The organism is Shewanella indica, assembly GCF_033842865.1.
GTDB lineage: Bacteria > Pseudomonadota > Gammaproteobacteria > Enterobacterales > Shewanellaceae > Shewanella > Shewanella indica.
In genome coordinates, this window is the sequence record NZ_JAWXXR010000001.1 from 1,854,813 (window position 1) to 1,970,155 (window position 115,343).

At 52.7% G+C, this 115,343-nt stretch carries 77 protein-coding genes, 4 tRNA genes and 2 pseudogenes (2 of these 83 cut by a window edge); 39 read left to right on the forward strand and 44 right to left on the reverse strand.

Annotated features, from left to right (window positions below; all coding sequences use genetic code 11):
* Positions 1 to 856: the 5' portion of a hypothetical protein gene (locus SIL79_RS08620; protein ID WP_143078393.1), read on the reverse strand. The gene continues 251 nt to the left of window position 1, outside the view; only the first 856 of its 1,107 coding nucleotides appear in the window; it begins with the start codon at positions 854 to 856; the stop codon falls past the left edge of the window.
* A 533-nt stretch (positions 857 to 1,389) separates the two neighbouring features.
* Between SIL79_RS08620 and fixA the strand changes: the two genes are divergently transcribed.
* The 5 genes from fixA (at position 1,390) to SIL79_RS08645 (ending at position 6,433) form a co-directional block, all read left to right on the forward strand.
* Positions 1,390 to 2,163, forward strand: coding sequence for a putative electron transfer flavoprotein FixA (gene fixA / locus SIL79_RS08625; protein WP_039035757.1), 774 nt, complete (start codon positions 1,390 to 1,392; stop codon positions 2,161 to 2,163).
* A gap of 10 nt (positions 2,164 to 2,173) precedes the next feature.
* Complete coding sequence (locus tag SIL79_RS08630; RefSeq protein WP_039035758.1) at positions 2,174 to 3,124, forward strand: FAD-binding protein; 951 nt, start codon at positions 2,174 to 2,176, stop codon at positions 3,122 to 3,124.
* A gap of 60 nt (positions 3,125 to 3,184) precedes the next feature.
* Positions 3,185 to 4,477 (forward strand): FAD-dependent oxidoreductase, encoded by a 1,293-nt coding sequence (locus SIL79_RS08635; RefSeq protein WP_039035759.1) that lies wholly within the window; start codon positions 3,185 to 3,187, stop codon positions 4,475 to 4,477.
* Entirely contained in the window at positions 4,474 to 4,761 is a 288-nt protein-coding gene (locus SIL79_RS08640) for a 4Fe-4S dicluster domain-containing protein (RefSeq protein WP_025010089.1), read from the forward strand. The genes SIL79_RS08635 and SIL79_RS08640 overlap by 4 nt, the downstream gene beginning before the upstream one ends.
* A 352-nt stretch (positions 4,762 to 5,113) precedes the next feature.
* The gene (locus tag SIL79_RS08645; RefSeq protein ID WP_039035760.1) at positions 5,114 to 6,433 is read left to right on the forward strand and encodes an MFS transporter; all 1,320 of its coding nucleotides are present in this window, start codon (positions 5,114 to 5,116) and stop codon (positions 6,431 to 6,433) included.
* A gap of 77 nt (positions 6,434 to 6,510) precedes the next feature.
* Here the strand turns inward: SIL79_RS08645 and SIL79_RS08650 are convergent, their stop codons facing one another.
* The gene (locus SIL79_RS08650) at positions 6,511 to 7,158 is read right to left on the reverse strand and encodes an MBL fold metallo-hydrolase (RefSeq protein WP_071476399.1); all 648 of its coding nucleotides are present in this window, start codon (positions 7,156 to 7,158) and stop codon (positions 6,511 to 6,513) included.
* A 348-nt stretch (positions 7,159 to 7,506) separates the two neighbouring features.
* Between SIL79_RS08650 and caiA the strand changes: the two genes are divergently transcribed.
* On the forward strand, positions 7,507 to 8,643 hold the full coding sequence (gene caiA / locus SIL79_RS08655; RefSeq protein WP_039035762.1) for a crotonobetainyl-CoA dehydrogenase: 1,137 nt from the start codon (positions 7,507 to 7,509) through the stop codon (positions 8,641 to 8,643).
* Between the two features lie 68 nt (positions 8,644 to 8,711).
* Here the strand turns inward: caiA and SIL79_RS08660 are convergent, their stop codons facing one another.
* Genes SIL79_RS08660 through SIL79_RS08670 form a run of 3 tightly spaced genes read right to left on the reverse strand, consistent with a single transcriptional unit; the run spans position 8,712 to position 11,660 of the window.
* Positions 8,712 to 9,743 (reverse strand): porin, encoded by a 1,032-nt coding sequence (locus tag SIL79_RS08660; protein WP_039035763.1) that lies wholly within the window; start codon positions 9,741 to 9,743, stop codon positions 8,712 to 8,714.
* A 14-nt stretch (positions 9,744 to 9,757) separates the two neighbouring features.
* The gene (locus SIL79_RS08665; RefSeq protein WP_162206610.1) at positions 9,758 to 10,129 is read right to left on the reverse strand and encodes a cytochrome c3 family protein; all 372 of its coding nucleotides are present in this window, start codon (positions 10,127 to 10,129) and stop codon (positions 9,758 to 9,760) included.
* 10 nt (positions 10,130 to 10,139) lie between these two features.
* Positions 10,140 to 11,660 carry an FAD-dependent oxidoreductase gene (locus SIL79_RS08670; protein ID WP_162206611.1) on the reverse strand — a complete coding sequence of 507 codons (1,521 nt, stop codon included), beginning with the start codon at positions 11,658 to 11,660 and terminating at the stop codon, positions 10,140 to 10,142.
* 179 nt (positions 11,661 to 11,839) lie between these two features.
* Between SIL79_RS08670 and SIL79_RS08675 the strand changes: the two genes are divergently transcribed.
* Together SIL79_RS08675 and SIL79_RS08680 are read left to right on the forward strand one after the other, a co-directional pair.
* On the forward strand, positions 11,840 to 13,594 hold the full coding sequence (locus SIL79_RS08675) for a sensor histidine kinase (RefSeq protein ID WP_162206612.1): 1,755 nt from the start codon (positions 11,840 to 11,842) through the stop codon (positions 13,592 to 13,594).
* On the forward strand, positions 13,569 to 14,180 hold the full coding sequence (locus SIL79_RS08680) for a response regulator transcription factor (protein ID WP_319619150.1): 612 nt from the start codon (positions 13,569 to 13,571) through the stop codon (positions 14,178 to 14,180). The genes SIL79_RS08675 and SIL79_RS08680 overlap by 26 nt, the downstream gene beginning before the upstream one ends.
* Before the next feature lie 4 nt (positions 14,181 to 14,184).
* Here the strand turns inward: SIL79_RS08680 and SIL79_RS08685 are convergent, their stop codons facing one another.
* From SIL79_RS08685 to SIL79_RS08700, 4 genes are all read right to left on the reverse strand, one after another.
* Complete coding sequence (locus SIL79_RS08685; RefSeq protein WP_083399806.1) at positions 14,185 to 14,553, reverse strand: YbbD family protein; 369 nt, start codon at positions 14,551 to 14,553, stop codon at positions 14,185 to 14,187.
* A 168-nt stretch (positions 14,554 to 14,721) separates the two neighbouring features.
* Positions 14,722 to 16,242 (reverse strand): YifB family Mg chelatase-like AAA ATPase, encoded by a 1,521-nt coding sequence (locus SIL79_RS08690; RefSeq protein ID WP_319619151.1) that lies wholly within the window; start codon positions 16,240 to 16,242, stop codon positions 14,722 to 14,724.
* A 146-nt stretch (positions 16,243 to 16,388) separates the two neighbouring features.
* Positions 16,389 to 16,889: a hypothetical protein gene (locus tag SIL79_RS08695; RefSeq protein WP_039035767.1), complete on the reverse strand. Its 501-nt coding sequence runs from the start codon at positions 16,887 to 16,889 to the stop codon at positions 16,389 to 16,391.
* Complete coding sequence (locus SIL79_RS08700; RefSeq protein WP_071476401.1) at positions 16,877 to 17,698, reverse strand: winged helix-turn-helix domain-containing protein; 822 nt, start codon at positions 17,696 to 17,698, stop codon at positions 16,877 to 16,879. The genes SIL79_RS08695 and SIL79_RS08700 overlap by 13 nt, the downstream gene beginning before the upstream one ends.
* 310 nt (positions 17,699 to 18,008) lie before the next feature.
* On the opposite strand from SIL79_RS08700, the gene SIL79_RS08705 reads away from it, so the two are divergent.
* The 4 genes from SIL79_RS08705 (at position 18,009) to SIL79_RS08720 (ending at position 22,221) form a co-directional block, all read left to right on the forward strand.
* Positions 18,009 to 18,827: an EAL domain-containing protein gene (locus SIL79_RS08705; RefSeq protein WP_319619152.1), complete on the forward strand. Its 819-nt coding sequence runs from the start codon at positions 18,009 to 18,011 to the stop codon at positions 18,825 to 18,827.
* Between the two features lie 202 nt (positions 18,828 to 19,029).
* On the forward strand, positions 19,030 to 19,278 hold the full coding sequence (locus SIL79_RS08710) for a hypothetical protein (RefSeq protein ID WP_039035769.1): 249 nt from the start codon (positions 19,030 to 19,032) through the stop codon (positions 19,276 to 19,278).
* A gap of 67 nt (positions 19,279 to 19,345) precedes the next feature.
* The gene (locus SIL79_RS08715; RefSeq protein WP_319619153.1) at positions 19,346 to 20,434 is read left to right on the forward strand and encodes an ABC transporter substrate-binding protein; all 1,089 of its coding nucleotides are present in this window, start codon (positions 19,346 to 19,348) and stop codon (positions 20,432 to 20,434) included.
* Positions 20,431 to 22,221 carry a sensor domain-containing diguanylate cyclase gene (locus SIL79_RS08720; protein WP_319619154.1) on the forward strand — a complete coding sequence of 597 codons (1,791 nt, stop codon included), beginning with the start codon at positions 20,431 to 20,433 and terminating at the stop codon, positions 22,219 to 22,221. Before SIL79_RS08715 ends, SIL79_RS08720 begins: the two co-directional genes overlap by 4 nt.
* Before the next feature lie 8 nt (positions 22,222 to 22,229).
* Here the strand turns inward: SIL79_RS08720 and SIL79_RS08725 are convergent, their stop codons facing one another.
* Complete coding sequence (locus tag SIL79_RS08725; protein ID WP_319619155.1) at positions 22,230 to 23,033, reverse strand: substrate-binding periplasmic protein; 804 nt, start codon at positions 23,031 to 23,033, stop codon at positions 22,230 to 22,232.
* 175 nt (positions 23,034 to 23,208) lie between these two features.
* Here SIL79_RS08725 and SIL79_RS08730 point away from each other — a divergent pair, with 175 nt between their 5' ends.
* A complete protein-coding gene (locus tag SIL79_RS08730) occupies positions 23,209 to 24,540 on the forward strand; it encodes a hemolysin family protein (protein WP_039035770.1) in 1,332 nt (443 codons plus the stop codon).
* Between the two features lie 103 nt (positions 24,541 to 24,643).
* On the opposite strand, the gene ilvY is transcribed toward SIL79_RS08730, so the two are convergent.
* Positions 24,644 to 25,516 carry an HTH-type transcriptional activator IlvY gene (ilvY, locus tag SIL79_RS08735; RefSeq protein ID WP_025010072.1) on the reverse strand — a complete coding sequence of 291 codons (873 nt, stop codon included), beginning with the start codon at positions 25,514 to 25,516 and terminating at the stop codon, positions 24,644 to 24,646.
* Positions 25,517 to 25,664: 148 nt separating this feature from the next.
* Here ilvY and ilvC point away from each other — a divergent pair, with 148 nt between their 5' ends.
* From ilvC to SIL79_RS08765, 6 genes are all read left to right on the forward strand, one after another.
* Complete coding sequence (gene ilvC, locus SIL79_RS08740; RefSeq protein WP_071476404.1) at positions 25,665 to 27,146, forward strand: ketol-acid reductoisomerase; 1,482 nt, start codon at positions 25,665 to 25,667, stop codon at positions 27,144 to 27,146.
* Between the two features lie 412 nt (positions 27,147 to 27,558).
* Positions 27,559 to 29,235, forward strand: a complete 1,677-nt coding sequence (ilvG, locus tag SIL79_RS08745) for an acetolactate synthase 2 catalytic subunit (RefSeq protein WP_162206616.1) — start codon at positions 27,559 to 27,561, stop codon at positions 29,233 to 29,235.
* Positions 29,232 to 29,489, forward strand: a complete 258-nt coding sequence (gene ilvM, locus SIL79_RS08750) for an acetolactate synthase 2 small subunit (RefSeq protein ID WP_025010070.1) — start codon at positions 29,232 to 29,234, stop codon at positions 29,487 to 29,489. The genes ilvG and ilvM overlap by 4 nt, the downstream gene beginning before the upstream one ends.
* A gap of 36 nt (positions 29,490 to 29,525) precedes the next feature.
* Complete coding sequence (gene ilvD, locus SIL79_RS08755) at positions 29,526 to 31,382, forward strand: dihydroxy-acid dehydratase (protein WP_319619156.1); 1,857 nt, start codon at positions 29,526 to 29,528, stop codon at positions 31,380 to 31,382.
* Position 31,383: 1 nt separating this feature from the next.
* On the forward strand, positions 31,384 to 32,937 hold the full coding sequence (gene ilvA / locus SIL79_RS08760) for a threonine ammonia-lyase, biosynthetic (RefSeq protein ID WP_144361409.1): 1,554 nt from the start codon (positions 31,384 to 31,386) through the stop codon (positions 32,935 to 32,937).
* 127 nt (positions 32,938 to 33,064) lie between these two features.
* On the forward strand, positions 33,065 to 34,195 hold the full coding sequence (locus SIL79_RS08765; protein ID WP_144361408.1) for a pyridoxal-phosphate-dependent aminotransferase family protein: 1,131 nt from the start codon (positions 33,065 to 33,067) through the stop codon (positions 34,193 to 34,195).
* 42 nt (positions 34,196 to 34,237) lie between these two features.
* On the opposite strand, the gene SIL79_RS08770 is transcribed toward SIL79_RS08765, so the two are convergent.
* From SIL79_RS08770 to radC, 4 genes are all read right to left on the reverse strand, one after another.
* Entirely contained in the window at positions 34,238 to 35,005 is a 768-nt protein-coding gene (locus SIL79_RS08770) for a phosphatase PAP2 family protein (RefSeq protein ID WP_162206619.1), read from the reverse strand.
* Positions 35,006 to 35,306: 301 nt separating this feature from the next.
* Positions 35,307 to 35,480, reverse strand: a complete 174-nt coding sequence (gene rpmG / locus SIL79_RS08775) for a 50S ribosomal protein L33 (RefSeq protein ID WP_025010872.1) — start codon at positions 35,478 to 35,480, stop codon at positions 35,307 to 35,309.
* 6 nt (positions 35,481 to 35,486) lie between these two features.
* Complete coding sequence (gene rpmB / locus SIL79_RS08780) at positions 35,487 to 35,723, reverse strand: 50S ribosomal protein L28 (RefSeq protein WP_028769274.1); 237 nt, start codon at positions 35,721 to 35,723, stop codon at positions 35,487 to 35,489.
* Between the two features lie 122 nt (positions 35,724 to 35,845).
* Positions 35,846 to 36,523, reverse strand: a complete 678-nt coding sequence (radC, locus tag SIL79_RS08785) for a RadC family protein (protein ID WP_039035359.1) — start codon at positions 36,521 to 36,523, stop codon at positions 35,846 to 35,848.
* A gap of 128 nt (positions 36,524 to 36,651) precedes the next feature.
* Here radC and coaBC point away from each other — a divergent pair, with 128 nt between their 5' ends.
* From coaBC to folE, 5 genes are all read left to right on the forward strand, one after another.
* Positions 36,652 to 37,848, forward strand: a complete 1,197-nt coding sequence (gene coaBC, locus SIL79_RS08790) for a bifunctional phosphopantothenoylcysteine decarboxylase/phosphopantothenate--cysteine ligase CoaBC (RefSeq protein WP_039035387.1) — start codon at positions 36,652 to 36,654, stop codon at positions 37,846 to 37,848.
* The gene (gene dut / locus SIL79_RS08795; protein WP_025888140.1) at positions 37,845 to 38,303 is read left to right on the forward strand and encodes a dUTP diphosphatase; all 459 of its coding nucleotides are present in this window, start codon (positions 37,845 to 37,847) and stop codon (positions 38,301 to 38,303) included. The genes coaBC and dut overlap by 4 nt, the downstream gene beginning before the upstream one ends.
* Before the next feature lie 24 nt (positions 38,304 to 38,327).
* Entirely contained in the window at positions 38,328 to 38,921 is a 594-nt protein-coding gene (gene slmA / locus SIL79_RS08800; RefSeq protein ID WP_025010868.1) for a nucleoid occlusion factor SlmA, read from the forward strand.
* A 131-nt stretch (positions 38,922 to 39,052) separates the two neighbouring features.
* Entirely contained in the window at positions 39,053 to 41,023 is a 1,971-nt protein-coding gene (locus SIL79_RS08805; protein ID WP_039035360.1) for an alpha/beta hydrolase family protein, read from the forward strand.
* Between the two features lie 194 nt (positions 41,024 to 41,217).
* Entirely contained in the window at positions 41,218 to 41,868 is a 651-nt protein-coding gene (gene folE / locus SIL79_RS08810; protein WP_025010867.1) for a GTP cyclohydrolase I FolE, read from the forward strand.
* 103 nt (positions 41,869 to 41,971) lie between these two features.
* Here the strand turns inward: folE and pyrE are convergent, their stop codons facing one another.
* On the reverse strand, positions 41,972 to 42,613 hold the full coding sequence (gene pyrE / locus SIL79_RS08815) for an orotate phosphoribosyltransferase (RefSeq protein WP_025010866.1): 642 nt from the start codon (positions 42,611 to 42,613) through the stop codon (positions 41,972 to 41,974).
* 105 nt (positions 42,614 to 42,718) lie between these two features.
* On the reverse strand, positions 42,719 to 43,432 hold the full coding sequence (gene rph, locus SIL79_RS08820) for a ribonuclease PH (protein ID WP_025010865.1): 714 nt from the start codon (positions 43,430 to 43,432) through the stop codon (positions 42,719 to 42,721).
* Positions 43,433 to 43,612: 180 nt separating this feature from the next.
* Between rph and SIL79_RS08825 the strand changes: the two genes are divergently transcribed.
* Both SIL79_RS08825 and SIL79_RS20680 read left to right on the forward strand, forming a co-directional pair.
* Positions 43,613 to 44,476: a YicC/YloC family endoribonuclease gene (locus SIL79_RS08825; protein ID WP_039035361.1), complete on the forward strand. Its 864-nt coding sequence runs from the start codon at positions 43,613 to 43,615 to the stop codon at positions 44,474 to 44,476.
* Positions 44,477 to 44,720: 244 nt separating this feature from the next.
* Positions 44,721 to 44,906 carry an Arm DNA-binding domain-containing protein gene (locus SIL79_RS20680; protein ID WP_405130433.1) on the forward strand — a complete coding sequence of 62 codons (186 nt, stop codon included), beginning with the start codon at positions 44,721 to 44,723 and terminating at the stop codon, positions 44,904 to 44,906.
* On the opposite strand, the gene SIL79_RS08830 is transcribed toward SIL79_RS20680, so the two are convergent.
* From SIL79_RS08830 to SIL79_RS08845, 4 genes are all read right to left on the reverse strand, one after another.
* Positions 44,868 to 45,872 carry a YecA family protein gene (locus tag SIL79_RS08830; RefSeq protein ID WP_039035362.1) on the reverse strand — a complete coding sequence of 335 codons (1,005 nt, stop codon included), beginning with the start codon at positions 45,870 to 45,872 and terminating at the stop codon, positions 44,868 to 44,870. The two genes, SIL79_RS20680 and SIL79_RS08830, sit on opposite strands and share 39 nt — an antisense overlap.
* Before the next feature lie 17 nt (positions 45,873 to 45,889).
* Positions 45,890 to 47,239, reverse strand: coding sequence for a type II toxin-antitoxin system HipA family toxin (locus SIL79_RS08835; protein ID WP_319619158.1), 1,350 nt, complete (start codon positions 47,237 to 47,239; stop codon positions 45,890 to 45,892).
* Positions 47,229 to 47,519 carry a helix-turn-helix domain-containing protein gene (locus tag SIL79_RS08840; RefSeq protein ID WP_039035364.1) on the reverse strand — a complete coding sequence of 97 codons (291 nt, stop codon included), beginning with the start codon at positions 47,517 to 47,519 and terminating at the stop codon, positions 47,229 to 47,231. Before SIL79_RS08840 ends, SIL79_RS08835 begins: the two co-directional genes overlap by 11 nt.
* Positions 47,520 to 48,038: 519 nt before the next feature.
* The gene (locus SIL79_RS08845) at positions 48,039 to 49,154 is read right to left on the reverse strand and encodes a multidrug effflux MFS transporter (protein ID WP_319619159.1); all 1,116 of its coding nucleotides are present in this window, start codon (positions 49,152 to 49,154) and stop codon (positions 48,039 to 48,041) included.
* Between the two features lie 153 nt (positions 49,155 to 49,307).
* On the opposite strand from SIL79_RS08845, the gene SIL79_RS08850 reads away from it, so the two are divergent.
* Both SIL79_RS08850 and SIL79_RS08855 read left to right on the forward strand, forming a co-directional pair.
* Positions 49,308 to 50,084, forward strand: a complete 777-nt coding sequence (locus tag SIL79_RS08850) for an AraC family transcriptional regulator (RefSeq protein WP_144361383.1) — start codon at positions 49,308 to 49,310, stop codon at positions 50,082 to 50,084.
* 86 nt (positions 50,085 to 50,170) lie between these two features.
* A pseudogene (locus SIL79_RS08855) lies at positions 50,171 to 50,356 on the forward strand (IS5/IS1182 family transposase); the annotation flags it as partial.
* Positions 50,357 to 50,422: 66 nt separating this feature from the next.
* On the opposite strand, the gene SIL79_RS08860 reads toward SIL79_RS08855, so the two are convergent.
* Positions 50,423 to 50,977 carry an outer membrane beta-barrel protein gene (locus tag SIL79_RS08860; protein WP_144361382.1) on the reverse strand — a complete coding sequence of 185 codons (555 nt, stop codon included), beginning with the start codon at positions 50,975 to 50,977 and terminating at the stop codon, positions 50,423 to 50,425.
* A 235-nt stretch (positions 50,978 to 51,212) separates the two neighbouring features.
* On the opposite strand from SIL79_RS08860, the gene SIL79_RS08865 reads away from it, so the two are divergent.
* The gene (locus SIL79_RS08865; protein ID WP_071476417.1) at positions 51,213 to 52,571 is read left to right on the forward strand and encodes an esterase/lipase family protein; all 1,359 of its coding nucleotides are present in this window, start codon (positions 51,213 to 51,215) and stop codon (positions 52,569 to 52,571) included.
* Positions 52,572 to 52,675: 104 nt separating this feature from the next.
* Complete coding sequence (locus tag SIL79_RS08870) at positions 52,676 to 53,767, forward strand: branched-chain amino acid aminotransferase (RefSeq protein WP_071476418.1); 1,092 nt, start codon at positions 52,676 to 52,678, stop codon at positions 53,765 to 53,767.
* Positions 53,768 to 53,828: 61 nt separating this feature from the next.
* Here SIL79_RS08870 and SIL79_RS08875 read toward each other — a convergent pair whose 3' ends face one another.
* From SIL79_RS08875 to SIL79_RS08900, 6 genes are all read right to left on the reverse strand, one after another.
* Positions 53,829 to 58,265 (reverse strand): EAL domain-containing protein, encoded by a 4,437-nt coding sequence (locus SIL79_RS08875; protein WP_052248220.1) that lies wholly within the window; start codon positions 58,263 to 58,265, stop codon positions 53,829 to 53,831.
* A gap of 366 nt (positions 58,266 to 58,631) precedes the next feature.
* On the reverse strand, positions 58,632 to 59,831 hold the full coding sequence (prpF, locus tag SIL79_RS08880) for a 2-methylaconitate cis-trans isomerase PrpF (protein WP_319619161.1): 1,200 nt from the start codon (positions 59,829 to 59,831) through the stop codon (positions 58,632 to 58,634).
* 85 nt (positions 59,832 to 59,916) lie between these two features.
* A complete protein-coding gene (gene acnD, locus SIL79_RS08885; protein ID WP_101095971.1) occupies positions 59,917 to 62,508 on the reverse strand; it encodes a Fe/S-dependent 2-methylisocitrate dehydratase AcnD in 2,592 nt (863 codons plus the stop codon).
* 104 nt (positions 62,509 to 62,612) lie between these two features.
* Positions 62,613 to 63,737 carry a bifunctional 2-methylcitrate synthase/citrate synthase gene (gene prpC, locus SIL79_RS08890; RefSeq protein WP_025889866.1) on the reverse strand — a complete coding sequence of 375 codons (1,125 nt, stop codon included), beginning with the start codon at positions 63,735 to 63,737 and terminating at the stop codon, positions 62,613 to 62,615.
* Positions 63,738 to 63,918: 181 nt separating this feature from the next.
* A complete protein-coding gene (gene prpB / locus SIL79_RS08895) occupies positions 63,919 to 64,794 on the reverse strand; it encodes a methylisocitrate lyase (protein ID WP_025889867.1) in 876 nt (291 codons plus the stop codon).
* A 12-nt stretch (positions 64,795 to 64,806) separates the two neighbouring features.
* Positions 64,807 to 65,517, reverse strand: a complete 711-nt coding sequence (locus SIL79_RS08900; RefSeq protein ID WP_208622114.1) for a GntR family transcriptional regulator — start codon at positions 65,515 to 65,517, stop codon at positions 64,807 to 64,809.
* Positions 65,518 to 65,942: 425 nt separating this feature from the next.
* Here SIL79_RS08900 and SIL79_RS08905 point away from each other — a divergent pair, with 425 nt between their 5' ends.
* Positions 65,943 to 66,440 (forward strand): DUF523 domain-containing protein, encoded by a 498-nt coding sequence (locus SIL79_RS08905; protein ID WP_144361378.1) that lies wholly within the window; start codon positions 65,943 to 65,945, stop codon positions 66,438 to 66,440.
* 73 nt (positions 66,441 to 66,513) lie between these two features.
* Here SIL79_RS08905 and SIL79_RS08910 read toward each other — a convergent pair whose 3' ends face one another.
* Together SIL79_RS08910 and SIL79_RS08915 are read right to left on the reverse strand one after the other, a co-directional pair.
* Entirely contained in the window at positions 66,514 to 67,452 is a 939-nt protein-coding gene (locus SIL79_RS08910) for an acyltransferase (protein WP_144361377.1), read from the reverse strand.
* Positions 67,452 to 68,348: an acyltransferase gene (locus tag SIL79_RS08915; protein ID WP_260852967.1), complete on the reverse strand. Its 897-nt coding sequence runs from the start codon at positions 68,346 to 68,348 to the stop codon at positions 67,452 to 67,454. Before SIL79_RS08915 ends, SIL79_RS08910 begins: the two co-directional genes overlap by 1 nt.
* 544 nt (positions 68,349 to 68,892) lie before the next feature.
* Between SIL79_RS08915 and SIL79_RS08920 the strand changes: the two genes are divergently transcribed.
* On the forward strand, positions 68,893 to 71,211 hold the full coding sequence (locus SIL79_RS08920; protein ID WP_319619162.1) for a zinc/cadmium/mercury/lead-transporting ATPase: 2,319 nt from the start codon (positions 68,893 to 68,895) through the stop codon (positions 71,209 to 71,211).
* Between the two features lie 80 nt (positions 71,212 to 71,291).
* Here SIL79_RS08920 and SIL79_RS08925 read toward each other — a convergent pair whose 3' ends face one another.
* The 4 genes from SIL79_RS08925 to creD form a co-directional block, all read right to left on the reverse strand.
* Positions 71,292 to 72,134 (reverse strand): class I SAM-dependent methyltransferase, encoded by an 843-nt coding sequence (locus tag SIL79_RS08925; protein WP_071476424.1) that lies wholly within the window; start codon positions 72,132 to 72,134, stop codon positions 71,292 to 71,294.
* A gap of 23 nt (positions 72,135 to 72,157) precedes the next feature.
* Positions 72,158 to 72,877 carry an SAM-dependent methyltransferase gene (locus SIL79_RS08930; RefSeq protein WP_234556651.1) on the reverse strand — a complete coding sequence of 240 codons (720 nt, stop codon included), beginning with the start codon at positions 72,875 to 72,877 and terminating at the stop codon, positions 72,158 to 72,160.
* 10 nt (positions 72,878 to 72,887) lie between these two features.
* On the reverse strand, positions 72,888 to 73,145 hold the full coding sequence (locus tag SIL79_RS08935; protein ID WP_039035376.1) for a YjhX family toxin: 258 nt from the start codon (positions 73,143 to 73,145) through the stop codon (positions 72,888 to 72,890).
* A gap of 395 nt (positions 73,146 to 73,540) precedes the next feature.
* Positions 73,541 to 74,962, reverse strand: a complete 1,422-nt coding sequence (gene creD / locus SIL79_RS08940) for a cell envelope integrity protein CreD (RefSeq protein ID WP_071476437.1) — start codon at positions 74,960 to 74,962, stop codon at positions 73,541 to 73,543.
* A gap of 276 nt (positions 74,963 to 75,238) precedes the next feature.
* On the opposite strand from creD, the gene SIL79_RS08945 reads away from it, so the two are divergent.
* Positions 75,239 to 76,204, forward strand: a complete 966-nt coding sequence (locus SIL79_RS08945; protein ID WP_101095981.1) for a DUF3187 family protein — start codon at positions 75,239 to 75,241, stop codon at positions 76,202 to 76,204.
* A gap of 63 nt (positions 76,205 to 76,267) precedes the next feature.
* Here SIL79_RS08945 and ubiK read toward each other — a convergent pair whose 3' ends face one another.
* On the reverse strand, positions 76,268 to 76,522 hold the full coding sequence (ubiK, locus tag SIL79_RS08950) for a ubiquinone biosynthesis accessory factor UbiK (protein WP_025010065.1): 255 nt from the start codon (positions 76,520 to 76,522) through the stop codon (positions 76,268 to 76,270).
* 260 nt (positions 76,523 to 76,782) lie between these two features.
* Here ubiK and rep point away from each other — a divergent pair, with 260 nt between their 5' ends.
* A complete protein-coding gene (gene rep / locus SIL79_RS08955) occupies positions 76,783 to 78,795 on the forward strand; it encodes a DNA helicase Rep (RefSeq protein WP_071476428.1) in 2,013 nt (670 codons plus the stop codon).
* Positions 78,796 to 78,822: 27 nt separating this feature from the next.
* Here rep and SIL79_RS08960 read toward each other — a convergent pair whose 3' ends face one another.
* Positions 78,823 to 81,477, reverse strand: a complete 2,655-nt coding sequence (locus SIL79_RS08960) for a sensor domain-containing phosphodiesterase (protein WP_052248223.1) — start codon at positions 81,475 to 81,477, stop codon at positions 78,823 to 78,825.
* 220 nt (positions 81,478 to 81,697) lie between these two features.
* Between SIL79_RS08960 and SIL79_RS08965 the strand changes: the two genes are divergently transcribed.
* The 5 genes and pseudogenes from SIL79_RS08965 (at position 81,698) to SIL79_RS08985 (ending at position 82,629) form a co-directional block, all read left to right on the forward strand.
* Positions 81,698 to 81,774, forward strand: a tRNA-Arg gene (locus SIL79_RS08965).
* Positions 81,775 to 81,815: 41 nt separating this feature from the next.
* Positions 81,816 to 81,891, forward strand: a tRNA-His gene (locus tag SIL79_RS08970).
* Positions 81,892 to 82,222: 331 nt separating this feature from the next.
* Positions 82,223 to 82,299: transfer RNA gene (locus tag SIL79_RS08975), tRNA-Pro, on the forward strand.
* 62 nt (positions 82,300 to 82,361) lie between these two features.
* Positions 82,362 to 82,438, forward strand: a tRNA-Pro gene (locus SIL79_RS08980).
* A 102-nt stretch (positions 82,439 to 82,540) separates the two neighbouring features.
* Positions 82,541 to 82,629: pseudogene (locus SIL79_RS08985) on the forward strand.
* A 154-nt stretch (positions 82,630 to 82,783) separates the two neighbouring features.
* Here SIL79_RS08985 and SIL79_RS08990 read toward each other — a convergent pair.
* The 8 genes from SIL79_RS08990 to SIL79_RS09025 all read right to left on the reverse strand — a co-directional run.
* A complete protein-coding gene (locus SIL79_RS08990) occupies positions 82,784 to 84,703 on the reverse strand; it encodes a bifunctional diguanylate cyclase/phosphodiesterase (protein ID WP_319619165.1) in 1,920 nt (639 codons plus the stop codon).
* An 8-nt stretch (positions 84,704 to 84,711) separates the two neighbouring features.
* Positions 84,712 to 85,419: a transglutaminase-like cysteine peptidase gene (locus SIL79_RS08995; RefSeq protein WP_039035380.1), complete on the reverse strand. Its 708-nt coding sequence runs from the start codon at positions 85,417 to 85,419 to the stop codon at positions 84,712 to 84,714.
* Positions 85,420 to 85,436: 17 nt separating this feature from the next.
* Positions 85,437 to 86,042: an OmpA family protein gene (locus SIL79_RS09000; RefSeq protein ID WP_039035381.1), complete on the reverse strand. Its 606-nt coding sequence runs from the start codon at positions 86,040 to 86,042 to the stop codon at positions 85,437 to 85,439.
* A complete protein-coding gene (locus tag SIL79_RS09005; RefSeq protein WP_039035382.1) occupies positions 86,042 to 87,445 on the reverse strand; it encodes a TolC family outer membrane protein in 1,404 nt (467 codons plus the stop codon). The genes SIL79_RS09000 and SIL79_RS09005 overlap by 1 nt, the downstream gene beginning before the upstream one ends.
* A gap of 33 nt (positions 87,446 to 87,478) precedes the next feature.
* The gene (locus SIL79_RS09010; RefSeq protein ID WP_039035383.1) at positions 87,479 to 88,861 is read right to left on the reverse strand and encodes an HlyD family type I secretion periplasmic adaptor subunit; all 1,383 of its coding nucleotides are present in this window, start codon (positions 88,859 to 88,861) and stop codon (positions 87,479 to 87,481) included.
* Between the two features lies 1 nt (position 88,862).
* Positions 88,863 to 91,034: a type I secretion system permease/ATPase gene (locus tag SIL79_RS09015; RefSeq protein WP_319619167.1), complete on the reverse strand. Its 2,172-nt coding sequence runs from the start codon at positions 91,032 to 91,034 to the stop codon at positions 88,863 to 88,865.
* A gap of 102 nt (positions 91,035 to 91,136) precedes the next feature.
* Positions 91,137 to 110,297 (reverse strand): immunoglobulin-like domain-containing protein, encoded by a 19,161-nt coding sequence (locus SIL79_RS09020; RefSeq protein ID WP_319619168.1) that lies wholly within the window; start codon positions 110,295 to 110,297, stop codon positions 91,137 to 91,139.
* A gap of 251 nt (positions 110,298 to 110,548) precedes the next feature.
* Positions 110,549 to 115,343, reverse strand: partial view of a retention module-containing protein gene (locus tag SIL79_RS09025; protein WP_319619169.1) — the end only. The gene runs 6,164 nt beyond the window's last position; 4,795 of the gene's 10,959 nt are visible here — the last part of the coding sequence; its start codon lies beyond the right edge, outside the window; the stop codon is at positions 110,549 to 110,551.

The following is a 115,343-nucleotide window of genomic DNA, read 5'->3' on the forward strand; positions in this document are numbered from 1 at the left end:
AAACTTTTGACAGGTTGAAGGTCATGATGTCGCCTTTGGCGGCTACTTCATAGAAACCATTTACTGCACCAACACCAATTTTTGAAGTATCTATTTGACCATCATCATATTGATCAAAGTCATATTTCAAATACTGGAGCTGTACACCCCAGCCACGATATTTTGCATCCAGGTGTACGGCATAGTTCAGGTTATCTCCTGATTCATCGGCAACCGGATTATAAAGTTGGCCGTATTCAACAGAGGCTCCCAAGAGCACTTGCCAGTTATCGTTTTCCCATCTGTAGGTCTCGCGCAGACTGGCGGTATTGTATTCCTTGTTATTGTAGGTAGTGCCATTGACTGTGCCTGAACCTATAGTACCGGCGAAATTACGATAGTCGCTGCCCTTATAAAGAGAACTCTGGATGAAAGAGAAGTCTGTTTCTAAGTTATTGAATTTGTGGTTGATATTGAATCCAACACCATAATCATCTTCGAAACCAAGGTAGTAGTTGAGGCTATACCACCAGTTGTGGGAAGCAAAGTTCTTATTACCAAATGCCTTGTTGACCACCCCTAGCTGTAGAGTTAAATCTTCATTGGCATTCCAATAGGCATAACCATTTTTCAGGTAGTCATAGCCATCGGCAAAGCGGTATTCAGCGACAAATCCATAGTCTTCAAAATCCTGGGAGAGTTTTATTCCCAAGGTGTTGAAATCAAAGTCGCCACCCGTAGCTTTTGAAGCATCACTAAAATCTTTAATACTGTAGTTAGCTCTTATTGAACCACTGATGTCTACTGCCAAACTTGGCATGCTAAGCGTTAGTCCTAATAACATTAAGCTTATGTTTTTTAGCTTAAACTTATTCATTCATCACTCTCCGTTTTTAATTTGAACCGATTATGGTTTCGGTAATAAATAAAAAAACATTCCCGCATCACACTTTTGGTCAATGGATTGTTATCTTGCTCGAAAATGTGTGATGTAAATCAATAAAAACGGTGAAAATGAACCATTGAAGGTCGTTATGTAATCAGGTTTTGTTTAATTTGGTTGAAAAGTTGGATATTGCTCACAAAAAGTGGCTCAACAAACGAATTTGTTTGGTCTTAATTGAAAATAGCTTGTATTAATAAAATGACGCTGATGGATTGTGAGAGGTTTATTTAATTAATCTGATAATCAATTAAGCAACTCTAAATTTGGTTAAGGTGAACTAATCTATTATCCATATTGATATCTAAATGGGTGTGGACTTTTATTCCCTTTCGTTACCCAGGAGGGTGCGACTTTGTGTGATGCAAGCCTGAAATTTTATTGATTATGGGTTTCCGATCACCAATGTTGAGGAATGTAAACCAGTAGAGACGAATGTTTATAGTGATACTTAGACTGGAGATAAGATGAAGATCATTGCATGTTATAAGCTTGTCCCGGAAGAGCAGGATATCAAAGTCATTCCCAACCTTCCTGTAGATACAAGTAATGTAAACAAAAAGATAGGCCAATTCGATCTGTGTGCCGTTGAAGCTGCGGTACAAATCAAGGCAACCCAGAGCGATTGCAGCATTACGGCGTTGAGTATAGGCGCAGATGCACTGGCCGCCCCCAAAGCCTGCAAAGATATCCTCTCAAGAGGCCCGGACGCGCTGACCCTGGTTTGCGATCCCAAGCTGGAGCAGGCGCTGCCCCATCAAACTGCCCGAGTCTTGGCTGCTGCTGCCAAGCAGGAAGGGTTTGAGCTGATCCTCTGCGGTGACGGTTCGGGTGACATCTACGCCCAGCAGGTAGGTTTGCTGCTTGGTGAATTGCTGCAAGTACCTTGCATCAATGGTGTCAGCAAGATTTTGGAAGTCGCCAATGGTGTGGTCCGGGTCGAGCGCGAGCTGGACGATGAAGTTGAAGAACTGGAGTTGTCGCTTCCTGCCGTGTTGGCGGTTTCTGCCGATATCAACGAACCTCAAATCCCTTCAATGAAAGCCATTCTGGCCGCAGGTAAAAAGCCGGTCAACAAGTTGGCTTATGCCGATCTGGCGCTGGAAGAGATCCCACAACTGGTTGAGCTGGTGTCTATTACTGCGCCTGAGCAGAAGGCTCGCAAACAGATCATCATCGAGGGTGATGACGATGGCCAGGTTGCCGAGTTTGTCGGTCATATTGGCAACGTATTGAATTGAGGGGGATGAAATGAGCAAGCTAGCAAATGTTTGGGTTTTCAGCAGTGAGGCCGCTCGTCTGCCCGAAGTAATGGCCGCCGGTCTGCAACTGGGTAACAGTGTTTCTGTATTTGTCTTGGGGGGTGCCGATGAAGTCGCCAGGGCTGCGGCACTGGGCGCAAACAAGGTGTATCACCTGGGTGAGAAGGATTCTAGCCGCATAGTTGAAGATTATGCTCTGACCATGGCCAAGGCGATTGAAGCCCAAGCGCAGCAATCTTTGGTCTTGCTGCCTGCCAGCCGTCGTGGCAAGGCGTTGGCTGCCAAGCTGGGTGTGCGCCTGAGTGCCGGGGTTTTCAATGATGCCGCCGAACTCACAGTCGATGGTGAAGGCCATGTGGGTGCCAAGCACCTGGTCTACGGTGGCCTGGCCATAGGTGAAGAGAAGATCAGCTCTCAAATTGCCGTAGTGACTCTGGCTGCCGGTGCCTTCAAGGAATTGCCTGCCGAAGAAGCGGGTCGCAGCGCCGAAACTATCGCTCTGGAATTTGTTGCCCCCGCCAATGGGATTCGTTGCCTGGCTCGTCGGCCAAAAGAAAAGTCCAATGTGGATTTGGGTAAGGCTAAGCGCGTTATCGGTGTAGGTAACGGTATCGGTTCTCTCGACAACCTGAAGTTGCTTGAACAGCTGGCCGACAATGTGGGAGCCGAACTGGGTTGTAGTCGCCCGATCGCCGAAACCGAAAAATGGATGGAGCGTGAGCGCTACATTGGGGTTTCAGGTGTGATGATCAAGCCAGATGTCTATGTGGCTGTCGGTATTTCAGGTCAGATCCAGCACATGGTCGGTGTTAATGATTCCCAAACCATTATCGCCGTCAACAAAGATAAGAATGCCCCCATTTTCCAGTATGCGGACTACGGCATTGTCGGTGATATCAACAAGATAGTTCCAGCCTTACTGAACAGTTTCAAAGGTTAACTGTCTGGCCCGACTACCGGCTCAAGGGGCCGGTAGTCTCGAATTCAAGAGAGGATCAGCATGTCAGAAGATGCATTTGACGCAATCATAGTGGGAGGCGGACTCGCCGGCTGCGTTGCTGCCTATGTCCTGGCCAGTCAGGGCGCCGATGTTCTGGTGATTGAACGCGGCAACTATGCCGGGGCCAAGAATATGACTGGCGGTAGACTCTATGCTCACAGCCTGGAAAAGATCATGCCTGACTTTGCCAAGCGGGCACCGCTGGAGCGTAAGGTCACCAAAGAAAAAGTATCGTTTCTCACTGATGATACGGCAGTAACTCTGGACTATCACAACGGCCGTGGTCAGGAGCCGGTAGAGGAATCTTATACTCTGCTCAGGGGCACTTTCGACCAGTGGTTGGCCGAGCAAGCCGAGGAAGCCGGGGCTCAGTTTATTACCGGTATTCGGGTCGAAAAAATTCTCAAGGAAGACGGTAAGGTTGTTGGTGTAGAAGCCGATGGCGATTCACTGCTGGCCAAGACAGTGATTCTGGCTGAAGGAGTCAATCCACTTCTGGGTGAGCAGATCGGCATGGTGAAGCCCAAGGTGCAAGCCAGTGCCATGGCGGTCGGTGCCAAGGAGCTGATTGCCCTGTCCGAGCAGCAGATTAAGGATCGTTTTAATGTCAGTGGTGACGAAGGGGTTGCCTGGTTGTTTGCCGGTTCACCTTCCAATGGTCTCTTGGGTGGGGGCTTCCTCTACACCAATAAAGACACAGTCTCTCTGGGCGTAGTGTGTGGTTTGCACCATATCGAAACCTCCACCAAGACAGTGCCGCAGATGCTGGAAGACTTCAAGAATCATCCGGCGATCAAGCCTTTGATTGAAGGCGGCAAGCTACTCGAGTACTCAGGCCACGTGGTTCCCGAAGCCGGACTGAACATGGTGCCCAAGCTGGTGGATGATGGTGTCTTGATTGCCGGTGATGCCGCAGGTTTCTGTATCAACGTGGGCTATACGGTCCGCGGAATGGACTTGGCTATCGCATCTGGTGAGGCTGCAGCCAGAGCCGTGCTCGCAGCCAAGGCCAAGAATGATTTCAGTGCCGCTGGACTCAGTGCCTATCAAACACTGTTGGACAACAGCTTTATCATGAAAGATCTCAAGCTGTACCAGAAATTACCCGCCTTTATGGAGAACCCAAGGATCTTCAATCAGTATCCCAAGCTGGTCGCCGATCTCATGCAGGAGATGTTCACCATAGATGGCAGCGCCTCGCAGCCTCTGCGCAAGACCCTGATGAAGCATGCCAAAGAAGTGGGTTATATGAATCTGATCAAAGATGGTATTAAGGGGATGACAGCGATATGAGCGAGCCAGTTAATGTTGATGTGAAATTGGGGGTGAATAAGTTCTATGTTGATGAAGGGCATCCACATATTGAGCTTGTTGAAAACCCGGATATTAATGAATTTCGTAAATTGGTCAATGCTTGCCCTGCAGGACTTTATAAAATTCAGGACGACGGCAGCTTAAAATTTGACTCTGCCGGTTGCTTGGAATGTGGCACTTGTAAAATGCTTTGCGGCGAGACCATTATCAAGAAGTGGGAATACCCCAGAGGTACATTCGGTATTGAATATCGTTATGGTTAGTGCCGCTCGAAAACCTTAAATCTGAATTTAAGTTAGTTTTCTAACGAGCTCGATTGTGCAAAGTGAGAGCATACACTTTCAAGGTTGTCCACTCTTTTTAGTCAACAGGGTGAAATAACTTTTTGTTTTAAGCGCTATGCTCTTATCCATTATTCAGCCTATTTAAGTTTTACATGCTATTTATGTAGTTTGCTAATTGTAACCGTTTTCTCACTTTTGAGCTTCAGATTTGTTTTAATTCCATTTTTTATTCAGTATTTCTCGGTTGAGAAATCAGACTGAAGATTAATGGCACATTTTTGTGAACGAATAAATCAAATGAATTTATTGGTTTAAAATAAGAGATTAGCATATGAAAGCTAAAAAGTTCGATGAAATGGAGTTTACGCCATTACATAAGAAAATCATGTTTTGGGGCAGTGGTGGTCCCTTCCTCGACGGTTATATTCTGGTCATTATTGGCCTGGCGCTTGAGCAGCTGATCCCTGAAATGCAGTTGGATGCCAACTGGATTGGTTTGGTTGGGGCGTCTACCCTGGTTGGCCTGTTTGTCGGTACTGCACTCTTTGGTTACATCGCCGACCTGTTCGGTCGTAAGTTAATGTTTCTAATAGATATCATAGCGATAGCCGTGCTTTCTGTCGCCACTATGTTTGTCTCCTCCCCAATAGAATTAGTGGTGATGCGCTTCCTTATCGGGGTGGTGATCGGCGCCGATTACCCCATAGCCACCTCCATGGTGGCCGAGTTTTCCCCAACCAAGAAGCGGGCCTTTACCATGGGCTTCATTGCCTTGATGTGGTATGTGGGTGCTACTGCGGCCAATGCGGTCGGTTACCTGCTTTATGATCTCGAGGGTGGCTGGCGTTGGATGCTTGGCAGCGGCCTGATCCCTTGTCTGGTAATCCTGTTTGGGCGTTTCCATCTACCCGAGTCGCCACGTTGGCTGCTGCGCAAGGGCCGTATCGCCGAGTACAAACAAGTTATGCAACAGTATTTTGGCGGCAATATTCATATTGAAGCGGAAGAGAAGATCGATACCCAGTATTGTAAGCTGTTCGAAAAACGCAACTTCACCATGATCATCTTTATCGGCACTATCTGGACCTGCCAAATTATCCCCATGTTTGCCATCTACACCTTTGGGCCGCAGATAGTCGGGGCTTTGGGCTTCTACGATGGCAAAGACTCGGCACTTGGTAACATCATCATTAGCGCCTTCTTTATCATAGGCTGTATCCCGGCCATGTATTGGCTGGATTCCATGGGCCGCCGGCCACTGCTTATCATCAGCTTTGCCATGATGACCTTGTCACTGGCGATGCTGGGGCTGGTGTCCTCGCCCGGTATCTGGGTGGTGATTGCGGCCTTTGGTATGTACGCCTTCTGCTCAGGTGGTCCGGGGATCTTGCAGTGGCTCTATCCCAATGAGTTGTTCCCTACCGATATCCGGGCTTCGGCCGTGGGGGCCGTGATGTCTTTCAGTCGCATAGGCACCATACTCTCGACCTATGCCTTGCCTGTATTTATGAACGCTTATGGGGTTTCCTGGACCATGATGGCCGGCGCCGGTATTTCACTGCTGGGCCTGGTGGTCTCCATTTTGCTGGCACCGGAAACCCGTGGTATGACCTTGGCGGATACCAGTGTCGCTGGATTTGTAAAACACTGATTATCAGATACTAACTATACAAACGCTGCTTATCAAAAATATCGAAAATCGCCGCCTCCAAGGAGGCGGCAACGGCTTCAACGGACGGCGACATAAGGATTGTGGTGCCGCTCTTCAGCAAAAGTTGACATGGGGCCATGGCCGGGAATAAAACTCACATCTTCACCCAACGGCCAGAGTTTGTGCTTGATGGAATCCAGCAGCGCCGCATGATTACCGCCGGGGAAATCGCAGCGGCCTATGGAGTGTTTGAATAACACATCGCCAACCCAGGCCAACTTGAGTGCAGGGGCAAAGAATACCAGGTGGCCTGGTGTATGGCCCGGACAATGAATCACCTGAAGTTGTAACTCGCCGACCCAAATAGTGTCATCCTGCTCAAGAAAGCGGTCTGGATAAAAAACATCACAGTGGGGAAATTGATACAGACGACATTCCTCCGGCAACATATCAAACAGAAAAGTATCGTCCTTATGAGGACCAAGTACTTCGGCCGATGAACTCTCGGCCAATAATCTGGCTGCGCCGATATGATCTATATGACCATGGGTCAGGAGTATCTTATCCAGCTCCAGTTCATTGTCTTTAATAAAACTTGTTATCTTCTCTACTTCACCACCTGGATCTATTATAGCAGCCTTGTTGCAGCCATCTTGCCAAACAATACAGGTATTTTGTTTATAATGAGTTACGGGAATAATTTTGAAGTTTACATTTTTAGTCATTTATATCTCCACGATTATATAATTATAAATTGATTTTACTGGCGGGTGGATTCTATTGGTTGATATTGCTCAATAAATCATAAGTTACTTTCTGTGATTTTATTTTTTAATTAATTAAATGGATTGTTTCAGGATTTAAATTTATACCCTATTGTTCAATAATCTATTTCACTTGGATTATTGTGAAATAGCTCAAAGGGATGGCGGGCTAATTTCTATAGTATTGACCATGTTCCAGCATTTCTATCTGGATTGACTCGAATATGCCTGGAGTTATACTGCCGTAGGTGCCTGTCGCAGAGTTTAGGCAGGCATCCTGCTTACTGATGAAAACTTGCTGAGGTATCGATGAACTATCGACTGACAAACGAACAAGAAGCATTTATTGCAGGAGTAAGAGACCTGATGTCACAGGAGGACTGGGAATGCTATTTCTCCGCCTGCGACGACAACAATGAATATCCTGAGCGTTTTGTCAGAGAGCTGGCCAAGCTGGGGTTGGATAGTTTGCTGCTTCCGGAAGAATACGGCGGCAGCGATGCCGGTCTGGTGACATTGGCCTTGATCTGGGAAGAACTGGGTCGCCTCGGTGCGCCAACCTATGTGCTTTATCAGATGGCGGGATACCCTACTATTTTGCAGGAAGGTACCCAGGAGCAGATCGATAAGATCATGGCCTATATAGGTACCGGCAAACAGGTGTGGAACTCGGCGGTCACCGAACCGGATGCCGGCTCGGATGTGCGCAGCCTGCAGACCACTTATACCCGAAAAAAGGGCAAGGTCTACCTCAATGGCACCAAATGTTATATCACCAGTGCCGCCGAGACCCCTTATCTGGTGGTGATGGCCAAAGATTCCGCCAGCTTCGAACCGATTTTCTCCGAGTTTTTTGTTGACATGAGTAAACCGGGGATCTCTGTCAGTCACTTGCCCAAGTTGGGACTGAAGATGGACAGTTGCTGTGTGGTGGAGTTCGACAACGTAGAGCTGGAGGAAAAGGACTTCTTCGGCACCGAAGGCAACGGGTTTGCCAGGGTGAAGAAGGAGTTTGATCTGGAGCGTTTCCTTATTGCCTGCAGTAACTATGGTTGTGCCTATTGCGCCTTCGAAGATGCCGCCCGTTACGCCAACAAGCGGGTACAGTTTGACTTGCCGATCGCCAAGACGCAGCTGATCCAGGAAAAGTTTGCCTATATGTCGGTGCAGCTCACCAACATGAAGAACATGATTTATCACACCGCCTGGAAGGCCGACAACGGCCAGATGACCCCGGGCGATGCCGCCAAGTGTAAGCTCTACTGCTCCAAGGCGGCCTTTAATGTGGTCGACAATGCCATGCAGGTGTTTGGCGGTCAGGGGATCACTGGCGAGCATCGCATTAGCCGCTTCTGGCGCGATCTGCGGGTCGACAGAGTTTCCGGCGGCTCGGAAGAGATGCAGGTGCTGACGCTGGGCCGGGAAGTGCTCAGGGAGTATGTGTAACAGGCGCTGCTTCGTAGCGTTATTTCATTGAAAAGGCCCGCGAATGCGGGCCTTTGACTGCAATGGTTTTAGAAGTCGTATCTTAAACCTATGCTGGTGATAGTGTCGTCAAAGTCACTGTAACCCTTGGCATCGAACTGGCCGATTTCGGTGTGGACTCTGGTGGACTTGGACAGCTGATACTCGGCGCCTATGCCCCATTGGCTGACCTCAGGCACTGTCTGGGCTGCTTGTCCCAGGGCTTCGTAAATTCGCGTGGCTATGAGTCCGGTTCCCGAATCATCTCGGCCGTACTGGGCCTTGAGCATTAACTTGTCCAGTTGATAGGAGGCACTGACAAAAAATCCTGTGCCCTCCCGCGCCTGCCATTGCGGCTTGGCCGGATTGACCAATTCCGAGTGTTGGATCAGGGTTCCCAGCTTGAGCTGCTGCAGCTTCCAGTGCCCCACCAGGCGCCAGGCCTTGATATCTTCCACTCCGTCTGAGTAGGCGGCGGCCAGATACAGATCGCCTTGCTTGAGACGCTTATCACCCCAGCTCAATGCCAACTGGAAGTTGCCGTTGTCACGACGGGCATCGTCCGTGTCAAAGTGGTTGTCTTCCAGCAGGTAGCTGACCCCCAGTTGCCAGCCGCGCCAGTTTGGCGTGCGATATTCCAGTGAGTCGCCCCAACGTTTATCCCCGGCCATCAAGCGATCGTGTTTCATGCTGTAGTTATCGAACACATCGACAAAGCCTTTGGTCATCTTGAACACAGGCTCCATGCGTCCGGCCGCCAGCGAGCCCCATTCTTGATGCCGTAGTCCGAGAAAGGTCGATCTCGCCGATACGGGTTTATCGCCAGCGTCCTGTGCAGCGGCGTTGACTCCAAGCTCAATCTGGTAGAATACTTGCCAGTCGCTGCCAAGATCGTTCTGCCCCCGGACGCCCAGGCGAGTGAAGTTGTTTTCCAGCACTGTGCCTGACTTGGCTTTATGGGTGGCGCTGCCCGAGTCTGAGTGGGTGACCGAATAATCCAAGCGGCCATAGAGAGTCGGGGCGGCGCTGACGGCTCCGGAAAAGGCAGCGAGGGCTGTGATAGCCAGTGGTAATTTTTTCATCTTGACCTCTGAATTCAGTGGCTGAAATTGGAGAATGTGAACTGGTGGCAGTCGTTACATAACACCTTTGCCGGCTTATGCTCGCTGTGGCACACGGTGCAGGGCACATCGGCTCCCCAGTGGGGGGCATCGTGTGGGTTGGGCTTACTGTCACGGGTTTGCTCGGCAATTTGCTGGTAATCGCCATGGCATTCGAGACAGGCGATTTCTGTTGCCGGGCCTTTGGGGGCGCCTAAGTGGCAGGTCTTACAGTCCTTTTCTTGATACATGAAGGCGTGGTTGCTGCGGCCTTCGCGGGAGCCGGACATCTTGGTCAGTTCGCCGGCCCAGGCTTGGCTCGCCAGCAAGGTGCCCATCAACAGGGCTGAGATCAGTGAAGTTTTCATGGGCGACTCCTTAAGCTTTGGCAACTTGTTCACCGGCAATTACCCCAAAGGCGAAGGCATCCGGGCAGGAACAGGCGGTAAGACGAATACGGCCGAACAAGCCACCCGTGGCTTCGCCGCAGGCATACAGCCCCTTGATGGCTTGCCCTGTGGTTAGCGAGATGACCTGGGCTTGTTCATTGATTAGCACGCCACCTTGGGTGTAATTGAACTTGGGACGGGCCTTGATGGCATAGAAGGGGGCGCGTTTGACACTGACCTGCTTCAGGGCCTTGAAGTCTTTACCGAACTGGCTGTCGGTGCCGATTTGGGCATCGGCGTTGTACTGTTTGAGTGTCGCCTTCAGGCCTGGTAGATCTATGCCTTCGCCCTGGGCCAGGGCTTCGAGCGTGTCGTAGCGCTGCATCATGCCTTCTTCCAATGCCAGCTGCAGGCGCTGCTTGTCGTGGAAGTTGTCTATGCCGTCCTGGTCATAGATGTTCAGCGGGAAGCGACCATTGTTGCGATCCATTATGTTGCAGATGGCTTCAGCCACTACTTGGCGGTTATTTCGCTCGCTGATAAAACGTTTGCCGCTGGCCGGGTCGACCAAGGCGCCCCACTGCAGGTCTTCGGTGGGAATATCGAAGGCAAAACGCATCAGCGACAGGTGCACGGTTTGCGCGCCGGCGGCCACCAGAGCCTTGAGTGCACCGGCCGTGGCGCCTCTGTGGGTGGTGGTGGGAATGTATTCGCGGATATTGGGAAACTCGGCCGAGCGGAATTCCACATCGCGGCTGTAGCCTCCTACGGCCATGACCACACCTTTACGCACTCGATAATGCTTGATAACACCACTGCGGTTGTCGCGATCATCGTTGGCCAGGGCGGGATCGAAGTGGTATTGCTCCCGGACCTGCAACCCCAGCACATCGCCATTTTCGTTCTGGATCAGCCGCTCGAACTTGACCCGGCGGCGGATCTCACCCTGCAGCTCCTGGGTGTAAAAGGCTCGCAGTGGTCTTAGGATCCCCTTGCCGCCGCCATTGACCGGATACAGGGTTCTGGGCACTGAATGGCCACCCAGGCTCTTGAGCTTGTCGTGGAAGCGGCAACCGCGCTCTATTGCCCAAGGCAGCACCCGGGTCGTGGTTTCGGCCATGGTCAGCGTGAGATTTCTATGGTTCTGGAAACCACCGGCGCGACTGATATCTTCGGCAAACAGCTCGGCCGAGTCCTGGATACCGTCTCGCTGTTGCAGATGACTGTTGACCACAGAGAAGTTGAGTCCGGAAATCGCAGATGTTCCGCCGAGTACCGGCATTTTCTCGATGATGATGGTGTTGGCGGCACCTTGCTCTTTGGCGCGAATGGCGGCGCAGGTACCGGCCAACCCGCTGCCGACCACCACGACATCGAAAGTTTCATCCCATTGGACTTGGGGTTTGCTGCTCTTGTCGGCAGCCAGAGCCACAGGTGCCAGTCCCAGGGCGGAAACGGCCAGCCCCCCCTTGAGAAAAGCCCGCCGGCTTTGCGTCATTTTAGCGTTCATATCAGCCTCTATTTTTGTTTGCATGGCACCATGGAATCAAAATCATCGGTGCCGCTATATAGCGGTTTTCCGAAAGCGAATCTCAGATGTGAAGCCGATCAATTCCCGCGCTTAAAGCCGCTTGTCGCGGCATGAAATAACGCATAATGGCGAGGTGTTTAATGGTTAACTAATTTGCCATGTGCCGTTATTTGCCAAGCGTGTTGTTGCTGTTTTGCCTGTGTCTGCCTCAGGCCTGGGCCGATATCCGTATCGGTATCCTCACTTTTGGCGAGCCGACCGATGCGCTCTTGGCCTGGCAGGACACGGCGACAGCAATAAGCGAGCATACCGGCCAGAGGGTGACTCTGTTGCCTCTGACTCCGGCTGAGCTGGATCAACAGGTGAGCCAAGGCGCTCTGGATTTTATTCTCGCCAATCAATACGCCACTGTGGGTTATAAGAAAGACTATGGTGTCAGCCAGTTACTGACGCTTATACCCAGAGATGGCCGGGATCCGGAACTGGCGATGGGGTCGACGCTGGTGGCCCGCCCCGAGGTGCAACTGACCAGTTGGCAGCAGTTGTCACAACTGAGGATCATCTCTACCGATCCCAAGGCTTTCGGCGGTTTTCTGATCTTCAGCGGTGAACTGGCACTGCGGGGGATCAACCCTGCCACCGAGCTCAAGGCGTTGCAGTTTGTCGGCTTTCCGCAGACCGCTTTGTTGGATAGGCTGCTGAGTGGCGAGGCCGAACTGGCGGTATTACCGGCCTGTGTGCTGGAGCAGGCCATTGCCTCCGGGCGTTACCCCAAAGAGGCGTTTAAGGTGTTGCTGGCGGAAAAGCACCCTGGGTTTCAGTGCCAGGTATCGAGCCGGTTATATCCCTATACCGCCCTGTCCAAGCCGGGTCACACAGATAATGCCCTGGCAACCGAAGTGGCCAGAGCACTGCTGGCGCTGACTGAAGATTCAACCGCGGCCAAGGCGGGCGGGTATGCGGGTTGGTCTGTGCCGGTGAACGACAGCAGCGTGTTTGCGCTGCGGCGCACTTTGCAGCAATGGCCGTTTCAAACCAACTGGCACAGGGTGGTTTCAGGTGTGGCTCCCTGGGTGGGGGCCATCTTGCTGTGCCTGCTGTTGGGGTATCTGCATCACTTACGGATAAAACGTCTGGTGGTGCAGCGCACCGGGGCACTGCGCAGCGAAATGGAACAGCACAGCCGAACCCAAAAGGCTTTGCTTGAGCAGCGGAATCAGTTTTATCGGGCGCAAAGGGTACTGCTGACTGGCGAAATGGCCTCAGGTATCTCTCACGAACTCAAGCAGCCTCTGGCCGGGATCCGCTATCTGGCCCAGGGGTGTCTGTATCGTCTGGGAGACGAGCAGCAGGAGATCAAAGACGCCCTCGGCAAGCTTATTAGCCAGGTGGACAGGGCCCAGGATACGATTCGCCGATTACGGGAGTTTTGTCAGCAGCCCTGTGAGCATCGCTGTTTTCGTCTGGACGAGCTCATTCGCGATACTCTGGCGCTGACGGCGCCCGAGCTCAAGCGTCTGGGGGTTGTCCCTGTGTGTGAGTTGCAAGCCGTGACCATAGATGGGGATGCCAACTTGTTGCAACAGGTGTTGGTCAATCTGTTGCTCAATGCCTTGGATGCCATGGAGCAGAGTGAGGAACCTTGGTTAAGACTCAGCCTTGAGTGCAGCGCCAAGCAATGTCGATTTACCTTGTCTGATGCGGGCACAGGCTTGAGTGAGCCCCAGCTGGAGCGGCTGTTTTTTCCGTTTGAAACCAATAAGAGCAACGGCCTGGGGTTGGGGATGATTATTTGCAAACGTATTGTGGAAGAACATGGTGGCAGCATCAGTGCCCACAACAGCGAGCGCGGCTTGGACATGGTGGTGGTACTGCCGAGGAGAATCGATGATGACCCCTGTATATCTGGTTGATGATGATCAGGATGTGCTTGAATCACTGCAGTGGATGCTCAAGGGCCAAGGCATAGATGCAGTTGGTTTTGACTGTGCGGCAAGCTTCCTGGATGGTGCGGCCTGGCAACAGCCCGGGGTACTGGTACTCGATGTGCAGATGCCCGGCATGGATGGGATCAGCCTACATCAACAATTGCTGCAAGCGTCCAGTCCATTGGCGGTCATCATACTGACAGGTCATGGCAATATCGCCATGGCAGTAAAGGCGATGCAGCAAGGGGCGATGGATTTTCTTGAGAAGCCAGTCGATGGTGATCGGCTGCTTGAACTGTTAAGCAAGGGCGCAGCCCTGACGGCGCAGCGTTTTGCTGCCGGCAGTGAACAGGCGGAGATCCGCTCCCGTCTGGCAACCTTGACGCCGCGAGAGCAAGAGGTGATGCAAAGAGTGTTGGCGGGCAAGCTCAACAAGGTGATTGCCGCCGAGCTCTATGTCACCCAGAGAACGGTGGAGCTGCATCGAAAGAAAGTACTGGAGAAGATGGCCGTCCACAATGTGGCCGAGTTGGCCTTTCTGTTGGCCAAGCTGCAACCGTTACCTAGCTGAAGCCTCACTGTAGTTGGTACTGGATAACTCCGTCCTGGGTCAGGCGGAAGATCCACAGGGAGTCGCCTTCGCGGTAATACCAGCTGTTGGCCAGACCTTCTTCGGCTTTTAACTGAGAAGTGAACTCGCTCATTGCCGACGCGGGCAGGCGGAAACTGCCGCTGGAGCTGTTGTTGTCCAGATCATTGTTGACCTTTATCTCCGTGGCCGAGGGCGGCAATATCGGTGGCAGCCAGCCTCGCTCGAATACTCCTTCAGCCCGTGCTTCGGCCTCGGTGGGGTATTGTTCGCTGATGACATCGCTGCAACCCCAGAGTAAGGCGGTTAATGTCAGCATGGAGCTGATGGAAAGGGAACGCATCAGTGGTTTCATCTTGGGCTCCTTGTCAGTGAAATGGCGTTTTACTGTAACAAAGGCGGCCTGTACCTAGTCTGAAGCCAAGGTGCTTTCAGCTGTTTTGCTTTTTCTGGACGCTTGGCCTATGGCCATAGGCCCCTTTGTTGACTCGCCTAACATGCTGGCATCAATCTAGATGGGTCATTAAAGCAGTTGCAGGCTGGCCAGCAAACGATCCATCGCCCGATAACCCAGGGCCTGGGCCAGATGGCGCCGCTCGACCATGGGGCTGAGCTGCAGATCGGCTATGGTGCGCGCCACTCGTTGCAGCCGATGAAAGCTGCGCACCGATAATCCCAGCTGATTGACACTCTGTTCGAGAAACGCCAGATCGCCGGGTTTGAAACCTGCCTGCTTCAATGCCTTACTGCCCAACTGACTATTGAGTACGCCGGCGCGGCTGAGTTGCAGCTCCCTGGCCGCAGCGACTCTGGCGGCTATCTGCTCACTGGTTTCACCCTGCGCCGCCTCTGAGGTCAAGGCGCCTGGCGGGAGTTTGGGCACCTCTATGGTGAGGTCGAATCTGTCAATGAAAGGGCCTGACAGCCGGGCCAGGTAACGGCGGATCTGCTCTGGGCTGGCGCGGCTTCCCGGGCCGGCATCTCCACAAGGGCTGGGATTCATGGCGGCGATGAGTTGAAAACGGGCATCGAAGCGCAGTTTGGCTGCGGCGCGGGAGATGATGACATGGCCGGTTTCCATGGGTTCACGCAAGCAGTCTAGTACCTTGCGGGGAAACTCGGCAATTTCATCGAGAAACAGCACTCCCAGGTGAGCCAGTGAAATCTCGCCGGGTTTGGGAATCGCGCCGCCACCCACCAAAGAGATGGCGGAGCTGGTATGGTGCGGAGCGCGAAACGGGCGGCGATAAAACTCCCCCGGCTCAGTAGCCATACCGGCCACTGAATGAATCGCAGCCACTTCCAGCGCCTCTTCATAACTCATGGGGGGCAGGAGTGAGATTATCCGGCTGGCCAGCATGGTTTTGCCTGTGCCAGGTGGCCCCAGCATCAGCAGGTTATGCCCGCCGGCGGCAGCGATTTCCAGCGCTTGTTTGGCTTGATATTGGCCTATGACTTCCGACAGGCAGTCACTCGAGTGCGGCTTTAATTGTTCCAGCCATTCGGTTCCCGGTACTATCCCCGGCAGGGTTTGCTGCCCGTGCAGATAGGCGGCGATATGTTGCAGGTGCTGGGCCAGGCAACATTGCCGGTAGCCCACCAAATCCGCCTCACTGCGGTTATCCTGTGGCAATACCAGTTTGATGCCTCTTTGACGGGCGGCGATAATCACCGGCAGGATACCAGTGCAGTGCCTGACCTCACCGGACAGCCCAAGCTCACCGACAAATTCATGATCGTCCAGAGATTTCAGTGGCAGTTGCCCGGATGCTGCCAGAATACCAATGGCAATAGGAAGGTCGTAACGTCCACCCTGCTTGGGCAGATCGGCCGGTGCCAGATTGATGGTTATCCTGCGCATGGGGAACTCAAAACCCGCATTGATTATGGCGCTGCGGACTCTTTCTCTGGCTTCCTTGACCGAAGCTTCCGGCAACCCCACCAGATTGAAGGCCGGCAAGCCGTTGGAGAGGTGAGCTTCGACCAGTACCTGAGGCGCCTCCACACCTTTGGCGGCTCGAGTGGCAACTCTGGCTATCGGCATAACAGTTCCTTTGTTGTGCGCTTCCCTATTCTGTAGAGTGTAGCAGTTGCCTGGATTTACAGTGGCTTGAGGGAATAGCGGTTTTGTCCTTATCGAAAGAGGTTGCCAGTACGCGGGAATGGTCTGCATCACTAACAATTTTGAGATTAGATGACTTTCTGCATACATCTGAGGCTGTCATCTGCTTCGTTGGAGAAACAAAATACGCTGTCGACCAAGGTATAGTGCCATACCACTTTATAATCAGTTGCCAGCAACAGCTTTAATAGTGACAGCGCGGGATTGTCAAACAAGGCTTCCAGGGAATAGGTTGAGACAGGGTAGACTTTAACTTGTTCGACTTGCACAGAATTATCATGTAATGCCAGCCTGGAGATTTTGCCGGAAAAGAGTATCTTACCCTCAAATTTATCTTTGTTATCACCAAGTTGTAACCAACCCCAGAAGCTTTCTGACTCCATGTCGATATAAAGGGAAAAGCTAACGCGCCTTATCTGATTATCAGGCCCTTCAACATTTTTTATCACTCGGTACATGCCATCAATATCTTGAACATCGTGATAGTCATAAATTAAGTTGACTATGATAGAAGCCAGCAAAAATGCGAGTGGAATAATAAATGGCACCATTCTTTCTAGCTTTGACATGCTGTTCCATCCTTGATTTTATTGTATATGGAAGCTTCCTTGTGGCTGACATAAGTTCTGACTTTATTGTTTGACTTGTTAATGCAGTCAATTGAAAAAACTCCTGTTCCATAACTGAGAATTATTGTATCTTTATCATCGTTTATTTCCGACTTGAGATCGTGAAAATCAATAGTTCCAAGTAACTTATAATTAAGCTTGTGAATGAGTGATTTTATTTCTTTTTGATCATCCATGTTTTTTATTTCTGTTAGGGTTATTATTTTTGTTTTTCCATCAGTGTAAATGTCTACTTTAGGGAGGTTTTCTGTAACTGATATTTTTATAGTGAATGGTAGGAGGAATAGTGCAATTGATATTGTTATTATTGAAATTATCTTGATTGAAGAAGGTTGGTTTTCTTTTGGGTTTGTTGTCAATTTATTGCTTTTGACTTTTTGTTCTTTCTCAAAGATGGAATTTTCTTGATTGTCTAATATGAAGTCTATTGTTAGATGATCTTGCATTATGTCTAAGCCATATCCAACCCCTTTGACTGTGAAGATTAACTCATTGCCTAGTATTTCTCTGAATACACGCCTTAGATTGGCGATGGCCACTGGAATAGAGTTCGGAGATACGACTCTACCATACCAGCCCACTGATAATAATTTATCTCTGCTTACAGCTTGCCCTTTGTTGTTATACATTTCTTTTAATATATAAAACTCCGGAGTCGAACACTTATATCTTCTGGTGTTTGTGCTTATGGTTGGATTGCCGTTGTTTTGGCGAACAGTGATGTGTTCCCTTCCTTTGGTGGTGTCCATCTTGGATCCTACTGATTTTTGGCTTCAACCTAGCCGCCTACATGTTTTCATTCTAATAATAAGTGATAAAAAATCCAGCGTTTCAGTTTATAATTTGTTAATCAACGAAATGTTAATGTTGCAACCTGTTGTTTTGTTGTGACAATTATTGGTTTCTGTGTCCTTGTCCATTTTGGTTTATTTATTAGATTTTATAACTGTATAAACAATGGCTTTGGTGAGAGCCTCCTGATTACCGGGCTAATGTTATTGATCTTACAGGGTGTCATCTTGTTTGTGGGAGTTGATTCCTGTTGTCTAAGGAGGGTGTATGTTAATGCAGCAGAGAAGCAGCAATATCCATGTGAGTCATAACGGTTTTTCTAAAGAAGAATCTCTCTTTCAAGCGGATTGTAAACCTTTGACACAGGCTCATTTACAAGAAATAGTTGCCAGAGAGGTTAATGGATGTATAAAGAGTGTTGCATATGAAGTTTTATTTAGGCCAGGAATGCAGCACAAGAATGTTGAATTTTTTTATCAAAATTTAAAGTGTAAAGAGCTATTAAGTTTATCATTGGAGCAGTTGCACCAGTTAGCTGTGATTGATTATAGGAATCTTGATGTATTGGCTTTGACAGGGCGTAAAATAAAACGTTTGTTTATTAATGTTGAAGCCAGGGTGATAATGGCATTGGAAGCTGAACTGGTTTGGCTAAATGATACATTGAAGCAACAGGATATTGAATTGGTTATTGAGATAACTGAACGTTTGAATTCGGATTGCGCTCACCCGGCTTTTATTAGTGTGGCAAAGCTGCATGATAGAGGACTAAAAATAGCTTTGGATGATTTTGAGCCTGAAGGAGATCTAAGACAGGGTTGGATAGGTACTGGCTGTGTTGATTATATTAAATTGATCTTGCCTAATGGTTTTGAGTGCTCTGAGAAGATAAGAGCCGATTTTATTGAGCATGTCTATCAGTTGAAGGATAAAGCCTTACTGAAAGTGATTGTTGAAAAGGTCGAGAGCTTGGACCAGTTTTTGGCGATGGAGTTTGTGCCTTATGACGGTTTACAGGGATACTTCTTTTCAGTACCAACTGAGCTCCTTCCAATACGTCTAAAGACACATGCTTTATTGCGATGACTAGAGATAGAAGACTTAGGGAAAAGTGCGAATAAGTCCTTCAGGGGCTTGTTTTCATCTTTCCTGGTTGTCGATTGGATAAAAAAGGTCACTGTCACGGCAAAAATTTCTCGTTATCTGAATGTAAAATCTACTGATAGATTGTGTGAGACTTCTCTGTGCCGTTCCGCGAAACGACACTTTACTCACACAAGGAAACCAGATGAAAAGCTTAACTTTACTGTTGGCCGGTATGTTACTCAGTGGTGCTGTTTTGGCTGTCGATGAAGAAAAAGCATTGCCTCAAGCCAGTGAAACCGACGTTCAACAACTGCTGCAAGCCTGTTTGCAGATGGCTGATGAAGACGCGGTTCCAGTCGAAGAGCGTCAGGAGTATCTGCTGACTTGCGTTAATGATCAACTCAATGAAATGGGTTATCAGCCTTTGGAAAGTTTGCCACAGGTTAATTAATCTCCACAAAAGTAGCTCATTTGTGTTTTAATTCCCCGGTATACGAGATGTGTTGTTTGCCTGGGGGATGGATACCTTGCTGTTGAATCTACTTAATACGTCGTGGGGAGATAGCTTCATACCACGACGTAAACTTCTTTTGTTTATCCTACCTTGGCTAACTGTTTTTCTGGTTTATCCTGCCAAGCCTTTGGCTCAATCTCATCCGATACGGGTGAGCTTTATTAATCCAGGTTCTGCTCAGGAAAGTTTCTGGGGCGATATAGACAGCCTTATGTTGACAGCAGCTACCGAGCTAAATATTGAGTTGGAAATATTGCATGCCAATAGGGATCATTTTCGGATGATAGCTTTGGCACAAGAATTGGCTACCCGTAAACAGTTACCTCAATACATTATTTTGGTTAATGAAAAAAATGTTGCCGTAAAAATGTTGGCTGCCTTTGAAGGTTTGCCTGTTAAGACTCTTTTGTTGCTCAATGATGTGGCTCCCGAGGTGCGTCATTTGTTGCAACAACAGCCTTACTGGCGACAGCATCTGTTGCCGCCTTTGATCCCTGACAATGAACGGATAGGCTTTCTTACTGCGCAGGCCTTGTTGCAGCAGGTGGGGCCAGGGACGCAACAAGTGCTGCTGATTTCCGGCGATAAGGGAACGCCAGCATCTATAGCCCGGACTCAAGGGGCAATAAATGGCTTCAGAGAAAGAGGGGTAGAGCCATTACAAGTCGTCTACGGTCATTGGCAAGAGCAAAGAGCCAAGACGCAAACAGAAATTCTGCTGAAACGTTACCCGGAGCTGAAAGGGATCTGGACCGCCAATGATCACATGGCCTTTGGTGCTATTGCGTCGCTGGAGGAAAAGGGACTCAGGCCAGGAGAGGATATATTCATTGCCAGTATCAATACTTCCTCCAAGGTGCTTGATTGGCGTAGCCAGGGGCGAGTCAGTGTCCTGGGCGGCGGTCATTTGCTGGCAGGAGCCGAGGCGCTCAGGCGCATTCGCGACGACAGTGAGGCTAAGCCTTGGAATGAGGAGGTCTCCTCAATGTTCAGGCTGTTGGTTCCGGGCACAGAACCTTTCAATCTGCTAGAGCAACGAAACTGGCGGGCACTGCTCGCTTGGTACCAACAGACATCGGAAGTAACGCATTGAAGCAAAGTTCTGTCATCAGTCACAAGATGACCTTGGTTATCATAGGTGTCAGTTCATTCTTTGCCTTGATGACCATGGTGGCCCAGTTGTTCTGGAACTATCAGGATGGTGTTGAGGGCGGTAATCGTAGGCTAAATGAATATGTCGAAGCCAATCTGCCCGGTATTGCACAGGCCATTTGGGATGTGGACCATAAGTTGCTGCGGGATATACTGATTGGCATAGGCATGCAGCCTTATGTCTCCGGCGCGTCTTTGTCCAGTGTCGATGGGATTACCCTGCAAGTGGGAAATAATCAGGCCCAGGATAATGAAACCTTTTTGTTTCCAATAATCTACCGTCAGCAACAGATAGGTGAGCTTAAGGTTCAACGCAGCCGCAACCAGCTCTATTATGAGTTGTGGCGGCAGATGATCCTGATAGTCGTGGGTAATGGCTTGAAAACCCTGCTGATGATCTACGTGATTCTGACTCTGGTGCGCAGTCTGGTTACCGGAAGATTGGCGGCGCTGGCCGCATACGTCAATCGTATCGATTTGGGACAACCGCGAAAAGTGCCCTTACCTAATGAGGTAGGGGCGGCAAATCAAGATGAAATTGGCAGCGTGGCCCGCGCCATAGAGCAGATGTACCGACGTATTAGAACCGACTTTGCTCGCAAACGCTGGCAGCAGAGGCATTTGACTCGAGGGCAAAGGCAATTGTCCGAGCAGGTGGAATTTAGCCATAAAGAACTGGCTTGGCAGGCCAGAGCCAATGAGTTATTGGCGGATCTATCATTGCAGTTTCTGAAGGTACAGCCAGGGGATGTCGATCAGGCTTTGGCCGATGTAGGTCGTCAGATTGCCGAGTTGTTTGCCGTCGAGCGGGTTACCTTGCTGGAGATCAAAGAACAACAACTCTGTTATCGTAGCGTCTGGAGTCGTCGGGGGAAGCCTCATTCTTCAAGTTACATAGATATCAGTGAGTTGAATCGCTTTGCTGAGCAACTCAACACCAGACATATGATTATCGTGGAGGATGTGGAAAATCTACAATCTGACGATAGCGCCGAATATAGGTTACTCAAACAGTTGCAGTTACGTTCCCTGGCGCTGTTTGCCATCACAGATGGGCAAGACTTGCTGGGGATTTTGTCGCTAAGCAATAGTCAATCTCCAAAACTTTGGCCTCAATCCCGCCGTGCCATGTTGACTCAGTTTGCCGCTGCGCTCAACGAGCTCCTGGTCAGGGAGCGCAGGGATTTACAGATGTTGGGGCTGCAACGTGAGCTGTTGGGGCTGAATCACAAACTTAAACAGCTTTCGGAAACAGATGAGCTAACTGGATTGGCCAACCGACGTCCCTTTACCGAATCTCTGGCGTGCTTGCTGGCTTCGGAAGAGGGGGGCGCCTTGATAATGCTGGATGTCGATCACTTTAAAGCTTTTAACGATTGTTTTGGCCATCCGGCCGGTGACCGGGTATTGCAGCGTTTGGCGCAGGCCATGCGTAAAGCTCTTCCTGAACGCGCCTTGCTGGCCAGAGTCGGCGGCGAAGAATTTGCCTTGGTGTTGCCGGGAGTCGACCGCAGGCAAGCTGAGGGTGTTGCCGAAACCTTGTTGACTCAGGTTCGGGAATTGCAAATTACTCATGGCTCAGCACCCGCAGGTATAGTCACTATCAGTCTTGGATTGGCACTCCTGACCCCGAATACACGGGATTTGAGTGAGGTTATTCGGCTGGCAGACAAGGCGCTCTATCAGGCTAAACATCAAGGACGTAATAATTGGTGTATTGCGCAATAGCCTGGAATTCAGTGGTCTGTGAAGGCTTGCAGTAACAGTTGCAACTCGCCGCTTTTTTCCAGTAGGGTGACGCCGCTATTGAACTCTTCAAGCAGTGCCATCTTGTGTGGGCTTTGTCTGGATACCAGCATATAGAAGGGTTCTGGCCGGGTGTGGGGAACCGCTTGCGTTGCTAACCCAAAGTCCTGGGGATTGCGCTTCATCAGCTTTAAGGTGCCGCTGAAAACCTCCAGCCGTGCCAGAAAGAAGTCACATCTGCCCCGTTGCAGTAACTCGGGGATCAACGGCAGATCTTTGCTCAAAGACAGTGGCAGAGAGTTGTTCCAACCGAAGTGATGGTAATTGAAGCCGCGAATGCCACAAACTGTGCCTATCCGCGTTAGCTCCGTCAGCGAGTTGAATTTTAGACCCTTTGGGAAGCGCTGTTTGAGAAACACCACCCCAGGGGTGAGGTGGTAATAGGAGCGCGATAGCAGGAACTTACGCCGTCGCTCTGGGTTGGCTGAGGCGCTCATGGCGGCATCTATCTTGCCCAATTCCACTTCCAACATGCACCTTGGCCAGGGAAGGGCGATGATGTGTAACTGCCAACGCGGTGGCGTAAACAGTCGATAAAGCAGCTGAATATCATAGCCGTCACTGTTATGGGACTTACGGCCATCTATTCTGGAAAAGTAATTGAAGGGTGGAAATTCGGACTCTTCGACACATATTTTTAATGGTATGCCGTTAAGCTCATCTTTTGCGTTGGAGACCGGTGAGATAAGCATCACTGTCAAAAATGCGGCAAACGGATATAATGTGAACTTCATTCCGGTAGAAGAAGCCTGCAATGGGTTTCTTGGAGTATAGCAAAGCCACTCAATTCGCCAGTTTAGTACCCGTACCGGTAACCAGTTCGCCTTTAGACCTCCCAGTCACTCCACATTCAGGCCTGGATATAAGGGCACGGCATAGAAGCGCTTTGTAACTAACCTAAGGTGTTGTATGAGTTTATTCGATAATTTGGTGATTATCTTTTGCCTGATCGGAACCAGCTGCTTTTTTTCCATGTCTGAAATTGCCCTGGCCGCTTCCCGTAAAATCCGTTTGCGACAGATGGCCGATGAGGGAGATTTGCGCGCCGAAAAAGTGTTGGCGCTGCAAACCACTCCGGGCAGTTTTTTCACCGTAGTGCAGATTGGTCTCAATGCCGTTGCCATCATGGGTGGTATAGTCGGTGAGTCTGCTTTTACCCCTTATTTTGCGGCAGCTTTGGCCCATGTGGTTCCGCCGCCCTGGGTAGGACAGGTAAGCTTTGTGTTGTCTTTCGTATTGGTGACCAGTCTGTTTATTCTGATCGCCGACCTGATGCCCAAACGGGTTGCCATGGCCTTACCGGAGAAAGTGGCCGTTAACTTGGTAAACCCCATGCTTATCTGTATTGCCTTGCTGCGCCCCTTTGTATGGGTATTCAATGGCATGGCCAACGGTATCTTCAAACTGCTGCAGATACCTACTGCCCGCAATGATGAAATCACCCCTGATGATATCTACGCCATTATGGATGCCGGTGCCGAGGCCGGTGTGCTGGATAAGGGCGAGCAGCAGATGATCGAGAATGTATTTGAGATGCAATCTGTCAGCGTCACCTCGGCGATGACCGCCCGTGAGAGCCTGGTGTATTTCCTGTTGCAGGATGATGAAGACGCTATCAAGAAAAAAATCGCCGAGGATCCGCACAACAAGTTTTTGGTGTGTGATGGTCAGCTGGACAATATCAAAGGTGTGGTGGACGCCAAGGAACTGCTGCTGCGGGTGATCAACGGCCGCAAGATAGATTTGAAAGATACCTCGTTAGTGCGCAACTGCCTGATTATTCCCGACACCCTGAGTCTGTCGGAGGCCATGGAATATTTCCGTCATCACAGGGCCGACTTTGCGGTGGTGATGAATGAATACGCTTTGGTGGTGGGGATTGTGACCACTGACGATCTGCAAAGTGCGGTAATGGGCGCCTGGTCGCTGCATGAAAGTGAAGAACAGATAGTGCCCCGTGACGCCAATTCCTGGCTGGTGGACGGGGTGACGCCGATAACCGACGTGATGCGTGCCTTTGGTATTGAGGAGTTTCCGCAAAACCAAAACTATGAAACCATAGCCGGTTTTATGATGTATACGTTACGCAAGATCCCCAAGCGTACCGACTCGGTTAACTACGCAGGTTATAAGTTTGAGGTGGTGGATATAGATGCCTACAAGGTTGACCAGTTGCTGGTCACCCGCCTCTTGCCTCAGGAAGATCAACTGCCCAAGGATGAAGAGTCACTCGATATTTAAGGTAAGCTCGAAGGGCGTGGCATAAAGACCATCGACTGAGTTAAGCATTTTGCATAGGGCTCAGTTATAAGTGGTAAAGCCCGCCCGACTTTCCAAGCCTTAGCTAAATCACTTCCAGAAACGCACTTACCAAGGGATCCTGGCGCCGCTTGGCCTTGCAGCAGCACCCCAGCTCAAAAGGGGCTATCTCGGCCGGTGAGGCCAGGGTTTTTATCCTCTCGCCCAGTGGACTGTTGGCTACCACTACATCCGGAGTGATGCTGACACCGCAGCCCAGAGCCACCATGGGCACTATCGCCTCGTGGCCCGATACCTGGGCATAGATATTGGCTTTGATCCCCATCGCCTTGAACCAGCGCTCGGCCCGTAAACGCCCGGGGCCGTGGTCGGGCACGATAAAGGGCAGTTGCTCCCAGGGAATAGGATTTTGCGCCAGCAGCGACTGCAACTGACAGTTGATGGTGGGCGCGATAATCGACAGTGGCACCTCTCCTATGGGGGCAAAGTGCAGACTCGGCGGAAAGTCCTGCGGCAGAGCGGCGATGGCGATATCCGCCCTCTGCTGCTGAATTTCCTGTACCGCATCGGCGGCATCACCCGTGGTGAGTTTGATGTCGACCAGGGGCTGCTGGCGGCGAAACTTATCCAATAGGGCCGGCAGGTGGCTATAGGCTGCCGTGACCGAGCAATAGAGTTGCAGCGTGCCCCTCAGCAGCTTTTGCTGCGGATCCAGCTCGCGGCGCAGTTCCTGCCACTGAGTCAATGTCTGGCTGGCGAAGCGGCGAAAGGCTTCGCCAGCGTGGGTCAGGGTGACGCTGCGGTTGTCCCGCTCCAGCAGCTTGCTGCCCACTTCATCTTCCAGCCTTTGCAGGGTGCGGCTTAAGGTTGAAGGGCTGACATGCATCCGGGTGGCGGTGCGGGAAAAATGCAGGGTGTCGCAGAGATCCAGATAGAGTTTTATCGCCCGAATATCCATGCCGTTTTGCCTCTTTTGTTGTTGCGTTTTGTGCAACATGACATGCCGAATATATCATTTCAAGCAATTTAAACCATGGGCTATAGTGATTTGCATCACTGAGCCGTTTCGGCTTGGTCCCAGGAATTTGGTTAAACAGGTGGCTAAGATGGCAAATTACTTCAATACCCTGAATCTGCGGCAGCAATTGGCACAGCTGAGCCAGTGCCGTTTTATGGAGCGCAGCGAGTTTGAAAACGGCTGTGACTATATCAAGGACTGGAATATTGTCATCCTTGGCTGTGGTGCCCAGGGGCTCAATCAGGGGTTGAACATGCGTGACTCAGGGCTGAACATCGCCTATGCCCTGCGCAGTGAAGCCATAGCCGAGAAACGTGCTTCCTGGCAGCGGGCCACCGAAAACGGTTTCAAGGTGGGCACCTTCGAAGAGCTGATCCCCACAGCCGATCTGGTACTGAACCTGACACCGGACAAGCAGCACACTCCTGTGGTCAATGCGGTAATGCCCTTGATGAAACAAGGTGCGACCCTGTCCTATTCCCACGGTTTCAACATAGTGGAAGAGGGGATGCAGGTGCGGCCGGACATCACTGTCATCATGGTGGCGCCCAAGTGCCCAGGTACCGAAGTGCGTGAGGAATACAAGCGTGGCTTTGGGGTACCGACACTGATCGCCGTGCATCCTGAGAACGATCCCAATGGCGACGGTCTGGAGATCGCCAAGGCCTATGCCAGTGCTACCGGCGGCGATCGTGCCGGCGTGCTGCACTCCTCGTTTATCGCCGAGGTGAAGTCTGATCTGATGGGCGAGCAGACCATTCTCTGCGGCATGCTGCAGACAGGGGCGATTTTGGGTTACGACAAGATGGTGGCCGATGGCGTTGAGCCGGGTTATGCCGCCAAGCTTATCCAGCAGGGCTGGGAAACCATCACAGAGGCGCTCAAGCATGGCGGTATCACCAATATGATGGATCGCCTGTCCAACCCGGCCAAGATCAAGGCGTTTGAAATTGCCGAAGAGCTTAAGGTGTTGCTGACCCCGCTGTTTGAAAAACATATGGACGACATCATCAGCGGCGAGTTTTCCGCCACCATGATGGCCGATTGGGCCAATGACGACGCCAATTTGCTGCGCTGGCGTGAAGAGACCAATAACACAGGTTTTGAAAAGGCGCCGACCTGCGCCGAGCAGATAGATGAGCAGACCTATTTCGACAAGGGGATCTTGCTGGTGGCCATGATCAAGGCCGGGGTGGAACTGGCGTTCGATACCATGGTGGATGCCGGGATCATCGAAGAGTCGGCCTATTACGAGTCGCTGCATGAGACGCCGCTGATTGCCAACACCATAGCCCGTAAACGCCTCTATGAGATGAACGTAGTGATCTCGGATACCGCCGAATATGGCTGTTACCTGTTTAACCATGCCGCCGTGCCGCTGCTGCGTGACTATGTCAACGCCCTCTCTCCCGAGGTCCTGGGCGCCGGTCTCAAGGATTCGGGCAATGGGGTCGATAATCTGCGTCTGATCGAGGTCAACGAAGCGATTCGCCATACGGCCGTCGAGTATGTCGGTGCCGAACTTCGCGGTTACATGACTGAAATGAAAAGGATAAACCTGCAAGATTGACGTAAACGTCAGCTTGATTGCCGCCGGCGGCAATCAAGCTGTTTAGGCGAGCCATTGGCGAGGGTGCCATAGCCAGGCCAAGTTGGAAGATTTTCAGGTTGTGAATTTTTTTGTTGTGTTCTGAAAACACTTTATGGTAATGGTTAATAAGTGCGCCGCCAAAGGGCTCGCCAAGCAGATAAATTGAATACAGGAAACTGTCTGAGAAATGTTTAACTTAAGCGCCAAGCTCCTCCTCGTGATTATTACCGTCGTGATTATTCCATCACAGCGGGGGCGGCTCGTGGCGCGACGACAGACCAGATAGGGTCAGAAATTGCAAACAAACCCCCCGCTCCGAAAGGACCGGGGGGTTTGTCGTTTCAGGGCCATTGAAAACTTAAACAGCAGCAAAAATAGGCGAGATAACAAGATGGAACAAGGGCAGAAGATCAGCGGCAGTGAAGCAGTTATCAAGGTATTGGCCGCCCATGGGGTGAACACGGTTTTTGGTTATCCCGGCGGAGCCATCATGCCTATCTACGATGCTCTCTACGACAGCCAGATCGAACATCTGCTCTCCCGTCATGAACAGGGCGCCGCCTTCGCCGCCGTCGGTTATGCCCGCTCAAGCGGCAAGACGGGCGTCTGCCTGGCTACCTCGGGCCCGGGGGCGACCAATCTGATCACCGCCTTGGCCGATGCGCTGCTGGACTCAGTGCCGCTGGTGGCCATCACGGGCCAGGTTTCCACCTCTGTGATAGGCACAGATGCCTTTCAGGAGATGGACGTGCTGGGCATGAGCCTGTCATGTACCAAACACAGTTTTATGGTGACCCGCGCCGAGGAACTGGTTGCTACCCTGTACCGCGCCTTCGAAATCGCCGCCTCCGGCCGTCCCGGTCCTGTGTTGGTGGATATCCCCAAAGACATCCAGCTTGCTCAAGTGGAATACAAGGCGCCGCTGCAGGCGGTGCCCGATGAGCCTGAGCTGGACCAGGCGGCTTTGGCAGAAGCCAACGCCTTGCTGGCGGCTGCGCGCCAACCCATGTTGTACGTCGGTGGCGGCGTCGGTATGGCGGGCGCAGTAGAGCCGCTGCGGGCCTTTATTCAGCGCAGCGGTATTCCTTCGGTGGCAACGCTTAAGGGGCTGGGCGCCATAGCCCACGGCACTCAAGGTTACCTGGGCATGCTGGGGATGCACGGCAACAAGGCCGCCAATCTGGCGGTGCAGCAGTGCGATCTGCTGCTGGTGATCGGTGCCCGTTTCGATGACAGGGTCACGGGTAGGTTGGAGAGCTTTGCCAGCAAGGCCAAGGTGATCCACCTGGATATCGATGCCGCCGAACTTGGCAAACTGCGCCAGCCGGATGTGGCCATGGATGGGGACTTAAGAAGCATATTGACGCAACTGGCGCCGCAAGCGCTGCAGATAGCACCCTGGCAGGCGGAAGTCGAGCACCTGCGGACGCTGCACCAGTGGGATTACGCCCACCCAGGCTCACTCATCTATGCGCCAGCCATGTTGCGCCGTCTGGCCAACAAGCTGCCGAGTGACTCTGTGGTGAGCTGTGATGTCGGCCAGCACCAGATGTGGGTTGCCCAGCATATGCACTTTCGCCGCCCGGAAGATCATCTTTCCAGTGCCGGGCTTGGCACCATGGGCTTTGGCTTGCCGGCGGCCATAGGCGCGCAGATGGCAAGGCCGGATGCCACTGTGGTCACGGTTTCCGGCGATGGTTCTTTCATGATGAATGTGCAGGAGCTGACCACCATCAAGCGTCGTAAACTGCCGGTGAAGATACTTTTGATAGATAACCAGAAGTTGGGCATGGTGAAACAGTGGCAACAGCTGTTTTTTGAAGAGAGATACAGCGAAACCGACCTGTCCGATAACCCCGATTTTGTTACCCTGGCGTCCTCCTTCGATATCCCCGGACGCACCATCTACTCGGCCGATGAGGTTGAGCAGGCACTGGATGAGATGCTCAGTGCCAAAGGCCCCTTCCTGCTGCACGTCGCCATAGACGATGCCTTTAATGTCTGGCCGCTGGTTCCCCCCGGCGCCTCCAACTGTGAAATGATGGAACAAACGGAGAAGCGATCATGATCCATAATCTGGAATTGACCCTGGAACAACGCCCCGAAGTGCTGGAACGTGTATTGCGGGTAACCCGTCACCGCGGCTTTACCGTCCGCGATATGCATATGACACTGGCCGAGGATCAGCGCCTGCAGCTGGCAATGGCGGTCGACAGTGACAGAGCCATAGAGCTGCTGAGTCGTCAGTTGACTAAGCTGGTAGACGTGGCCCGCTGCACTGTGCGGCCCGCAAGCAGCCTCTCCCGTACCGTCAACGGCTAACCAAGAATCATCAGAATAAGCGTAAGGAATTGAGCAATGCCCAAACTCAGATCAGCAACCAGTACCGAAGGCCGCAACATGGCCGGAGCCCGAGCCCTTTGGCGTGCCACAGGGGTCAAGGAAGGCGACTTCGGTAAGCCCATTATCGCCATTGCCAATTCCTTCACTCAGTTTGTTCCCGGTCATGTACACCTGAAAGACATGGGCTCTCTGGTGGCATCGGCCATCGAAGAGGCCGGTGGCATCGCCAAAGAGTTCAACACCATAGCGGTCGATGACGGCATCGCCATGGGTCATGGCGGCATGCTCTATTCCCTGCCTTCCCGTGAACTGATTGCCGACAGCGTCGAGTATATGGTCAATGCTCACTGCGCCGATGCTCTGGTGTGTATCTCCAACTGCGACAAGATCACCCCCGGCATGTTGATGGCGGCGCTGCGGCTCAATATCCCTGTGGTATTTGTCTCCGGCGGGCCTATGGAAGCGGGCAAGACCCAACTGTCCGATAAGCTTATCAAGCTGGATCTGGTGGATGCGATGGTGGCGGCGGCCGATGACAGGGTATCCGATGCCGACAGCGAGAAAATCGAACGCAGCGCCTGCCCAACCTGTGGCAGTTGCTCCGGCATGTTTACCGCTAACTCGATGAACTGCCTGACCGAGGCGTTGGGGCTGTCGCTGCCGGGCAACGGCTCCATGTTGGCGACCCACAGCGACCGGCGCGAACTGTTTTTGGAGGCGGGCAGAAGAGTGATGGCGCTGGCCAAGCGTTACTACTTGGATGATGATGCCTCGGTATTGCCGCGCAATATTGCCAACTTCAAGGCGTTCGAGAATGCCATGACCTTGGATATCGCCATGGGCGGTTCTTCCAACACTGTGCTGCACCTGTTGGCTGCGGCTCAGGAAGCCGAAGTGGATTTCACCATGACAGATATCGACCGCCTCAGCCGCAAGGTGCCGCACCTTTGCAAGGTGGCACCTTCGACCCCTAAATACCATATGGAAGATGTCCACAGAGCCGGTGGCGTAATGGGGATCTTGGGTGAGCTGGAACGCGCCGGTTTATTGCACACGGATGTTAATCATGTGGCGTCCGATGATGGCTCGCTTGAGTCTGTGTTGGCCAATTATGATGTGATGCGCACCGAGTCTGCGAAAGTAAAAGACTTCTTCCGCGCCGGCCCCGCGGGGATCCCTACTACCCAGGCCTTCAGCCAGGATTGCCGCTGGCCATCACTGGATACAGATCGCCGTGAAGGTTGTATCCGCAGCCGCGAGTTTGCTTTCAGTCAGGAAGGGGGCTTGGCGGTACTGTCCGGTAATCTGGCCGAGCATGGCTGCATAGTGAAAACCGCCGGGGTGGATGAATCCAACCTGAGGTTCAAGGGCGTGGCCAGGGTATATGAGAGCCAGGACGAGGCCGTTGCCGGGATCCTCGGCGGTGAAGTGGTCGCCGGGGATGTGGTGGTTATTCGCTACGAAGGCCCCAAAGGTGGCCCTGGCATGCAGGAGATGCTTTATCCCACCAGTTACCTCAAGTCCCGCGGTTTGGGCAAGGCCTGCGCCTTAATCACAGATGGCCGCTTCTCCGGCGGTACCTCTGGGCTGTCCATAGGCCATGTGTCACCGGAAGCCGCCTCAGGGGGCACTATCGCCTTGATTGAAAATGGCGATGCCATTGAAATCGATATCCCGGCCCGCAGCATCACGCTTAAGCTGAGTGATGCAGAGCTTGCCCGGCGCCGTGAGGCGATGCAGGCCAAGGGGCCTTTGGCCTGGAAGCCGTTGGCGCGGGTACGCCCTGTGTCGCTGGCGCTTAAGGCTTATGCCATGTTGGCCACCAGTGCCGACAAGGGCGCCGTGCGCGATCGCACTAAGTTGGAGGGCTAGTATGTTGGCGCTGGCATCCAAGAGTCAGCTGTCGCTGGCCAACTATTATCTGCAGAAGATCCTCTTGTCCCATGTCTATGATGTGGCGCGGGTTACCCCGCTGTCGAGTCTGAACAAGTTGTCGGCCCGTTTGGGCTGCCAGGTGTTTCTCAAACGCGAGGATATGCAACCGGTACACTCGTTCAAGCTGCGCGGCGCCTATAACCGCATCGCCGCCTTGAGCCCCGCTGAGTGCGAAAACGGAGTAGTATGTGCCTCGGCCGGTAATCATGCCCAGGGTGTGGCCATGTCGGCTTCGAGTCGCGGGGTCGACGCCGTGATAGTGATGCCAACCACCACTCCGGACATCAAGATAGATGCGGTGCGCCGCCTCGGCGGCAATGTGGTGCTTCATGGGCAGTCGTTCGATCAGGCCAATCAGTATGCCATGTCGCTGGCCCAGGATGAGGGGCGGGTGTTTATTCCCCCCTTCGATGATGAGGCGGTGATCGCCGGGCAGGGCACGGTTGCCCAGGAGATGCTGCAGCAGCAAAGAGATCTTGAAGTGGTGTTTGTGCCAGTGGGTGGCGGTGGCTTAATCGCCGGCATTGCCGCCTACTACAAAGCAGTGATGCCCGAGGTGAAGATCATCGGCGTCGAGCCGGAAGATGCCGCCTGTCTCAAGGCAGCGCTGGAAGCGGATGAACCTGTGACGCTGGAGCAGGTGGGTTTGTTTGCCGATGGGGTGGCGGTTAAGCGTATAGGTCAGGAGCCTTTTCGATTGGCGCGGGAATATGTCGATGAGGTGGTGACTGTCAGCTCGGATGAAATCTGCGCCGCGGTCAAGGATATCTTTGAGGATACCCGCGCCATTGCCGAACCTGCCGGTGCTTTGTCGCTGGCCGGGCTGAAAAAGTATGTCGGTGACAAGGGCAAGGGCGAGAAACTGGCGGCGATTCTCAGCGGAGCCAATGTCAATTTTCACAGCCTGAGATATGTGTCCGAGCGCTGCGAGCTGGGCGAGCATAAAGAGGCGGTACTGGCAGTGACCATTCCGGAAAGGCCGGGTTCCTTCCTGCATTTTTGTGAACTGCTGGAGCGGCGGGTGATGACAGAGTTCAACTATCGTTTCAGCGGGCGCGATCGCGCCGTGGTCTTTGCCGGGATCCGTCTTAGCGAAGGTGTCAGCGAGCTGCAGGCGATTATCTCATCTCTGGAGAGTGCCGGTTTTGCGGTGCAGGATCTATCTGCCGATGAGGCGGCCAAACTGCATGTGCGTTATATGGTGGGCGGCTTGCCACCCGAGCCTTTGGAAGAAAAACTGCTCAGCTTTGAATTCCCGGAGCATCCCGGAGCCTTGCTGCAGTTTCTCACGACATTAAAGAGTAAGTGGAACATCAGTTTGTTTCACTATCGCAACCATGGCGCCGCCTTTGGGCGGGTGCTGGCCGGCTTTGAAGTGCCCAAGGCCGATGAAGCCGCCTTTGATCAGTTTCTGGATGAGTTGGGGTTTGTCTGTCAGGACGAAACGGATAACCCCGCTTACCGGCTGTTTCTGGCGCGCCCAGGCCAGTGAGATCCTGAAAGGATTAAGGTCGACTGTCTTCGCCAAAAGCAGGGGCAGTCCGGCGGTCAGTTTTATGCTATGGTCTTGAGTTATTATTCTAATCCGTACCCTGAAACCTCTTGTAAGGAGAGCCAAGATGTTTGCTGCACCCTCGGTTAGCGCTTTTAACCCTCCCCGCCGGATCCTGATGGGCCCCGGCCCTTCGGATGTCTATCCTCAGGTATTGGCGGCGCAGTCGCGGCCGACGGTTGGGCATCTGGATCCTCTGTTTGTGGCCATGATGGATGAGCTCAAGAGTCTCATTCAATATGCGTTTCAAACCCGCAACGAGATGACTATAGCGGTTTCTGCCCCGGGCAGCGCCGGTATGGAGACCTGTTTCGTTAACCTGGTGGAGCCGGGCGAAAAGGTGATTGTCTGCCGTAATGGGGTGTTTGGCGACAGAATGCGCCAGAACGTCGAGCGGATTGGCGCCGAGGCGGTGATGCTGGATTTCGAATGGGGCACAGCGGTTGACCCAGAAGTGGTGGAAGCTGCGCTGAAGGCGCATCCCGATGCCGCCTTCCTGGCCTTTGTGCACGCCGAAACCTCCACCGGCGCGCTTTCCGACGCCAAAACGCTGTGCGCCCTGGCGCGTGAGCATGGCTGTCTGTCGATTGTCGATGCCGTAACTTCCCTCGGAGGCGTCGAGCTCAGAGTCGATGATTGGGGCATAGATGCCATCTATTCCGGCAGTCAGAAGTGCCTCTCCTGTGTGCCGGGTTTGTCCCCAGTGTCCTTCTCTCCGGCCGCCGTCGCTAAACTCAAGGCGCGCAAGAGCCCGGTGCAGAGCTGGTTCCTGGATCAGTCTCTGGTGATGGGGTATTGGAGCGGTGATGGCAAGCGCAGTTATCACCACACAGCGCCGGTTAATGCCCTGTACTCGCTGCACGAAGCGCTGCGGTTACTGGCCGAAGAGGGGCTGGAAAATGCCTGGCAGCGCCACCGGGAGATGCACCTTTTGCTGCGTCAGGGGCTTGAGTCCATGGGGCTAGAATTTGTGGTGGCCGAGCAGAGCCGCTTGCCGCAGCTCAACGCAGTTTATATCCCGCAAGGTGTCGACGATGGCGCCGTGAGAAAGCAGCTGTTGGATAATTATAATCTGGAGATAGGTGCCGGCCTCGGCGCCTTGGCCGGAAAGGCTTGGCGTATCGGCCTGATGGGTTACGGTGCCAGACGGGAAAATGTTGCCCTTTGCCTGCGGGCTCTGGCCGAAGTGCTTAACTGATCTTTAGATAAACGCCCCGCCTAATGACGGGGCGTTTTCGTTTTAGCCTTTACTCACAGCCCCGTTAAACCAAGGTTCCAGGCGGCGATAGCTGTGACTGCCGACATAGATAGTCAAGGCCGACAATATTCCTCCCAGCAGGGTCGAGGTTAATACATCGACACTCCAGTGCATTCCCAGCAACATACGGCTCAGCCCCATCAACAGCGCCCAGCAGATAAGCAGCGCCGGAAGCCAGAGATTGTTGTGCCTTAGCAGAAAGAAACTGCTGCACATAGTCAGGGTCACGGCAAATATGGTATGGCCGGAGGGAAAGGAGAACCCTGTTTCTATCTGCCAGTGGCGCTGGATCTGTGTCGAGATCGGCATATCCAGCGGTGATACCCCGGGAAGAACCTGGGCCAACAGCTCCCTGCGGGCATATTTGTCTATGCTGTAGAACTCCTTGATATCCAGATGCTGCTGGTGGGACAGCCATTCGATATAGGGCCGTGATTCGGCAAATACCAGCTTGAGCTGTTCATTGAGCAACAAACACAGCACCAAGCCCAGCGAAGTGCAGAACATCATCTTCAGCCAGCTGCCCCTCGGCAGGATAAAAAAGCTGATGGCAAACACCAACAACACAGTGCTTACGCCCCAGGGGGCCGAACCGGACACGGTTAACCAGTACCAAAACTGAGCGGCGGCACTGTCGAGATTGAGCCAGGGGAAGAGCGGCTCTGACAGGGAAAACAGCGCCAGCGGCAAGCTGAGCAGAAACAGCCAACAAATGGCCAGGGAGGTCAAAGGGACGGCTGCATATTTCATTAATACACCCTTATCGGAACGGACAAACCGCCATTGTGCCAGAGAAAGGAAGTGCAGCAAGTACTATTCAGTGTTTGGTTAAGCTGAGTGTCATGTTGCGCTAAACAGGGGCCGAAGTTGTTTTCTGCTACCGGGGCGCGGTGGCAATGAGGGCCAGGATTGATGACACTGATTAAAAACGGCTACAGAGTACCCAGAGTTTCTGATATGGCATTGTCTTGATATAGCCAATGTGACTGAAAGTTGAATATAAAAAAGCCCCTGCTAGAGGGGCTTTCCAAGAATTCAAATACCAAGTGGATTACTTGATTTTGGCTTCTTTGTAGATAACGTGCTGACGAACTACGGGATCAAATTTTTTGATCTCCATTTTCTCAGGCATGTTACGCTTGTTCTTGTCGGTAGTGTAGAAGTGACCAGTCTTGGCGCTTGAAACCAGCTTGATCTTCTCACGATTTCCTTTAGCTTTAGCCATTTTCTATTACACCTTCTCGCCACGGGCACGAAGTTCAGCAACAACGACTTCGATACCTTTCTTGTCGATAATGCGCATACCCTTGGTAGAAACGCGCAATTGTACGAAACGCTTTTCGTCTTCTAACCAGAAACGGTGGTTCTGCAGGTTAGGTAAAAAACGACGACGAGTTGCGTTTTTTGCGTGCGAACGGTTGTTACCAACCATTGGTCGCTTGCCAGTAACTTGGCATACTCTTGACATGTCAATCTTCTCCAAAAAACAATTTTAACGCTCGAGCATTAATGTGCCTCGTATGGCCGTCGCCCGAGGCACAAAGAGGGCGCATGTTATACAGGATAACTGAGGAAAGATCAAGCGATGGATCAAACTATCCATCCGCGTTCTGCGAAGGAAACTATCTCGCAATCCCCTACAACCATATGATCCAGAAGTGAAACATCTATGGTTGCGAGCGCACATTTCAACCGCTCAGTAATTCGCCTGTCAGCCTGGCTGGGCTCAGCCACGCCGGACGGGTGATTATGGCAAACTATGACCGCCGCGGCCTGTTTTTCCAGCACCAGTCTAACCACCTCTCGCGGATAGACGGATGCAGAGTCCAGGGTGCCATGGAATAATTCCACGAATTGGATTACTCGGTGCTGGCTGTCCAGCAACAGAATCGCAAACACCTCGGTGGCACGGTCTGCTAATTGTCTCATTAAATAGTCGCGAGTCAAATCCGGATTTGTCAAAACCGGCCCTCTTTGCAGCTTTTCCCGGGAAATTCGCCTCGAAAGTTCGGCGGCGGCCTGCAATTGGGTATATTTCACCGGTCCCATTCCCGGAATTCGGGCAACTTGATTCAGCGGTGCCACCAAAAGTTGCCGCAGTGAGCCGAATGCCGCGAGCAAATCTCTGGCCAATTCGACCGCACTCTGTCCCGCCAGGCCGTTACGCAGCAAGACCGCCAGTAACTCGGCATCACTCAGGCTCTTGGCTCCCTGCTGCAGCAACTTTTCCCTTGGGCCCTCTCCTGTAGGCCAGTCTCTGATACCCATCCTTGGCTCCCGTCCCTGTGCCCTATACTTTGTTTCAATTATGGTCGAGATTTTTGAAGCTGCATCCTGCCAAGTCGGGGGAGCTTTGTGATATCTTAGCCGCCAATTACCATCAGTTGATTGTCTCTATGAGCCTGAAGCATAAAAAAATCCTCTTGGGGATTGGCGGTGGCATTGCCGCCTACAAGAGTGCCGATCTGGTGCGGCGCCTGCAGGACAGAGGTGCCGAAGTCAGGGTCGTCATGAGCCAGAGCGCCATGGAATTCATTACTCCGCTGACCTTGCAGGCGTTATCCGGCCATCCTGTGGCCTCAGATCTGCTGGATCCTGCGGCCGAGGCTGCCATGGGGCATATCGAATTGGCCCGCTGGGCCGATCTGGTTATCATTGCCCCCGCTACCGCCAACCTGTTGGCCCGCATTCGTGCCGGTATGGCCGATGAACTGATCACCACCACCTGCCTGGCAACGGCGGCTAAGGTGATGCTCTGCCCGGCGATGAACCAACAGATGTACCAAAACGCAGCGACCCAGGAGAACCTCAAGGTGCTGGCAGAGCGCGGCTATGGTATCTGGGGCCCGGATAGCGGTAGCCAAGCCTGTGGTGAAGTCGGCCCGGGGCGTATGCTGGAACCCAATGATATCGCCCAGCGAGCCGCCGCTTGCTTTGAGCCACAGCTGTTGGCCGGCCAAAAGTTGCTGCTCACCGCCGGACCGACCCGCGAAGCGATAGATCCTGTGCGTTATATTTCCAACCACAGCTCAGGCAAGATGGGGTTTGCACTGGCCTCTGCGGCGGCGCAGATGGGCGCCGAAGTGACTCTGGTCAGCGGCCCGGTTAATTTGGCTACCCCGGCAGGGGTGACTCGAGTCGATGTGCAATCGGCCAAAGAGATGCTCGATGCCGTGATGCAACGGGTGGAACAACAGGATATTTTTATTGGCTGCGCCGCAGTGGCAGACTATCGTGTCGCCGATGTCGCCGAAGCCAAAATAAAAAAATCTTCCGAAACCATGGCATTGGCACTTGTGCGTAACCCGGATATTCTGGCCACGGTCGCCAGCCATTCTATCCGGCCCTTTACCGTGGGTTTTGCGGCAGAAACCCATGAAGTGGAGACCTACGCGCGTGACAAGCTCAAGCGCAAGAAACTCGATATGATTGCCGCCAACGATGTGTCTGTTCCGGGTCAGGGTTTCAATGCCGACCGGAATGCTCTGAAAGTATTTTCTGCAACAGGTTGTGATGAACTGCCGGCCACCGACAAGTTGAGCCTGGCCAAACAGTTGCTGATCCTGATAGCGAAGCATAAAAACCACTCATGAAAACACCCATAGAACTGAAAATTCTCGACTCGCGTATTGGCAGTGAATTTCCGCTGCCAAGCTATGCGACCCCAGGCAGTGCCGGCATGGATCTGCGCGCCATGCTGGACACCAGCATCACCATAGCCCCGGGTGAAACAGTGTTGATCCCGACCGGAATTGCGGTTCACGTGGCCGACCCTTCTCTGGCGGCGGTGATCCTGCCCCGCTCGGGGCTGGGCCATAAAAACGGCATAGTACTCGGCAACCTGGTCGGCCTGATCGACTCTGACTATCAGGGCCCGCTGATGGTTTCCTGCTGGAACCGCAGCCAGACACCTTTCACCCTGGAGATAGGTGACCGCTTGGCCCAATTGGTGTTTGTGCCCGTCGTTCAAGCCCAGTTCAAACTGGTGGATGAGTTTGACACCTCGGACAGAGGCGAGGGTGGCTTCGGTCACTCAGGCACTCAATAATCCCTGCCACTGACAGAGCGAAACATGGCTGTAAAAGAAAAAATCAATCGTCGTGAACACATACTCCAATCCCTTGCCAGAATGCTGGAAACCAATCCGGGGCAAAGGATTACCACTGCCAAGTTGGCCTCGGAAGTTGGCGTGTCGGAAGCGGCGCTCTATCGCCACTTTCCCAGCAAGGCGCGGATGTTTGAAGGCCTGATTGAGTTTATTGAAGACTCTCTGCTGTCACGCATCAACCTCATCATGGATGAGGAGAAAGACACCATGAAACGCTGCCAACAGGCACTGCAGCTGTTATTGGTGTTTGCCGAGCGCAACCCAGGGATCTCCCGGGTTCTGAGCGGTGATGCCCTGCTGGGCGAAAATGAGCGTCTCAGAGAACGGATCAATCTGTTGTTTGCCAAGTTGGAAACCCATCTAAAGCAGATCCTGCGGGAAAAGTCCCTGCGAGAAGGGCAAAAATTCGCCCTGGATGAAGCCATTCTGGCAAATCTGCTGTTGGCGGTGGCCGAAGGTCGCATTGCCCAGTTTGTTCGCAGTGAATTCAAGCTCAAGCCAACGGCTCACTTCGAGGAGCAGTGGCAGTTTATTCAAAGCCAGTTATTGCAGAGCTGAATACCCTATTTTTTCGGGATAAAGGACGGTAAAAACCGTCCTTTTTTTATGGATTTAGCCTTGTCCAAACTCAAGCATTTAATTAACATTGAACAAACATGGGTTACTTATAATAAACACAAGGATGTAAAATGAAATTCCAACCTTTGTTGACCGGTATATTATTGCTGGCCCCCGCACTCGCACTGGCCCAGAGTAATCAAACGCCCACGCCGGCAGAAATTTTCAGCCAGGGGGCGCAATACACCAATGTGAAAATCTCCCCCTCCGGTGACTATCTCAGCGTGATCATGAATCACGAAGGAAAAGATAAGCTACTGATCCTGAATACTGAAGACCTCAGTGCCAAGCATATTGTTTACTTCCCGGGCAATGCCCAAGTGGGCAGTTACACCTGGGTCAACGATGAACGTGTCGTGGTCGCCAAGGAATACCTCAAGGGCTGGGATGATCGCCCGCTCTACTATGGTGAATTGATGGCGGTGAATGCCGATGGCTCCAAGGTTGCTTATCTGTTCGGTTACAATTCGGGCCAGCAACAAACCGGTTCCCACTTGAAGAAAAACACCGCCATCCAGGCCACTGCCTATGTGCTCGATCCCTTGCCGGATGATGACCGTTACATGTTGGTTAATGCCATCCCCTGGAACGGCGGTCGCAGCCTGGATTACGAACAGTTGCAGGATGTCTATCGGGTTGATGTCTACCGCGGCACTCGCAAGAAAATTACCCGTTCTCCCATAGGAATGGCCAGCTTCATGACAGATGATGACGGTGAGGTGCGCTTTGTGGCCGGTCAGGACAGAAGCAACAACACCCGTATTTTCTACCGTAATGAAGGCGAATGGATTGACACCGACAAGCTGAATATCGGCCTGAAGGACTTTACCCCAATCTCCTTCACCGAAGACCCCAACAGCGTCTATGCCGCCGCTTCCCAGGCAGATGAGCCCAAGGCCGTGTATCGGGTCAACCTGAAAACCGGTGAAAAGAAGATGATGGTCAATGACGCCAGAGTCGAGCCGGACAACTTCTGGATCAACGGCCAAAACAAACAGCTCTACGCGGTGGAGTTTGCCAACGGTTACCCAACCTACGCCTTTGTTGATCCGGAAGATCAGCATGCAGTGTATCTGAAGCAGCTGCTGGCCAGCCTGCCGGGGCATCAGGTTCGCATCATCAGCGAGACCCGTAACGCCGACAAGATGATCATTCTGGCCTTCAACGACCGCAACCCGGGTGATTACTATCTGTTTGATACTAAAACGGTCAAACTCAGACATCTGCTGCGTACCATGGAAAGCATAGATCCGGCCAAAATGGCTGAAGTGAAACCCATGGATATCAAGGTGCGTGACGGCATGACGATTCAGGCTTATCTGACCTTGCCTCCCGGCAAAGATCCCAAGCAGTTGCCTCTGGTGGTCAACCCGCACGGCGGCCCACACTATGTCAGGGACAGCTGGGGCTTTAATCCTCAAAACCAGATGCTGGCCAATCAGGGCATAGCCGTACTGCAGGTTAACTTCCGCGGTTCGGGTGGTTATGGCGAAGCCTTCCAGCAAGCGGGCTACCGCAAGTGGGGCAGTGAAATTCAGTACGACATCATAGACGCCACCCGCCATTTGATAGATCAAGGCATAGTGGACAAGCAGCGCATCTGTATCGTCGGCGGCAGTTTTGGCGGCTACAGCGCGTTGCAAAGCTCGGTCATGGAGCCGGATCTGTTCAAGTGCGCCATCGGCTTTGCCGGGGTGTACGATCTGGAAATGATGTTTAAAGAAGGTGACGTGCAGGCACGTGACTCGGGCACTAGCTACCTGCGAACTGTGCTTGGTCAGGATCAAGCCGTGCTGCGCGCTATGTCGCCCACTCGCAACGTCGACAAGCTCAAGGCCAACCTGCTGCTTGTGCACGGCGGCAATGATGAGCGCGCCCCCATAGAGCAGTTTGAAGCCCTGGAAGATGCGCTCAAGAAGCATAACTACCCCTACCAGAAAATCATCATGGATGATGAGGGCCACGGTTTCTACGATGAAAGCCACAGAGCCATCTACTATCAGAAAATGCTCAACTTCCTGAAGCAGAATCTGGGCGTTTAAGTTTAACTGCCGTAAACCAAGCCGCTCTCCAGAGAGCGGCTTTTTTCGTGCTATGGGGCTTTTCTGGTATGAATTTACAGCAAATAGCGGTATCCTCCGCTTCCCGCAGATAAATGTGAAAAGCGTCACACAGCTTGCGCGGACAGTAACAAACGGAAGGCGCTTGCTTGGCGTCTATCCGCCGGAGGAAAACAATGGCATTGAGTGAAGCAGCTTTGATGGTTCAGACCGCGCTCCTGGAGCGAGGACTCGAGACCCCCATGGTACCCTGTGGCTTGTCGGCCGAGGAGCGCAAGGAAAAAATAGAGGCCCATATGAAGGCCATTTTGACCTTGATGTCGCTGGATCTGAGCGACGATAGCCTGATGGATACGCCGAAACGTATCGCCAAGATGTATGTCGACGAAATTTTCTCCGGCCTCGACTATGCCAACTTCCCCAAGATCACTGTTATCGACAACAAGATGGGCTTCGATGAAATGGTGCGGGTGCAGGATATCAGCCTCACCAGCACCTGTGAGCACCATCTGGTGACCATAGACGGCACGGCCACTGTGGCCTATCTGCCGCGAAAGAAGATCATCGGCCTGTCGAAGATCAATCGCATAGTGCGTTTCTTTGCCCAGCGGCCACAGGTGCAGGAGCGCCTGACCCAGCAAGTACTGGTCGCGTTGCAGACCCTGCTGGAAACCAAAGATGTGGCGGTAAAAATGGATGCGGTGCATTACTGCGTTAAATCCCGCGGTGTGATGGACTCCACCAGCTCCACCACCACTACGGCTCTTGGCGGCGTGTTCAAGTCCAACCCGGCCACCCGCGCCGAGTTTCTGCATCAGGCCAAATAGCCTCTCCGTAATAAAAAAACGCTGCCAAGGCAGCGTTTTTTGTTGGACTGTACAGCAAGTTACTCAAGCTTCTTTAAGAGCTGAGATTCTATCCTGGACGGCATTAAATACCGTACTGTTCACGATAGGCGCTAACGGCGGCCAACTCCTGCTCCATCCCCGGTTTCTCGGCCAGGTAGGCAATCAAATCGGCCAGCTTGATGATGGCCACTATCTGGCAACCAAAGTCGCGCTCCACTTCCTGAATGGCAGACAGTTCGCCCTTGCCCTTCTCCTGACGGTCGAGGGCAATCAATACCCCGGCCAGAGTCGCGCCATTGGCCTGAATGATCTCCATGGACTCGCGAATAGCGGTACCTGCGGTGATCACATCATCCACCAACATCACCTTACCCTTGAGCTCGCTGCCAACCAGATTGCCGCCTTCGCCGTGGTCTTTCTTCTCTTTGCGGTTAAAGCAGTAAGGAATATCCAGATCATGGTGTTCGGCCAAGGCTACAGCCGTGGTTGTGGCGATGGGGATCCCCTTGTAGGCCGGGCCAAACAGGAGATCGTAGTCGATACCGGCATCCACCAACGCAGCAGCATAAAAACGGCCCAGGCGGGCCAGATCCCGGCCAGTGTTAAACAGACCGGCATTGAAGAAGTATGGGCTCTTGCGGCCGGACTTCAGGGTAAACTCACCGAATCTCAACACCTGACGCTCAAGGGCAAATTCAATAAACTCGCGCTGATAGGCTTTCACGATCTCTCCTCTTGTGATTATGGGTAAGCCCTTAAGGCTCACGGGTACGAACAAGTACTCTCTGGAGTACGAAAAAAAGGACCCTCATGGGGTCCTTAAAAAAACTTAACTCAATGCAGCCTTCTGCACATCGATAATCTCACGAATGCCATGCTTGGCCAGCTCCAGCAGACTCAGCAACTCTTCATGGCTGAACGGCTCGCCTTCGGCGGTGCCCTGGATCTCGATGATCTTGCCGGTTTCTGTCATCACCACGTTCATATCGGTTTCGGCGGCGCTGTCTTCGATATATTCCAGGTCACAGATAGGCTCACCTTCAAAAATCCCCACGCTCACGGCGGCGATAAGGAACTTGAGCGGATTGGCCTTGAGAATACCCTTGGCACGAGCCCAATTAAGCGCATCCACCAGAGCCACACAGGCACCAGTGATGGCCGCAGTGCGGGTACCGCCGTCGGCCTGAATCACATCACAGTCGATCACTATGGTGTTTTCACCCAGCAGCTTCATATCCACAGCAGCGCGCAAAGCACGGCCGATGAGGCGCTGAATTTCCTGGGTACGACCAGACTGCTTGCCCCGGGCCGCTTCGCGATCCATACGGCTATGGGTAGAACGGGGCAACATGCCATATTCTGCCGTCACCCAACCTTGGCCCTGGCCTTTGAGAAATCTCGGCACCCCTTCGGTAAAACTGGCGGTACAGAGTACTTTGGTATCGCCGAACTCGACCAGCACAGAACCTTCCGCATGGGCGGTAAACTGGCGAGTGATTGAAATGGGGCGGGTTTGAGCCGGAGTTCTGTTGCTGGGACGCATAGTGAATTCCTGTATTTTGTCGTCTGGACTGAATTGGCTGCATATTATAGGGCCTTGCGGCGCTTGACGCCATGACGGATCCGTATCGAACCGACAAAGTGTATACACTTCACTTTAACCCCGGGGGCAAGCTGTCTATAATCCTCTGCTACACCCGTCTTCAAGCAACTGGAATATCTGATGATCCACAGCATGACCGCCTACGCCCGTATCGAGCATAAAGCCGACTGGGGCACAGCCTCCTGGGAAATCCGCTCAGTCAACCAGAGATATCTGGAAACCTATCTGCGCCTGCCGGAACAGTTCCGCAGCCTGGAGCCTGTGCTGCGAGACAGACTGCGCAAGCGTCTCAATCGCGGTAAGGTAGAAGTCAACCTGCGCTACGAGCTGAACGATCAACAAGGTACCCAGCTGAATATGAATCAGGACTTGGCACTGCAACTGTTGCAGGCCGCCAACTGGGTAAAACAGCAAGCCGGCCAGGGTGAGCTCAATCCAGTGGATATTCTGCGCTGGCCTGGGGTCATGTCCTCATCTGAGCAAGACATGGATGCCATTGCCGCCGAACTGCTCAAAGCCTTCGACGGCGCCGTCGATCAGTTTATCGAAGCCCGCGGCCGTGAAGGCAGCGCCATCAAAGAGATGCTGCTGACCCGCCTGGATGCCGTTGAAGCCCAGATCGCCATAGTCCGCGAGCACATGCCCAAGGTGATGGAATGGCAAAGGGAAAAACTCAGTAACCGCCTGGCCGAAATCCAGGGCGAACTGGACCCGGCCAGATTGGAACAGGAAATGGTATTGCTGGCCCAAAAACAGGATGTGGCCGAAGAGATGGACCGCCTTGAAGCCCATGTGGCCGAAGCCCGCCGGATCCTCAACAAGGGTGGCAGCGAAGGCCGCAGACTGGACTTCATGATGCAAGAGTTCAACCGCGAATCCAACACCCTGGCCTCCAAGTCAATCAGCAGCGAAATCACCGCCGCCGCGCTCGAGCTTAAAGTGCTGATTGAACAGATGAGAGAGCAGATCCAGAACGTGGAGTGATGTTTTAACATTCACAAGTACAGCATAAAGCCTCATTTTTTGAGGCTTTTTTGTTTTCAGAAGATTTCAGGTCTTTGCCTCTGTTTTCAACCAACTGGTGAGTTTAGTGGTGAGTAGGATTGATCTAGTATGCCCTTAAATGGTGAGTAACTTTCCATACCTAAGGAGAACTATATGGGCAAGCTCAATGCACGCAAAGTCGCCGCTTTGGCCAAAGATGAACCACGCAAAACCGCAGATGGTAATGGCCTCTACTTCGTTGTACCCGCCTCTGGAGAACCTTTTTTGGATCTTGCGATTTTCAATCAACGGTTGTCGTCCAGAAATGACAATTGGATCTTATCCAGAACTATCCCTTGCAGATGCACGAGATGCGGCCTTCACGATCTTTTTATATGTTAATTGTAAATTGAAACGTTTGTTTGAATAAGGGCTGAATTTGAGCTCTTCTGACGACCGGCTCAGCGTTTAAATAACGCCTTGGATCTATGGTGATAAATCCCCAAAACTGTAAAAATCGCTTAATAAACCTGGATTCAAAGAGCATGCTTAAGTTTCTTTCTGGCGCGAAGTAATCATCTGTAGAGAATGCCTGTAGTAAATCGGGGAAAGCAGTCATCACCTCTTTAACAAGCTGCTCCACATTGTTGTGACACTGAATGCGCCACAGCATAAATAACCAAAATGGTCGCAAGTCGACATCGTATTCGAAACTGTCCAAATAACCCCAGTTATATTTGCTGATGGCGGCCTCTAACATAGGTTTGAAAAAGGCCTGTATGCCTAGCGCTTGATACTGCTTTTGCGCTGATTTTTTTACATGGTAGCGGCCACTGCGCCGATAAATAATACCGCTAATTTCGGCAAGCACTCGGGTGTAGTGCAAGGCATTAAATTTGTCTTCGTTGCTGCCCGAAAACTCGCTGATGCTTATACTACGTTCGAATTGAGCAACGGCAAACTCAGGCAATAACTCACTGGCCTGTTTAACCAACTTAGCCGGTAAGTTGCCTTTACTCGTGGCTTTGAATGACCCATTTTGCGCCATAGCCTCATCAAGAATAAGAGCTAAATAGCGCATCACAGGACTGGCTAAAAGCGCATCTGGTGTGCTGATTGTCACCCACTGTAATTCATCAAAAGGCGCATAAAGCCAATTGGCCATTTGCGTTGGTGTTACACCACAAAAATCGGGATGAGGTTGATTATTACGATCCTGCACTTTGTGCTGTAAAACAGTGTTGAGTTCATCAAGGCTCAAATTGGGGTTCATTGCCAGCATGGTGTCAATATCATCAAATATTTGGGCATGTTGCTTGGAGACACTGCTCATACAACAACGTTTAAACTTTTTACCACTGCCACAATGGCAAGGATCGTTTCGGCCAAGCTTCATGTTGTCCCTTCTTATTACTATAGAAAAAGCGCTTCATTTTCTTGTTTACGCTGGTTCAATGTATGGGTAATAGCAGACACTGTGATTTTACTTACCCCTTGCTGCTTTGCTAGATGAGCAAACTGACTGATGGCTTCTGCGACTTCTTCAATAACTTGCCTCACCTTATTCCAATTGGCAAAGCCTGCGCTGGCAGCCAGCTTTTGCATTAGCTTAAGCGGTGGCGCTTTGCCATAACCTCCAAAGGCAGTGGCATGTTCGTTAAATGGATGTGGGCTGTAGGTAACATCGTAAAAAGGTGCAGGATTCCATTGGCCATCGTCCGTTTGCAAAAAAGCCCAGTTTTTACTGTGATCGTCTTGGTTAGACGACAGCAGGTTAAAAATGGCACGGCGAAATTGCAGTTGCCCAGCGGCTGGAGATTTACACAGCTGTCGGCTGGCTTTGATTAAATCAATATAATCTAAACTTGGCGTTCGGAAGTCTGCATCAAGCAATCCGCAGGCGCTGTGCATATGCAAGCGGCCTGAACTGCGCTGGCTGCCTAAATTGGTCTGTTCAGCGACATAATCAAAACGCTTGAGTGCTAACCACGCAGGCGCACCGCTTGTATGCGGCGCTTCAATAAGTTGCCAAATTGGCGGTTGGCACTTTGCTTGCTCGGCCATTTGCAAATAGACCGCCTCACACAAACCTTCTTCATGCCCGAGCTCTAGATTTTTCGAGGTAAACTTAATCAACCAAGCTTCATCACCGGGCTGTGCAAAGGTTCGACAATGCCGAGTTTCCCCAGCAGGCATATAAATCTGCGCCTTTGGTCTTGCACCACCCGAACTACCTCCGGCGACTAATGCGGCCAACACGTGTTGAGTATGCCCATCTAACTCATCTTGGTTGTCGTCCATATAATCTGACATTGAAGAATCGAACAGTGTTTGTGCTTCTAAACCCAAGGTTGCTAAATCAATGTCAGCGTGCGTCGTGGCTGAAAACTCAGATACCGGAGAAAAAGAGAGCGCTCCCATACCTTTATCACCGACAAAAGCCAGTCTATCCATTGCTGTTAATTGATTAGGCAGAATGCCTTTTTGCCGGAAAATACGATCTTGTAACAGCATGCCCCAACCATCGGGCAAACAATCCCCGAATACACCATGCACACCTTGGTGTGGCTGTTTAGGTGCGGCTTGTACTTGTGTGCTTGCCTGAATAGTAAAAGGCGATAAATTGCCAAACTGCTGCAAATAGCTGTCTGCATACTGAAAAAAAACGCCTTGTCGATTCTGAGCCAAAACCCCTACAGTGACCTGCTCACCTGAGCTTAACGTACGGGATATGGTGAGTTTTTGAATGGGTTTAAAACTCATCTTTTAGCACCTCATCAATGCTAGATGGTGTAGAAACGCGTTCTTTACTTGGTAGCGTGAGCTGATAGAGCCTATCCAATGAGTCGAGGGTCTGCCAAAGCAACAGCAATTGACGAAATGAAATTTGCCCAGTCAGCTCAAACTTCTTAATAGTGGCCGCTGGGACGCAGCTTCGCTCAGCGAGCGCAGCTCGTGACAGCTTCGCTCGTTGACGTAACTCACGTAAATAAGCAGCATAGGCTTGGCTTACATCGATATCATCAAGTAAAGTAAAATTCATTTGCAATGACTTATTGGATACAGTTATATCCATTATATAGGTAAATAACCAAAAATGGCCATTATTGTATCCAATGAATTCAATGGTGTTGAAAGTTTACTCGATCAAGCCTTCCGAAACTGCTATTTTTGAACCCAACTGTAGAGTGAAAACGGCACTGTTTTTCCGTACTCATAACCAAGACGTGCTACCAAGATTTAGTAAAAGCCATAGGTTAGTGGTGGGTTGTTTGGTGGTGGAAGCAGCCATTTTTGAACGGTTTGTTTTTATAACTTATTGATTTTTAAATGGTCTGGTCCGCTACTCGATGAGCAGATCCTGAACCTAGAATAATGTTCCGCGCTGTTAAAAACGTTCAAAATTCCAGCAAATCCCATTTCAAAAAGCCCCTTCAATAAGGGGCTTTGTCATTTCTAGATCCTACCTAATAGCTGGTCGGCGCAAATGAACACTAAGACCGGAGACAAGGCCTAATAGCGCAAACTCTGCACTGAATAGTGGCCAACTGCGGCAAACTCATCAGCGAACCCGGCTTACCAACAGCGCCATGCTGCCGCAGGCTAACAGTACCCATCCCAAGTGCTGCACCACACCTGCCAGAGCCAAGCCGCTGCCGATGAGTAAGTAGTACATCAAGCCAAATAGGGCACCGGCGCTGCCGGCCTGCTGCCGGTACTGAGCCAAGGCCATGCTGAGCACATTGGGGATAGCTATTCCAAATGCCATAACCACAAGTAGCATAGGCGCCAGAAACCCGATGGTGTTCAGCGAGAGTTGTACTCCTATGGCTCCCAGAAGCAGCAATAGAGCAGCGCCTTGCAAGAGTTTGCCTTTAGAGACTCCCTTGGAGATCAAGCGTTTATTGCTGTAGCTGCCGATCAGTGAGCCCAGGCCAAGGATTAAACCGCTGTAACCGAACTGTTCCGGCGTGAACCCAAGCCTGGCAAAGTTGAATCCACCGAGTTGGTAGTAAGAAAACAGGGCAACGTTATAGGCAGTAACCAAGAGCGCAGATTGCCAGATTTGCCTGTCACCGAGCATACGTTTACTCAAGGCGACCAGTTGCAAACTCTGCCTGCTGGTTTGGGTTTCCGGCAGCCTGATAAAACAATAGGCGAATAATCCCAAGGCCATAATAAATAAAGCTAAAAATACCGCATGATGACCACCCACCTTGACCAATTGGCCACCGGAAAACATGCCGATAACCGGGCTGATGGCAATCCCAAGTCCCATCACACTGAACACTTTCGCCAACTCTTCACCGCTGAAGGCGTCACGCAGCATGATTTGGGTGACGATAGAGCCGACAGCAATACCAAAAGCGCTGCAGGCTCTGGCGGCCATCAGCACGGCGAAGCTGGTTGTTGACATGGCCACCCAGGCTGCGACGCCATAGATAAAGAGTCCCAGCAACATGGCCTGGCGACGGCCGCAAGTGTCGGCCACTATGCCCCACACTGCCACGCCCACAGCGAAAGCCAGAAAATAAACCGATAGGGTTTGCGCCGCCTGAGGGTAGGACACGGCAAATGTCTGCGAAATCGCCCCCAGGGCCGGGCTGTAAATGGTTTCCACTATTTGCGGGAACATCAGTAGCGCCAGCATCAACCATAGCGAAGGTTTGGTTTTCATCTCTTATCCTTATCACAATCAAGCAAGCTGCGAACAAGCCCTGCTCCTCTATGCAGGCTTGATCCGCGCTTTCCAAGTCGGCGCGCAGTGTATACTCTTGATGAAACGGCACGTTAACGACATAAAGACAAGAAACATCAAAATAGGGACATCATGGCGATTATTGAGCAGGAAACTGAGTTCGATGCGGATACCTTTCCAGCCAGTGTTATCGGCATTGCGGCCGATGTTGGCCAGCACGATTCGGGCATGCACCAACACCATAAAGGGCAACTGCTTTATGCCCCCCACGGCTGCATGAGCTTTGCATTGGAGAACGCCATCTGCATCTTGCCACCCACCAAAGCCGTGTGGATCCCGCCCGGTATTTCGCACCGCGCGGTAATGACCAATGTGGTGGCCTATCGTTCTTTGTATTTTGATTGCGCCAGGTTCAACACTCCGGCTGAGCTTCGCATGATAGAGGTCAACGCCCTCTTGAAAGCCTTGATAGACAAGATGGCACTGTGGCCGTGGAACACGCCGGAGTCGGATATGGCCAATAGCAGTGCGTTATTTTGGGAAGAGTTTTATGCCGCCAAGAAACATTCATTTCAGCTGCCACTGCCACAGGATCGCAGGTTTCGCCGATTCCGCCAGCGGCTTATCAAGGAAGAGTTTCTCGCGCCGGATATACGCAGGCTTGCCGACAGTGTCGGCGCCAGTACCAAGACAGTCACCCGGTTATTCAAGGCTGAAACCGGTATGACTTATCAGCAATGGCGCCAACAATGGCGCCTTTTGAAGGCCATCGAACTCCTATCCGGCGCCAAATCTGTCAGCGAGGTGGCCCACAAGCTGGCGTTTTCTTCCGACAGCGCCTTCATTGCCTTTTTTAAAAAGCAGACGGGCCAAACGCCTTTGAGCTTTATTCAGAATTCAATCAATTAAGGACGGTGTGAACAAGCCTCATGCGTACTCTGCGCCGGCTCATAAAATTGAATGCAAGGCTTGCTGCAGAAGCACAAATCCTTTGTAAACAGTGGGAATGGATGAATAACTTCCATAGGCGTTCCTTGCCAGAGACCACTGGGTATCGTTATAAATAACTCATTGACGCCAGGTCCCGCTCACGAGGCTACTGCAGGCAAGTTGTTGAAGCGTTGGCTGGCGTCAAGGTGTTAAACAAAGTCATAAGATTCGGCATGCCTGTTCGCCAGACCATCTTATGTTCCGGTGGTCAACTAAATACACTTTTGAATCCATGCACTATAGTGACCTGGATGTCATCAGAAGCGGTAGTCTACGCTCAGGTACAGTTGCTGGGTGTTGTCCAGCGCATATTTACCTGTGTCTATCTTGTTGTCATAGTCTTGCTTCAGATAACGATAACCTATCTCGGTATTGAGGTTGTCATTCAGTTTATACACAAGACCCGTTTGACCACCCCAGACAAAATTATTGTCTGATCCCAGAGCGCCGCTGTCCGGTGAGGTGTGGTTAATCCCCGCGCTGGCACCGACAAACCAGTTCAGCTTGTGGGCCTGATCCAAACCTACCAGATAGTCATAGGAAACCAGTCCCATCTGTTGTTTGGCGAAGTCATCGCTGTTGTAGCTATAAGTGGCGTACAGACGCTGGTTGGGGGTAAGGAAGGTACCGCCGCGCACCATGTAGACAGCGTTGCGATCATCATCGCTGAACTTGCCGCCATCAATGGGCTTGTGAGAGTAGTCGTTTTGCTGCGCGCCGACACCACCGCCGACAAACCAGTCAGCGGCAAAGGAAGGGGCTGAGAAAGCGAGAGCCGCAGCGGAAGCCAGTATTAGAGATTGAATTTTCATAATTTACTCCTTGATCCGGGAAAGACCGGATGGCTGTTTTAAGCCGGGTCAACTTGTGTTCATCGGCAGGTTAGGGCCGTTTTGCTGAACTTTGACTGAATGAGAGCCGGAAGAGACTTTTTATCGTATAAGTTAGGTTTTTGTGTTAAAAAACTTGATGTTAGAAATGGCAATTGTTGATAGCCCGTGATGGGGTTGTGGTTGGAAATGGGACTATTAACCTGAGGGAAAAGGGATGAGACTGGTATTTGTACACGGCTGGAGTGTGACCTCCACAGAGACCTATGGTTATTTGCCCCAGGCATTGGCCAAGCTGGCAGACACTGAGCTTGAGGTGAGTCATCTGCACCTGGGGCGTTATATCAGTTTTCAGGACCAAGTGAAGCTGGAGGACGTTGCGCTGGCTTTCGAGGCTGCCAGACGTGAAGTGCTGGGGGATGAGCCTTTCGCGGTGATCACCCACAGCACTGGCGCGGCCGTGATACGTTGTTGGTTGGAAACCTTCTTCGGCGCTCAAAAGCTGGCGGCTTGTCCCGTGACTCATATGATCATGCTGGCACCGGCCAATCACGGCTCAGCTTTGGCACAGCTTGGCAAGTCGCGCCTTGCCAGGATTAAGGCCTGGTTTGATGGATTGGAGCCAGGGCAGAAGATCCTTGACTGGTTGGAGCTGGGCAGCCTGGGGCAGGCTGCTTTAAGTCAAGCCTGGCTTAACTATGATTTTGAAGTTGCTAGGCTTTGGCCCTTGGTGCTGACTGGCGAAAGCATAGATGCATCCCTCTATGATTATCTCAACTCCTATACCGCCGAGCCTGGCTCGGATGGTGTGGTGCGGGTCGCGGCGGCGAATATGAATTATGCTCGGCTGCAATTGGTGGAGCAGGCTCAGGAATGTGACAGCTTTGATGGTGCCTGCGTGGCCAAGCTGGTGCCGGCAAGTTTCATTCAGGCTCCTGTCAGTGGCTTTGGCATTATTCCCAGGGCCAGTCACAGCAAAGAAAAAATGGGGATCATGCGCTCTGTCAGTCGCAGAAATGCCACTAACAAGCCGGTGGTGCAGGCGATTCTTAATTGGTTAAAAGTCGACTCGGTAGAGGCTTATCGTCATGCCTGTCAGGAGTTTGCGCGGCAAACCCAAAGCCGGGCTACCAAGAAGCGTTACACTATGTTGGTGATTCGGGTGTGGGATGATACCGGCGCCGCCATAGAGGATTTCGATTTCTATCTGCTCAGTGGCGAGCAGTATCTGCCGGGTATTTTGCCTAAGGGCTTTATGCAGGATAAACAGCGCAATCAGCAGAGCCGCAACTGCCTGACTCTGTATCTGGATGCCGCCAAGATGCAGACCCTGCCTCAGGGTAAAATCGGTTTTAAGCTGGTACCGCGCCCCGATGATGGCGGCTGTTATTATCGCGCGGCTGAGTTCCAGTCTGATGCCGGCGCGGTATCCAGGCTGCTGAAGCAAGACGCCACTTTGGAAGTGGATCTCTTGCTTAAGCGGCATCGTGATGGCGGGCTGTTTACCCTTGTCAGCCCTGAAGAGGGCGGCGATTTTTCCCGCTTACCTCCCCAGGGGGAACTTGCCGAGATTTGATGGCTAATTTTTTACAGTACTCCTGCTGGCCACAGACCTTGGTCCTCTTGACATTGTTCCGGGCGCTCCCTAGTCTGCTTGAACAATAGTCAAGGTGGTAAGCAATGGAAATCAAGTATCAGTTAAAGCCCGCCGCAGAGCGTCGCTCAGAGCAGTTTTGTCCTGAAGGTAATGTTGGCTTTGGTCGTCTGCGCACCGACCATATGTTCATGATGGATTATTATGATGGCGAGTGGCGGGATCCCCGCATCGTCCCCTACGGTCCGTTTGAGATGGCTCCCGGCGCGATGGCGCTGCATTATGGTCAGAGTATTTTTGAGGGCGCCAAGGCTTTTATGCATGAAGACGGTGAGATTTATACTTTCCGGCTCAACAAGAATGCCGAACGCATGAACCGCTCTGCCGATATCGTCTGTATTCCCAATATTGATGAAGCCATGCAGCTTAAGGCGATCAACGCCCTTATCGATGTCGACCGTCTCTGGTTCCCCATGCAGGAAGGGGCTTGCCTCTATATCCGGCCCTTTATTTTTGCCACCGAAGACAGACTGTCAGTCAGCCCGGCTAACCGCTACACCTTCTGTGTGGTGATGAGTCCCAGCGGCGCCTACTATGGTGAGAGTCTCAACGCCATTCGCCTGCTGATCAGCAAAGAATTCCATCGTGCGGTATCCGGCGGTACCGGAGCCTCCAAGGCTGCCGGCAACTATGCCGCTTCCCTGCGTGCCGGTAAGGCCGCCGCGGCTCACGGTGCTTCCCAGGTGCTGTACCTGGACTCGACCAATGAATATATCGAAGAAGCCGGAGCGATGAACCACTTCCATATTCTCAAGGATGGTACAGTGATCATCCCTGAGTTTACCGATACCATACTCAAGTCGATTACCTCTCAGTCAATTATTGAGCTGGCGCCACTGCTTGGCTGTGATGTCCGCCAGGAGCAGGTCAAGCTTGATGATTTTATCGCAGGTGTCGAGTCAGGCGAGATCATCGAAGCCGGCGGTTTCGGCACAGCGGCCGTGGTTTCTCCGGTCGGCTCCTACATTTTTGAAGATGGCCGGGTGGTTACTGTCGGTGACGGCAAGGTGGGTGAACATGTCAGCCGCATCTATAAAGTTTTCACTGAAATCCAGAAAGGGCACAGACAAGGCCCACAAGGCTGGGTCTGCAAAGTGCCCAGGCAGGAAAAGGCATAAGCCAATAACCCCCCATTGATAAAAACGCGGTCATTTGAGCCGCGTTTTTTACGAGCTGATTTTATTTTCGGCTGAGTAAGGCTTGTGCTTGCACTTCTGTCATCGGGCGTCCCAACAGGAAGCCCTGGGCCTGATCGCAGCCCTGGGCGGCGAGGAAGTTAAGCTGGGCCTGGGTTTCAACCCCTTCGGCCACCACCTGTAACTCCAGGCTGTGAGCCAGTACTATGATGGCGCTGGTAATGGCGGCATCGTCAGGATCTTTGGTGATATCGCGGACAAACTCACGGTCAATTTTTAAGGTATCCAGCGGGAAACGCTTGAGATAGGCCAGACTGGAGTAGCCGGTACCGAAATCATCGACCGCCAGGCTTAATCCCAGCCCTTTCAGTTGATTGAGTATTTCCACCGATTCCAATGGTTGTTGCATCACCGCTGACTCTGTCAGTTCAATCTCAAGTAGATCAGCGGCCAGACCATGCATGGCAAGAGCCACTTCTATGCTGGAAATAATGTCTGACTGCAGCTGTTTGGCAGAGAGATTGATCGCTATCGGAACTGCTTTCAGCCCTTGATTCTGCCAGCGCTCCAGTTGACTGCAGACACTCAGCAGTACCCACTGACCTATGGCGTTGATCTGGCCGGTTTCCTCGGCCAGCGGAATAAACTCTGCCGGAGAAATAGGCCCAAGCTCCTGGCTTTCCCAACGCAGCAGGGCTTCCATGCCGGTGAGTTTGCCGCTATGGACGCAGAATTTGGGTTGATACAGCAGGTAGAATTCATCGCGTTCCAGCGCCTGTTTCAGCCCGGCTTCCAGCTGCACATGGCGCACCGCATAGGCGTTGAGTTTAGCTGTATAGAACTGGAAGTTATTGCGTCCCAGTGACTTGGCATGGTACATGGCGGTGTCGGCAAACTTCAGCAGCTCCAGCGCATCTTCGGCATCATCCGGATAGAGGCTGATGCCTATGGATGGTGAAACATTGAGACTGAAGTTCTCCAGTGAGAAGGGGCGATCAAACACCGCCAGCAGTTTTTCGGCGATGACGGTCGCCGCCTCGGTTTTTTGCAGCCCTTCGAGAATGATGATGAACTCATCACCACCCAGACGGGCAACAGTATCCCCATCTCTTATCGCTTGGGTCAGTCTGGAGGAAACTGCTTTCAGCAGTTGATCGCCCACATGATGGCCCAAAGAATCGTTAATGTGTTTGAATCTGTCCAGATCCAGGAACAGCAGGGCGACCAAGTTACGGTTACGGTGCGCCTGGCGCAGGGCATGATCCAACCTGTCCTGGAACAGAGTGCGATTGGGCAGGCCTGTGAGCTGATCATAGTTGGCCAACAGGCGCAGATCTTCCTCGGCCTGTTTGCGGTCTGTGATATCGGTAAATACCACCACGAAATGGCTGGCTTCGCCCTGGCTGTTGAGCACCTGATTGACTTCCATCCACACCAGCAGCGGCTGCTTGCAGTGGGTGCGGATCTGCACTTCACCGGACCAGTGTTTTTGGTTCAGCAATTGATGCTCTATCTGTTGATAGAAGCTTCTGTCATAGAGGCCACGGGTCAGGAACAGGAAAGGCTTACAGGCGATCTGCTGTTCGCTGAAGCCTGTTGTGCTGCAAAATGCCGGATTGACCGAGATGATGCGGTAGTTGAGATCGCAAACCACCACAGACTCATTCATGCTTTCCAGTACCTGGGATGATAGTCGCAGCGCCTCTTCCTGACCGCGGCGCATACTGATATCTGTGAAAGTGCCTGCCAGGCGCAATGGCTTGCCGCTACGGTCGCGCTCGACGATCTTGCCGCGATCCAACACCCAGCTCCAGTTGGCGTCGGTGAGTTTGATACGATACTCGGCCTCGAAGAATTCGGTATCTCCCTGCAGGTAGCTCTCCAGTGCCGCTTGAACCTGGGGCCTGTCATCGGGATGCACCAGTGCCATCTGCCTACTGGCGTTGGTTTCCGCCGGTGCTTCCGAGCCTTGTTTGGGGCCGGTAACGAAGAAGCGATCATCTTCCAGCTGCCAGTCCCACATGCGGTCACCCGAGCCCCATAGCGCCAGTTTCAGCCTTTCTTCGGAAAGTTGAATGTTGGACTGGGTTTGCTGTTCGAGGCGGCGTTGAGCAAGGAAATGTCTTAGCCAGAGGCTAAACAGTATCAGTGTCAGTGTCAGGTAAAACAGATACGCCTGAGTGGTGCGGTAAAAGGGGGCCGGTACCGTGAGTTTTAGCAGTAGCTGTTCTTGTCCTTCAGGGTTGTGTTGTAACTGATGGCGGACAAACAGCCGATAGTTGCCAGGCGCCAAGTTGGTATAGCTGATTTCGTGCAGCGACTGGGCCGGGTGCCAGCTTTTGTCCCAGCCTTCAAGAAAAAAGCTGAATCTGTGGCGTTGGGGATAGGCAAAATCCAGTGCTGAGATCTCAAAGCTTACCAACTGCTCGCTGTAAGGAATCGTCAATTCGGGAACGTGACCAAGATCCAGCCGTGGGAAATAGCTGTTGCCCATGCGGTAACCTGCCAGGGCCAGTTTAGGTTGTTTACGAACTTTGGGGACTTGTTGAGGGTAGAAATGGTTCAATCCATTGATGCCACCAAACCAGATACTGCCATCCGTATCCTGCCAACTGACATTGCCGTTGAACTCCAACGCCTGTAATCCTTCATGTTCATTGAAAGTCAGCACCTTTTCCTTGTCTACGGCAAAGCGACTGATCCCTGAATTACTGCTGAACCAGAAGTCGCCACTCTCGTCTTGTTCAATGGCATAGACGGTGTTGCCCGGTAATCCCTGATTACGGTCGAAGTGCTGCAGCTCACCTTGACGCAAGCGGCTGAGACCGCCGTGAGTAGCAAACCAGATGTTGCCGTCTCTGTCTTTGAGTATGTCCCGCACCATGGGATTGACCAGACGATCACCGCGGATGATCTGCTGTTGACCTGTGTCAGGTTGCAGCCAATAAGCTCCGTTGGTAGTACCGACCCAGATGCCGTTATTGGCTGTGGTCAGACTGAGGATCATTTGCTCTTGTGGGCCATCTTCAAGATACTCGTTGACAAAGTGAGCTTGGAATCCCCTGGTTTCCGGGTTGAAATGGTATAGGGTGTTGCCGACACCGAGCCAGATATGCTCATCTGGACTGATGAGCAAATCACGAATAGCGGGTTTGTTACCCGGAGGACGATAGAGCTGCATTTCGCCGCTGTTGTTCAGGCTTATCAAGCCGCCACTGCTGGCCAGCCACAATCTTTGGTGACTGTCTTGGGCAATCGCACTCACGGTGAGATCCAAAAAGGATTCATCCTGGCCGAGCAGCTTGGCAAGCTGATTGTGGTGGGATACAAAGCGGCCATCGGCCGTTATATGAAATAAGCCGGCCCTATCTGTGCCCAAATATAGCAGGCCGTCTTTAGCGCGGAATATAGCGCGGATATTATTGTCCCGCTGACGCTCCAAGGGTTGTTGATTGTTGTAGATATGCTTGAAGTATTGCCGGGCCAGGTTCACCTTGTCTATGCCGGAAAACAGGCTGCCAATCCACAAGATCCCGTTATTGTCCTGCAGCAGGCTGTAGACATCATTATCACTGAGGCTGTTGGGATCCGATGGGTCATAGCGATAGTGTCTGGCTTGCCACTGACCTTCTTTAAGCTGTAGTTGGATAAGTCCTGTCTGTTGCCCACCAAGCCAGATGTCACCTCTGTTGTCGAAGATAAATTCGAGAATGCCCCGATTGGGTTTGGGTAAACGATAGATAAGCTCTGGGTTGTTCAAACCCGGCGGATAACGCCAGAGTGCGTCATCAATTGCCAGCCACAGGGCGCCATCTTCGCTTTGGCGCGCCTGTACCGGATGTCCATGTTCGGCATCGGGTAAGGGCAGGGGCTTGAGTCCTTCATTACGCAAAAGCAGCAAACCATCACTCTGGCTGCCAATCAGCAAGGCATCTTTTCCTATGGGGGTCAGCACTTGGATATCTGTGCTGATATTTTGCCTCAGTGACAGCTCATGCAACTCGTCGCTGTCAGTATCCAGGGCGTAGAGTCCGTTGCCGCTACCGATCCAGAGTGTGTCTCCCACCAGAGCCAGGCGGTTAATTTTTTTGCTGCTGAGCCCCTGGTCGCGGCCAATGGAAGTGAATACGCCTGTTTGTAGATCCAGGCGGTTCAAGCCGCCATTGAAGGTGCCTACCCAAAGTTGTCCCTGGCCATCCTGTAGTATGTCGGTGACATGATTATCCGACAATGTCTGGCTGTGGTAGGGGTCATGCTGAAACAGGGTAAAGTCGATGCCGTTGTAACTGTGTAAGCCATCCTGGGTGCCAATCCACAAGATACCGGCCTTGTCCTGGTAGAGGCTGGTGATGCTGTTCTGGTTAAGGCCATTCATGCTGCTGACATGCTGAAATTTGAGCTGGGGCACAGGTTCAGCCCTGAGCTCAAACAGGCTGACAGATAACAGCAGAGCGGCGAGTAAGCAACAGATCCGCGACAAGAATCCCTCTTCTTTGGTGGCTTGGGTTAGTGATAATGTAACCATTCTCTATGGGGGAGGGCTGACGGGCGTTTCAAGGCATTATTGAAACTGTGCAGGCCAATGTTGACCTATCTTCTGCTTCCTTCCAATGTTTGCCTTGTATAAACATCCATCAGTCTCGCAGAGTCAGTAAACTCCTAATACAGAATGGTATTACTTATAACAGATTTCTTTTCTCTGTTTGGCAAACTTTATATTGCATGGTTGCAAATTGGAATGAAAAAAGGCCCCGCCGGAAGGGAGGAAGCGGAGCCTTTACAAAAGGGAAGCGGCAATCAATTACTTAACAGGGGGGATTGCCTTGAGCTAAAGCTCAACTGAATTTTAGCAGCCGCGGTCCGGGATCCGGACCTGACCTTCCATCAGAATGCGCGCTGAGCGACTCATGATGGCCTTGGTCACCTGCCATTGGCCGTCCTTGAATTCGGCCTCGGCGCCGACTTTCAAAGTGCCAGATGGGTGGCCGAAGCGTACCGAGCTGCGCTCACCGCCGCCGGCCGCCAGGTTAACCAGGGTGCCCGGGATAGCTGCGGCCGTGCCTATGGCCACTGCCGCCGTGCCCATCATGGCGTGGTGCAATTTACCCATCGACAGAGCGCGAACCAGGAGGTCTACATCGGTTTCGGCCAACTGTTTGCCACTGGAAACCTGATGCGCCTGCGGTTTGGCCACAAACGCTACCTTGGGAGTGTGTTGGCGGGTTTCGGCTTCGGATAGCTCCTTAATCAACCCCATTGCCAGCGCGCCGTGTGCCCTAAGCAGCTCAAAGCGAGCCAGCGCCTCGGGATCGCCGTTGATCTCCGGCTGTAGTTCGGTACCTTGATAGCCGAGATCGGCGGCATTGACGAAAATGGTCGGGATCCCGGCATTGATTAGCGTTGCCTGAATTTTGCCACTGGGGTGTACCTCGGTGGGAACCGTCAGCTCATCCACCAGCTTGCCGGTAGGGAACATGGCACCGCCGTCTTCTCCATCATCGGCGGGGTCGATAAATTCCAGCACGATTTCGGCGGCGGGGAAGGTGACACCGTCGAGCTCAAAGTCACCGGTTTCCTGCACTTCACCGGCGCTGACCGGCACCTTGGCGATAATGGTCTTGCCGATATTGGCCTGCCAAATCCGCACTTCGCAGATGCCGTTTTCCGGTACCCGTTCCTGATCAACCAGACCGGCATGCAGGGCAAAGGCGCCGGCCGCAGTGGAAAGGTTGCCGCAGTTGCCGCTCCAGTCGACGAAGGGCTTATCTATGGAGACCTGACCATAGAGGTAGTCCACGTCGTGGCCGGGAACCTGGCTGGCATTCATGATCACGCATTTGCTGGTACTCGAGGTCGCGCCGCCCATACCGTCTGTGTGTTTGCCGTAGGGGTCCGGGCTGCCGATGACTCGCATCAACAAGGCATCGCGGGCCGGGCCGGGCACTCTGGCCGTCTCGGGTAGATCGTCCAGGCGGAAGAACACCCCCTTACTGGTGCCGCCGCGCATATAGGTGGCGGGAATTTTTATCTGTGGTTTAAATGCCATGGCATTGGATCCTTTGAGATAAATATTTTTATCAGTCGGCCATAACCTTGGCTATGGCCGACTTGGTCACGCATCAAGGGCCGGCTTAAACATTGCCCTGCAAGAAGTCCTGCGCGAAACGCTGCAGCACACCACCGGCTTCATAGATGGTCACTTCTTCGGCGGTATCCAGGCGGCAGCGCACAGGTACTTCCACCGTTTCGCCATTGCTGCGATGCAGCAACAGGGTCAGAGTGGCACCGGGAGTGCGCTCGCCGAGAACGTCGAAGGTTTCTGTGCCGTCTATGCCCAGGGTCAGCCTGTCGGTCCCCGGGAAAAACTCCAGCGGCAACACGCCCATGCCTATCAAGTTGGTTCGGTGAATGCGCTCGAAGCCTTCGGCCACAATGGCCTCGACTCCGGCCAGACGCACGCCCTTGGCGGCCCAGTCTCGGCTGGAGCCCTGGCCATAGTCTTTACCGGCTATGATGCACAGGGGTTGCTTGCGCTCCATGTAGGTTTCTATCGCTTCCCACATGCGTACCTGTTGCCCTTCGGGCTCGATACGGGCCAGCGAGCCCTGGATCACCTTGCCGCTATCGTCCTTGACCATTTCGTTGAACAGTTTGGGGTTGGCAAAGGTGGCCCGTTGGGCCGTCAGATGGTCACCCCTGTGGGTGGCGTAGGAGTTGAAGTCTTCCTCCGGCAAGCCCATCTTGGCCAGGTATTCACCGGCGGCGCTGGATGGCAGAATGGCGTTCGATGGCGACAGGTGATCTGTGGTGATGTTGTCACCCAGTACCGCCAGTGGTCGCATCCCCTTGAGTGCACGTTCACCGGCCAGGGCGCCTTCCCAGTAGGGTGGACGACGGATATAGGTGCTCATTGGGCGCCAGTCATACAGAGGGTCGACCCCATCACCGTATTCCACGGCGATATTGAACATGGGCTCATACACCTTGCGGAACTGCTCCGGCTTGACCGACGACTTGACTATGGCATCTATCTCTTCGTCGCTGGGCCAGATGTCCTTGAGGGTTACGGCGTTGCCGTTCTGATCTGTGCCGAGTGGGTCTTTCTCTATGTCGAAACGCACAGTCCCTGCAATGGCGTAGGCCACAACCAAAGGTGGCGAGGCCAGGAATGCCTGCTTGGCATAAGGGTGGATTCGGCCATCGAAGTTACGGTTACCGGACAATACCGCGGTGGCGTACAGATCTCTGTCGATCACTTCCTGCTGGATTTTGGGATCGAGCGCGCCGCTCATGCCGTTACATGTGGTACAGGCGAAGGCGACTATGCCAAAGCCCAGCTGTTCCAGGTAAGGCAATAGCCCAGCCTCGCGCAGATAGAGATCCACCGCCTTGGAGCCGGGGGCCAGAGAGGTCTTGACCCAAGGCTTGCGTACCAGGCCTTTTTCCACTGCGTTGCGGGCGATAAGACCGGCAGCAATCACGTTGCGTGGGTTACTGGTGTTGGTACAGCTGGTGATGGCGGCAATGATCACGGCGCCGTCCGGCATCAGGCCTTCTTGCTGCTCTACCTTGCCGGCAATGCCTTTGGCGGCCAAGTCGCTGGTGGCCAAACGGGCATGCGGGTTGGAAGGACCGGCCATGTTGCGCACCACGGAGGAGAGATCGAACTCCAGTACCCGCTCATATTCGGCGCCTTCGAGGCTGTCGGCCCACAGACCCGTGGTCTTGGCATAGTTTTCCACCAGCGCTACCTGGTCGTCATCACGGCCGGTGAGGCGCAGATAATCTATGGTTTGCTGATCGATATAGAACATGGCGGCAGTGGCGCCATATTCGGGAGTCATGTTGGAGATGGTTGCCCTGTCACCCAGGGTCAGGCTGGCGGCGCCTTCACCGAAGAATTCCAGATAGGCACCCACCACCCGCTCTTTACGCAGGAATTCGGTCAGCGCCAGCACTATATCCGTGGCGGTAATGCCGGGAGCGGCCTTGCCGGTCAGCTTGACGCCGACTATGTCCGGCAGGCGCATCCAGGAGGCGCGGCCGAGCATCACGCTTTCGGCTTCCAGACCGCCCACGCCTATGGCGATCACCCCAAGGGCATCCACGTGTGGCGTGTGGCTGTCGGTGCCGACACAGGTGTCCGGGAAGGCAACGCCGTCGCGACTCTGGACCACGGGGGACATTTTCTCCAGGTTGATCTGGTGCATGATGCCGTTGCCGGGCGGGATCACATCGACGTTTTTAAAGGCTGTCTTGGTCCAGTTGATAAAGTGGAATCTGTCTTCGTTGCGTCTGTCTTCAACGGCGCGGTTTTTCTCGAAGGCATCCGCTTCAAAGCCGGGGTGTTCCACCGCCAGAGAGTGATCCACAATCAGCTGGGTCGGCACCACAGGGTTAACCTTGGCCGGATCGCCACCCTTGTCGGCGATGGCATCACGCAGACCGGCCAAGTCAACCAGTGCTGTTTGGCCGAGAATGTCGTGACACACCACCCGCGCCGGGAACCAGGGGAAGTCCAGATCCCGTTTGCGTTCGATAATCTGTTCGAGGAAGTCGTTGAGCCTGCCGGGCTCGGCGCGGCGTACCAGGTTTTCGGCCAACACCCGTGAGGTGTAGGGCAATTTGGCATAGGCTCCGGGGCTGATGGCCTCGACTGCGGCGCGGGTATCGAAATACTCGAGGCTGGTGCCGGGCAGGGGAATTCGGTAATTGGTATTCATGAGTTCTGTCCACTGAGAAGCAACTGCAAAAAGAGCCGGGCCCCTGCTTAATTGGGTGCCCGCTCTTGCTCATTCATCTGGCGGCCCTTTGGCCACCGCCGGGATCAACGCTCGCTGAGAGGCGTCACCTTGCGTGGCTCAACCCCAACATAATCGGCACTCGGGCGGATAATGCGGTTGTTGGCGCGTTGCTCCATCACGTGCGCGGCCCAGCCGGTGAGGCGGGAGCAAACGAAGATGGGGGTAAACAGCTTGGTGGGGATCCCCATGAAGTGATAGGCACTGGCGTGGAAGAAGTCGGCGTTACAGAAGAGTTTCTTCTCTTCCCACATCAGGGCTTCACAGGCGACAGAAACGCGATAGAGGCGATCATCACCGTATTCTTGCGCCAGCTTTTCCGACCACTCTTTGATGATCACGTTGCGGGGGTCTGACTCGCGGTAGATGGCGTGACCAAAGCCCATGATCTTCTCTTTGCGCTCCAGCTTGCCCTTGAGCACTTCGCGGGCATGGTCTTCATCGCGCATATCCTGAATCAGCTCCATCGCCGCCTCGTTGGCGCCGCCGTGCAGAGGGCCGCGCAGTGAGCCAATGGCGCCCGTGATGCAGGAATGCATGTCAGACAGGGTAGAGGCGCAAACCCGGGCGGTGAAGGTAGAGGCGTTGAATTCGTGCTCGGCGTAGAGGATCAGTGACACATCCATAACCCGGGCGTGCAGGGCCGATGGGGCTTCGCCGTGCAGCAGGTGCAGGAAGTGGGCGCCTATCTGGTCGTCATGGGTTTCTGTGTCTATACGCACGCCGTCATGGCTGTAGCGATACCAGTAACAGATGATGGAAGGAAATGCCGCCAGCAGACGGTCGGCCACTTCACTCTGCTCGGAGAAATCTTTTTCGGTTTCCAGGTTACCCAGCATGGAGCAACCGGTACGCATAACGTCCATAGGATGGGCATCGGCCGGGATCCGCTCCAGCACCTCTTTCAGTGCCTGTGGCAGGCCGCGCATGCCTTTGAGTTTCTGACGATAGGCCGCCAGTTGCGTTTCGGTGGGCAGTTCGCCGTAGAGGATCAGGTAGGCCACTTCCTCGAAGCTGACGTTTTCGGCCAGATCTTTGACGTCATAGCCGCGGTAGGTCAGGCCTGAGCCGGACTTACCGACTGTGCTCAGTGAAGTTTCGCCTGCGCTTTGGCCGCGTAATCCGGCGCCGCTCAGTTTCTTGTCAGTCATAATGCATTCCCTCTTCCGTTACACTCTTGTCAATTTTGTTGGCCAGCCATGGCTGGTCTGGTATGCGGTTGCCTTTTTCAGCGCTCTGGGGCGCTGTGTAGGGTGGCAACCCCGGGTGTTTCTTGGGGCAAACCCTGTAACCGGCGCATCTGCGCCGGTCAATCATCCCTGGATTCAGCCGTTACTTTTGGCTGAACAGCTCATCGAGCTTGGTTTCGTAGTGGTGGTAGCCGAGGAACTTATACAGCTCTTCGCGGGTTTGCATGGCATCGACCACATTGCGTTGATGACCGTCGGCCATCAGTGCCTGCATCACTTTCAGGGCGGCCAGGTTGGCGGCGCGGAAGGTGCTCAGTGGGTAGAGCACCATGTCGGCTCCGGCTTCGGCCAGTTGTTCCTTGTTGAACAGTTCTGTCTTGCCGAATTCGGTCATGTTGGCCAGGATTGGGGCGTTGACGGCCGCCTTGAATCGACGGTACTGATCCAGCTCGGTCAGCGCCTCGGCAAAGATCATATCGGCCCCTGCCTCGATATAGGCCTGGGCGCGTTCGATACCGGCATCCAGTCCTTCCACGGCAACCGCGTCTGTGCGGGCCATGATGACGAAGTTCTCATCTGTGCGGGCATCCACGGCAGCCTTGATACGGTCAACCATCTCTTCGGTGCTGACCACGGCCTTGTTGGGTCTGTGACCACAGCGCTTCTGTGACACCTGATCTTCCATATGCACGGCGGCGACACCGGCCTTTTCAAACTCCTTGATGGTGCGGGCAATGTTGAAGGCGCCACCCCAACCTGTGTCTATGTCGACCAACAGCGGCAGTTCGGTGGCCGATGTGATGCGGCCGGCATCGATCAGTACATCGTTCATTGAGGTCATGCCGAGATCCGGCAGGCCGTAAGAGGCGTTGGCGACACCGGCACCGGAAAGGTACAGGGCCTGAACACCGGATTGCTCGGCCATCAGGGCGAAATAGGCATTGGTGGTTCCCACGATTTGAAGTGGCTTGGCCTTGGCCAGAGCCTGGCGGAATCTGAGTCCTGCGCTGCGAGTCATCTGTTTGCTTCCTTATATTGAGTCCAGGGCGGCATGCTCCGCCTGAAGCTGTTTGAGTCTGAGTTCGGTATTGCGCCGTCCCTGTTCGATATGACGGCGCATCAGCAAGCCGGCCAGTTCGGCATCGCGCTGGGCTATGGCTTCGACTATGCGTCTATGCTCGGCGATGGCTTTGACCGGGCGGTTCTTATTGGTGCATTGATAGCGATACATTCTCAGTAGGTGATACAAGCCGCCGATCAGGGTTTCTTGCAGGTGCTTGTTACCGCTGGCGCGGATGATCTGGTAGTGAAAGTCCACATCACCCTCTTCCTGAAAATAGGTATCGCCTTCTGCCAGCGCCGCTTCCTGACGGGCCAGTAGTTGCCATAACTGGCTGAGCTGCTCATCGGTTATCCGTTTGGCGGCCAGTTCACAGGCCATGGCTTCCAGCGTGCTGCGCAGTTCGTAGAGGTCGTTGAGCTCGGCCACTGTCATGGCGGCGACTCTGGCGCCCACATGGGGGATGCGTACTACCAAGCGCTGACGCTCGAGGATCTGCAAGGCCTCGCGGGTTGGACCGCGGCTGATACCGTACTTGAGTGCCAGCGCCTGTTCGTTGATCTTGCTGCCGGGGGCCAGCTCACCCTTGATGATGCTGGTTTGAATTTGCACCAGAATCTGATCCACCAGGGTACTGCTCTTCTCCGAAGTGGTTTTATCGACGCTGTTTTTGTCCAACACAGGTGCCTGAGTCACTGGTTAAGTTTCGCTCGATTGTTGACTATGGTTCGACATTAGATGTGATCCAGGTCATTGTCAACAATCTGCTTACCTAGACGTAAGTCTAATATTTTGTGGTATTTGCTCTTTAAGTTTTTACTAAACAAAGCCTTAGCTATTATTTTAAAACTTGCTGTTAGCATGGGTTTACACTTGCTATTGCAACTATTGTCGACAATCTTGTTTTAAACAGTTTTCTTAATGGGCGACTGATAGAATGCTTCTTGTCAGCGGCAGGCAAGGAAAAGAGGGGGAGCTTGGTTGTTTTTCTGACTGTGGGCCGTTGAATAGGGAGCATGAGTCATTGCCAACCAGGTAAGGGCGGCTCTCCCGGAGTGAGTCGTCCGAGTGATGAGAGCGGCAAGAATGACAAGAGTGAAAAAAGTATGAGCGCAGAAATCATCAGCACAGCAAAACCGAATCGGATATTGATAAGCGCCTGTTTATTGGGGCAAGAGGTACGCTATGACGGTGGCCATAACTTGCTCAATGATGTCAGAGTGCAGCTATGGCAGGCCCAAGGACGGCTGGTGCCTTTCTGCCCCGAGTGCGCCGGTGGCTTGCCGACACCCAGAGCACCGGCCGAACAGATACAGGGACGAGTGCTGACCTGTGACGGTGAGGACGTGACCGAGGCCTTTGAGCTAGGCGCCGAGTTGGCACTGGCCAAGGCACAGCAACAGCAAGTGGTTGCTGCCATTCTCAAGGCCCGCAGTCCTTCCTGTGGCAAAGGCCGGGTTTACGATGGCAGTTTCTCCCGCCAACTTAAAGAGGGCGACGGCGTGACCGCCGCCTTGCTGATGCGCCATGGCATTCAAGTGTTCAGCGAGTTTGAGTTGGACGCCGTTGAGAAGTATCTGACTGAATGCGATAAAAGTGCTTGAGTCGAAATACTCAGTTTTAAAATAACAATGCCGGGCTTTAGACCCGGCATTGCTTTGTCTTCGACAATCACTGTCAGTGGCTTTTTTGTGCCAGCTTACGGTAGTCGTCGGCAGGTTGGTATTCGGCCAGTAGTTGATCGATTTGGGCATCCTTTTGTTGCCAGATGTCATTGAGCCAACGCTGAAACTCGACCCTGTACTCTGGTTCGCTGAAGTAGCGAACAGAATCCACCTGCGGCACAGGCAGAGCCTCAATTCGCACCACGATTTTGTGCACTTTACCCTGCATCACTGCACCGAGAATATCCTTGGGAGCATCGGGATAAACCACAGTCACGTTCAACAAGGCATCAAATTGCTCGCCCATGGCCGACAGGGTAAAGGCGATGCCACCGGCTTTTGGCCGCAGCAGGTGTTTGTAGGGGGATTTTTGCCTTTGTCGTTTGTCTTCGGTGAAGCGACTGCCTTCCACATAGTTGATGATGGAAGTGGGCAAGTCTTTGAACTTTTCACAGGAGCGCCGGGTTGTTTGCAGATCCTTGCCCCTGAGCTTGGGGTTCTTCTTCAGCTTTTCCGGGCTGGTACGGTTCATAAAGGGCATGTCCAGCGCCCAGCAACCCAGGCCCATGATGGGAACATACAGCAGCTCTTTCTTGAGAAAGAATTTCAGCATGGGAATGTTGTTGCGCAGGATATAAGTCTGCGCGGCAATATCAAAGCCACTGAGGTGGTTACTGATCAGTAGATACCAACCATCCGGCTTGAGGCTTTCAAGCCCCTGAACATCCCATTCGACCTTGGCTATTAGGTGCAGTATACCGCCATTGCAACTGGCCCAGGCCCACATGAAATGGTTCATTAGCCGGGTCATGGCGATACGGCCACTCTTCCAGGGCAGCAACAATTTGAACAGGCCGCCGATACACACCAGCGAGCCCCAAACGGCGGTGTTAATGATCAGCAGGCTCAGGCTGAGAATAAACAGCACTGGCCCGGGCAGGAAGTGTAACATCAGGAGTCCCCTTGAGAATGGTTTGCCTTGGCGGCCAGTCGCTCCAACACCTCATCCTTTTGCTGCCAGAGGGCGTTCAGCCGCTCCTGGAAGGCTTGTTTGAACTGGCGATCATTGGCGTAGTCACCTCGCATCCCCGGGTCTATCTCCTTGACCTCCAAGTGGAGATAAACCTCGGGCAAACGGCCGCTGATATAGTCCCAAAAACTGGGGATCTTGCCGGGGTAGTAGATGGTGACATCCACCAGTTTATGGATCTGTTCGCCCATGGCCGACAACGCAAAGGCCATGCCGCCGGCCTTGGGTCTTAGCAGGTGTTTGAACGGTGAGTTTTGCTTCTGGTGCTTGCTGGGCTGAAAGCGGGTACCTTCGACAAAGTTCATCACGCTCACCGGCTTGTGCTTGAATTTGGCACAGGCCTTACGGGTAATTTCAATGTCTTTGCCCCTGAGTTTGGGGTTCTTTTTCAACTCGGCCGTGCTGTAACGTCGCATAAAGGGGAAATCCAGCGCCCACCAAGCCAGCCCAAGTACCGGGACGTAAATCAGCTCTTTTTTCAGGAAGAACTTGAGAAAAGGGATCCGCCGATTGAGCAGTCGCTGCAGGATCAGAATATCGACCCAGCTCTGGTGGTTGGCTACCACCATATACCACTCCTGCTCTGATAGCTCCGGAAGCTCATCTATATGCATCTTCAGCGGATGAAACAGCTTTTCTATGCCGCCGTTAACACTGATCCAGGCACTGGCGCAGATGTCCAGAAAGTGGCTGCATAGGCGTTGCAACGGCTTAATGGGAAGCAGTTTTAACAGGCTGCCCAGTAGAATTGGCAGGCTCCAAAACAGGGTGTTGATAACATAGCCGCTAAAGGCAAGACAACCTCGGATCAAGGACAACTTGGGCTCCCTCAGGATCATAAAAAAGAAAAATCGACCGACTATGTTAACCGCAGTCGCCACCAGGCTTCAATCTTAAGCTGGCGTTAACAGGGAGTTAGGGCCTGCTTACTTAACCCTGAAATAGTTGACTTAACCAATATCAGAGGCATAAGTTGCGCCATCTGTTCTTTGCTCTGTGTTGAAGATGACTTGCAATGCAGTGTCTTCCAGTATTTTTCTGAGCCTCTTTCAGTATGTTGCTTTGTGGTGAAACAGCGCCTGTATCTTCAAATCCCCGGCGCATTTTTGGTGGAAGACGGTTGACTGTCAAGCGCAACACTGATGGCGGTAAATGGGACAATCGGCGCCGTTATAGGCTAGGACGGCACGGTGATTATGGCTGGTTAATTGATAGTGGCTTGTAGGCCGGGCAAATACTTTGGTCCAGCTGCTTGACTCTGGAGCTTACTCCAAGCTTTACACTCCTTGGCAATAGCAAACGGCCCGGATAGTCACATTTGAGTTCCGCGGCATCATTTGAGCCATAGCGCGAGGCACAGTTATGAGTCATTCCTGTTGTGATCCCAAATCTACTCCCGAGACTGTGAAGGCGGGGGCTAAGGACCCGGCAAATTGCACAGATAGCCAGATAGCCGGTAATGCCGTTGGTCATTCCAACGAGCATTCTGGCTGTTATTCAGCTTGTTGCCATGATCATCATGAGTCCCATCAGGCCGACTCTGCTACTGAAATAAACACTGCCCGGCTTGCTCAAGGCGAGCAGCATCAGTGGCAAATCCTCGGTATGGATTGTGCCAGCTGTGCCCGTAAAGTCGAAACTGCGGTTTCCAGGGTGAGCGGTGTTTGCAGCGCCAGGGTGGTATTTGCCACCGAAAAGCTGCTGGTGGAACTGACGCCCGGCGTTTCACCCCAAGGCATAGTCGATGCTGTGTCTGCGGCCGGCTTTAAGCTTAAGCAGCAGACCCAAGCAGGTAAGGAAGGCCCAAAACCCGGCTCGGCGAGCCGGCTTGGCAAATACTGGCAACCCAAATACTGGCAACCTTTGTCACTGGCACTGTTAATGCTGCTGGCGGCTCTGGCGCCTGCGAGTATCAGCACCAGTCTGTTCACTCTGGCTACAGTTTGGGGGTTGTTGCCTATTGCCCGCAAGGCCTGGGCCCTTATTCGCAGCGGCACCCCTTTTGCCATTGAAACCCTGATGACTGTTGCCGCCATAGGAGCCTTGTTACTGGGCGAAACGGCCGAGGCGGCCATGGTGTTGCTTCTGTTTATGCTCGGTGAGCAGCTCGAATCGTTTGCGGCCGGTCGCGCTCGCGCCGGAGTCAGCGCCTTGATGGCATTGGTGCCGGATAAGGCATTGAGGTTGCAAGATGGCCAGAGGCAAGAGGTGGCCGCATCAGAGTTGCGCCCGGGCGATATTATAGAAGTTGCGCCTGGGGCGCGCCTACCTGCCGATGCCGAACTGCTTGATGCCTTGGCGGCATTTGATGAAAGTGCCCTGACAGGAGAATCTATCCCGGTCGAAAGGATTAAGGGCGAACGGGTCGCCGCCGGCTGCCTGGCAGCCGACAGGCTGGTAAAAATGCAAGTTGTCTCCGAGCCCGGCAGTAACGCCATAGACCGCATCCTGCATTTGATTGAAGAGGCCGAAGGGCAGAGAGCACCGATAGAGAGATTCATCGACAAGTTCAGTCGCTGGTACACTCCAGCCATCATGCTGCTGGCCGTGATGACAGTGCTGTTGCCGCCTCTGCTGTACGCCGAACCTTGGGAGCAATGGATCTACCGTGGCCTGACACTGTTGTTGATAGGTTGCCCCTGCGCCTTGGTGATTTCGACGCCGGCGGCGGTAACCTCAGCGCTGGCGGCCGCAACCCGTCAGGGAGCCTTGATTAAGGGCGGCGCGGCATTGGAAGCACTGGCACATGTCGATACCGTCGCCTTCGATAAGACCGGCACCCTCACAGAAGGTAAACCTGAAGTCACCTTGGTGGAGAGCCTCACAGAGCAGGATGCGACCAAGTGGCTCAGGGTGGCCGCCGCCATTGAATTGGGCTCACACCATCCCCTGGCACTGGCGATAGTCAATCATGCCAAAGAGCAGCGGCTGGAACTGCCAGGCGCAGAAGCTATTCGGGCTTTACCCGGGATGGGCGTTGAAGGACGAGTCGATTCGCAAAACTGGCGACTGTTGGCCCCTTCAAGGCTGCCAAACCTAGCTCCTGAGTTGCTGCAACGCGTCACAGAACTGGAACAGCAGGGGCAAACCCTGGTGGTACTGTGTGATGCCGAGCGGGAGCTACTTCTTCCTGTGGCCATTATTGCCCTCAGGGATCAGCTGCGCGTCGAGGCCGCCGAAGCCATAGCCAAGCTACGCCGTCTCGGTATCGACAGCATAATGCTGACCGGTGACAACCCAAGAACCGCCAAGGCGATTGCCGAGGAGCTGGCCATCGATTGGCGCGCCGGGCTGCTGCCGGAAGATAAAGTTTCTGAGGTGGCGGCATTGGCCAAGCACCGTAATGTGGCCATGACAGGAGATGGAATTAACGATGCCCCGGCAATGAAGCGAGCCAGTATTGGTATTGCTATGGGCGGCGGAACCGATGCCGCGCTGGAAACCGCCGATGCGGCCCTGACCCATAATCAGTTGGGAGGGGTGGCGGCAATGATCCACTTAGCCAGGGAAACCCTGAGCAATATTCGCCAGAACATAGCTTTGGCGCTGGGGCTGAAGGCGATTTTTCTGGTGACCAGCTTACTGGGGATCACCGGCCTCTGGCTGGCGGTGATGGCCGATACCGGCGCAACTGTGTTGGTAACCGCCAACGCCTTGAGACTGCTTAGAAAGCGCTACTGAATGTATTGGCGTTGATAACAATAAAAAAAGAGGAAGGTACCCGTAGACCTGAGCCCCTTCCTCTTTTAAACGGACTCAGGTCATGCCTTGGAGCATGCCATTAGGGTGTAGAGCTTGCCCTCAAAGGTATTGCTGCTGGGCCATACTGCAGTGTCTATCCGCTGAATATTGTTGAAGCCGCACTCGTTTAACAACTGCAGATATTCCTCATCTTGCCAAGCCTGCATCCGGCTGCCGAATCGCGTCACCTTGCCGTTTTCTTCAATCACCCAAAACAGTGTGGAACTGGTTTGGAGTGCCTCGTCCCAAGCATGCTCCGTCAGCAGCAAGTGGGGAGCATCGAGAAATAGGCCTTGTGAATGCCTTTGCCAGCTTGGCTCAGCCTGTCCCTGCCGTTTGACTTCATCAAAGCTGTGAACTTCTACAACAAGCTTGCCATTCGGCATCAGCCAGTTTGCACAATGCTTGAGTAAGTTCTTGGCATCCGCTGCGCTGAAAACATTCAGCTCACCGAAGGTCATCATGATGAAGTCAAACTTCTTGGTCGGCCGGTAGCTTCTGACATCCTGCAGTTGATAGTCGATATTCAGTCCAGCCGCCTGCGCTTGTTGTTGGGCGTAGGTTATAGAGGCTGGTGAGAAGTCGACGCCGGTGCAGCAAAAGCCGCGCTTTGCCAACAATTGAGTGTAAAAGCCGGGGCCACAACCCAGATCCAGCACTTGTGCGCCAGGAGCCAGTTGGCTGTAGAGCCAATTCACCTGGCGCTCAATCACCGCCAGTTTTCTACTGGCCCAATCGTGCTCCTGGCAGAGGTGGTTTTTCAGCATTCGCTGGCTGAAATCGGCATTATTCCAGGGAATTTTGCTTTCGTTCGGCGACAGCCTTATTGGCAAATGCTGGCTGATTAGCTTATTGATATTCATACATTTCCTTGCTTTTCTAAAGCTTACTTGTGTATGCGGCCTGTCATTTTGGTAAAGTTGAACCACTGGCCGTTTTCGGCGGCCATCATCTCGCGATCCCGTACGGCATAAGGGTTGTCGCATGCCAACCACTCCTGCCATGCCTGGGTGCACTGCCCGCTCTCTTCGCACTGCTCCATCTGTAAAAATGCGCTCTGTTGCCAGAGTTGCATCCACCAGTCGACGGTGAAAAAGTTCATCCCAGGCTGCCACCAGGGGGTCAGCTCAGGGGCAACGCTTTGCTGCAGTGGAAAAGGCTTTTTCAGCCCGGGCACCACTATGGCGACCTGGCCGCCCGGCTTGATAAAAGGGGCGAGGTGGGTGTCAAAAAACGCTGAACTGGCACCAAAGTAGTGGTAGGCATCGATAGACAAGACAGCATCGAAACTGTTTTCTGCAAATGGGGCATGTCCCGGCCGCATCTGGGTTACGTCAAAGTTCACTGCCGTGATCTTGTCTTTCACGCCTGCGGCCTTGAATCTTGCCTGATTGTCTTCGGCCGCTATCCAAAGATCCATAGCGGTGACTTCGAGGTTGAAGGCCTTTGCCAGATAGATGGAGGTGATGCCTGTGCCACAGGCCAAGTCCAGCACCCGCATCCCTGGTTGCAGTTGCAGTGACCGGCAGACTTCTTCGGCCAGCAGCAGGGCGTTGGGACCCATCATGTTGCTGTTGATATAGTCACGGGAAAATAGTGTATTCATCTTTCTTTCCTCAACGGTTGTCCAGTTGGGCGCGCACATTGTGCAAGCCGGTCGTGGTTATGCGATAGGGCTGACCTTTGACAGATTTGATCAGTTTTTTGGCTTTGAGCTTTTTGAAAATGGCGAGGGTACAGTCGCAAAGAACAAGCCCTTCGCGGCTATAACATTCAACGGCTGTGACGCGACCTGAAGTGTCGCGGAAATAACAAATGCGTCCGCCTTTGGCGAGGACGTGCAGGGTACGTTGTTCCTGACGGGATATATTCATACTGGAAAAACTCGATAATCATCATGAGCAAAACGTGCGGGCACTTGTCAGTGTCCACCTTTGATTTATGCGCATTGATAATCAGACCGACCTTGGAAGGTCAGTTAACTGATTATCTGATGATTACAATCTCCAGCATCAATGCCTCAATGAGAGTTGAAAGTAGCTTTACCGCTCAATTTTTACCACTAAGGATGTTAGGTGTAAATCAGCCGCTTGGGGAACTGTGATTTTAGGCTGTTTTTTGTGCAGGGTTATAACGGCAATACTAGGTCACTGATGAAGCTCATGTTTTGAATTGAAAGGCGCTCAGGTAAACGTGGGTTTATTCGTTTATCTGAGCGCCTTTGCATATTTGCTGCTTGGTTCAACTCTTAGGTTAAGTCCAGTGGGAACTACTCCTCGATTTGTTGGTGGCGGGTGAGGTACATAAGTATCAGCATTATCAGTACCAGCAATCCGGTTCCCATCAAGAGGGCGTAATCTTCCAGCTGGAGTATGGAGTAGAGTACACCGTAGAGACTTGCCAACATGGCGGCAACTATCGCTCCTTGGCGCCGACTACCACTGGCGCTGGCAACATACAGCGGAATGCTGAGCAGGGGAACCGTAGCTGCCACCAGATAAGCGGTTAAAAACAGCAGGTGTTCCGACAGCGACAGCAGTAATAGATAGAAGAGGCACATGGCACCACCCACCATCAGATACTGTACTGCGCTGAGGCGTGACTTGTTGCCCAGCTCGAAGATCAGCAGCAGTATGTAGGTCAGCAAAATAAAGAGTATGCCGTACTTGAGCGAACGTTCTATCTTGCCGTAGTGAGTCACGGGTTCGAACAGGGTAACACTGGCACTGATCTCGGTGAGATCCCGGCCATCACTGGCGCGGAACACCTGAGGGAAGTTGCGGCTCAGATGACTTATCTGCCAGTTGGCATCAAAACCTTCAGTGCTGAGATTACGGCTGGCGGGCAGGTAACCCTGAAAACTGGGATGTGGCCAATCGGCATGGATATCTATCTGGCTCAGTTCCGCCAGTGGCAGTACCTCCAAGCCCTCAGAACCTCTGAGGCTGAGCTGGAATGTCAGTTGGTATTCTCCTTGGCTCGGATCAAGCGCTATGGTGCGATGAAAGCCGCGGCTAAGGCCGCCTGTGTTATCCAGACCTGTACCTGACATCAAGCTGGGCATGCCTGGCTCACCAGCCAGATTAAAACGGCTGACAGTTTCAATAGCCTGGTTGGCTGAAACGCCGAACACCAAGCGCGCCTGGTTATAATCAAAGCCGAGTAGGCCTGGGATATTTATTTTAGGTAGTTCGAAGTCGGCCCGGCCTTTGATTTGTCCCAGATACACGAGTGACTGATAGATGCCGCGATGGCGGAATTCATGTTTAAGACCGGCATCCAGCGTCATGCCTTTGGGCAGGATCAAGAGTTCATCGCTGTAGACCTGACGACTGCGGTGTTGTTTGCCGTCGATATTGCTGTCGGAGATCACTTCGTAGCGAAATGGCAGTACCAAAACCGGACCGGCCAAGGTTTGGGCATCGCCCCAGGTATGGCCGATCTCACGCACCACTTGGCGATAGAGGCTTTCTCTATCCTGGCTGAGATCCTGGATCATTCCAAGTGGGATCAATGACAACAGACCAACCATGGCCACCGCAAATAGCTTAAGAGTTAACTTGGATTTGAGTTGAGGCAGCGCCGTGTGACCATTTTGTTTCTTCATTAGGCTTTTCAGCAGTAGATAAGCCCCGAAACCTATGGCTCCAAGCAAGGCCAGCGCTATTAGTATGAGGATAATTTGAAATATCATGAGGTATGTTCCTTTAACCTACTCGTGGCAGCATTAAAGCAGATTTGGCTGGAGATATCATGACAAGTCACTGATCAATAGTGGCAAAATTATGCCTATACCAAATTGGAGAAATATTGAATTAGGTTTACTTGAATAACGCCGACAAGTGAATGGTTTTACTGTCACATTTATTGTGACAATGTGGTCATGATTGAATCATCTATAATGAGTGTGAATCGATGCTGCAGTCATTTAAAATAACCGACCATGTGAATTGGTATGATGACTCTTATGAAGTACTTCTCTAAAGCTTGTTGGTTGCCGATTTTTTTCAGTCTGCCCCTGCATGCTGAACTGGCCGATTTTGACGACTATGGGCCGCTCAGGGTTTATGCCCAGTCTCCTCTGCAGTCCAGCAGTTTGACCCCCATGTTGCGTTCGGGCTTTTCCATGGCAAAGGGACAAAAAGAGTGGTATCTGACCGGTAATATGGCCAGCGTCTGGGCCGAGACAGAAGATTATCTGGCTGACTATTATCACAACTCTTTAACCGGTGGTCTCAAGTGGCAAATCGATGACCGTTGGATGTTGGACGCCAACTATACTTGGCGTTTCAGTGGTAACAACCATTTGGATTCACTGACAATGTGGTTTCACGATGCTTTCGGTTTTGATCAGAATGGTCGTGACCATCAGCCACGAAATCAGAATCAGATCTACTCCAAGCAACATAATGTGAATATCAGCGATTTTGGTGGTGAGACCCTAAACAATGCCTTCAACATTTATCTCGGGTATCAGTTGCTGCAGAATGAGCACCATGGCCTGTCTGTTGGGGGGAGCCTGTATTACAACTATGTGGGCTCGGGGCCTTTCGCCAATGAAAACTTTGAGCAGGCGTTGCAGCTGAATTACAGCTATCGCAACGGACGGCATAATTTCCATTCAACACTTGGCTTGAGTTTCCGTGAGGACGAAGAGGTACTGTCGGACATGCCTTATAAGTCCAATGCTTTGATGCTTGGGCTGGGTTATGAATATCGTGTTGGTCGTCATGGCTGGATGCTGGAGTATCACAGGTACGAAGGAATGACAGAAGCGGATGATGACTTCTCTGAAGCTTCAAATGAAGCTGTGCTGGGCTACCGCTATTATCTGGATCGCAGTGCTATAGAATTCACTGTGATTGAAAACTTCCTCAACATGGATAACAGCACGGATATCGCCTTTACTTTGGGCTATCGGCATATGCTTTAATTTAGCTGTGTTGAAACATAAGGCCGCTCATGAGCGGCCTTATCTATTTTGGGGTGAGATGGGTTACTCAGCCTGCTCAGCTTTGGCTTCCAGCGCTTCGACTCTGGCTTGCAGGGCTTCCAATTTTTCCCTGGTTTTCAGTAACACGTGTTGCTGCACTTCAAACTCTTCCCGGGAGACCAGATCCAGCTTCAGCAATTGGTGTTGCAGTACTTGCTTGCTGCGTTCTTCAAACTCACCGGCAAATTGCTTCAGCCCAGAAGGCAGGTTTTCGCTCAGCTGTTTGGCCATTTCTTCGATTTTCTTGGGGTTGATCATCTCTTTAATCCACTGGCAAGGTTTTAACTGATTGTAACTTATAGGCTGCATTGAACCCAAGGCTAACCTAAGGAAGATGCGAACCCGTCCCATGAGTGCTCTGCTTTGGCTTACAGACCTGGAAGCAAGAATTGGAGCTCAGCAAATGGCCCAGGTCCTTTGCCAGAAGTTTCCCTAACGGGATTTGGGGGCTGTCTCCGGCATTGATTCTGGTATGATCCCTGCTTCTAGAGTGTCCTTGTGTGAGATATCGATAACCCATGAAACTTAATCCTGCCCAGAATGAAGCCGTCCATTATGTTTCCGGTCCCTGCCTGGTATTGGCTGGCGCCGGTAGTGGCAAGACCCGGGTTATCATCAACAAAATAGCCCACCTGGTGCAGAAGTGTGGTTATCAGGCCAAGCATATTGCCGCAGTGACCTTTACCAATAAGGCTGCGCGGGAGATGAAAGAGCGGGTGGCTCAATCCATGGGCCGCAAGGAAGCCAGGGGACTGTGGATTTCTACCTTTCATACTCTGGGGCTGGAAATTATCAAGCGTGAACACAAGACATTGGGCCTCAAGGCCGGCTTCTCTTTGTTCGATGATCAGGACACCTTGGCGCTACTCAAGGAGTTAACCCAGGACGAGCTGCAGGAGGATAAAGATCTGCTGCGGGCGCTGGCGACCATGATCTCCAATTGGAAGGGGGGCTTGGTGATCCCGGATCACGCCCGCAAGATAGCCAAGGGTGAACAGGAGCAACTGTTTGCACTCTTGTATCAACGTTATGCCCAGCATATGAAGGCTTACAATGCGTTGGACTTTGACGACCTTATCCTGCTGCCAACTCTATTACTGCGGCATAATGCCGATGTCAGAGCCCGTTGGCAGGCACGGATCCGTTACCTGCTGGTGGATGAATATCAGGATACCAACACCAGCCAGTATGAACTGGTTAAATTGCTGGTGGGTGAACGGGCGCGTTTTACTGTGGTAGGCGATGATGACCAGTCCATCTACTCCTGGCGTGGTGCCAAGCCGCAAAACCTGGTGTTGCTGGGTAAAGATTTTCCCGAGCTCAAGCTTATTAAGCTGGAACAAAATTATCGCTCCAGTCAGCGAATATTACGGGCGGCCAATATTCTGATCGCCAATAATCCCCATGTGTATGATAAGTCGCTGTTCAGTGAGTTGGCCTATGGCGAGCCGCTGCGGGTACTGTTTGCTGCCAATGAAGAGCAGGAAGCCGAACGGGTGGTGGCCGAAATCATTCGCCATAAGTTCATGGGCAAGACCAGCTATGGGGAATACGCCATCCTTTATCGGGGGAATCACCAGTCCCGCTTGCTGGAACGGGCGCTGATGACCAACCGTATCCCCTATAAGCTCAGTGGTGGCACCTCATTCTTTGCCAGAGCCGAAATCAAGGACATCATGGCCTATTTGCGTTTGGTGGTGAATCCGGATGATGATAACGCCTTCCTGCGTATCGTTAACCTGCCCAAGCGTGGGATTGGCCCGGCAACCTTGGAAAAACTCGGGAATTTTGCCAACCAGAAACATATCTCCATGTTTGAGGCGATTTTTGCTCCTGAATTGAATCATCACCTGCCTCCGGCGGCTATGGGCTCACTCTATGAGTTTGGTCGCTTCATTGTCGATACCGGTGAAATCGCTCAGCGGGGTGAGGGAGTTGATGCTATCAAGCAGTTGATCCGCAAGATAAACTACGAAGATTATCTCTACGAGACCAGCACCAGTGCCAAGGCCGCTGAGATGCGGATGAAAAATATCTCCGAGCTGTATCGCTGGGTGACGGAGATGTTGGCCGGTGACGACCTGGATGAGCCCATGAGTCTGCCAGAAGTGGTTAATAGGCTGACGCTCAGGGACATGATGGAAAGAAACAATGAGGATGAAAGTGGTGATCAGGTGCAGTTGATGACGCTGCACGCCTCAAAGGGGCTGGAGTTTCCTTATGTGTTTATGGTGGGGGTGGAAGAACGAATTCTACCGCATCAGACCAGCATAGATGAAGATAATGTCGATGAAGAGCGGCGTCTGGCTTATGTTGGTATCACCAGGGCTCAAAAAGAGCTGTGGTTTATGCTTTGCCGTGAGCGGCGCCAATTTGGCGAAACCATGCGCTGTGAGCCCAGTCGCTTCTTGATGGAGCTGCCTCAGGATGACTTGGTCTGGGAAAATCGCAAGCCGCAGCAGAGTGAGCAGCAAAGGATGGAAACCGGTAAGGCTAACATCGCCAATCTGCGGGATATGTTCAAGAAGTAAGGGTTAGAGCCGGTTTCAAAACACGGCTTAGGCGCAAACTTGGGTTGCCGTATCTATGGGCTTGGTGCTGTTACCCTTGCTGCTGACTGGGTTCAAGCGATTCCCAAGAGCTTGTCCCTGGCCTGAGTTAAAGCCCATTTGTGCCAGTTGCTGTTTCTGCTCTTGGGTATTGATACCATCCAATACCAGCTCAAGTTCCAATGCACCAGCACTTAGGTTTATCGCTTTGAGTAAACGCCTGTGATGTGGGCTTTGCAGATGCGACACCAGGCTGGCATCTAGTCTCAGTACGTTGACCGGCAGGAAGGATAGGCTGATCAAGGGACTGTAACCACTGCCGTAACCTGTGATCCCCAGAGTGACTTGCAAACGTTTAAGCACTTCAAAACCATTGATATGGTTTTCCAAATCCCGTGACAGAGATTGTTCGTGGAAAAACAAACATAGGTCGGTAAGCGGGAACTGACAGTTCCTTAGGCAGTTTTTCAGGCTGCGAAGTGCATGTTTATGCTTGAGGTGCTGGCTACAGATGGCCAGATGTAATTTGGTGCCTGAGTTGAGTTGCAGCTTGGGAAGTTCACTGTTCAGCGCTTCGATTGCATATCTGTCCAGCTCCAGTTGTAAGTTGGCTTGCTCTGCCAAATTGGCGAGCTGTTGTTGTTTGATTTTACCGTGTTGTGGATGGGGCCAATACAGACGCACATCCAGGGCTTGAAGCTGCCCGGTTTTAAGATCCTGCACTGGGAAGTAATCGAGCTGGATTTGCTGGGTGTCCAGGGCGGTTCTCAACTCATTTTCCAGACTTACGTCTTGCATCAATTGCTGATGCGATTTTTCATCGAATACCACATAACAACCCTTGCCGCGGGTCTTGGCCATGTACATAGCAGTGTCGGCATCCCGCAAGATGGACTCACTGGTGTCATCCCTGTGATGGCCGCTGACGGCTATGCCGATGCTGGCGCCTGAGTTGAACTGTTTATCTGCTAGCTCATAAGGGCGTGACAGTTCCTTAAGGATCCGCTCTGCGACTTCTTTGGCATCGTCGGTTGTGCGTAATCCATCCAGCAAAATCACAAATTCATCTCCGCCCAGACGGGCGAGAGTGTCATTGTCGCGGATACAAAACTTGAGCCGACTGGCTGTTTCTACCAGAAACCTATCACCTTCCAGATGTCCTAGCGTGTCATTAATCAGCTTGAATCGGTCGAGATCGACGAACAAGAGTGCGAATTTATCTTGTAGATGACGGCGATTATGTTTAACGGCCTGGTTCAATCGCTCCATAAACATCAGCCTATTGGGCAGGCCTGTCAGGGCGTCGTGTTTGGCGTCGTGCAGCAGTTGTTGCTCAGCCTTACGGCGCTGGGAGATCTCTTTTTGCAACTCTTGGTTGGTGGTGGCCAGTTCACGGGTGCGTTCCAGAATCTTTTCTTCCAGTGCTTCGTTACTGCGTTTCAGTGCCTCTGTGGCCAGCTTACGTTCAATGGCTGTGGCGATATGCTGTGACACAAAGGTTAACAGTTCGAGATCCTTGAACTGGTAGTTCTGATGCATGCTGAAACTATAGATAGTCAGGGCACCGGCAATTTTGTCTTGAATAAATAACGGCACGCCGATCCACTGGTGCATGTTCTGTGTTTGATTCAGGTCAGGTGCCTTGCTGTAAATCTCTTTGGTGCACACCAGAGATTGGATATCGCTTTGATCCAGCAATACAGGACGTTTTAACCTGAGTAGGTATTCCACCAGTCCATCCATCAAGGGGCGACACTTGGGGGCGGTATCATTGAGTTGAGAAACATAGAAGGGAAAGTGCAGCTCAGTTGCGGTTTCATCCAGCAAGGCGATGTAACAGTTGTTGGCTGGTAGCAAATGGCAGAGAACCCGGTGCAGCTCGGTATAAAACTCGCGATCATCCAAGTTGGAGGAAGACAGTTCGGTTATCTCAAACAGGGACTTTTGTAGCCTCTCGGCTCGGCGTCTCTCATAAACTTCCTGTTTTAATCTACCATAGGCCTGGCTCAGCTCCTGGGTTCTTTGGCTGATGGCTTGTTCAAGTTGCTCATGATGCCGCAACCGTTCCATGACCCCTGCGATGTGATGACTAATAAAAGCCATTAATTCAAACTCCATCTCGCCGTAGGAACTGGCTGGGTTGTAGCTTTGCACCACCAAGACACCAATAGCTCTGTCATTTTGTATTATGGGTACTCCAAGCCACTGATGACAGGATGACCCTAGAGCTATGATTTCGCCGGCATCGGCCAGTTGTTTTGCCTTATGTTCGTCACAAAGCAGGGGGGTGGCAGTTCGCAACACATAGCCGGTAAGGCCTTGCGTTAAAAGTTGGGATAACTCTTGTCCTGGATAGAGTTCGGAAGGGTGGGAGTCTTTTTCATCGGAGAAAAATGGTAGCTCAAGATGTTGTTTCTGGGCATCAAGCAGAGAGATATAAAAGTTGTCGGCAGGGATCAGTTGCTTAAGACATAGATGCATGCCCTGATAGAAGCCCTCCATAGAAGTAGCCTTGTTGGCAATATTGGAGATTTCCAGCAGTGCATTTTGGGTGGCTTCGGCTCGTTTATATTTGGCCGCCAGACGTTTGAGTCTGGCAACTCGTTTTTTCAGTCTTGAGATTTCCAGAGCCGAATTCTGATGGAAAGCGTCATCCCTAAACATGTTATCCGCCGAGGAACAAAATGATAATAGCTTTGTATGGTTTTTAATCAAAGGATAGAAATAACATGAAACATAGTATTATCCAAGTCAATTTTTTGGCTGGTGTCGGATATTTGTTGTACTGTTTCAGTCAAAACTTGAGCAAACAACCGAAAAAAAGCAAATCAGGTGTAGACGTGGGGGGGAAATCCACCTACTATATGCGGCGCTGACACGGCGGGCGCCCATAGCTCAGCTGGATAGAGCGCACCCCTCCGGAGGGTGAGGCCGAGGGTTCGAATCCTTCTGGGCGCACCAGTTTGATTCAAGCGTGCCAGTCAGTGAAAGAAATATCAGTGGTGATTGTAGCTCAGTTGGTAGAGCCCCGGATTGTGATTCCGGTTGTCGTGGGTTCAAGTCCCATCAGTCACCCCACTTCTTTCGTGAAGCGAGTCGGCTTCAAATCTTACGGTGATTAGCGCAGCCTGGTAGCGCATCCCGGTTTGGGAACCAGAGTGGAGCAGAGGGTGACCCTCTTCCTATCAAGGTACCCAACAAAGCAATCTTACGGTGATTAGCGCAGCCTGGTAGCGCATCCCGGTTTGGGAACCAGAGTGGAGCAGAGGGTGACCCTCTTCCTATCAAGGTACCCAACAAAGCAATATTTCGGTGATTAGCGCAGCCTGGTAGCGCATCCCGGTTTGGGAACCAGAGTGGAGCAGAGGGTGACCCTCTTCCTATCAAGGTACCCAATAAAGCAATATTTCGGTGATTAGCGCAGCCTGGTAGCGCATCTGCTTTGGGAGCAGAGGGTCAGAGGTTCGAATCCTCTATCACCGACCAAATTTGATTTATCTGACTTTACGTCCGGTAAAAGCTGGAAAGTATTCAGCAACACAGTATTTCGGTGATTAGCGCAGCCTGGTAGCGCATCTGCTTTGGGAGCAGAGGGTCAGAGGTTCGAATCCTCTATCACCGACCAAAACATTTAAGCCCCTGAGAAATCAGGGGCTTTTTGTTTTTATCTTCATAGTTTCGAGCTTGTGATGACCTTAAAGATATTCTCATGGGTACAAGTGGAATTCAGTGATTAGCGCAGCCTGGTAGCGTATCCTGACTTGGAAACCAGAGTGGAGCAGAGGGTCAGAGGTTCGAATCCTCTATCACCGACCAAAACACTTAAGCTATTGAGAAATAAGGGGCTTTTTGTTTTTTAGCATTCAAAGCCTTCCTGTTTTTATCCTCAAGGTGCGCGAGTATCTTGGAGCTTCCCTGTTTCGACGGCTTAGCCTAAAACAAAGGCTCCCCGAAGGGAACCCTATATCTGTTACTCAACATTCACAGGTGGTGAAATAAAGCCTTGGTATGCTTGGGTCTTTAGTGGTGTAAAGCGCTCCAATTGCGCTTTTTCCTGGATGCCTGTCACTATCACATCGATTTCCAATCCTCGGGCTACGTTGACCAATGCCCGGCACAATTCGCTGTTGTGCTGATTTTCATCATATTGAGCAAAGGATTGGTCCAGCTTGACATAAGCCGGCCGCAGGCTTTGCAGATAAGACATGGAGCCGAACTGACGGCCGAAGTGGTCTATCCCTATGCTGGCGCCATTGTCGCGAATTATGATGCACAGCGCCTGGCAGGCGTCAATATCGGTATAGATGGCGGCTTCAGGTAACTCAAAGGCCAACCGGCTTGCGTGGCGGCTGTTACGCAGGAAGTGATTGAGCCATTCGTGGAACTTGGGATCGCTGATGCTGTGATGGGTCAGGTTAACCGCAATGGCTTCGGCATTCTTCTCCAACAACTCATCTTCACTGATCTTTTCAATCAGGCAGCGGTCGAGCAAGCTACCCAGAGACAATAGCTCGACATAAGGCATGAACTGGCCTGCATGCACCAGTTTGTCACCTATTTGCAACTGACAGAAAAGTTCCCGCTGCAGTATATTGTCAGATCCTTGATAGTGCACAGCTTGCCAACGGAAACGGAATTGTTTGCGGTTAATTGCGTCGGTAAGCTTATCGCGCCATTGTTCGCGGCTGAACAACTGCTGTTCGTTGGTCTCCAACCAGTGATAAACCTTGCCTTCCTTGAGGGCGATTTGCAGGGCGTTATCCGAGCGCGCCAGCAGCTCGGAACTGGTCATCTGCCCGATACGTTCGGCAATACCTATGGCGTAATCTTCATTGGGTTTACAACCCGCCTTGACCATTTCCTGGTTGGTTGTACGGATCAGGGTTTGTAGATACTTACTCAATTGTTCACGTTCAACATTGGTGATCAAGAAAGCAAATTCATAGGCGGCGATACGGGCAATGACAGATTCACAGATTTCGCCCAACTCATGCTGCAGTTTTTCTGAAAGCAGCTTGATGGTTTCGTCCCGTACCTGATAGCCATACTTGCTGTGGACTTCTTCGAGCCAGTCGAACTTGACCATCATCAGAGCGCCGCTGCCGGGTTCACCTAGCCAACCGCCAACGCGGCCCATCATATACTGACGATTAGGCAGGTTGGATACCTGATCCACCAGATTCTTTTTCCTGAGTGCAGTGACTTCTTCATCCAGAGAACTGAAAATTTTCTTCAGCTGGGCTGACATGCTGTTAAAGGCGTTGACTACATCCCTGAGTTCCAGGGTTTTAGGCAGCGGCATATCCGGGCCAAATTCCCGTTTGGCAATGCTTTTAGCGTGTTCGGCAATGGAGTGCAGCGGGCTGAGGATCCATGTCAGGCCCAGGCGTGCAAACAATATGGCGACCAAAAATAGAATTGAAAAGGCTATTAAGGTATGGCTCATAATGCGCCACAGTTCGTGGTAACCAAACCCAGGGTGTGCGGTAATTTCCAGTTTGGCCAGTTGCAGCCAACCTGAAGTAATGGTGCTTTCTTTACGCAAAGGGGTAAAGATCCCCAGATTGATAAACCATTGGGGAACATCTTCGATGCGGATATTGTTATTCCAGACCTGCTGTTTGCCATCAACCAGCCAAGTTAGCTTCACCTGTTGGTAATAGCCTCCCTCGAAGATGACATTAACCATGGTTTCTGCGGTGGCGAGATCACCGGCCTCCAGTGATGGAACCAACATCAATCCCAATGAATGGCTGACATTATTGAGGTCCGACTCCATCTGCTCGGTTAGAAAGTTCTGGGTCTCATTGAATTGCACATAGCCCACACTGGCGACAACCAAGAGAAACAGCCCAAACAGTAACGAGTATATCTGTCGAAACAGTGTCATTGCTGTAGCTACTCCAGTTTTAATTTTGGCTGACGCAAGCGATCAGCCCCTAATCTGTGTCTCAGATCATTCCACTTTTCCAAGCGAGCGGATGATCCTGCTAATACACCGCGTCCTTTCTCTTTGTTTAGCCACAATTGTTTACCGTTAAAGCTGTATACCGGGATCAGATCTCCACGTTGTGTTGCCGGTTTGAGCTCGCGGTCCAGATTGTCCAGAATAAGAGGGACAGAGGAGGGCGTCTCATAATAGGCCAGCACCATATGGTACTGATTAACACTGGTTGCTTTAACCATAGTGATGCGCATCTTGTCTTCAGGGATGCCCAACTGCAGCAGTGTGAAGTATTTGGCGATGGAGAAGTCTTCACAGTCACCGCCATTTACTCCGATAAACTCCAAAGGGGTGGCCCAGTAATTAGCCATCCCCCAGAGTTTGCTATCATCTACAAAGCGAAACAGGTTAAAGAAGTTGTTTACCTTGGTGATTTTTCCCATATCGTCCAACCCTTGCGCCTCGTCCAGTATCTTGAACCAGGCTCTGGCCCTGAGGCCTGCCCGCTCGCCATAACGTGATTCCAGCGTTTTGGTAATGCTGTTGGCGTCTAGCTGTTGGGTGGATGCGGCGTACAGGCATGACACGGCCAGAGTCGATGCCAGTACTGTGTAATGGCAGACCCTTCTGAGCAGTGAATACTGGTTGAGCCTGCCTGTCATATGGGGATATCAAGGTCCTATTTCACTTCTTGATCCACAGTGTAGATGTTCCACTTCATATCGGCCATAGTATCCTCGCCTGTTACCTCGGCGATAACCCGGCGGTTACGTTTGTGGGCCAACTGAGTGTCTGTTGGATCTACAGGTTTATCGTAGCTGTAACCTACTGCGGTTAGTCTATCGGCGGTAATGCCGAATTGATCTTTCAGCACTTTGGTTACGGCATTTGCCCGATTTTGCGATAGCTTCAGGTTGTGATCATAGCTACCGGTACGGCTACAGTGCCCTTCGATGGTCACCTTGGTGCTGGGATATTGCTTCATAAAGTCAGCAATGACACCAATTTGATCATAATACTGAGGATCTATGTAGAAGGAATCGTTGGCAAAAAGTATCTTCAACTCGGAGCGTTCATTGATAGGCTTGATCTTACCACAACCATAATTATCAATGTTGGCACCTTCGACAGTGCCTGAGCAGCGTTCACGGGCTTCAATAACACCGTCTCTGTCATGATCATTGAGGTCGTTGACCTGAGCCGTCGGTTGATCCATGGATACAGTGTCACGCATTGAGCAACCCGCCAGTATGGCGACGCTAAGCAGAGTGATAAAGAGTTTCATTATTTAACTCCTCCTTCATATTCACGCTCCCCTTTCCATACATCGGGGCGAGTGACTCTAAGCGAGTCGAGTAGTTGTCCTGTGGCATTGAGTACGCGGTATTTGGCAATCACTTCGTCATACTCGGCGGTCAGATAGTCTTTCCTGGCTTCAAACAGTTCATTCTCGGTATCCAGCAAGTCGAGCAGGGTACGCTGACCCAGGTTGAATTGCTGTGAGTAGGCGACTTGAGTGTCCTTGGCTGCAATGACATGATCGCGAATATATTGCTTCTGTGGTCCCAGGAACTCGTATGCGTTCCAGGCAAGGTTGGCGCCTTCAACCACTTCACGATAGGCGCGCTCACGGATCTCCTTCGCTTCACCTATCTTGTAGCTGGCTTCTTTTTCACGGGCTAAATCACGGCCACCAGCGAACAGGTTGTAACGCACTCTCACCATGGCAAGAATGTCATTGTTGTGGCCACCGACATTTTGGCTGGCGATCCGGCTAAAGCCGTCTTCACCGTCCAGGTTGTTGTTCATGTTACCTTCTACTTCCAGCGTGATCTTGGGGTAGTAGTTGGATTGAGCCGAAGACTTCTCATATTCGGCGGCGCGGATATCACTGGCGGCCGATTTGAGAATGGGATGGTGCTCCTGGGCCATCTTGATACTGGAGTCTACGTCCGCCGGCAACATATCGGCATCCGGAACCGGTACTATCAGGTCTTCCGGTTGCTGATGAGTAATGCGGAAAAACTGACTCTTGGCATCGAGGAAGTTATTGCGTGCAGACACTACGTTGGCATTGGCGCGAGCTAGACGACCTGTGATTTGCGACAGATCCGCGGTAGAGCCCAAGCCCGAATCGGTACGTTGCTTGATCTGCTCGTAGATGTCCTGGTGGCTCTTGAGGTTTTTCTCTGCCAGCGTCAACACCTGCTCGCTACGTATATAGTTGATATAGACCTTGGCAACATCCAGCGCCATATCTTCAGCAGCGGCAAACAGCGCCCATTGATCGGCACTGGCTTCGAAGCTGTATCTGTCGACTTCACTGCTGGTAAAGAAGCCGTCGAACAGCATCTGCTTGATGCTGACACCGAATTCGCCCCGTTTTAGTTCAATTTCATCATCCGTGGTGCCGGCCAAACGGCGGCGGGTAGCCGGACTGTCAGTGTATTCATAGCCATAACCACCGGTAATATCTACCGTTGGCATGTAACCGGCTATCGCCTGGTTTACCTGCTCTTCACGAGCTTTGAAACGGTTAAAGGCAAGTCGTAGTTCCGGGTTGGTATCCAATGTTTGCGCTACGGCTTGTTCCAGGGTCTGACTAAACCCTGCCGTGGGCAACATCAGCCCGGTAATCGCCAGTGCCAAGGCACTGGGTTTCACCAGCCGAGTAACTTTCTTGTTCATGCTAAACCCTCCAGGTTTATTGTGACTATGAGCCTAGCGTTCTCTTAACGCTGTTTCTTTGGCTCTTAGAATGGGATTAAGTATGTACTCAAGGACAGTTCTTTTCCCGGTAATTACGTCAACAGAGGTCAACATGCCGGGAATAATGGGCATCTCAGTGCCATCGTCTTTAATTAAGCTGGACTCTTCGGTCCGCACTTTTACCAAATAAAAGCTGTTGCCCTCTTCATCCTGAGTGGTATCTGCACTTATCTGTTCCACTGTGCCTTTTAACCCGCCGTAACGGGTAAAATCATAGGCAGTAACCTTAACTATGGCGGGCAGCCCCGGATGCAGGAAAGCGATATCCTTTGGCAAAATTCGGGTTTCGATCAGCAGTTGGTCTTCGGAAGGGACTATCTCCATGATATCGATACCAGGTTGGACTACTCCTCCAAGTGTGTTGATATTTATGGTTTTAATGGTTCCGTTGACCGGTGAGGTGATAACGGCTTTGCTGACTTTATCCTTGGTGCCTACCTGGGCTTCATTCATGCGTGCCAGCTTGGCCTGCATCTCATTCAGTTGTGCGCGGGAATCGGCGGCATAAACCAATACCGCTTCCCGACGCTTGAGAATCGCCTCATCCATGTTGGCCTTGAGTTTGGGACGCATCACCCTGAGGGTCGCCAGCTCGCCTTGAATGTCGTTAACTGTACGTTCCAGTTTCAAGAGTTCCACCTCGGGCACTATGCCTTTTTGTGCCAAAGGTTTGGTCAGTTCCAGTTCACGGCTGACCAAGCGGTAACTGGTGCTCAAGGTGCCGATTTTCGAGGTTAACTCTTCGGTTTCCTGTTGCCGCTGTTGAATTTGTCTTGCCTGGATCTCCACTTGGTTGCTGAGGTTATCCAGGCGTCCGGCGTATTCTTCCTGCTGGCGCTTGACCAGTTCGGGTTCTTTTTCTGTCAACTCGGCAGGAAATACCAGCGGGATCTTGGTGATTTTGAGCTGTTCGCGCCAGTCGTTGGTCATATCCGAGATAAAGATGCTATTCAGTTCGGCCTGAAGGCGAATAACATTGGCCTGCAGGCTATAGACCTCTTGCTCCTGCTGGGCGGCATCGGAACGAAAACGGGTATCGTCTATGCGTACCAAGGGCTCACCTTGTTTGACCAGCATGCCTTCCTGAACGTACATCTCTTTCAAAATGCCGCCATCCAGACTTTGGATGACCTGTACCTGGGAAGAGGGGATCACTTTACCCGTGCCTTTGGTAACTCGGTCGAGGGATGCAAAATAGGCCCAGGTGAGGAAGCAGAGTATCATGGCTGCCAGCGACCAGATAATCAATCTGTGGCTGGTGGGTGCATCTGTCATCATGGCGCCGTAGACATCGTCTACCATTTCCAAGTCATCAGAAGTCAGGTGCTTATTCATATTACTTGCCTCCAGCCATCAGCCCTTGGTTGAGCTTTTCGAGCACCTTGTCTTTGGGACCATCGGCAATGATGTGGCCTCTATCCATCACTATGATGCGATCCACCAGATTCAGCAGGTGCATCTTATGGGTGATGATCAGTAAGGTTCTGTCGCGGCTGACATTATGCATCGAGCGCATGAATTGCTTCTCGGCTCTGGCATCCAAGCTGGCTGTGGGTTCATCCATCAACAGCACTGGTGGGTCATTGAGTATGGCTCTGGCCAAGGCCACTGTTTGACGCTGTCCTCTGGACAGCGAATGGCCGCCTTCACCTACCTGTTGATCCAGGCCTTCTGATTCCAAGTCGGTAAACAGGTTGACTCCGGAGAGCTGTACGGCTCGGATCAACTGATGTTCTGTGACCTGACGGGTGCCGAAGAGAATATTGTCCCGAACCGAACCGTGGAACAGGGTGACATCCTGTGGCAGATAGCCGAAGTTACGGCGTAGATCGCTCGGGTGGATCTGGGCGCTATCTATGCCATCGTATCTTAGGCTACCGTTGCTGGGTTTAAACAGTCCAACCAACAGCTTGGCCAGAGTACTCTTGCCGCTGCCGTTACGGCCGATAATGGCTATCCGCTCGCCGGGACGGATCCTCAAGGCGAAGGGGTGCAATACAGGTTTTTCCGAGCCGGGGTAGCTGAAGCTGAGGTCGTCGGCTTCTATCTTGCCCATCAATCGTTGTTTGCTGACAAGGTGGCCTTTGTTTTCAAATTCATCTTCCTGGGTCATTATCTGATCCAGCTGTCTCAGCGCGCTGGCAGTTTGGTTGGCTCGGGTCATTAAATTAGCCAGCTGTGCCATAGGCGCAACGGCCCTACTGGCAAGCATCACAGCAGCAATGATCCCACCCATGGATATATCATTATCGGCAACCCGGTAAACCCCTAGAATAACGACACTGACGACGGTCAGCTGCACCACAAAGTTGGCGACATTGGCCACTGAGTTGGAAAGCTTTTTCGAGCGTAACTGCCAATTGGCTGTGTGACCTATCATCTGCTGCCAGGCTTTCTGTACCAGGCCTTCTGCCCCATAGGATTTAATGGATTCCAGAGAGGCGAGACTTTCGATCAAGTGGCCATGCTTGAGGCTGGCAAATTTATTGCTTTCCTCAATAGCGGTCTTGAGCCTGGGTTGGACAATCAAGGTATAGCCGATGATGATGAGGCTAGCGACAAGGGGGATTAGCGCCAGATCGCCTGCGACCAGATAGATAATCAACACAAACAATAATGCAAAGGGTAGATCAACCAGCGTGGTTATTGTTGCCGAGGTGAGGATCTCCCTGATGCTGTCAAACTCACCCAGCTGACGCGCCATACCACCGACACTGGCCGAGCGGTTTTCGAGGGGAATGCCGATTGCCTTATAGAACAGTCTCGATGAGACTATGATGTCGACTTTCTTACCGGCAACATCGATAAGGTAACTTCTCAGCTGCCTCATGACCAAATCAAACAGATAAGCAATACCGGCTCCGATAGCCAGAACCCACAGTGATTCGAACGCCAGGTTGGGCACCACTTTATCGTAGACGTTCATGATAAACAGCGGTGAAACCAGGGCAAACAAGTTCACCAGGATTGAGGCAATCAGTGCATCACGATAGATGGGGGCCGAGTCTTTAATGGTTTGCAGTAGCCAGTGTTTACTGTGGTCATGATGATAGACATCAAATCCCATATCGCCACGGTACTGTTGTTTCACCAGAAACAGATAGCCTACATAGAGGGTTTCCAACTCTTCTATAGATAGGCGTTGTTCGCCGCCGGTTTCCGGCATTTGGATCACCGCATGTTGTTGTTCCAGATCCAGTTCGCGCAGGATGCAAGCTTTCTTGTCTTTCAAAAGCAAAATACAAGGAAGCTGAATGGCAGTAACCTGATTCAAGCCTTTACGGGAAAGCTTTGCCGTCAGGCCGGCCCTGGCAGCAGCCTGTGGCACCAGTTCCGGTGACAAAACGGCTGAAGACAAGGGGAGGCCTGCCGCCAGAGACTCGCTGGAACAGGGGCTGCCGAAGTATTCTGTCAATAGAACCAGGCTATCGAGCAGAGGGTCCACAGTGACTCGCTGAGAAGCCGAGATAGTCCATTGTTCAGGTTTAGGTGAAGCGGATGCGGTCACAGAACGACTTATCCTTTCGTTTTATATGATTAATTCTAGTATCAGCCATGCCGGCCTATATTGCGAATTGCAATATAGGCCGGCCTTCAAATCAAAGAGCTTTTAATACACTTCGTCTGGTTTTGACTGCTCCAGCCCAGAAGAACTACTCTGGCTGACATAGGAAGCACCTGGATTGGCCGATTGAGTATCGACAAGCAGAGGACCATCGCCGTTACTTCCCAGCAGGCCATTGATAATGTCGCTTTCATCACTGCCGTATTCCGCAAACAGGTCGACACCGTCGAGCACTATATGCTGATCGAATTCACCGTCCAGATCCGCATCGATAGAGATGGTGGTATTGCCATCAGCAACACTGAACTGGAAATATTGCTCCAGTGAGTTGTGCTCTTCACCCAACAGTAGCTCACTGAGATCCAGCTTATCTTTGTTGAGTTCAAAGTCAGTGATGTGGTCGGTGCCGGTTTCTCCTGCTTTCCAGCTGAAGGTATCTACGCCTTGACCACCAGTGAGCCAATCATCACCATTGCCGCCAACCAGCAGGTCGTTGCCATTACCACCGAACAGCATGTCATTACCATTGTCGCCGTAGAGTTCATCATTACCGCCTTGGCCAAAGAGGATATCGCTGCCCTCGCCGCCGCGGATGATGTCACCCATATCATTAATGCCTGACTTATCAAAGAGGTTAGGATGCTCGCTGATATAGCCGTGAATTTCAGCATCGGTTGCATCGCTTTGGCCCAACTCGCCGGCAATAAAGGCTTTGAGTGCGCTGTAACCCTGGCCTTGAATGCCATCAAAGCGAATCACATCACCGAAGATGATGTCGTTACCCGCACCGCCATCCAAGGTATCTGAGCCAGGTATATCGGTGATTTCATTGCCGAGAATAGCCTCGGCTAGTTCATCGGCAGAGACATTGGTTTGGACATTTCCATCACTGTCAAACTGTTGCAATGTGCCAGTCGAAATATTGTTACCTATCCCTATGGCTTGCACAATGACATCATTGCCTGTCAGTAATGGCAGGGCACTTAGGGCGTTTTGCAATGCCCAGTAATTACCATTGAGGGTGCTTGATATCTCGTAAGTACCGTCCCCTTGCGCTCGAATATGACCAATATAATTCGGACTCCAATCCCCTCTATCTTTGCTCCATTGATAAAGGTTACCGTCGGCATCTATGATTAGTCTCGCTTCTCCTCCGATATTGGCGTAAAACGCCTCACCCAGAGTAAAGTTATTGACGTTGACCAAGTCATCCAGAGTCTCGCCAGTCTTTCGATTGACTATCGGGTTGGTATCCTCATAGTACTGATAGACAGATGGCGCGCCATCCGTGATAAAGAATGCCAGATTCTCAGCGTTACTGTTGGCAAGAGCCGTATCGCTGTGGAACCAGTTGGCCGTTGTCTTGATAACATCTTCATAGTTGGTGCCACCACCGGTCCAATAATCTCCATCCATGCTATCGATAACGGTTTGGAGCTTACTCAGGGCATCTGGATCTCCCAGGTCGACGCTGACTGACAAATTAGCTTGAGAGTCGAAATCGGTCAGGAATATGTTAACTGTGCCGGCATTATCTGAATCGGCGCTGGCTTTCAGTGTCTCAAATACTTGAGTCAACTGAAGTTTCATCGCCTCCATAGCCCGATATCCAATACTTCCTGAGCTATCGACCATAAAGGCGATATTGTAATCCTGCCCGGGAACCACGACTGAGCCATCCAGGTCGCCGATAACGATATCTTCGGCGTTACCCAAATTGAGCGTTTGACCGCCTGGGCCCGCTTCAGTGACCTGATAGTTAAATACAGGCACCACAGCGATATTGCCACTGTAAGAGTCGCCATCGGCATCGGTTACCGTGACCGCAAAGTCCAGGTCGCCGTCTTCGGTGCCCTGCATCGTCTGGTACTGATAGAAGTCCCAGTGACCCGTGCCAGGGGTGAATTCCAGCTTAAAGACCAAGTCGCCCGAGTCTGTTTGACCCAGCAAAGTATTGCCTGAAAGGGTCACTTCAACGGCTTCCCCGTCGGCGGTCACCAGGGATGTGTCGGTCACACCTGCCAATGCAAGGCTGCCTTGGCCATCAGCGCCCCATTGGGCCGTTACTTCACCAGAGGCATAGGCGATTGCCGGGGCGTCGCCTGTGCCAGTGAACTCTAAGGATTTGATGGTGAAGTCACTGTTGTCTCCATGGCTGGGAGCTTTACCGTTGTCGGTTGCCTTGATAACAACTCTATCAAAGCCGCCATCCTGCACGTTAAAGTCAGCCGCATAGTCACCGTTGTTTTTATCCGAGCTGAAAGTTTGGCTGGATATCAGTTGGCCATCACGCCAGAACTCGGCCACACCGCTTTCAAGTTCACCTTTAAAGATGTTGGCAAACTCTATCTTCATGCCGAACGCCAGGGTGTTGGGGTCCAGATCTATGATGATCTCTTCAGAAACCCCAGTGCCATCGGCAAATACCCGGAAATCTATTTCGTTATCTATGTTGTGGTATGGCGAGCCAACACTGGCAACCCCTATGCCTGAACTACTGCTGTTAATGTTTGCAGAGGTCAGAGTGTGATCGGTAGATGAGGTGAAACCTCTGGCCGTGATGGTGAAACCATCAAAGTTCAGTTGCCCTCTATCATCAGTGTCACCGGTCAGATTGAAGGCACCGACCAGGGTGTCCGGGATATCGGTTGCCGTAGCCGTTACCGGTGCGGTATCCGGCATGTAAGGCGCATCATCTTCAACGCTGACCACGAAGCTGCCGGAGACAGTACCGCCATTGCCGTCATTGACACTGACACCAAAGGTCAGATCTTTAACATCTTCAATGCTGGTATCTGGGTGATCTATTGGTCCCAACAGCTTGACCTGATAGTCCCAATCACCACTGCCATTACCCGCTGGCGGTGTCAGTACCACAGACATTACTGCAAGGTTACCTACAGAGCCTGTCAGTGTGTGAGTCGCTGCGTCCCACTGCCAGGTAACTGTCTGGCCACCTGAGGTGATACCACTTGGTGGTGTCAGGCTAACAGTCAGTGCATCAGCATCCACATCCTGAAGCTGGATAGTGCCATTTGCAGTGGTACTGTCAGTGGTATCGCTGCTGCCGTTTGAATCCGGTAGGCCATTGGTCAAGCCTTCCTCAGAGACAACGGCATTGGTTGTGGTAACGATAATCGGAGCGTCGTTGACACTGTTGACCTCGATAGTCAGGGTCGCAGTATCACCATTGTTGGTCACATAGGTGATAACGGGCACAGTACCGTTCCAGTTGGCTTCCGGAGTGAAGGTATAACTACCATTCAGGTTGATAACCAGAGTGCCACCTTCAACCGAGACTTCTTCTCCTGCGCTGTAGACTTGGCTATCCCCGGCTACAGTAAAGCTCGCCAACTCAAGGTCTTGGCCATTGTTTAGTTCACCTGTGTCATTGTCAAAAATGTTGCCGCTTGCCAGCTGATCTTCATTGATTTCCTGGTAATCATCCACAGCAGCCGTGTACTTCTCGACTTTAACATCCAGAGTCGATACAGCGGTTTGGTTGTTGTTATCTGTACCAACAATCTCAATACCTGAAATCTTCAGCGAGTCGACATCTATACTATGAGGCAGATTCCCTATCAGCTCGGCGTTGACTATGATATTGCCTTCACTGCCAGCCGCTATGGCAGACCAATCCAGGCTTATCTTCAATACATCTTTGTTGGGGCCATTACCCGGCATTGAAGCTATCAGATACTCACCCTCAAGGCGCCAGCTCAATGGGAAGTTTTCTCTTATCCCTTCCACTCTAATACCGCTGAAGTCACCATTTTGATAGTTGAAGCCGAAGTCTGAAAGTTCACTGTCACCGGCCTTGAAGCGCAGCGATTGTTGATCTGTATCCAGGTTGTCATCCTGCAAACCAAATTCATCCAGACTGGCCAGTGCATGGGAGATAATAGCGACTGGTGCGCCTCCTGGTGCATCCAGGTGAATATCCAGATTACCAGTGGTCTGGTCGCCGTCACTGTCGGTGACTACAACCTCAAAGTCCAGATCCAGAGGCTCTGTTGAGCTGACGATCTCCTGAGCGGTTGTGCCGGTCAGTTGGAACTTGGCACCGTCAGGCGTTACAGCACTCAACTCGATATAGGCGATAGCGCCCAAATCACTGATAATTTCGTTGGGGCCGATTTCGCCTTCACCCAACAGTTGGCCATTGGCGTCATAGGCCTTGTAGTGCACCAGCATAGGGTCGTTATTACCGACGTTGAAGTTAAAGCTGGCACTGGCTACTGTGTCTGCATAGTCAACGATAAGGGTCTCACCACCGGAAACCCAAGGGTTAGCCACCCCAAAGCCGTTATCTGTACCATTGACGTCGGCCAAGTCCCCGTTGCCATCACGGCCATAAAGTGTGAAAGCAACTTCGGCATCAGAGGGCACTTTGCTTGGATCGTTGTAAATGTCGTAGGCACCGGTAGCATTGTCATAAGTGACATACACAGTGCCACTGATACCGCCTTTACCTCCAACCAGTGCGCCGATGTCGATCTCTTTCAGCTTATCTATGCTCTGTAGTATATCCAGCTGATAGCTGTCGCTGTTTGGATCTGTGCTGAGAGTAAAAATCAGCGTCTGATCAGGGTTAGATGCATCATAGGCCGTAGCAGGGCTTTCATCGCTTGTATAAGCGAACAGTTGATCCGGGTTGTTTGGATCGACAAAGAAGAAGACTGTTTTGCCTCCGGCCGTGATATCAGACTCGCCAAAGTAGGTTTGAGAACCAGCATCCCAGCCGTTTACGTTGCCGCTGAGATCGGAGGTGTAAGCTTGATCTACCCCACTGGTATCAAGCGTACCGATATAAGTATCAGGAGCATTGGTACCATTCAGAGGACCAGCAATCAGAACGACCTCATCATCCGCTACAGTAAGGTTAACTGTGCCGCTGGCACTATTATTGAGCGAATCGACAGCGTTAATAACAATGCCTGTGATATTGATTGAATCGATATCAACAGGAACACTCCCATGTTGTAAGTTATCCAGCAAAGTTGCAGTGACACTGACATTACCTGTTTGACCTGAGCCAATAACGCCACCATTAAGTGATAAAACAATCATTGGTGTACCGTCAATGCTTCCTACCAAGTCTCCGGAGCTGCTATCGACGAGCCAGGTAATATTCCCATCCAAACCGCTGACAGTAATTCCTGAAGTTGGACCAAACGTGAAGTCGATGATATCGGCCGCACCACTAGCTGTGAATGTAAGGAATGAACTATCAGTGTCATGATTATCTCCAACAGTATCAGCATCTTGCAAAGATAGGTTAATACTGCCTCCTCCGAGAATGTCATTGTCGGTGATGTGGGCGGTGCCCGTCACCGTGCCATTCGCGCCGGTGCCGCTCAGCGTATAGTCTTCGGTGCTCTCAAAGATGGTGTCATCGGTGGTATTGACCTGCACGGTGAAACTGTCGGTGTTGGCCGGCACTGTCACCTCGAAAGTGCCGTCCGCATTCACGCTGACAGTCTGAGCTGTCCCGTTGATGGTGACAGTGACTTCGGTATCGCTGAAGTCCACCCCTTTGGTGGCGCTATTGCCGGCCAGTGTCAACGTCAGGGTTGTGGCGCTGCTGGCGGTGTTGCTCAGGTTGACGTCGAAGGTGTTGGCAGTGCCTTCGACCACGGTGTCACCGGTAATGCTGCTGACGGTCGGGGCGCTGTCATTGTCGGTGATGTGGGCGGTGCCCGTCACCGTGCCATTCGCGCCGGTGCCGCTCAGCGTATAGTCTTCGGTGCTCTCAAAGATGGTGTCATCAGTGGTATTGACCTGCACGGTGAAACTGTCGGTGTTGGCCGGCACTGTCACCTCGAAAGTGCCGTCCGCATTCACGCTGACAGTCTGAGCTGTCCCGTTGATGGTGACAGTGACTTCGGTATCGCTGAAGTCCACCCCTTTGGTGGCGCTATTGCCGGCCAGTGTCAACGTCAGGGTTGTGGCGCTGCTGGCGGTGTTGCTCAGGTTGACGTCGAAGGTGTTGGCAGTGCCTTCGACCACGGTGTCACCGGTAATGCTGCTGACGGTCGGGGCGCTGTCATTGTCGGTGATGTGGGCGGTGCCCGTCACCGTGCCATTCGCGCCGGTGCCGCTCAGCGTATAGTCTTCGGTGCTCTCAAAGATGGTGTCATCGGTGGTATTGACCTGCACGGTGAAACTGTCGGTGTTGGCCGGCACTGTCACCTCGAAAGTACCGTCCGCATTCACGCTGACAGTCTGAGCTGTCCCGTTGATGGTGACAGTGACTTCGGTATCGCTGAAGTCCACCCCTTTGGTGGCGCTATTGCCGGCCAGTGTCAACGTCAGGGTTGTGGCGCTGCTGGCGGTGTTGCTCAGGTTGACGTCGAAGGTGTTGGCAGTGCCTTCGACCACGGTGTCACCGGTAATGCTGCTGACGGTCGGGGCGCTGTCATTGTCGGTGATCTGGGCGGTGCCGCTGTCGCCTGCGCGATTGGCGGTGGCGTTCAGGGAGTAGTTTTCATCGCCTTCAAAGATTGTGTCATCAATGGTGTCTACCTGCACCAAGAAACTGGTCGCGCCGGGTGGCACGGTGACCGTGTTGCCGGTCACGGCAGTGTAGGTGGTGCCGCCATCGAAACTCACCATATAGGTGAGGCCGGTATCGGTGCCCACAATAGCGCTGCCGTCGCTGAGGCTCAGGGTGACCTCAGTGTTGGTGGCACTGGGGGTGCTGAGGGTGACGGTGAAGGTGTTGGCATTGCCTTCGATCACGGAGTCACCGGTAACACTTCTCACCACAGGCGCATCCTGGGCATCAAGAATGGTGGTGTCGGCGCTGTTGTTGCTGCCTATCTCTAGTTGTTCAAGGCTATTATCAACGTCAGTGACATTACTAATGGTGACGCTTAGATTTTCACTATTTTCATAAATACCATCGTTGATGGTATTAACTGTAAAGCTTTGCTGACTATCTCCGCTAATGGTTACGCTTGGAGGTAAGTTATCAACATCTGCTGCAGTTGCCGTACCACTCCAATCAAGCGCAACGCTAACCGAAGCTCCACTAGGAAGGGTTACCGGGTTACCGTTGGCATCGACCAAAGTCACTGTATAAGTGATTTCACCACCTTCAGTGACACTAGATTTGTCTACGCTGATCTGGGCAAAAACTGTGTCGGTAGTGTCATTTACCAGTGTGGAAGCTGTGTCACTGGTATCCAGGTTTTCAAAATTACCACCTTGAGCATTATCTATACTTACGGTCAGTGTTTCCGCATCAACAAATACATCATCAGTCGGCGCATCAACGGTGACAGTGCCTTCGGTTTGACCGGCCGCAATGGTGATGCTGGCGCCGTTGGACAGGGTCAGCACCAGGTCGGTTTCCGGGGCATTGTTGACCGTGGCGGTATAGGTAATGCTGCCGCCTTCACTCACTTCAGCCGGAGCTGTCAGGGTGACGGTAGTGGTATCTATGGTGTCATTGACCTGGGTGTCGACACTGTTGCCGAGATCCAGATCTTCATAGTTGCCGCCTTCAGCTCCGGTGACATTGACCGAGAGGGTTTCACCGTCCTGATAGACATCATCCGTCGGCGCCGCGACGGTGATAGTGCCTTCGGTTTGACCGGCTGCAATGGTGATGCTGGCGCCGTTGGACAGGGTCAGCACCAGGTCGGTTTCAGGGGCATTGTTGACCGTGGCGGTATAGGTAATGCTGCCGCCTTCACTCACTTCAGCCGGGGCCGTCAGGGTGACGGTAGTGGTATCTATGGTGTCATTGACCGTCGTGTCGACACTGTTGCCGAGATCCAGATCTTCATAGTTGCCGCCTTCAGCTCCGGTGACATTAACCGAGAGGGTTTCACCGTCCTGATAGACATCATCCGTCGGTGCCGCGACGGTGACAGTGCCTTCGGTTTGACCGGCCGCAATGGTGATGCTGGCGCCGTTGGACAGGGTCAGCACCAGGTCAGTTTCAGGGGCATTGTTGACCGTGGCGGTATAGGTGATCTGGCCGCCTTCACTGACTTCAGCCGGGGCCGTCAGGGTGACGGTAGTGGTATCTATGGTGTCATTGACCTGGGTGTCGACACTGTTGCCGAGATCCAGATCTTCATAGTTGCCGCCTTCAGCTCCGGTGACATTAACCGAGAGGGTTTCACCGTCCTGATAGACATCATCCGTCGGTGCATCAACGGTGACAGTGCCTTCGGTTTGACCGGCTGCAATGGTGATGCTGGCGCCGTTGGACAGGGTCAGCACCAGGTCGGTTTCAGGGGCATTGTTGACCGTGGCGGTATAGGTAATGCTGCCGCCTTCACTCACTTCAGCCGGGGCCGTCAGGGTGATGGTGGTGGTATCTATGGTGTCATTGACCTGGGTGTCAACGCTGTTGCCGAGATCCAGATCTTCATAGTTGCCGCCTTCAGCTCCGGTGACATTGACCGAGAGGGTTTCACCGTCCTGATAGACATCATCCGTCGGTGCAGCGACGGTGACAGTGCCTTCGGTTTGACCGGCCGCAATGGTGATGCTGGCGCCGTTGGACAGGGTCAGCACCAGGTCGGTTTCAGGGGCATTGTTGACCGTGGCGGTATAGGTAATGCTGCCGCCTTCACTGACTTCAGCCGGGGCCGTCAGGGTGATGGTAGTGGTATCTATGGTGTCATTGACCGTCGTGTCGACACTATTGCCGAGATCCAGCTCTTCATAGTTGCCGCCTTCAGCTCCGGTGACATTAACCGAGAGGGTTTCACCGTCCTGATAGACATCATCCGTCGGTGCATCAACGGTGACAGTGCCTTCGGTTTGACCGGCCGCAATGGTGATGCTGGCGCCGTTGGACAGGGTCAGCACCAGGTCGGTTTCAGGGGCATTGTTGACCGTGGCGGTATAGGTAATGCTGCCGCCTTCACTCACTTCAGCCGGGGCCGTCAGGGTGATGGTGGTAGTATCTATGGTGTCATTGACCTGGGTGTCAACGCTGTTGCCGAGATCCAGCTCTTCATAGTTGCCGCCTTCAGCTCCGGTGACATTGACCGAGAGGGTTTCACCGTCCTGATAGACATCATCCGTCGGTGCAGCGACGGTGACAGTGCCTTCGGTTTGACCGGCTGCAATGGTGATGCTGGCGCCGTTGGACAGGGTCAGCACCAGGTCAGTTTCAGGGGCATTGTTGACCGTGGCGGTATAGGTAATGCTGCCGCCTTCACTCACTTCAGCCGGAGCCGTCAGGGTGATGGTGGTGGTATCTATGGTGTCATTGACCGTCGTGTCGACGCTGTTGCCGAGATCCAGATCTTCATAGTTGCCGCCTTCAGCTCCGGTGACATTAACCGAGAGGGTTTCACCGTCCTGATAGACATCATCCGTCGGCGCCGCGACGGTGACAGTGCCTTCGGTTTGACCGGCCGCAATGGTGATGCTGGCGCCGTTGGACAGGGTCAGCACCAGGTCGGTTTCCGGGGCATTGTTGACCGTGGCGGTATAGGTAATGCTGCCGCCTTCACTGACTTCAGCCGGGGCCGTCAGGGTGACGGTGGTAGTATCTATGGTGTCATTGACCGTCGTGTCGACGCTGTTGCCGAGATCCAGATCTTCATAGTTGCCGCCTTCAGCTTCGGTGACATTAACCGAGAGGGTTTCACCGTCCTGATAGACATCATCCGTCGGTGCCGCGACGGTGACAGTGCCTTCGGTTTGACCGGCTGCAATGGTGATGCTGGCGCCGTTGGACAGGGTCAGCACCAGGTCGGTTTCAGGGGCATTGTTGACCGTGGCGGTATAGGTAATGCTGCCGCCTTCACTGACTTCAGCCGGGGCCGTCAGGGTGATGGTGGTGGTATCTATGGTGTCATTGACCGTCGTGTCGACGCTGTTGCCGAGATCCAGATCTTCATAGTTGCCGCCTTCAGCTCCGGTGACATTAACCGAGAGGGTTTCACCGTCCTGATAGACATCATCCGTCGGTGCCGCGACGGTGACAGTGCCTTCGGTTTGACCGGCCGCAATGGTGATGCTGGCGCCGTTGGACAGGGTCAGCACCAGGTCGGTTTCAGGGGCATTGTTGACCGTGGCGGTATAGGTAATGCTGCCGCCTTCACTGACTTCAGCCGGAGCCGTCAGGGTGACGGTGGTGGTATCTATGGTGTCATTGACCTGGGTGTCGACGCTGTTGCCGAGATCCAGATCTTCATAGTTGCCGCCTTCAGCTCCGGTGACATTGACCGAGAGGGTTTCACCGTCCTGATAGACATCATCCGTCGGCGCCGCGACGGTGACAGTGCCTTCGGTTTGACCAGCCGCAATGGTGATGCTGGCGTCGTTGGACAGGGTCAGCACCAGGTCAGTTTCAGGGGCATTGTTGACCGTGGCGGTATAGGTAATGCTGCCGCCTTCACTGACTTCAGCCGGGGCCGTCAGGGTGATGGTAGTGGTATCTATGGTGTCATTGACCGTCGTGTCGACGCTGTTGCCGAGATCCAGATCTTCATAGTTGCCGCCTTCAGCTCCGGTGACATTAACCGAGAGGGTTTCACCGTCCTGATAGACATCATCCGTCGGTGCCGCGACGGTGACAGTGCCTTCGGTTTGACCGGCCGCAATGGTGATGCTGGCGCCGTTGGACAGGGTCAGCACCAGGTCGGTTTCAGGGGCATTGTTGACCGTGGCGGTATAGGTAATGCTGCCGCCTTCACTGACTTCAGCCGGAGCCGTCAGGGTGACGGTGGTGGTATCTATGGTGTCATTGACCGTCGTGTCGACACTGTTGCCGAGATCCAGATCTTCATAGTTGCCGCCTTCAGCTCCGGTGACATTGACCGAGAGGGTTTCACCGTCCTGATAGACATCATCCGTCGGCGCCGCGACGGTGACTGTGCCTTCGGTTTGACCGGCTGCAATGGTGATGCTGGCGCCGTTGGACAGGGTCAGCACCAGGTCGGTTTCAGGGGCATTGTTGACCGTGGCGGTATAGGTGATCTGGCCGCCTTCACTGACTTCAGCCGGGGCCGTCAGGGTGACGGTAGTGGTATCTATGGTGTCATTGACCTGGGTGTCGACACTGTTGCCGAGATCCAGATCTTCATAGTTGCCGCCTTCAGCTCCGGTGACATTAACCGAGAGGGTTTCACCGTCCTGATAGACATCATCCGTCGGCGCCGCGACGGTGACTGTGCCTTCGGTTTGACCGGCTGCAATGGTGATGCTGGCGCCGTTGGACAGGGTCAGCACCAGGTCGGTTTCAGGGGCATTGTTGACCGTGGCGGTATAGGTGATCTGGCCGCCTTCACTGACTTCAGCCGGGGCCGTCAGGGTGACGGTAGTGGTATCTATGGTGTCATTGACCTGGGTGTCGACACTGTTGCCGAGATCCAGATCTTCATAGTTGCCGCCTTCAGCTCCGGTGACATTAACCGAGAGGGTTTCACCGTCCTGATAGACATCATCCGTCGGCGCATCAACGGTGACAGTGCCTTCGGTTTGACCGGCTGCAATGGTGATGCTGGCGCCGTTGGACAGGGTCAGCACCAGGTCGGTTTCAGGGGCATTGTTGACCGTGGCGGTATAGGTGATCTGGCCGCCTTCACTGACTTCAGCCGGGGCCGTCAGGGTGACGGTAGTGGTATCTATGGTGTCATTGACCTGGGTGTCGACACTGTTGCCGAGATCCAGATCTTCATAGTTGCCGCCTTCAGCTCCGGTGACATTAACCGAGAGGGTTTCACCGTCCTGATAGACATCATCCGTCGGCGCCGCGACGGTGACTGTGCCTTCGGTTTGACCGGCTGCAATGGTGATGCTGGCGCCGTTGGACAGGGTCAGCACCAGGTCGGTTTCAGGGGCATTGTTGACCGTGGCGGTATAGGTGATCTGGCCGCCTTCACTGACTTCAGCCGGGGCCGTCAGGGTGACGGTAGTGGTATCTATGGTGTCATTGACCTGGGTGTCGACACTGTTGCCGAGATCCAGATCTTCATAGTTGCCGCCTTCAGCTCCGGTGACATTAACCGAGAGGGTTTCACCGTCCTGATAGACATCATCCGTCGGTGCCGCGACGGTGACAGTGCCTTCGGTTTGACCGGCTGCAATGGTGATGCTGGCGCCGTTGGACAGGGTCAGCACCAGGTCGGTTTCAGGGGCATTGTTGACCGTGGCGGTATAGGTGATCTGGCCGCCTTCACTGACTTCAGCCGGGGCCGTCAGGGTGACGGTAGTGGTATCTATGGTGTCATTGACCTGGGTGTCGACACTGTTGCCGAGATCCAGATCTTCATAGTTGCCGCCTTCAGCTCCGGTGACATTAACCGAGAGGGTTTCACCGTCCTGATAGACATCATCCGTCGGCGCCGCGACGGTGACCGTGCCTTCGGTTTGACCGGCTGCAATGGTGATGCTGGCGCCGTTGGACAGGGTCAGCACCAGGTCGGTTTCAGGGGCATTGTTGACCGTGGCGGTATAGGTGATCTGGCCGCCTTCACTGACTTCTGCCGGGGCCGTCAGGGTGACGGTAGTGGTATCTATGGTGTCATTGACCTGGGTGTCGACGCTGTTGCCGAGATCCAGATCTTCATAGTTGCCGCCTTCAGCTCCGGTGACATTGACCGAGAGGTTTTCACCGTCCTGATAGACATCATCCGTCGGTGCCGCGACGGTGACAGTGCCTTCGGTTTGACCGGCCGCAATGGTGATGCTGGCGCCGTTGGACAGGGTCAGCACCAGGTCGGTTTCAGGGGCATTGTTGACCGTGGCGGTATAGGTGATCTGGCCGCCTTCACTGACTTCAGCCGGGGCCGTCAGGGTGACGGTAGTGGTATCTATGGTGTCATTGACCGTCGTGTCGACACTGTTGCCGAGATCCAGATCTTCATAGTTGCCGCCTTCAGCTCCGGTGACATTAACCGAGAGGGTTTCACCGTCCTGATAGACATCATCCGTCGGTGCCGCGACGGTGACAGTGCCTTCGGTTTGACCGGCCGCAATGGTGATGCTGGCGCCGTTGGACAGGGTCAGCACCAGGTCGGTTTCAGGGGCATTGTTGACCGTGGCGGTATAGGTGATCTGGCCGCCTTCACTGACTTCTGCCGGGGCCGTCAGGGTGATGGTGGTGGTATCTATGGTGTCATTGACCTGGGTGTCGACGCTGTTGCCGAGATCCAGTTCTTCATAGTTGCCGCCTTCAGCTCCGGTGACATTGACCGAGAGGGTTTCTGCATCAACAAATACATCATCCGTCGGTGCCGCGACGGTGATAGTGCCTTCGGTTTGACCGGCCGCAATGGTGATGCTGGCGCCGTTGGACAGGGTCAGCACCAGGTCGGTTTCAGGGGCATTGTTGACCGTGGCGGTATAGGTAATGCTGCCGCCTTCACTGACTTCAGCCGGGGCCGTCAGGGTGATGGTGGTGGTATCTATGGTGTCATTGACCTGGGTGTCGACACTGTTGCCGAGATCCAGATCTTCATAGTTGCCGCCTTCAGCTCCGGTGACATTAACCGAGAGGGTTTCACCGTCCTGATAGACATCATCCGTCGGTGCCGCGACGGTGACAGTGCCTTCGGTTTGACCGGCCGCAATGGTGATGCTGGCGCCGTTGGACAGGGTCAGCACCAGGTCGGTTTCAGGGGCATTGTTGACCGTGGCGGTATAGGTAATGCTGCCGCCTTCACTGACTTCAGCCGGGGCCGTCAGGGTGATGGTGGTGGTATCTATGGTGTCATTGACCTGGGTGTCGACACTGTTGCCGAGATCCAGATCTTCATAGTTGCCGCCTTCAGCTCCGGTGACATTAACCGAGAGGGTTTCACCGTCCTGATAGACATCATCCGTCGGTGCCGCGACGGTGACAGTGCCTTCGGTTTGACCGGCCGCAATGGTGATGCTGGCGCCGTTGGACAGGGTCAGCACCAGGTCAGTTTCAGGGGCATTGTTGACCGTGGCGGTATAGGTAATGCTGCCGCCTTCACTCACTTCAGCCGGGGCCGTCAGGGTGACGGTAGTGGTATCTATGGTGTCATTGACCTGGGTGTCGACGCTGTTGCCGAGATCCAGCTCTTCATAGTTGCCGCCTTCAGCTCCGGTGACATTGACCGAGAGGGTTTCACCGTCCTGATAGACATCATCCGTCGGCGCATCAACGGTGACAGTGCCTTCGGTTTGACCGGCCGCAATGGTGATGCTGGCGCCGTTGGACAGGGTCAGCACCAGGTCGGTTTCCGGGGCATTGTTGACCGTGGCGGTATAGGTAATGCTGCCGCCTTCACTGACTTCAGCCGGGGCCGTCAGGGTGACGGTAGTGGTATCTATGGTGTCATTGACCTGGGTGTCGACACTATTGCCGAGATCCAGATCTTCATAGTTGCCGCCTTCAGCTCCGGTGACATTGACCGAGAGGGTTTCACCGTCCTGATAGACATCATCCGTCGGTGCCGCGACGGTGACAGTGCCTTCGGTTTGACCCGCTGGGATTACTATAGTCGCGCCGTTGGACAGGGTCAGTACCAGGTCGGTTTCAGGGGCATTGTTGACCGTGGCGGTATAGGTAATGCTGCCGCCTTCACTGACTTCAGCCGGAGCCGTCAGGGTGATGGTGGTGGTATCTATGGTGTCATTGACCTGGGTGTCGACGCTGTTGCCGAGATCCAGCTCTTCATAGTTGCCGCCTTCAGCTCCGGTGACATTGACCGAGAGGGTTTCACCGTCCTGATAGACATCATCCGTCGGCGCCGCGACGGTGATAGTGCCTTCGGTTTGACCGGCCGCAATGGTGATGCTGGCGCCGTTGGACAGGGTCAGCACCAGGTCGGTTTCAGGGGTATTGTTGACCGTGGTGGTATAGGTAATGCTGCCGCCTTCACTGACTTCAGCCGGAGCCGTCAGGGTGATGGTGGTGGTATCTATGGTGTCATTGACCTGGGTGTCGACGCTGTTGCCGAGATCCAGCTCTTCATAGTTGCCGCCTTCAGCTCCGGTGACATTGACCGAGAGGGTTTCACCGTCCTGATAGACATCATCCGTCGGCGCATCAACGGTGACAGTGCCTTCGGTTTGACCGGCCGCAATGGTGATGCTGGCGCCGTTGGACAGGGTCAGCACCAGGTCAGTTTCAGGGGCATTGTTGACCGTGGCGGTATAGGTGATCTGGCCGCCTTCACTGACTTCAGCCGGGGCCGTCAGGGTGACGGTAGTGGTATCTATGGTGTCATTGACCTGGGTGTCGACGCTGTTGCCGAGATCCAGATCTTCATAGTTGCCGCCTTCAGCTCCGGTGACATTGACCGAGAGGTTTTCACCGTCCTGATAGACATCATCCGTCGGTGCCGCGACGGTGACAGTGCCTTCGGTTTGACCGGCCGCAATGGTGATGCTGGCGCCGTTGGACAGGGTCAGCACCAGGTCGGTTTCAGGGGCATTGTTGACCGTGGCGGTATAGGTAATGCTGCCGCCTTCACTGACTTCAGCCGGAGCCGTCAGGGTGACGGTAGTGGTATCTATGGTGTCATTGACCTGGGTGTCGACACTATTGCCGAGATCCAGATCTTCATAGTTGCCGCCTTCAGCTCCGGTGACATTGACCGAGAGGGTTTCACCGTCCTGATAGACATCATCCGTCGGTGCCGCGACGGTGACAGTGCCTTCGGTTTGACCCGCTGGGATTACTATAGTCGCGCCGTTGGACAGGGTCAGCACCAGGTCAGTTTCAGGGGCATTGTTGACCGTGGCGGTATAGGTGATCTGGCCGCCTTCACTGACTTCAGCCGGGGCCGTCAGGGTGACGGTAGTGGTATCTATGGTGTCATTGACCTGGGTGTCGACGCTGTTGCCGAGATCCAGATCTTCATAGTTGCCGCCTTCAGCTCCGGTGACATTGACCGAGAGGTTTTCACCGTCCTGATAGACATCATCCGTCGGTGCCGCGACGGTGACAGTGCCTTCGGTTTGACCGGCCGCAATGGTGATGCTGGCGCCGTTGGACAGGGTCAGCACCAGGTCGGTTTCAGGGGCATTGTTGACCGTGGCGGTATAGGTAATGCTGCCGCCTTCACTGACTTCAGCCGGAGCCGTCAGGGTGATGGTGGTGGTATCTATGGTGTCATTGACCTGGGTGTCGACACTGTTGCCGAGATCCAGATCTTCATAGTTGCCGCCTTCAGCTCCGGTGACATTAACCGAGAGGGTTTCACCGTCCTGATAGACATCATCCGTCGGTGCAGCAACGGTGACAGTGCCTTCGGTTTGACCGGCCGCAATGGTGATGCTGGCGCCGTTGGACAGGGTCAGCACCAGGTCGGTTTCAGGGGCATTGTTGACCGTGGCGGTATAGGTAATCTGGCCGCCTTCACTGACTTCAGCCGGGGCCGTCAGGGTGACGGTAGTGGTATCTATGGTGTCATTGACCTGGGTGTCGACGCTGTTGCCGAGATCCAGATCTTCATAGTTGCCGCCTTCAGCTCCGGTGACATTAACCGAGAGGGTTTCACCGTCCTGATAGACATCATCCGTCGGCGCCGCGACGGTGACAGTGCCTTCGGTTTGACCGGCTGCAATGGTGATGCTGGCGCCGTTGGACAGGGTCAGCACCAGGTCGGTTTCAGGGGCATTGTTGACCGTGGCGGTATAGGTGATCTGGCCGCCTTCACTGACTTCAGCCGGGGCCGTCAGGGTGATGGTGGTGGTATCTATGGTGTCATTGACCTGGGTGTCGACGCTGTTGCCGAGATCCAGCTCTTCATAGTTGCCGCCTTCAGCTCCGGTGACATTGACCGAGAGGGTTTCACCGTCCTGATAGACATCATCCGTCGGTGCCGCGACGGTGACAGTGCCTTCGGTTTGACCGGCTGCAATGGTGATGCTGGCGCCGTTGGACAGGGTCAGCACCAGGTCGGTTTCAGGGGCATTGTTGACCGTGGCGGTATAGGTAATGCTGCCGCCTTCACTCACTTCAGCCGGAGCCGTCAGGGTGATGGTGGTGGTATCTATGGTGTCATTGACCGTCGTGTCGACGCTGTTGCCGAGATCCAGATCTTCATAGTTGCCGCCTTCAGCTCCGGTGACATTAACCGAGAGGGTTTCACCGTCCTGATAGACATCATCCGTCGGCGCCGCGACGGTGACAGTGCCTTCGGTTTGACCGGCCGCAATGGTGATGCTGGCGCCGTTGGACAGGGTCAGCACCAGGTCGGTTTCCGGGGCATTGTTGACCGTGGCGGTATAGGTGATCTGGCCGCCTTCACTGACTTCAGCCGGGGCCGTCAGGGTGACGGTAGTGGTATCTATGGTGTCATTGACCTGGGTGTCGACGCTGTTGCCGAGATCCAGCTCTTCATAGTTGCCGCCTTCAGCTCCGGTGACATTGACCGAGAGGGTTTCACCGTCCTGATAGACATCATCCGTCGGTGCCGCGACGGTGACAGTGCCTTCGGTTTGACCGGCCGCAATGGTGATGCTGGCGCCGTTGGACAGGGTCAGCACCAGGTCAGTTTCAGGGGCATTGTTGACCGTGGCGGTATAGGTGATCTGGCCGCCTTCACTGACTTCAGCCGGGGCCGTCAGGGTGACGGTAGTGGTATCTATGGTGTCATTGACCGTCGTGTCGACACTGTTGCCGAGATCCAGATCTTCATAGTTGCCGCCTTCAGCTCCGGTGACATTAACCGAGAGGGTTTCACCGTCCTGATAGACATCATCCGTCGGTGCCGCGACGGTGACAGTGCCTTCGGTTTGACCGGCCGCAATGGTGATGCTGGCGCCGTTGGACAGGGTCAGCACCAGGTCGGTTTCAGGGGCATTGTTGACCGTGGCGGTATAGGTAATGCTGCCGCCTTCACTGACTTCAGCCGGGGCCGTCAGGGTGATGGTGGTGGTATCTATGGTGTCATTGACCTGGGTGTCGACACTGTTGCCGAGATCCAGATCTTCATAGTTGCCGCCTTCAGCTCCGGTGACATTAACCGAGAGGGTTTCACCGTCCTGATAGACATCATCCGTCGGCGCCGCGACGGTGACTGTGCCTTCGGTTTGACCGGCCGCAATGGTGATGCTGGCGCCGTTGGACAGGGTCAGTACCAGGTCGGTTTCAGGGGCATTGTTGACCGTGGCGGTATAGGTAATGCTGCCGCCTTCACTGACTTCAGCCGGGGCCGTCAGGGTGACGGTAGTGGTATCTATGGTGTCATTGACCTGGGTGTCGACACTGTTGCCGAGATCCAGATCTTCATAGTTGCCGCCTTCAGCTCCGGTGACATTAACCGAGAGGGTTTCACCGTCCTGATAGACATCATCCGTCGGCGCATCAACGGTGACAGTGCCTTCGGTTTGACCGGCCGCAATGGTGATGCTGGCGCCGTTGGACAGGGTCAGCACCAGGTCGGTTTCCGGGGCATTGTTGACCGTGGCGGTATAGGTGATCTGGCCGCCTTCACTGACTTCAGCCGGGGCCGTCAGGGTGACGGTAGTGGTATCTATGGTGTCATTGACCTGGGTATCGACACTGTTGCCGAGATCCAGCTCTTCATAGTTGCCGCCTTCAGCTTCGGTGACATTGACCGAGAGGGTTTCACCGTCCTGATAGACATCATCCGTCGGTGCCGCGACGGTGACAGTGCCTTCGGTTTGACCGGCCGCAATGGTGATGCTGGCGCCGTTGGACAGGGTCAGCACCAAGTCATTTTCAAGAGGGGCATTATCTACAACAGCTGTGTAGGTGATACTTCCACCCTCATTGACTTGGGTTGGCGCCAATAAGGTTACAGTACTGGGCGCGACTTGGGTGAGGTTGAAGGCGTTTTGTGATAAACCTTCTTGCAGCGTAATAGCATCAGTTTCGAAGCCTGCTGAATCGTAGCCACTGGCAGCCAGAGTTTCTGCACCACTTCTTGTCAATGAAACAAAACCGGATGTTCCTTCATTTCCTTGAGTTCCACCGGCAGCAGTATCAGGCAATGAAGCGGTTGGATCTTCTCCTGCTGCGATAAGGGCCTGTAGCTGCTCAATTTCAGAATCTGTTACAGCATCTGTACTTTGCAACACTTCTTGAGGAACTTCAGCTCCTCCTCTAAGACTGCTCCCATCACTGAGTAAGAGCTCTATCTGTGCATCATTATCGACAAAAACTTCGCTTCCGTGCGCGACCAAGTCGCCTTGTTGTAATGGAACTTGCTGGCCATTTGACATGACATAAGCCTTGCCATTCAAACTTTTAACTTGACCATCTTGTGTTGCGATAAGTGCTTTCATGTCCCGCCCCCGGCGCTTGCAATATCCGTATCAATAAAGTTGCAGCCCATTGTTTTTGGGTTGCAAGTTGACAAGAAGTGTAAATCTTCTGGGGCGATCTTAGATGAATAACCTGGTTAAGTCAATTTTTTGACACCAATCGTACGGTTTGTAATTTTATGATTTATATTGGTTTATTTTTTATTTCGATTAATAAAAAAACAGAAGCTTAGCGCTTCTGTTGATTTTGTTGTGAATTGTTGCTGATTTTGTTACGGGATTAACTGATCCTCGGATAAGTAAGTATAATTTGGCTCGGGTAATGAGGCTTGAGCGACAGGTTGAGTAACCAACAATGCGCCGTCGGAAATAAGGGATTGAATAATCACACCTTCATCGGTAGTTCCATACTCTGTGGACAGATCCACACCATTGAGTACTATGGTGACACTGTCCCCGCCGGCGCCAGTCGTGTCGACAGTTATGATGGTGTTGCCATTCACAAAGCTGAAGTCCAGGTAATCATCCAAAACTCCATTTTCTTCATTAACCAATATGTCCGATAAATCCAGTACATCTGTGTTAGGGGAGAAGTTATAGACGTCATCGGTGCTGCCATCTGCAGACCCGGCATCCCAGATAAGAATATCTCTGTCATTATCTAAGCCAGCATCCAGGTGGTCACTGCCGGGGCCGCCAACCAGATAGTCGGCACCTGTACCGCCAAAGATGTAGTCATTACCGGCACCACCCAGTAATTGGTCATCGCCTTCCAGACCTTTGATGGTGTCATTCCCTTCGCGACCGACAATTTCATCACTTTGGTTAGCTCCGGTGAGAGAGTCACCCTGAGTGCTACCAAAGATGAGGTTATCTATGTTGTCGCTTCCTGTTATCGTAATGGCATCATCAGGCAGCAGCTCGTGAGTAAATACAGCTTGTACATATCGGGCTTGATAGCTGCCTCCATCATTGTCGAAGTAAGTAATAGTCCACTGATCGGCAGCTTGGGCTGGATTTAAGGTCAGATAGTCAGCGAGTGTTATCGAGTTATCTGACTCTTGCACAATCTGATCGTAGCCAATACTGGCTTTCATCAAGCCAGAATCTGCATCATAAAACCAAGTTTGTTCTATGTTATCCACAGGATCAGCCAGCAACACAATGAAGGTAATACCGTTGATAGTTAGCCTGACCGATACCTCTGTTTCCCGTTTGCTGCCGGCTGTGGAGTCAATGTCTCTCTCATTGCCGGGGATTGGAATGGCAAAGGGCGATTTTTGGAAGTCGGTAAATAGATCCAGGCTACCGGCGGAAGGCGCTAAATTAATCGCATCGGCGAATCCACCACTGATACTGAGAATGGCATCTTGGTCATTACCTGAAGTTAAAGGTGATGAACCATCACCTATGGTGACACTTTCCCCTCCTAAGCTGTTCCCCGGCACCGCATGGATGATGAAGTCGCCAACCACCTGCTCTGTACCTGAGTTGACTGTGAAGGTCAGAGAAATATCCAGCTGTTCCTCAATATCACCGTTATTACCCGGCAGATAGACCAGACTGCCTAACTCTGCTGCAGACAAGGCTTCAGGATTGTCAAAGTCATACTGCACCAGCATCTGCTCGCCATCATCCCAGTACCAAATAGAGCCTAGCTCGGCAGTTTCTGCAGGATCGATAAACTCAAGACTCAGGTTTGTGATGCTAATTTCATCCGTGGCATCTACATCGGTTGGAACATCAATATTCAGCGGATAACCGGCAAGATAAGGATCCGAGAGTTGTAACAGGGAGGCCGGAACCCAGATCTCTTTGGCAAATTCGCCTTCAACCGGGTCGTTGGTTCCATTGATTGTGATTGTGACAGTCTCGGTATCTGTGCCGCCGTTGCCGTCATCGACAGTGACATCAAAGCTTAAGGTGATGGTCTCACCGACGGCGAGGAACTGCACCAGGCTGTTGGCGATCTCATAGTTCCAGCCGGAGTTGTCGACACTGAAACCAGCCTCCAGAGCGCTAGTGAGGGCCGGATCCAGAGGAATATTATTGCTCCATGTTGCGTCATCATTGTAACTGCTGCTGACGCTGTGGCTGTCGTTGATATCGACATCGGTGAAGCTCAAGTCGCCGCTGTCGCTGAGCATGCCATTGATGACATCGACATCCTCGGTGACCGCACCGCTCATGTCGATGCTCAGCACTGGCGCATCATTGGTGCCGGTAATGGTGACAGTGACAGTCTCGGTATCTGTGCCGCCGTTGCCGTCATTGACAGTGACATCAAAGCTTAAGGTGATGGTCTCACCGACGGCGAGGAACTGCACCAGGCTGTTGGCTATCTCATAGTTCCAACCGGAATTGTCGACACTGAAACCAGCTTCCAGAGCGCTAATGAGGGCCGGATCCAGAGGGGGATTATTGCTCCATGTTGCGTCATCATTGTAACTGCTGCTGACGCTGTGGCTGTCGTTGATATCGACATCGGTGAAGCTCAAGTCGCCGCTGTCGCTGAGCATGCCATTGATGACATCGACATCCTCGGTGACCGCGCCGCTCATGTCGATGCTCAGCACAGGCGCATCATTGGTGCCGGTAATGGTGACAGTGACAGTCTCGGTATCTGTGCCGCCGTTGCCGTCATCGACAGTGACATCAAAGCTTAAGGTGATGGTCTCACCGACGGCGAGGAACTGCACCAGGCTGTTGGCAATCTCATAGTTCCAGCCGGAGTTATCGACACTGAAACCAGCCTCCAGAGCGCTAATGAGGGCCGGATCCAGAGGGGGATTATTGCTCCATGTTGCGTCATCATTGTAACTGCTGCTGACGCTGTGGCTGTCGTTGATATCGACATCGGTGAAGCTCAAGTCGCCGCTGTCGCTGAGCATGCCATTGATGACATCGACATCCTCGGTGACCGCGCCGCTCATGTCGATGCTCAGCACCGGCGCATCATTGGTGCCGGTAATGGTGACAGTGACAGTCTCGGTATCTGTGCCGCCGTTGCCGTCATTGACAGTGACATCAAAGCTTAAGGTGATGGTCTCACCGACGGCGAGGAACTGCACCAGGCTGTTGGCTATCTCATAGTTCCAGCCGGAGTTATCGACACTGAAACCAGCTTCCAGAGCGCTAATGAGGGCCGGATCCAGAGGGGGATTATTGCTCCATGTTGCGTCATCATTGTAACTGCTGCTGACGCTGTGGCTGTCGTTGATATCGACATCGGTGAAGCTCAAGTCGCCGCTGTCGCTGAGCATGCCATTGATGACATCGATATCCTCGGTGACCGCGCCGCTCATGTCGATGCTCAGCACAGGCGCATCATTGGTGCCGGTGATGGTGACAGTGACAGTCTCGGTATCTGTGCCGCCGTTGCCGTCATCGACGCTGACATCAAAGCTTAAGGTGATGGTCTCACCGACGGCGAGGAACTGCACCAGGCTGTTGGCAATCTCATAGTTCCAGCCGGAGTTGTCGACACTGAAACCAGCTTCCAGAGCGCTAATGAGCGCCGGATCCAGTGGGGGATTATTGGTCCATGTTGCGTCATCATTGTAACTGCTGCTGACGCTGTGGCTGTCGTTGATATCGACATCGGTGAAGCTCAAGTCGCCGCTGTCGCTGAGCATGCCATTGATGACATCGACATCCTCGGTGACCGCGCCGCTCATGTCGATGCTCAGCACCGGCGCATCATTGGTGCCGGTAATGGTGACAGTGACAGTCTCGGTATCTGTGCCGCCGTTGCCGTCATCGACAGTGACATCAAAGCTTAAGGTGATGGTTTCACCGACGGCGAGGAACTGCACCAGGTTGTTGGCAATCTCATAGTTCCAGCCGGAGTTGTCGACACTGAAACCGGCGGCCAATGCATCCTGGGTGGCTTGATCCAGTGGGGGATTATTGGTCCATGTTGCGTCATCATTGTAACTGCTGCTGACGCTGTGGCTGTCGTTGATATCGACATCGGTGAAGCTCAAGTCGCCGCTGTCGCTGAGCATGCCATTGATGACATCGATATCCTCGGTGACCGCGCCGCTCATGTCGATGCTCAGCACAGGCGCATCATTGGTGCCGGTGATGGTGACAGTGACAGTCTCGGTATCTGTGCCGCCGTTGCCGTCATCGACGCTGACATCAAAGCTTAAGGTGATGGTCTCACCGACGGCGAGGAACTGCACCAGGCTGTTGGCAATCTCATAGTTCCAGCCGGAGTTGTCGACACTGAAACCAGCTTCCAGAGCGCTAATGAGCGCCGGATCCAGTGGGGGATTATTGGTCCATGTTGCGTCATCATTGTAACTGCTGCTGACGCTGTGGCTGTCGTTGATATCGACATCGGTGAAGCTCAAGTCGCCGCTGTCGCTGAGCATGCCATTGATGACATCGACATCCTCGGTGACCGCGCCGCTCATGTCGATGCTCAGCACCGGCGCATCATTGGTGCCGGTAATGGTGACAGTGACAGTCTCGGTATCTGTGCCGCCGTTGCCGTCATCGACAGTGACATCAAAGCTTAAGGTGATGGTTTCACCGACGGCGAGGAACTGCACCAGGTTGTTGGCAATCTCATAGTTCCAGCCGGAGTTGTCGACACTGAAACCGGCGGCCAATGCATCCTGGGTGGCTTGATCCAGTGGGGGATTATTGGTCCATGTTGCGTCATCATTGTAACTGCTGCTGACGCTGTGGCTGTCGTTGATATCGACATCGGTGAAGCTCAAGTCGCCGCTGTCGCTGAGCATGCCATTGATGACATCGACATCCTCGGTGACCGCGCCGCTCATGTCGATGCTCAGCACAGGCGCATCATTGGTGCCGGTAATGGTGACAGTGACAGTCTCGGTATCTGTGCCGCCGTTGCCGTCATCGACAGTGACATCAAAGCTTAAGGTGATGGTCTCACCGACAGCAAGGAACTGCACCAGGCTGTTGGCAATCTCATAGTTCCAGCCGGAGTTGTCGACACTGAAACCGGCGGCCAATGCATCCTGGGTGGCTTGATCCAGAGGGGGATTATTGCTCCATGTTGCGTCATCATTGTAACTGCTGCTGACGCTG

What these genes read in the sequence shown, in the direction of transcription:
- fixA (WP_039035757.1), top strand. Translation starts at nt 1,390, where the DNA reads ATGAAGATCATTGCATGTTATAAGCTTGTCCCGGAAGAGCAGGATATC.
- SIL79_RS08630 (WP_039035758.1), top strand. Translation starts at nt 2,174, where the DNA reads ATGAGCAAGCTAGCAAATGTTTGGGTTTTCAGCAGTGAGGCCGCTCGT.
- SIL79_RS08635 (WP_039035759.1), top strand. Translation starts at nt 3,185, where the DNA reads ATGTCAGAAGATGCATTTGACGCAATCATAGTGGGAGGCGGACTCGCC.
- SIL79_RS08640 (WP_025010089.1), top strand. Translation starts at nt 4,474, where the DNA reads ATGAGCGAGCCAGTTAATGTTGATGTGAAATTGGGGGTGAATAAGTTC.
- SIL79_RS08645 (WP_039035760.1), top strand. Translation starts at nt 5,114, where the DNA reads ATGAAAGCTAAAAAGTTCGATGAAATGGAGTTTACGCCATTACATAAG.
- SIL79_RS08650 (WP_071476399.1), bottom strand. Translation starts at nt 7,158, where the DNA reads ATGACTAAAAATGTAAACTTCAAAATTATTCCCGTAACTCATTATAAA.
- caiA (WP_039035762.1), top strand. Translation starts at nt 7,507, where the DNA reads ATGAACTATCGACTGACAAACGAACAAGAAGCATTTATTGCAGGAGTA.
- SIL79_RS08660 (WP_039035763.1), bottom strand. Translation starts at nt 9,743, where the DNA reads ATGAAAAAATTACCACTGGCTATCACAGCCCTCGCTGCCTTTTCCGGA.
- SIL79_RS08665 (WP_162206610.1), bottom strand. Translation starts at nt 10,129, where the DNA reads ATGAAAACTTCACTGATCTCAGCCCTGTTGATGGGCACCTTGCTGGCG.
- SIL79_RS08670 (WP_162206611.1), bottom strand. Translation starts at nt 11,660, where the DNA reads ATGAACGCTAAAATGACGCAAAGCCGGCGGGCTTTTCTCAAGGGGGGG.
- SIL79_RS08675 (WP_162206612.1), top strand. Translation starts at nt 11,840, where the DNA reads ATGTGCCGTTATTTGCCAAGCGTGTTGTTGCTGTTTTGCCTGTGTCTG.
- SIL79_RS08680 (WP_319619150.1), top strand. Translation starts at nt 13,569, where the DNA reads ATGATGACCCCTGTATATCTGGTTGATGATGATCAGGATGTGCTTGAA.
- SIL79_RS08685 (WP_083399806.1), bottom strand. Translation starts at nt 14,553, where the DNA reads ATGAAACCACTGATGCGTTCCCTTTCCATCAGCTCCATGCTGACATTA.
- SIL79_RS08690 (WP_319619151.1), bottom strand. Translation starts at nt 16,242, where the DNA reads ATGCCGATAGCCAGAGTTGCCACTCGAGCCGCCAAAGGTGTGGAGGCG.
- SIL79_RS08695 (WP_039035767.1), bottom strand. Translation starts at nt 16,889, where the DNA reads ATGTCAAAGCTAGAAAGAATGGTGCCATTTATTATTCCACTCGCATTT.
- SIL79_RS08700 (WP_071476401.1), bottom strand. Translation starts at nt 17,698, where the DNA reads ATGGACACCACCAAAGGAAGGGAACACATCACTGTTCGCCAAAACAAC.
- SIL79_RS08705 (WP_319619152.1), top strand. Translation starts at nt 18,009, where the DNA reads ATGTTAATGCAGCAGAGAAGCAGCAATATCCATGTGAGTCATAACGGT.
- SIL79_RS08710 (WP_039035769.1), top strand. Translation starts at nt 19,030, where the DNA reads ATGAAAAGCTTAACTTTACTGTTGGCCGGTATGTTACTCAGTGGTGCT.
- SIL79_RS08715 (WP_319619153.1), top strand. Translation starts at nt 19,346, where the DNA reads ATGGATACCTTGCTGTTGAATCTACTTAATACGTCGTGGGGAGATAGC.
- SIL79_RS08725 (WP_319619155.1), bottom strand. Translation starts at nt 23,033, where the DNA reads ATGAAGTTCACATTATATCCGTTTGCCGCATTTTTGACAGTGATGCTT.
- SIL79_RS08730 (WP_039035770.1), top strand. Translation starts at nt 23,209, where the DNA reads ATGAGTTTATTCGATAATTTGGTGATTATCTTTTGCCTGATCGGAACC.
- ilvY (WP_025010072.1), bottom strand. Translation starts at nt 25,516, where the DNA reads ATGGATATTCGGGCGATAAAACTCTATCTGGATCTCTGCGACACCCTG.
- ilvC (WP_071476404.1), top strand. Translation starts at nt 25,665, where the DNA reads ATGGCAAATTACTTCAATACCCTGAATCTGCGGCAGCAATTGGCACAG.
- ilvG (WP_162206616.1), top strand. Translation starts at nt 27,559, where the DNA reads ATGGAACAAGGGCAGAAGATCAGCGGCAGTGAAGCAGTTATCAAGGTA.
- ilvM (WP_025010070.1), top strand. Translation starts at nt 29,232, where the DNA reads ATGATCCATAATCTGGAATTGACCCTGGAACAACGCCCCGAAGTGCTG.
- ilvD (WP_319619156.1), top strand. Translation starts at nt 29,526, where the DNA reads ATGCCCAAACTCAGATCAGCAACCAGTACCGAAGGCCGCAACATGGCC.
- ilvA (WP_144361409.1), top strand. Translation starts at nt 31,384, where the DNA reads ATGTTGGCGCTGGCATCCAAGAGTCAGCTGTCGCTGGCCAACTATTAT.
- SIL79_RS08765 (WP_144361408.1), top strand. Translation starts at nt 33,065, where the DNA reads ATGTTTGCTGCACCCTCGGTTAGCGCTTTTAACCCTCCCCGCCGGATC.
- SIL79_RS08770 (WP_162206619.1), bottom strand. Translation starts at nt 35,005, where the DNA reads ATGAAATATGCAGCCGTCCCTTTGACCTCCCTGGCCATTTGTTGGCTG.
- rpmG (WP_025010872.1), bottom strand. Translation starts at nt 35,480, where the DNA reads ATGGCTAAAGCTAAAGGAAATCGTGAGAAGATCAAGCTGGTTTCAAGC.
- rpmB (WP_028769274.1), bottom strand. Translation starts at nt 35,723, where the DNA reads ATGTCAAGAGTATGCCAAGTTACTGGCAAGCGACCAATGGTTGGTAAC.
- radC (WP_039035359.1), bottom strand. Translation starts at nt 36,523, where the DNA reads ATGGGTATCAGAGACTGGCCTACAGGAGAGGGCCCAAGGGAAAAGTTG.
- coaBC (WP_039035387.1), top strand. Translation starts at nt 36,652, where the DNA reads ATGAGCCTGAAGCATAAAAAAATCCTCTTGGGGATTGGCGGTGGCATT.
- dut (WP_025888140.1), top strand. Translation starts at nt 37,845, where the DNA reads ATGAAAACACCCATAGAACTGAAAATTCTCGACTCGCGTATTGGCAGT.
- slmA (WP_025010868.1), top strand. Translation starts at nt 38,328, where the DNA reads ATGGCTGTAAAAGAAAAAATCAATCGTCGTGAACACATACTCCAATCC.
- SIL79_RS08805 (WP_039035360.1), top strand. Translation starts at nt 39,053, where the DNA reads ATGAAATTCCAACCTTTGTTGACCGGTATATTATTGCTGGCCCCCGCA.
- folE (WP_025010867.1), top strand. Translation starts at nt 41,218, where the DNA reads ATGGCATTGAGTGAAGCAGCTTTGATGGTTCAGACCGCGCTCCTGGAG.
- rph (WP_025010865.1), bottom strand. Translation starts at nt 43,432, where the DNA reads ATGCGTCCCAGCAACAGAACTCCGGCTCAAACCCGCCCCATTTCAATC.
- SIL79_RS08825 (WP_039035361.1), top strand. Translation starts at nt 43,613, where the DNA reads ATGATCCACAGCATGACCGCCTACGCCCGTATCGAGCATAAAGCCGAC.
- SIL79_RS20680 (WP_405130433.1), top strand. Translation starts at nt 44,721, where the DNA reads ATGGCCTCTACTTCGTTGTACCCGCCTCTGGAGAACCTTTTTTGGATC.
- SIL79_RS08830 (WP_039035362.1), bottom strand. Translation starts at nt 45,872, where the DNA reads ATGAAGCTTGGCCGAAACGATCCTTGCCATTGTGGCAGTGGTAAAAAG.
- SIL79_RS08835 (WP_319619158.1), bottom strand. Translation starts at nt 47,239, where the DNA reads ATGAGTTTTAAACCCATTCAAAAACTCACCATATCCCGTACGTTAAGC.
- SIL79_RS08840 (WP_039035364.1), bottom strand. Translation starts at nt 47,519, where the DNA reads ATGAATTTTACTTTACTTGATGATATCGATGTAAGCCAAGCCTATGCT.
- SIL79_RS08845 (WP_319619159.1), bottom strand. Translation starts at nt 49,154, where the DNA reads ATGAAAACCAAACCTTCGCTATGGTTGATGCTGGCGCTACTGATGTTC.
- SIL79_RS08850 (WP_144361383.1), top strand. Translation starts at nt 49,308, where the DNA reads ATGGCGATTATTGAGCAGGAAACTGAGTTCGATGCGGATACCTTTCCA.
- SIL79_RS08860 (WP_144361382.1), bottom strand. Translation starts at nt 50,977, where the DNA reads ATGAAAATTCAATCTCTAATACTGGCTTCCGCTGCGGCTCTCGCTTTC.
- SIL79_RS08865 (WP_071476417.1), top strand. Translation starts at nt 51,213, where the DNA reads ATGAGACTGGTATTTGTACACGGCTGGAGTGTGACCTCCACAGAGACC.
- SIL79_RS08870 (WP_071476418.1), top strand. Translation starts at nt 52,676, where the DNA reads ATGGAAATCAAGTATCAGTTAAAGCCCGCCGCAGAGCGTCGCTCAGAG.
- prpF (WP_319619161.1), bottom strand. Translation starts at nt 59,831, where the DNA reads ATGGCATTTAAACCACAGATAAAAATTCCCGCCACCTATATGCGCGGC.
- acnD (WP_101095971.1), bottom strand. Translation starts at nt 62,508, where the DNA reads ATGAATACCAATTACCGAATTCCCCTGCCCGGCACCAGCCTCGAGTAT.
- prpC (WP_025889866.1), bottom strand. Translation starts at nt 63,737, where the DNA reads ATGACTGACAAGAAACTGAGCGGCGCCGGATTACGCGGCCAAAGCGCA.
- prpB (WP_025889867.1), bottom strand. Translation starts at nt 64,794, where the DNA reads ATGACTCGCAGCGCAGGACTCAGATTCCGCCAGGCTCTGGCCAAGGCC.
- SIL79_RS08905 (WP_144361378.1), top strand. Translation starts at nt 65,943, where the DNA reads ATGAGCGCAGAAATCATCAGCACAGCAAAACCGAATCGGATATTGATA.
- SIL79_RS08910 (WP_144361377.1), bottom strand. Translation starts at nt 67,452, where the DNA reads ATGTTACACTTCCTGCCCGGGCCAGTGCTGTTTATTCTCAGCCTGAGC.
- SIL79_RS08920 (WP_319619162.1), top strand. Translation starts at nt 68,893, where the DNA reads ATGAGTCATTCCTGTTGTGATCCCAAATCTACTCCCGAGACTGTGAAG.
- SIL79_RS08925 (WP_071476424.1), bottom strand. Translation starts at nt 72,134, where the DNA reads ATGAATATCAATAAGCTAATCAGCCAGCATTTGCCAATAAGGCTGTCG.
- SIL79_RS08930 (WP_234556651.1), bottom strand. Translation starts at nt 72,877, where the DNA reads ATGAATACACTATTTTCCCGTGACTATATCAACAGCAACATGATGGGT.
- SIL79_RS08935 (WP_039035376.1), bottom strand. Translation starts at nt 73,145, where the DNA reads ATGAATATATCCCGTCAGGAACAACGTACCCTGCACGTCCTCGCCAAA.
- SIL79_RS08945 (WP_101095981.1), top strand. Translation starts at nt 75,239, where the DNA reads ATGAAGTACTTCTCTAAAGCTTGTTGGTTGCCGATTTTTTTCAGTCTG.
- ubiK (WP_025010065.1), bottom strand. Translation starts at nt 76,522, where the DNA reads ATGATCAACCCCAAGAAAATCGAAGAAATGGCCAAACAGCTGAGCGAA.
- rep (WP_071476428.1), top strand. Translation starts at nt 76,783, where the DNA reads ATGAAACTTAATCCTGCCCAGAATGAAGCCGTCCATTATGTTTCCGGT.
- SIL79_RS08960 (WP_052248223.1), bottom strand. Translation starts at nt 81,477, where the DNA reads ATGTTTAGGGATGACGCTTTCCATCAGAATTCGGCTCTGGAAATCTCA.
- SIL79_RS08990 (WP_319619165.1), bottom strand. Translation starts at nt 84,703, where the DNA reads ATGACACTGTTTCGACAGATATACTCGTTACTGTTTGGGCTGTTTCTC.
- SIL79_RS08995 (WP_039035380.1), bottom strand. Translation starts at nt 85,419, where the DNA reads ATGACAGGCAGGCTCAACCAGTATTCACTGCTCAGAAGGGTCTGCCAT.
- SIL79_RS09000 (WP_039035381.1), bottom strand. Translation starts at nt 86,042, where the DNA reads ATGAAACTCTTTATCACTCTGCTTAGCGTCGCCATACTGGCGGGTTGC.
- SIL79_RS09005 (WP_039035382.1), bottom strand. Translation starts at nt 87,445, where the DNA reads ATGAACAAGAAAGTTACTCGGCTGGTGAAACCCAGTGCCTTGGCACTG.
- SIL79_RS09010 (WP_039035383.1), bottom strand. Translation starts at nt 88,861, where the DNA reads ATGAATAAGCACCTGACTTCTGATGACTTGGAAATGGTAGACGATGTC.
- SIL79_RS09020 (WP_319619168.1), bottom strand. Translation starts at nt 110,297, where the DNA reads ATGAAAGCACTTATCGCAACACAAGATGGTCAAGTTAAAAGTTTGAAT.